Below are 115106 nucleotides of genomic sequence, written 5' to 3' on the forward strand. Positions count from 1 at the left end.
CCCGACTCGGCTGCCTTCTGGGTGGCGATGGAGCGCTCTTTCTCGATCAGGTCGGCCGGCACGTCGCTGCTGGACAGGGCGACCGGCTTCATGGCGGCGATGTGCATGGCGACATCCTTGCCGACCTGCTCGTCGGCGCCGTCGAACTCGACGATCACGCCGATGCGGGTGCCGTGCAGGTAGGAAACCAGCTTGCCGGTGGTTTCATAGTGCTTGAAGCGGCGGAAGCTCATGTTCTCGCCGATCTTGCCGACCAGCGCCGCGCGGACTTCGTCCAGCGTCTTTTCGCCGGCGGGCAGCGCGGACAACGCGGCCACGTCGGCCGGGTTCTTTTCCGCGGCCAGGCGGGCAGCGGTCCTGGCCAGCTCGAGGAATTCTTCGTTCTTGGTCACGAAGTCGGTTTCGCAGTTGACTTCGATAAGCGCGCCGACGCCGCCGGAAATGTAGGCTGCCACGACACCTTCGGCGGTGATGCGGGATGCGGCCTTGGAAGCCTTGCTGCCCAGCTTGACGCGCAGGATCTCTTCCGCACGGCCCATGTCGCCTTCGGCCTCGGTCAGGGCCTTCTTGCATTCCATCATCGGCGCGTCGGTCTTCGCGCGCAGTTCGCCTACCATCGCTGCTGTAATTGCCGCCATGTTCATTCTCCTGATTCAGTTTGCGTCTTGTGGACGCGGGAATTCAAATTACGTTCAGTGCGCGGCCGCATGGCCGCCGGATGCCGCGCCGGCTAAAAAAAAGGGGCGAACGACTGTTGCCCCTTTTTCATGCCCGGCTGTCGGGGCCGCAGGGGATCAGGCCTGCTCGTTGACCTCGACGAATTCGTCGGCGCCGCCCTTGACTGCCTCAAGGACTTCATTGGTTGCGTTCGCACGGCCTTCCAGGATCGCGTCCGCCACGCCGCGGGCGTAGAGGGTGATGGCCTTGGAAGAGTCGTCGTTGCCGGGGATGACGTAGGTGACGCCTTCCGGGGAGTGGTTGGTATCGACGATGCCGATGACCGGGATGCCCAGCTTGGCTGCCTCGGTGATGGCGCCCTTGTGGTAGCCAACGTCGATCACGAAGATCGCGTCAGGAATGCCGCCCATGTCCTTGATGCCGCCGATGGACTTCTGCAGCTTTTCCATTTCGCGCTGGAACATCAGGGCTTCCTTCTTGCTCATCTTCTCGACGGAACCGTCTTCGATGGCGGCTTCCATGTCCTTCAGGCGCTTGATCGAGGTCTTGATGGTCTTGAAGTTGGTGAGCATGCCGCCGAGCCAGCGCTGGTCGACGTAGGGCATGCCGGCGCGCTGGGCTTCGGCGGAGAGGATCTCGCGTGCCTGGCGCTTGGTGCCGACGAAGAGGATGGTGCCGCGGTTGGCGGCCAGTTGACGGATGTACTTCATCGCCTCCTGGTACATGCCCAGGGTCTTTTCCAGGTTGACGATGTGAATCTTGTTGCGGTGGCCGAAGATGTAGGGGGCCATCTTGGGGTTCCAGAAGCGGGTTTGGTGGCCGAAATGGACACCTGCTTCCAGCATTTCGCGCATGGTAACGGACATGTTTTCTCCAGGGTTAGGTCTTGAATCGCGCCAGTGACCTGCCAGGTCATGTCTGTTCGGCAGGCACCCTTGTCGGCGCGCATTCGCGGATCAAGGTAAAAATACTTCGGTTCGAAACGATTAGCCCGGCTGTGACCGGCATGTACCGGACAGCATTCAAGCTAACCCGCGATTCTACCCGATTTTTACTTTCCTGTTCAAGATGGAACGCCTGCCCACCGTACGCCTTTTCCCTTGGTCGACTATAATTTCACCTTGACCACGACCTCTTTCTACCAGCCAGGCTTCCCCGCCGGCCGGCACCATTATGAGCATTTCGATCAAGACTGAAGAAGACATCCAAGGCATGCGGATCGCCGGCCGACTCGCCGCCGAGGTTCTCGACTACATCGGGCCTTTCGTCAAGCCCGGCGTGACCACCGGCGAACTCGACCGGCTTTGCCACGAGTACATGACCAACGTGCAAGGCACCATACCCGCACCCCTTAACTATTGCCCGCCCGGCTACACGCCCTACCCCAAGGCTACCTGCACCTCGGTCAACGACGTGGTCTGCCATGGCATTCCCGGCGACAAGGTACTGAAGAACGGCGACGTCCTGAACATCGACATCACCGTCATCAAGGACGGCTACCACGGCGACACCAGCCGCATGTTCTTCGTCGGGGAACCCTCCATCCTCGCGAAGCGGCTGTCCGAGATCACCTATGAGTGCATGTGGATCGGCATCGCGAAGATCAAGCCCGGCGCCCACCTCGGCGACCTCGGCTTCGCCATCCAGCAGCATGCGGAAAAGGCGGGCTACAGCGTGGTGCGCGAATTCTGCGGCCACGGCATCGGCAAGATCTTCCATGAAGAACCCCAGGTGCTGCACTACGGCCGCCCCGGCACGCTCGACAAGCTGGTGCCCGGCATGATCTTTACGGTCGAGCCCATGATCAACGCGGGCCGCCGCGAGATCCGCGAAATGGGCGACGGCTGGACCATCAAGACCAAGGACCGCAGCCTGTCGGCGCAGTGGGAGCACACCGTGCTGGTGACGGAAACCGGCTACGAAGTGCTGACCGTATCGGCCGGCATGCCGCCGCCGCCCGCATTCATCGACCCGTCCAAGAACAGCACGGTCCCGGCCTGACGATGGCATCGCTTGCCCTGACGCTCAAGGAGCAGTTGAAGGCGGAGCGCCAGGCGGCGATCGCGGCATTCCAGGAACACGGCCGGCCGGAAGACCTCCTGACGCGCCTGCGGCAGGACGTCGACGCCGCGCTCATCCATGCGTGGCAGGAACTGCACATGCCGCCGGGCGCGGCGCTGGTCGCCGTGGGCGGCTATGGGCGGGGCGAACTGTTTCCGCACTCCGACGTGGACGTCCTGATCCTGCTGGACGGGCCGCCCGATGCCGCCCTGCAGGCCCGGCTCGAAGAACTCGTGCAGCTGTTCTGGGACATCGGCCTCGAGATCGGACACAGCATCCGCACCATCGATGAATGCCTGACCGAATCGGCCGCCGACATCACCGTCCAGACCAGCCTGCTCGAAGCGCGGCTCGTCACCGGCAACCGCAAGCTGTTCCATTTCCTGCAGGACCGCTTCCGGGCAGCAATGAATCCCCAGGCTTTCTTCCACGCCAAGACGCTGGAAATGCGCCAGCGCCACGCGAAATACGAAGACACTCCTTACAGCCTGGAACCGAACTGCAAGGAAAGCCCGGGCGGCCTGCGCGACCTGCAGGTCATCCTCTGGGTCGCAAAGGCGGCCGGGCTCGGCGAGTCCTGGCGCAAGCTGGCCCAGCGGGGCCTGATCACGCCGACCGAGGCGCGCCAGCTCACGCAGAAGGAACGCGCCTTCAAGGACATCCGCATCCGCCTGCACATCCACGCCGGGCGGCGCGAAGACCGCCTGGTATTCGACGTGCAGACCCCGATCGCGGAAACCTTCGGCTTCCAGACGTCGGAAACGCGGCGCGCCAGCGAATACCTGATGCAGCGCTACTACTGGGCGGCGAAGGCGGTCACCCAGCTCAACACCATCCTGCTGCAGAACATCGAGGCGCAGCTGTTTCCGAAGCAGGCCTCGCCCACGCCGGTCAACGAGCGGTTCAACGACATCAACGGCCTGCTCGACATCGTCGACGACGACACCTTCGACACGACCCCGTCGGCGATGCTCGAGGTTTTCCTGCTGATCGCGCAGCACGCGCACATCAAGGGCATGACGGCGCGCACCATGCGCGCCCTGTGGCACGCGCGCTTCAAGATCGACGCCAAGTTCAGGCGCGATCCGGTCAACCGCGATCTCTTCCTGCAGATCCTGAAGGCGCCGCAAGGCATCACGCACGCCCTGCGCGGCATGAACCAGACCAGCGTGCTGGGCCGCTACCTGCCGAACTTCCGCCGCATCATCGGCCAGATGCAGCACGACCTGTTCCACGTCTATACCGTCGACCAGCACATCCTGATGGTGGTGCGCAACGTGCGCCGCTTCACCATGACCGAGCATGCGCACGAATATCCGTTCTGCAGCCAGCTCATGGCGAATTTCGCCGACGCCTGGATCCTCTACATCGCCGCCCTCTTCCATGACATCGCCAAGGGACGCGGCGGCGACCACTCCGAGCTGGGCATGGATGACGCGCGCCGTTTCTGCCGCGACCATGGCCTGTCGAAGGAAGACACCGAACTCATCGTCTTCCTCGTGCAGCACCACCTGAGCATGTCGCAGGTGGCGCAGAAGCAGGACCTGTCGGATCCGGACGTCATCCGCGGCTTCGCCGGACTGGTGCGCGACGAACGCCACCTGACGGCCCTCTACCTGCTGACGGTGGCTGACATCCGCGGCACCAGCCCGAAGGTGTGGAACGCCTGGAAGGGCAAGCTGCTGGAGGATCTCTACCGCATGACGCTGCGGGTGCTGGGCGGCGAAGATCCCTCGACCGACCACGAGCTGCGCAACCGCCAGGAAGCCGCGCTGAAGACGCTGCGCCTCTACGGCCTGCCCGAGGACGCCCACCAGAGGCTGTGGCAGCAGCTCGACGTGGCCTATTTCCTGCGCCACGACGCCAGCGACATCGCCTGGCAAACCCGTTCCTTCTACAACAAGACCGACAGCGCCGCGCCGGTGGTCAAGGCCCGCCTCGCCCCGATCGGCGAAGGCGTGCAGGTGGCGGTCTACATCAAGGACCAGCCCGACCTGTTCGCGCGCATCTGCGGTTACTTCGACCGCAAGAACTTCAGCATCCTCGATGCGAAGATCCACACCACGAAGAACGGCTATGCCCTCGATACCTTTCTCGTCACCGAGCCGGCGTTCAGCAAGAATTACCGCGACATCATCAGTTTGATCGAGCACGAGCTGTCGCAGCTCCTCGCCTCCGGCTCGGAACTGCCTCCGCCGGTGAAGGGACGGCTTTCACGGCTGTCGCGTACCTTTCCCATCACGCCGACGGTCGACCTGCGCTCGGACGAACGCGGACAGTACTACCTGCTGTCGGTTTCCGCGAACGACCGCACCGGCCTGCTGTATTCCATCGCCAACGTCCTGGCGAAATACAAGGTCAACCTGCATACCGCCAAGATCATGACGCTCGGCGAACGCGTCGAAGACGTGTTCCTCGTGGACGGCCCCGCGCTCAACAATGCGCGCACCCAGATCCAGCTCGAAACCGACCTGCTGGACGCACTGCGCATATGACTTTTCCTGAAGACGAATGACAGAACCTCTCCGCCTATCAAAACGCATGTCGGAACTTGGCTTGTGCTCGCGCCGCGAAGCCGACGAATGGATCGCCCAGGGCTGGGTCCGGGTGGACGGCGTGGTCGTATCCGAACTCGGGAGCAAGGTCCTGCCGCACCAGAAGATCACCGTCGAGCGCCAGGCCAGCGCCCAGCAGGCGAAGCGGGTGACGGTGCTGATCAACAAGCCGATGGGTTTCGTGAGCGGCCAGGCGGAAGACGGCTACAAGCCGGCCGTCACCCTCATCACGCCCGAGGCCCGCTGGAAGGAAGACAAGGCGCCGATCCAGTTCCATCCGTCGCAGCTGCGCAGCCTGGTGCCTGCCGGCCGCCTCGACATCGATTCCGTCGGCCTGCTCGTGCTGACCCAGGACGGCCGCATCGCCAAGCAGCTGATCGGCGAGGACACCGCCATCGAAAAGGAATACCTCGTGCGGGTGAAGTACGGCAAGCCGGGACGCCTCCCGGACGCCGACCTGCGCCTGCTGAACCATGGCCTTTCCCTCGACGGCAAGAAGCTGCTGCCGGCTAAGGTGCAGTGGCAGAACGAAGACCAGCTGCGGTTCGTGCTGAAGGAAGGCAAGAAGCGCCAGATACGGCGCATGTGCGAAGCGGTCGGCCTCAAGGTGCTCGGGCTCAAGCGGGTACGCATCGGGAACGTGAAGCTGGGGGATCTGCCGACGGGACAGTGGCGCTACCTGCGGGCTGACGAAAGGTTCTAGCCTGCCGTGAAATGGGATCCCCGCCTGCGCGGGGATGACAAAGTTGGAATAGCGGAAGTCGGCCTTGTCTGCACTCGCCCCCCGCTGTCATTCCCGCGCAGGCGGGAATCCCATTTCAGCGCCAATACCGAATCAATTCTCCACCCGAGCCGCCTTCTCCTTCCGCTCCCCGTGCCAGCCGCCCTGGCTGCCGTCGGTCACCACTTCCGCATCCTTGGCGAACATCGCCTCCAGCTCCTCCCGCGCCTGCGCGGCCATGGAGATCATCTGCTGCTGGTCCTTGTAGAAGGGATACACATCCAGCAGCGACTTCAGGTTGTGGGCACGGAACTTCATCGCCGCCTGCCGCGCCCGGTACGCGCCGAAGCCGAGCTCCTGCAGCGTGCGCCGCCCGAGCTGCAGGGCGGACTCGAAGGTCTCCCGCTCGATGACGGTGACGCCCCTGTCCATCAGGTCGTAGTAGTGGCTGACGTTGCGGGCGCGGGCGAGGATGGGAAGGTCGGGAAACTCCTTGCGGACTGCTTCCACCAGGCGAATGCTTTCCTCCACGCCGTCGATCGCCACCACCAGCGCCCTCGCCTTCGCCGCTCCGGCCGCATGCAGCAGGTCGACGCGGGTGGCATCGCCATAGAACACCTTGAAGCCGAACTTGCGCAGCAGGTCGATCTGGTCCGGATCGTGGTCAAGCACGGTCAGGCCGATGCGGTTGGCATGCAGCAGGCGGCCGATGATCTGCCCGAAGCGCCCGAAGCCGGCGATGATCACCGGCTCGTTCTGGCCATGCAGGTCGTCGTCCGGGCGCTGGTCGGCGCGCCGCAGGCGGGGCGCGATGACGTTGTCGTGCACCAGGAGCATCAGCGGCGTGGCAACCATCGACAGGGCCACCACCACCATCAGGGCCGAGGCGATGTCGGGGGAAAAGATCTTGGCGGTCGCCGCGGCGCCGAAGATCACGAAGGCGAATTCGCCACCCTGCGACAGGAGGATGGCAAACAACAGCCGCTGCGGCTGCAGGATGTTGAAATGCCGGGCGAGAATCAGGAGCACGCCGGTCTTGACCACCAGGAACACCGCGAGCAGCGCCGCCACCAGCAGGGGTTGCCGCAGGAGCACGCCGAAGTCGATCGACATCCCCACCGCGATGAAGAACAGGCCGAGCAGCAAGCCCTTGAACGGCTCCAGGTCGGTCTCGAGCGCATGGCGGTATTCGGAATCGGCCAGCAGCACGCCCGCGAGGAAGGTGCCCAGCGCCATGGACATGCCGACCGATTGCATCAGGAGGCCGATGCCGATCACCAGCAGCAGGGCGAAGGCGGTGAACACTTCGCGGATGTCGGTCTTGGCGATCATGCGCAAGGCGGGCCGGATCAGGAAGCGCCCCGCCACCACCAGCGCGGCGATGACCAGGACCACCCTCCCCGCCTTCATCCAGCCCGGGTCGCCGCCCGCGTCGTCGGCGACCGCGACGCTGAGCATGGGAATGATGGCGATCATGGGGATGGCGGCGATGTCCTGGAAAAGGAGGATCGAAAAACCGGCCGAACCGGCGCCCGTGCCCATGAGGTTGCGCTCGCCGAGCGTCGCGAGCGCGATGGCCGTGGACGACAGCGACAAGCCGAGCGAGGCGATGAGCGCGGTCTTCCAGTCTGCGCCGAGCAGCATGCCGGCCAGGAACAGGGCCAGCGACACCAGGCCGACCTGGGCGGTGCCCCAGCCGAAGATCGAGCGCCGCAGCGACCAGAGGCGCTTCGGCTCGAGTTCGAGCCCGATCAGGAACAGCAGCAGCACCACGCCGAACTCCGAGAAATGCAGGATGTCCTCGACATTGCTGATGAGGCCCAGGCCCCAGGGCCCGATCGCGATGCCCGCCATCAGGTAGCCGAGCACCGCGCCGAGGCCGAGGCGCTTGGCGATCGGTACCGCGGCCACCGCGGCGGCAAGGTACACCAGCGCGTTCACCAAGGGTTCCTGGGTCATGGCTCCTCCGGATCGTGGATGTATTCGCCGGCCGCGATGTCGGCCGGCACGGGCTGCTCCGGTTCTTCCGTCCACCTCGGATAGCGCGAGAGCTTGTCGACGTAGACCTGCACGTGCCGCGAGATCGCCGCCTCGTCCGCAAGCCGCGCTCCATGGAAAACCACGGGCGGATGCCAGCGCATGCCGCACAGGAAGGCGGTCTGCTCGTAGGGCGGCAGGAAATCCGAGAACGGCCGGCGATGGTAACCCTGGGACGTGTAGGACGCCTGCGGCCCGCCGGTGGTCACGGCCAGCAGAAGATCCTTGCCGCGCAGCGCATGGCCTTCATGGCCGTAGGCCCAGCCGTGTTCCAGCACAACGTCGAGATATTCCTTCATCAGCGCCGGCATGCTGTACCACTGCAGCGGATGCTGCAGCACGACAAGATCGCTTTCCGCGAGCAGCGATTGCTCCAGCGCCACATCGACGTGGAAGTCGGGATAGCACTCGTAGAGGTCGCGGGTGGTGACGTTCGGCAGCCCGCGCAAGGCGTCGAACATGCGGCGGTTGACGTGGGAATGATGGTGCGCCGGATGGGCGTACAGCACGAGGATGCGGGGTGTCGGGTTCATGGAGGCGATCGGCGCTGGCATGGCGCCATCTTGCCACATCTATCATTCGGGGAATACGCGCCGCGCTCTCCAGCTCTCCCGCTTTCCTGATCTCCTGCCTTGTCGCTTTCCGCAGGGAGAGCGGGCGGCGGCATCAATCGTCGTCGAGCGCGTCGAGTTCGGGGAACATGACTTCGGTGAACCCGAACCGGGTGAAATCCTGGATGCGCATCGGATACAGCACGCCGGCGAGGTGGTCGCATTCATGCTGCACGACGCGCGCATGGAAGCCTTCGGCTTCGCGGCTGATGCGCTGCCCGCGCTGGTCCACGCCTTCGTAGCGCAGCCGGGTCCAGCGTGGAACCATGCCGCGCAGGCCGGGAACCGACAGGCAGCCTTCCCAGCCCTCTTCCTTGTCGTCCGACAGCGGGGTCAGCACCGGATTGATGAGCACGGTTTCGGGTACCGGTTCGGCATGGGGATAGCGCGGATTCTGTTTGAAACCGAAGATCACGACCTGCAGGTTCACGCCGATCTGGGGCGCGGCGAGACCGGCGCCGTTGGCGGCGCGCATGGTGTCGAACATGTCTTCGATAAGGGAATTCAACTCGGGCGTGTCGAAGCTGGTGACCGGTTCGGCCTGCCGGAGCAGCCGGGGGTCGCCCATCTTGAGGATGGCGCGGACGGTCACGACAGTTCCGCCAGGTAGCGATTGAAGGCCGCGCCGAGTTCGGGATGCTTGCGCGCCATGGCGATGGTCGCCTTGAGATAGCCGAGCTTGGAGCCGCAATCGAAGCGCCGGCCCTCGTAGCGGTAGGCCAGCACCGGCTTTTCCTGCATCAGCGCCGCGATGCCGTCGGTAAGCTGGATTTCTCCGCCGGCGCCGCGACCTATCTTGGCAAGATGATCGAAGATGCGCGCGTCGAGCACGTAGCGGCCGACGACGGCCAGGGTCGAGGGCGCGTCTTCGGGGGCGGGCTTCTCGACGATGCCGTTCACCTTCTCGAGGCGATCCTTGAACGGCGTCGCGCTGACCACGCCGTATTGCCGGGTCTCGGCGCGCGGCACGTCGTTCACCGCGAGGATGCTGGCCTGCTCCCTGGCGTAGATGTCGGTCATCTGGGCCAGCACCGGCTTGGTGCCTTCGTCGACATCCATCATGTCGTCGGCCAGCAGGACGGCGAAGGGATGGTCGCCCACGACCGGGCGGGCGCAGAGCACCGCATGCCCCAGCCCGAGCGGCGCGGGCTGGCGGATGAAGATGCAATGGATGCCCTTGGGCACGGTGCTGCGCAGCGTCTCCAGCAGCGCATGCTTGCCGGCGGATTCCAGTTCGGTTTCAAGTTCCTGCGCGGTGTCGAAGTGATCCTCGATCGCCCGCTTGTTGCGGCCGGTGATGAAGACCATCTCGGTGATGCCGGCGGCCACCGCTTCCTCGACCGCGTACTGGATCAGCGGCTTGTCGACGACGGGCAGCATTTCCTTGGGCTGCGCCTTGGTGGCGGGCAGGAACCGGGTACCGAGTCCGGCGACCGGGAAAACCGCTTTCGTGATGGTGGTCATGATTCCTCCAGCAATCGCAGCAGCCCGGCCTCGTCGAGGACGGGGATGCCGAGTTCCTGCGCCTTCGTCAGCTTGCTACCGGCTTCCTCGCCGGCAACGACATAACTGGTCTTCTTGGATACCGAGCCCGCCACCTTGCCGCCGGCGGCTTCGATGCGCTCGGCCGCCTCGTCGCGCGTCATGGCGGGCAAGGTGCCGGTGAGCACGAAGGTTTTTCCGGCGAAAGGCTTGGGCGCGGCCGCCGCCGGCTCGTGTTCCTGCCAATGGACGCCCGCGGCGCGCAATTGTTCAACCAGTTCGCGGTTCAGCGGATCGGCGAGGAATGCGGTGATGGATCGCGCCACCACCGGTCCGATGTCCGGCACTTCCAGCAAGGCTTCTTCGCTCGCATCGAGAAAGCGGTCGAGGCTGCCGAAATGCTTGGCGAGTTCCTTGGCGGTCGCCTCGCCGACGTGCCGGATGCCCAGGGCATAGATGAAGCGCGGCAGGCTGGTCGACTTGGATTTCTCGAGCGCCTTGAGCACGTTCTGCGCGGATTTCTCGGCCATGCGGTCGAGTTCCGACAAGGCGCTCAGCCCGAGCTTGTAGAGGTCGGCGGCGGTGGTGATGACCTGCCTGTCGACGAGCTGGTCGACGAGCTGTTCGCCGAGGCCCTCGATGTCCATCGCGCGGCGCGAGACGAAATGCAGCAGGCCGCCCTTGCGCTGGGCGGGACACTTGACCCAGCCGCCGGAACACCGCGCGACCGCTTCTTCCTCGGGCCGCACGATGGGCGAGCCGCAGACCGGGCATTGCGCCGGCATGACGAATTCCCGGACGTCGTCCTTGCGCAGTTCCGGCACATAGGACACGACTTCGGGGATGACGTCTCCCGCCCGCCGCACGATGACCGTGTCGCCGATGCGGATGTCCTTGCGGCGCACTTCGTCTTCGTTGTGCAGCGTGGCATTGGTGACCGTGACGCCGCTCACGAAGACCGGCGCGAGGCGCGCGACCGGGGTGATGGCGCCGGTGCGTCCGACCTGCACGCCGATGTCCTGCACCACCGTCATGGCCTCTTCCGCGGGAAACTTGTGGGCGATGGCGAAGCGCGGCGCGCGCGACACGAAGCCGAGTTTCTGCTGCTGGTCGAGGCGGTTGACCTTGTAGACCACGCCGTCGATGTCGTAGGGCAGCTTTGGCCGCTTGGCGGCGATGGACTGGAAGAATTCCAGCACGCCGGCTGCGCCCCGGACCACGGCGCGTTCCTTGCACACCGGCAGGCCCATCCCGGCATACCAGTCCAGCAGCGCGGCATGGGACTCCGGCATGGCGCCGCCTTCGAGAAGGCCGATGCCATAGGCGAAGAAACGCAGGCTGCGCTGCGCGGTGATGCGCGGGTCGAGCTGGCGCAGGCTGCCGGCGGCGGCGTTGCGCGGATTGGCGAATTCCTTCTGGCCCGCCTCGCGCTGGCGCTCGTTGAGCCTGGCGAAGTCGGACTTGTACATCAGAACTTCGCCGCGCACGTCGAGCACCGCGGGCGGGTTCGCGGCATGCAGGCGCAGGGGAATGGCGCGCACGGTGCGGATGTTCGCGGTCACGTTCTCGCCGGTCATGCCGTCGCCGCGCGTGGCCGCCTGCACCAGCATGCCGTTTTCGTAGCGCAGGCTGATGGCGAGGCCGTCGAACTTCAGCTCGGTGGAATACTCCGCCTCGCCATCGAGCTGCAGGCCTTCCCGAACCCGCCGGTCGAAGCCGGCGATGTCGTCGTCGCCGAAGGCATTGTTGAGCGAGAGCATCGGCACCGCGTGACGCACCTGCTCGAACTGCGGCAAGGGCTTGCCGCCGACGCGCTGGGTCGGCGAATCCGAAGTCACCAGGTCGGGATGGGCCTCTTCCAGCGAGACCAGTTCGCGGAACAGCTTGTCGTACTCGGCATCCGGGATGGTCGGATTGTCGAGCACGTAGTAGGCATGGCTATGCCGGTTCAGCTCGGCTTTGAGCCAGGCGGCCCGCTCGGACCAGTCGCCGCGGTCGGCGGCGGGAATGAGCGGCACGTCAGGTGCCGCGTCGGTTCGCGAATCAGTCGGCATGTCAGCTGAAAAGGCGCAGCGCGCGCACGGAACCGGCGGGAATGGTCGCGGCTTCCATCTGGGTGTAGAACTCGGCGACCTGCCCGGCGATTTCGGCCAGCGTGTCATCGGACAGGGGTTGGTTGCCGTCGTCCACCACCGTGCCGTCGAGGCGCGATGCAAGCATGCGCGCGCAGGCGGTCATCGCGCCGAAGCCGTCGCGCGCGGGCGTGACGCGCGGCACGTCGAGCAGCAAGGTCAGCCGGGAAGTGGTTTCCTCGGCCAGCGTCACGTTGGTGGACATGGAGAACAGCACGCCGCCCTCGCCGTCCGGCATCACCAGGCGGCCATCGGGACGCAGGTCGAAGCCCTGGCGCTCGAGCGCCGACAACAGGGTGTTGATGGCCCACGGCGCGCCGTTGGAACGGACGTTGACGCTGAGCTGCGCATCGTATTCGGCGACGAACTGGTGCAGGCTCCGGGCGCGCCGCATCACCTCGGTCATGTCCGGCACGTCGACCTCGGCCTCGATTTCATCGGCGATCTGCCGCAGGCGCATGATGAGTTCGGAGTACTCGATTTCGTTGAGCGCGCCGCCGCGGTTGGCAAGCTGCACGCCGGCCTGCAGGTCGAAATAGCCGACGCCCTGGGTAACGGGTTCCCAGAGGCCGTCATCGCGCTGTCCGATCACGTGTACCGGCTTGTTGCCGACGTGGCGCAGCCCCTGAAGCTTGGGCAGAAGCTTGTCGCCGCGCACCGGGCCTTCGAGGGAGAACGGGATGATGCAGTCGATGAGCTCGTCGACGGGAAGATCCTTCTGCACCGCGCGCGCCCGGACTTGCGGCTGCCCGGCGTCGTCGATGGCACCCTGCCCGGCCGCCTCGGAGGCGGCACCTTCGGCCTGGGCGGCGTGGGCGGAATCAGCCGTCGAACTCGCCTCGGCGGACGCTCCGTGGAAGGCCGTTGCCGCCGCGCCCTGTTGCGCGCCGTCGAACGTGGGTTCCTGCCTGCCGGCCGCCGCTTCCTTCTGCGCGGGAGCGGATTGCATCAGCACGTCTTCCGGCTCGCCGGAAAAGGCGCGCTGCACCGTTTTCCTCGCCTTGTATTCCTGCCACTTGTTGTAGGAGATGACGCCGACGACGATGGTGCCGCCGATCGCAATGAGACTAGCCTGGAGTTCGGTCATACGCGGCCATCCTCGCTGGTCGGGCGCGCGCCGCGGATGGCTTGTCCGGCACGTTGGCGCTTATGGGAAAAGTGGTATGTGATCATTGTTTCATCCAGGGCGTTGGCCCGGTCCGGTACGCCATTCCGCAGGCGCACCACGAGAGCGAACCAGAGTAGTGATCCCCTAAAGAGTTGTCAAGTTGAACAAACCATGCGCAAACGCAAGGTCCGCTCGGCTGGTGCTACCCGCTGGAAATCAATTTCCACACGGTTTGATCATGCCAAAACTGCCACAGGTTCCCAATTGATAGTAATCAATACTGGGGCAGGCACGAACTTCACAATAAGACTCATCCGGACCGACGAACCATCAATCGGGGTTCAGATCGCCGGGCCACCTCCCGTCTTCTGCACAAAAGCACGGAACAATCCGGCTACAGAAGGCGGTCCAGCCTGATATTGCTGACCATCAACCACGACATCACCATCGCATGGAGGGCCGCATGAAGTTTTATCACACGGCAAATGCAGCGCGTAAGCTTGGACATGGCGACACCGAACGCCTCGGCGCTTTCGACGGCGCCGCAGCACATCAGCTGAAGGGAGCGGTCGGCGCGCTGTCCGCGTCATCCCTGCGCGGCAGCAAGGCGGAGGCAAGTTCCCGCGAATTCCGACTACTCGAACTGGCCATGCTCTCGCTAAGCCCCATTCTGCGCCACATCCACAACTGGTGGTTGCAGCGCGCCGAGCGCCATTACCTCATCTGCGCGGACGTCGAACAGCAGCGTGCCCGCGAAGCGCAGATGAACGTCGCCTACTACCAGAAGCGCGCCGCCCTCGCCCGTTCCGCACGTCATTGAGGGGAAGCTCCCTCACCGGCGCGCGGCGCCTGGCGCAAGGCGCGCATCAGGCCGCCTGCGCCTCCGAGGCGAAGTTCGCCGCCGACTCCATGTCCACCGCCACGATGCGCGACACGCCCTGTTCCTGCATCGTGACGCCGATCAGCTGCTGAGCCATCTCCATCGCGATCTTGTTGTGCGAGATGAACAGGAATTGCGTCTGGTCCGACATGCGCTTGACCATGTTGCAGAAGCGCTCGGTATTGGCGTCATCGAGCGGCGCGTCCACCTCATCCAGCAGGCAGAACGGCGCGGGATTGAGCTGGAACATTGAAAACACCAGGGCCGTTGCCGTCAATGCCTTTTCTCCGCCCGACAGCAGGTGGATCGTCGCATTCTTCTTGCCCGGCGGCTGCGCCATCACCTGCACGCCGGAATCGAGGATTTCCTCGCCCGTCATGATCAGCTTGGCGTTGCCGCCGCCGAACAGCACCGGGAAGAGCTCGCCGAAATGCCGGTTCACCTTGTCGAAGGTGTCCTGCAACAGATCGCGCGTTTCGCGGTCGATCTTGCTGATCGCGTCTTCGAGCGTGGTGATCGCCTCGGTGAGGTCGGCATGCTGCGCGTCGAGGAAGTTCTTGCGTTCGGAGGCCTGCGCCAGTTCATCCAGGGCCGCGAGGTTGACCGCGCCGAGGGCCGCGATGGCGTTCGTCAGGCGGGTGACCTCGCCTTGCAGGTAGGACGGCCGCATGTCCGGATTCAGCTTGTCGGCAAGCGCCGCCTCGTCGGCCTGCGCCTCAAGCAGCTGCTGCGCATACTGTTCCTGGTTCAGGCGGGCGGCCTGCTCCTTCAGCTGCAGTTCCATGATGCGGTCGCGCTGCGGCTGCAGGCTGCGCTCGGCCTGCATGCGTGATTCTTCCGCCTGACGGAGTTTCTGCGTGAGCTGGTCGAGTTCATGCCTTGCATCGGCGAGGGCGCGTTCCTGTTCGGTGCGGCGTTCGAGCAGGGACTGCAGGCCGGCCTGGGCCGCCTGGTCATCCAGGCTCTCGAGCTCGAGGTGGCCTTGCTGCACGCTGGCAAACAGCTGGGCGGACTGCTCCTGCGCGGTGGCGATGCTGCGCTTGAGCTCCTCGATCTTGTTCCGGTGCGACTTCTCGGCGAAACCGGCTTCCTGCGCGGCGCGCTCCAGTTCGCGCAGGCGCTGGCGCGCGTCGTTGAGCTGCTGCTCCTTCGCCAGGAATGCCGTCTGCCCCTCTTCATGCTTTTCCTGCAGCTCGGCGAGTTCCATGTCGAGCTGCTCGAAACGGGATTCCGACTCGAGCCGGACCTGCTGCTGCTCTTCTTCCTGGGCGCCGATCTCGGCGAGATCGGTCTCGATCTGGCTGCTGCGCTGGTTGAACCGCTCCTGCACTTCCTGCAGCTTCATGACGTCGATCTGCAGGCCGTGCGCCGACTGGGTGAACTGGGCGACCCGCTGCCGCAGTTCCTGCAGGCGCTGGGTGGCCTGCGATAGTGCGGCGTCGGCGCGCACCACGCGCGACCTGGCTTCCTCGGCGAGCATCTGCTGGGCGCGCAGCTGCTTGGTCAGGTTCTCGATATCCTGCTGACGGGCGAGCATGCCGTCCTGCTCGGAATCCGAAGCATAGAAGCGCACGCTGGCGCGCTCGATGACATGGCCCTGCCGCGTCACGAAACAGCCGCCCGCGGGCAGGCGCTGGCGATCGACGAAGGCGGCGTTCATGTCGTCGGCCACGTAGACGTTGGCCAGCCAGTCCTGCAGCAAGGCGCGCAGTCCGGGGTCGTTCAATTGCAGCAGGCTGACGAAGGGACGCAGTCCGGCGGGCGTCTCCGGCTGGGGCGTGGCGGTCGCGTTGGAGGAATACAAGGCCAGCTTGGCCGGCGGCGCATCGCTGAAGAAGGCCTTGGCCCAATCGAGGTTGGACATCTCCAGGGCCGAAGTCCGCTCGCGCAGCACCGATTCGAGCGCGGTTTCCCAGCCCTGGTCGATGTGCAGCTTCTGCCAGAGGCGCGGCAACTCGCCAAGCTCGTGTTTCTTCAGCCAGGGCTGGACCTTACCCTGGGTCTGCACGTTTTCCTGCAGCTGCTTCAGGGCGGCGAGGCGGGCCTCTAGCTGCGCGTTGCTGGCGGTTTCGCGGTTGAACTGGTCCTGCGCGGTCTTGCGTTCTTCCTCGAGCCGCGGCTGCTGTTCCTGCGCCGATTCCAGCTGTCCGGTCGCCTCCTCCAGCGCCATCTGCTTTTCCTCGAGCTGCATCTTCAGGTTGGAAAGATGGGCCGAGTCGGGCATGGCAAGGCCGGACTTTTCCTGCATCAGGCGTTCACGCCTGGTGGCAAGGTTGCCGAGGATGTTGGAGGCATTGCGCTGGTGCGCGGATTCGAGCTCGATCTGCTGCTGGGCCTGCATGATGCGGCTGCGGGACTCGTTCGACCTTGTCTGCGCCTCGCGCCATGACTGCTCCAGCGCGGGCAGCAGGTCGTTCTGGTTTTGCGCCGCCTGCTGGGCCTGCTCCACCCGGGCGCCGAGCTCTTCGAGGGCGATGTCGGCCTCGGCCAATTCTTCCTGCTGCTGCTGGCCCTGGCGCTGCCACTGGTCGCGCTGCGCGGTCAGGGAATTGAGCTGAGATTGAAGGCGGCTGCGCGACTCGATCACGAACTTGATCTGCGCCTCGAGGCTGCCGATCTCGGAGTTGGTCTGATAGAGATGGCCCTGCGCCTGGTGGACGCGGTCGCCGGCGGCGTAGTGCGCCTGGCGCATGTGCTCGAGCTCGGTCTCGACGTGGCGCAGCTTGGCAGTCTGTTCCTCGAGGTCGATCTGCGCGCGTTCGATGTCGCGGAAGAATTTTTCCTGCTCGACCTTCGCTTCGTTCTTGCGCAGCAGCCAGAGCAGCTTCTGCTTTTCATCCTGGTCGGCCTGCAGCTCGCGGAATTTCTGCGCCACGGCGGCCTGGGCTTCCAGCTTCTCGAGGTTCGCGCCGAGCTCGCGCAGGATGTCTTCCACGCGGGTCAGGTTTTCCCGGGTGTCGTGCAGGCGGTTCTCGGTTTCGCGGCGGCGTTCCTTGTACTTCGAGACGCCGGCAGCTTCTTCGAGGAAGATGCGCAGGTCTTCCGGCCGCGCCTCGATGATGCGGGAAATCATGCCCTGGCCGATGATGGCGTAGGCGCGCGGGCCGAGGCCGGTGCCGAGGAAGATGTCCTGGATGTCGCGGCGGCGGACCGCCTGGTTGTTGATGTAGTACGTCGAAGTGCCGTCGCGCGTCAGGGTGCGCTTGACCGCGATCTCGGCATACTGGCTCCACTGACCGGCGGCGCGGCCGTCGGCGTTGTCGAACACCAGTTCCACCGAGGCGCGTCCGGCGGGCTTGCGGTTGGTCGAGCCGTTGAAGATGACATCCTGCATCGATTCGCCGCGCAGTTCCGACGCCTTGGACTCGCCAAGCACCCAGCGCACCGCATCCATGATGTTGGACTTGCCGCAGCCGTTGGGCCCGACCACGCCGACCAGCTGGCCGGGAACCTGGAAATTGGTCGGATCGACGAAGGATTTGAATCCCGATAGTTTGATGGAATTTAGACGCACGTTGTCGACACTTTACCAACTGATAACAAAAATTGTCGCCAGAGCAAACTTTCCGGCCCGAGAAAGGGCCCTATCATATCATCTCGGGTCTTGCCAAAGACAACGATCTCGGCCGCCAATGATGCTTTCAGGCAATACCAGCCAAGATGACGGATGCAGCAGGCCGGCGAAGTCAGGAAGCGAGCCAAAGGTATAATGCCGCCTTTAGCCGCAAGCCCACTTCCGTCCTTCCTTTCGTGCAGCCCAAGTGAACCCTCTTCTCGACAAGCTCCAGCCCTATCCCTTCGAAAAGCTGCGCCAGCTGTTTGCCGGCGTCACGCCGGATCCGGCCTTCAGTCCGATCAGCCTCGGCATCGGCGAACCGAAGCATCCCACGCCGCCGTTCATCCAGGAGGCGCTCGCCGCGAACCTGTCCGGACTGGCAAGTTATCCGTCGACGCTCGGCTCGGACGCCCTGCGCGGGGCGATCGCAGGCTGGCTGGAACGCCGCTACGGCCTGCCGCCGCTGGATCCGGCAACCCAGATCCTGCCGGTGAACGGCTCCCGCGAAGCCTTGTTCGCGCTGGCGCAGACAGTGATCGACCCGGTGCCCGGCGCCCTGGTGATGTGTCCCAATCCGTTCTATCAGATCTACGAAGGCGCGGCCTATCTTGCCGGCGCGACGCCGTATTTCGTGAATTCCGATCCCGCGCGCAACTTCGCGCCGGATTACCGCAGCGTTCCCGCCGAGGTCTGGCCGCGCGTCCAACTGCTCTACCTTTGCTCGCCGGGCAACCCGACCGGCGCGGTGCTGACGCTGGAAGACTGGAAGGAGCTATTCGCGCTTTCCGACCGCTATGGCTTCGTCATCGCCTCGGACGAGTGCTATTCCGAAATCTATTTCAAGGACACCGCCCCCCTCGGCGGACTGGAAGCCGCGCACAAGCTGGGACGGTCCGGGTATCCCAGGCTGATCGCATTCTCCAGCCTCTCCAAGCGTTCAAACGTGCCGGGCATGCGTTCCGGCTTCGTGGCCGGCGACGCCGAGATCCTGAAGAAATACCTGCTGTACCGCACCTACCACGGCAGCGCCATGAGCCCCTCCATTCAGGCCGCCTCGGCCGTCGCCTGGAATGACGAGCAGCATGTGATCGAGAACCGCCAGAAGTACGTCGCCAAGTTCAACCAGGTGACGCCGCTGCTGCGCGAAGTGCTCGACGTCGACCTGCCGGACGCGGGTTTTTACCTCTGGGCGAAGGTGGATGGCCGTGTTGCAATTTCCGACACCGAGTTCGCGAAGCGCCTGCATGCCGAATATAATGTGACGGTATTGCCGGGAAGCTACCTCGCGCGCGAGGCGCACGGAGCGAACCCTGGCGCCAACCGGGTCCGCATGGCCCTCGTCGCCGAAGTCGAGGAATGCCTGGAAGCCGCGCAACGCATCGTGGAATTCGCCCGCAAGCTTTGAATCCGGCCTTCCGGCCTCCAGTTCCGAATCACCATCCCATCAACATCAAGCGAACGCTCTCATGACTCAACAGCTCCAACAAATCATCGACCAGGCCTGGGAAAACCGCGCGGACTTTTCCCCCAAGTCCGCTCCGGCGGAAGTGCGCGACGCCGTGGCGCACGTGCTCGAACAGCTCAACCAGGGCAGCCTGCGCGTGGCGCAGAAGGAAAACGGCGAATGGCTGGTCAACCAGTGGATCAAGAAGGCGGTGCTGCTGTCCTTCCGCCTGGAAGACAACCTGCCGATGCCGGCCGGCGGCAGCATGCAGTTCTATGACAAGGTCCCCACCAAGTTCGCCGGCTACACCGCCGAGGACTTCGCCAAGGGCGGCTTCCGCGTCGTGCCGCCCGCCGTCGCGCGCCGCGGAAGCTTCATCGGCCGCAACGTTGTGCTGATGCCGTCCTACGTCAACATCGGCGCCTACGTCGACGAAGGCGCCATGGTCGACACCTGGGCCACCGTCGGCTCCTGCGCCCAGATCGGCAAGAACGTCCACCTGTCCGGCGGCGTCGGCATCGGCGGCGTGCTCGAACCGATGCAGGCCAACCCGACCATCATCGAAGACAACTGCTTCATCGGCGCCCGCTCCGAGATCGTGGAAGGCGTGATCGTCGAGGAAAACTCCGTGATTTCCATGGGCGTCTACATCGGCCAGTCGACCAAGATCTACGACCGCGCCACGGGCGAGGTGAGCTATGGCCGCATCCCCGCCGGATCGGTCGTCGTTTCCGGCAGCCTGCCCTCGGCGGACGGCAAGTACAGCCTCTACTGCGCGGTGATCGTCAAGCGCGTGGATGCCAAGACCCGCGCCAAGACCGGCATCAACGAACTGCTGCGCGACGCCTGATCGCCATCCAGCCCGCCCGGCCGGCGCTTGGCCGGCGGGCGCATCACCAGTCTAACCGCCTCACCGGAGACCGCCATGGCCATGGACCGCTTGTTCGCGCTGATGAAGGAAAAGAAGGCATCGGACCTTTTCATGTCGGTGGGTTCGCCCATCCACGTCAAGATCAACGGCCACATGCTGCCCGTCAACCAGCAGAAGATGGACAACGCGACCATCAAGACGCTGCTGGCGGAAGTGGTGGCGCCGGAACGCCTCGCTGAACTCGAAGCCAGCAACGAACTCAACCTCGGCATTCCGGTCGCAGGCACCGGCAGCTTCCGCCTCTCGGCCTTCCGGCAGCGCGGTACACTGTCGGCGGTCTTCCGCTTCATTCCGGCGGACATTCCGCGCCTCGCCGACCTGAACGTGCCGCCGGTGCTGGCCGACATCATCATGGAAAAGCGCGGGCTCATCCTGGTGGTCGGCTCCACAGGATCGGGCAAGTCGACCACCATCGCCTCTATGCTCGACCACCGCAACGCCAGCCGCTCCGGACACATCCTGACGCTGGAAGACCCGGTGGAATACCTGTTCACCAACAAGAAATCCATCGTCAACCAGCGCGAGATCGGCTCCGATGCGAACAGCATGGACATCGCCCTGAAGAACGCCTTGCGCCAGGCGCCGGACTGCATCCTCATCGGCGAGATCCGCGACAAGGAATCCATGGGCAACGCCCTCGCCTACGCCCAGTCCGGCCACCTCGTGGTCGCGACCCTGCATGCGAACAACAGCTACCAGGCGCTGACCCGCATCATCAACTTCTATCCGCTCGACACGCGGCCCTCGCTGCTGGGCGACCTCGCTGTCACCATCAAGGCCATCGTTTCCCAGCGCCTGATTCCCGCCATCGACGGCGGGCGGCGCGCCGCCGTCGAAGTCCTGCTCAATACCCGCCACGTCGCGGAACTCGTCGAGCAGGGCCAGATTTCGCAGATCAAGGAAGCGCTCGAGAAGAGCCTGTCGCCCGGCTCGCAAACCTTCGAGCAAGCCTTGCTGCAATTGATCAATGACGGCGTGATCACGCAGGAGGAAGCGCTGGCGAATGCGGATTCGCCGACCAACCTCTACTGGCTGCTCAACAACGATGGCAATGCAAGCGGCAGGGCCGGCGCTTCGCTTCCCGAACCGGAACCGGTCAGGGACGACGGCCCGACCTTCACCGAATTCACCCTCAACGTCTGACGCGGCAGCACGCCGCAACACCCGCACAGCATGACAACGATCACCCTCTACGGCATTCCCAACTGCGACACCGTCAAGAAGGCCCGTGCCTGGCTGGACAGCCAGGGCATCGCCTACGTTTTCCATGATTTCAAGAAGGCCGGCCTGCAGCGCGAACTGGTGGATGCCTGGCTGCGCGACGTGGCCTGGGACGTGCTGGTGAACCGCAAGGGCACCACCTGGCGCGGCCTCGACGATGCGCGCAAGGCAGCGGTTACCGACGCCGCCGCGGCCGCCGAACTCGTGCTTGCCAACCCTTCAGTGGTGAAGCGCCCGGTGCTCGCCGTGCCCGGCAACAAAACCCATGTCGGCTTCAGCCCCGACCTCTATCAACAGATTTTCGATCGATAACTCCATGAGCAAGACACTTGCGCTGACCGAAGAACTGATCGCCCTGTCCTCGGTGACGCCGGAAGACAAGGGCTGCCAGGAAAAGCTGGTCGAACTGCTGGCCCCACTCGGCTTCCATTGCGAAACCATCGCCCAGGGCGGCGTGACCAACCTCTGGGCGCGCCGCGGCACCGCGCAGCCACTGGTCGTCTTCGCCGGCCATACCGACGTCGTGCCCACCGGCCCGCGCGAACAATGGACCTCCGACCCCTTCGTTCCCAGCCATCGCGACGGCAAGCTATACGGCCGCGGCGCGGCCGACATGAAGACCTCGATCGCCGCCATGGTCGTCGCGACTGAAGAATTCGTGCAGGCCCATCCCGGCCACCAGGGATCCATCGGCTTTCTCATCACCAGCGATGAAGAAGGACCGGCGACTGACGGCACGGTCATCGTCTGCAATGCGCTCAAGGAACGCGGCGAACAGCTCGACTACTGCATCGTCGGCGAACCCACGTCCGGCGACGCGCTGGGCGACACCATCAAGAACGGCCGGCGCGGCAGCATGTCCGGCAAGCTCACGGTCAAGGGCGTGCAAGGCCACATCGCCTATCCGCAGATGGCCAGGAACCCGGTCCACATGGCGGCGCCCGCCCTGGCCGAGCTCGTCGCGGAAGTCTGGGACCATGGCAACGATTACTATTCGCCGACGTCCTGGCAGATCTCGAACATCCATGCCGGCACCGGCGCGTCCAACGTCATTCCCGGCGAGGCGGTGATCGACTTCAACTTCCGTTTCTCCACCGCGAGCACCGCGGAAGGGCTGCAGCAGCGCGTGCACGCCATCCTCGACAGGCACAAGCTCGACTACAGCCTGAAATGGACCATCAGCGGCTATCCCTTCCTCACGCCCAAGGGCGCGCTCTGCGACGCGATGCAGGCCGCGATCAAGGCGGAAACCGGGGTGGACGCCGAACTGTCGACCACCGGCGGGACCTCGGACGGACGCTTCATCGCCCGCATCTGCCCGCAGGTCGTCGAGTTCGGCCCGCCGAACGCCAGCATCCACAAGATCGACGAGCACATCGAACTGCGACACATCGATCCGCTGAAAAACATTTACCGGCGCGCGCTGGAAAACCTCTTGCTGTAACTCACCCGCTGTAAGGCAACATGACTCCTTCCGATTTTTCCACCGTGCGCGACCTGCTGCGCTACGCCACGACCTGCTTCAATACCGCGGGCCTGTTCTTCGGCCACGGCAACAGCAATGCCTTCGACGAAGCCGCCTATCTCATCCTGCACACGCTGAAGCTGCCGCTCGACAAGCTCGATCCTTTCCTCGATGCGCGGCTCCTGCCCGACGAGACCGCTGCGGTGCTCAAGGTGATCGAGCGCCGCACCGTCGAGCGCGTGCCGGCCGCCTATCTCACCAATGAGGCCTGGCTCGGCAACTACCGCTTCTATGTCGACGAGCGCGTGATCGTTCCCCGCTCTTTCATCGCCGAACTCGTTCCAGACCGCTTCTCGCCCTGGATCGAGGATCCCGACGCGGTAACGCGCATCCTCGAACTCTGCACCGGCTCCGGCTGCCTGCCCATCATGCTGGCCGACGCGTTCGCCAACGCCGAGGTCGATGCGGTGGATATCTCGCGCGACGCCCTTGCCGTCGCGCAGCGCAACGTCGACGACTACGACCTGCAGGACCGCATCACGCTGATCGAGTCCGATCTCTACTCGCGCGTGCCGCCGAAGAAATACGACCTGATCGTCACCAATCCGCCCTACGTGAATTCAGGCTCGATGAGCCGCCTGCCGAAGGAATACCTGCACGAACCGCAGATCGCCCTCGCCGGGGGAGACGACGGCATGGATCTCGTGCGGCGCATCATGGCCGGCGCGGCCGAGCGGCTCACCGACGACGGCATCCTGGTGGTCGAAGTCGGCAACGAGCGGCCGTTCACCGAGGCCGCCTTCCCCGACCTCGAACTTACCTGGATGTCCACCAGCGCCGGCGACGACATGGTGTTCCTCGTTACCGCCGACCAGTTGAAAGCTTGATGCCAGCATGATCCGTTTGCAGCACGTGACCCTCGCGCGCGGCGTCAAGCCGCTCCTGGAGGATGCCGATGTCACCCTCAATCCCGGCGAAAAGATCGGCCTCATCGGCGCCAACGGCGCGGGCAAATCCAGCCTGTTCGCGATGTTGCGCGGCGAATTGCATGCCGACCTCGGCGAGGTGGATTTCCCCGCCAAGTGGCGCGTGGCCCACGTGGCCCAGGAAACCCCTGCCCTCGACCGGCCGGCAATCGAGTATGCGATCGACGGCGACGCCGGCTTGCGCGTCCTCGAAGCCGAACTCGCCGACCTCGAGGCCCATCCCGACCATGCCGCCAATGGCAACCGCATCGGCGAGCTCCATGCGGCGCTGGCCGATGCCGACGCCTACACCGTCCGCTCCCGCGCCGAGCAGTTGCTGACCGGCCTCGGCTTTTCCATCGAACAGATGCAATGGCCGGTGGCGAGCTTTTCCGGCGGCTGGCGCATGCGACTCAACCTCGCGCAGGCACTGATGTGCCCCTCCGACCTGCTGCTGCTCGACGAACCGACCAACCACCTCGACCTCGACGCCATCATCTGGCTGGAAGACTGGCTCAAGCGCTACTCCGGCACGCTGGTCATCATTTCCCACGACCGCGATTTCCTCGACGGCGTGGTGAACGTGATCGTGCATATCGATGAACGCAAGCTCAAGCGCTACAGCGGCAATTACTCGGCCTTCGAGCGCCAGCGCGCGGCCCAGATGGCCCTGACGCAGGCCGCCTTCGAGAAGCAGGTGCGCCAGCGCGCCCACCTGCAATCCTTCATCGACCGCTTCAAGGCCAAGGCCACCAAGGCGCGCCAGGCGCAGAGCCGCATGAAGATGCTCGCCAAGATGGAAGAGCTCGCGCCGCTGCGCGCGGCGGCGGAATTTTCCTTTGAGTTCCGCGAACCGTTGAGCGCGCCCAATCCCTTGCTGGTGATGGAGGATGTGAAAGCCGGCTACCGCCTCGACGGCAATGACGACGACGGCGACGACACCGCCATCAAGATCATCGTATCCGGCATCAATTTTTCCTTGCAGACCGGCCAGCGCATCGGCCTGCTTGGCGTGAACGGCGCCGGCAAGTCCACCCTGGTCAAGACGATCGCCGGCGACCTCGCGCCGCTCGATGGCGTCGCGCGCCTCGGCAAGGGACTCGCAATCGGCTATTTTGCCCAGCACCAGGTCGAGATGCTTCGCCACGATGAGTCTCCGCTGTGGCACCTGACAAGGCTCGCGCCGACCACGCGCGAGCAGGAACTGCGCAATTTCCTCGGCGGCTTCAATTTTCCGGGCGACATGGTGACCAGCAAGATCGCGCCTTTCTCCGGCGGCGAGAAGGCCCGCCTCGCGCTGGCGCTGATCGTCTGGCAGCGCCCCAACCTGCTGCTTCTGGACGAGCCTACCAACCACCTCGACCTCGAAACCCGCGAAGCCCTCACCATGGCGCTGGCGCAGTTCGAAGGCACGCTGGTGCTCGTCTCGCACGACCGGCATCTGCTGCGCGCCACCACCGACCAGTTCATGATCGTCGCCGATGGCAAGCTGCAAGCTTTCGACGGCGACCTCGACGACTACAAGGACTCGCTGTTCAAGACCAAGCTCGGCAAGGCGGAAAGCAACGGTACGCAAGGCCGGGCGGCGGCGTCCGATGCCGCGTCATCATCGTCATCTTCCTCCCCGGGCGCTGCGACCGAGGCCGCGCCGAGCCGCGAGGATCGGCAAGAACGCAAGCGCGTCGAGGCCGAAGAAAGGCAGCGCCTGTCTGCGTTGAAGAAACCGATCGAATCACGCATCAAGCGGATCGAGGACCAGATGGCCAAGCTGAATGCGCAAAAGGATGGCATTGCGGCCAGCCTGTCCGATCCGACCATCTACGACGAGGCGAACAAGGAAAGCCTCAAGAAGCTCATCCTCGACCAGGCCTACGTTGCAAAGGAACTCGAGCAGCTCGAAAGCGAATGGCTGGACCAGCAGGAGGCGCTGGAACGGATCCTTGCCTGACCATCGTTCCCGAGGGAAATCATGTCCTGCCGATAGAGCAAGTCTGCACGGGCTGATGCTAAGATGACCATCATTTCCCTCATTCCCGCAGACATGAACGACACCGTCGACCGTCCTCTCGCCGGCATCCGCGTGCTGGACCTGACCCGCCTGCTCCCCGGGCCCGTGGCCACGCTGCATCTTGCCGACATGGGCGCGGAAATCATCAAGATCGAAGACCCCGGGCCGGGCGACTATGCCCGGACCATGGGTCCGGTGCGCCGGGAAGTGTCGCAGTTCTTCGTCGCGGTCAATCGCGGCAAGACCTTCCTGCGCATGGACCTGAAGGACCCGGCCGCGCGCGCGGAATTCCTTGCCATGGTCGAGAAGGCGGACGTCGTCGTCGAAAGCTTCCGCCCCGGAGTCATGGACAAGCTCGGCCTGGGCTGGGAGGTGCTCAAGCAGCGTAATCCGTCCCTCGTGATGTGCGCCATTTCCGGGTATGGGCAGGACGGGCCATTCGCCCGACTCGCCGGCCACGACATCAATTACGTCGGACTCGCCGGCATGCTCGAGCAGAACGTCGGGCCGGACGGCACGCCCGCCCTGTCCAACCTGCAGGTGGGCGACCTGCTCGGTGGCGCGCAAGCCGCCGTCCAGGGCATGCTCGCGGCGCTGGTCGCGGTCAAGATGGGACGCCCGGGGCGCTTCGTCGACGTCTCGATGACCGACGCGGTATTCGCCCACAACATCATGCCGCTGGTGGCGGTCAACAATGATGGCAGGCCGGCCGCGCCCGGCAAGGATCTGCTCACCGGCGGCGTCCCCTGCTACAACGTCTACCGCACCAGCGACGGCCGCTTCATGGCGGTGGGCGCGCTCGAACTCAAGTTCTGGGAGCAATGCTGCGCGGTGCTCGGCAGGCCGGACCTGCAGGCCCGCCACTGGAGCCTCGGACAGGAGGTCGGCGGAGCGGACGCCCGCGCCGTCAAGGCGGAACTCGACGCCATCTTCGCCACCGCCACCATGGCCGCCTGGACCGATCGTTTCGCGCAGGCCGACTGCTGCGTCACGCCGGTACTGCGCGCCGACGAAGCCGTTGCCCATCCGCTGTTCCGCGAGCGCGGCATGGTCAGGGACGCCTTGCATCCGACCGAGGGGCCCTACCATGCGACCGGGCCTGCCGTGCGGTTCGCCGCCTGAACCGGAACCGTGCCCGCCATGAACAAGCACTTCCCCATCTTGCGCAGTCCGCGGCTGCGCCTGCGCGCCCTGACTCCCGCCGACGGGCCGGCGCTGTTCGCGATTCACTCCGATGCCGAATGGATGCGCTGGTATGGCGTCGATCCCTTGGTGGATGAGGCGCAAGGGCAGCAGCTCGCCGAACTGTTCGCCGGCTGGTTCACCGCCGGCACGGGATACCGCTGGGCCCTTGAACGCAAGGAAGACAAGCGCCTGATCGGCACCTGCGGCCTGTTCCGCTGGAACAAGAGCTGGCACAACTGCGTCACCGGCTATGAGATCGCCAGGGATTGCCAGGGACAAGGCTACATGCGCGAAGCGCTGGAGGTAATCCTGGATTTCGGTTTCAACATGATGATGGTGCATCGCATACAGGCCGAAACCCACCCCGACAACCTGGCCTCGATCGCCCTGCTCGAAAGGCTGGGATTCCGTTTCGAAGGCATGCATCGCGAGCAGGCATTCTGGGGCGGCAGATTCTACGACTTGAACTGCTTTTCGTTGCTCGAACAGGAATGGCGCGCCGGCAAGCGCGAGCACAATCGCCCGGCAAAGGCAGCGTCCGGCGAGGCATCGGGGCAATCGGGATGACGACGCTGCCGACCCTGAACATTATTGGCGCCGGCAAGGTTGGCCGAACGCTTGCGCGGCTATGGCAGGAACGCCAGGTGTTCTGCGTGGGCGACGTATTGAACCGCTCCCTCGACAGCAGCCAGCAGGCGGTCTTGGCCATCGGAGGCGGCCGCGCCGCCGCCAGCCTCGGCGACATGGCGCCGGCGCAGTGCTGGCTGCTGGCCGTCGCCGACGATGCCATCGAAACCTGCTGCCAATCGCTTGCGCGCACCGGCCTTCTCGATGCGGGACCGCAAGGCAAGCCGATCGTCTTTCACTGCAGCGGTGCGCTTTCCTCCCATGCGCTGGCCAGTGCCAGGGACAGGGGCGCGCTGACGGCAAGCGTGCATCCGATCCGCAGCTTCGCGGACGCGCAGGAACTGGCATCGCTGGAAGGCGCGTGGTGCGGCATCGAAGGCGATACCGGCGCCTTGGAGACCCTGTCCTCGGGGTTCGAGGCGCTCGGTGCGCGCATGGTGGCCATCCAGGCGGAGCACAAACTGGTGTACCACTCGGCCGCCGTCTTTGCCTGCAACTATCTCGTTACCTTGCTGGACGTGGCGGTACAGGCCTATGGCCGATCGGGCGTGCCGCCGGACACGGCGCTGGCAATGATGGAATCGCTGGTACGCGGCACGGTGGACAACGTGTTCCGGCTCGGTCCGGCACAAGCGTTGACCGGGCCGATCGCGCGCGGCGACCTCGCCACGGTCAGGCGGCAGGAACATGAAGTCAGGCAATGGAACGGGGAAATCGGCGAGCTCTACCACCAGTTCGTGAAACTGACGATGGAGCTTGCCGTAAGGAAGCGATAATGGAAACTATTGCTGAAGGATCAGCGTTTCGGCGTGTAGATGTCGTGCCCGGCTTCGTCGATCTGCCGGCGCAACGCGCGCCGCTCTTCCGGCGACATGCTGCGGTTGGGCCGGCGGTTGCCTTCGCTTGCCGTGGTACTGTTGTCCTGGCCGTTGCCGCCACTCGATCCGCTCGATTCCGGGAACACGGAGTACTGGTCCTTGCGATGCTCTCCGGCGCGCGGCATCGGCTGTTCGCCGGCCTTGTCGCTGCGGTCGATGGCGATGCTGCGAAGCCGGAAGGTGTTCCAGCCCCAGCCTTCGAGACGCTGGCCGAGCGGCCCCGCGTGCGAGGCGCACGCGCCGCACAGCAGGATCAAGGACAGACAATAATGAATAGGCCGCATCTCAAATTACCGTATTGGAATCGCGCTTTCCGAAGTGCTGCGAAGTTGTGTTGTGACCGGGAGAAAAAAGGCGTTAAGCTGTCGCCCTGAGTGAGTTTTCTTACCCGGTACACCAGCCATGAATGCAGTGTATTCCGCGTGGTGCGACGCGGTAACCTGTACAAGGTAAAGTGTGTAACATTCTGTAATGCATTTCGTCATGCTCATGAAGCCTTTCGCTTCTGACGTTACCATAGCGCCATGATTACTCCACATTCCCCCGCTCCCGGCTCCACCAAAGCCGACGCCGGCCACTCGGCCAAGATCCTTGTCGTCGACGACGACGTCCGCCTGCGCGACCTGCTTCGCCGCTATCTCGCGGAGCAAGGTTTCAATGTCGTGACCGCGGAAAACGCCCAGGCCATGAACAAGCTCTGGATCCGCGAGCGCTACGACCTGCTGGTGCTCGACCTGATGCTGCCCGGCGAGGATGGCCTGTCCATCTGCCGCCGCCTGCGCGGCGCCGGAGACCAGACTCCCATCATCATGCTCACCGCCAAGGGCGAAGACGTCGATCGCATCGTTGGTCTTGAGATGGGGGCGGATGACTATCTTCCCAAGCCCTTCAATCCACGCGAACTGGTCGCACGCATCAATGCGGTGCTGCGCAGAAAGGGTCCCGACGAAATTCCCGGCGCGCCTTCCGAGACGCCGCAGACATTCTCGTTCGGGGACTTCGTGCTCGACCTCGGCACGCGTACCTTGCGCAAGAGCGGTGAAAGCATTTCCCTCACGACCGGCGAGTTTTCCGTGCTGAAAGTTTTTGCTCGGCATGCACGCCAGCCGCTTTCGCGCGAGAAACTCATGGAACTGGCGCGCGGCCGGGAATACGAGGTATTCGACCGCAGCCTCGACGTGCAGATTTCCCGCCTGCGCAAGCTGATCGAGCCGGACCCGTCCAACCCGATCTACATCCAGACGGTATGGGGCTTGGGTTATGTCTTCATCCCAGAAGGGCAACCCCGCTAATCCAGGGCAACGCTTTCCTCACGGCTGATGCGCAAGCTTAGAAAACGCCTCAACTGGCTCAAGAGCGGGCTGTTCTGGCGGACCTTCTTCCTGCTCGCCTTTACAATCACCGCCAGCCTCGGCGCCTGGACCGCCAGCCTGCGCATGGTGGAGCGCGAGCCGCGCGCCCACCAACTGGCGGCCCAGGTGATTTCCATCGTCACCGTCACGCGTGCCGCCCTCACCCACTCCGCGCCCGACCTGCGGCGCGAACTGCTGTTCGACCTTGCCAGCAACGAAGGCATCCGCATCTATCCGCGCGAGAACAGCGACGCTACGGAACCCCTGTCCGATACCAGCCTGCTGACGATCATGGAAGAGGACGTCAAGGCGCGTTTCGGCGGCGACACGAAGTTCGCGGGCAAGGTGAACGATGTCGCGGGCTTCTGGGTCAGCTTCAAGATCGACGAAGACCAATACTGGCTGCGCCTCGACCGCGAAAGGATCGAGCATGTGCCGACCATCCAGTGGCTGGGCTGGGGCACGATGACCCTGCTGCTGTCGCTGCTGGGCGCTGTGTTCATCTCCCGGCTGATCAACCAGCCGCTGTCCCGCCTGACGAGCGCCACGCGCGCCATTGCCAAGGGCCAGAAGCCGGCGCCATTGCCGGAACGCGGCCCGACCGAGATCCGCGAGGCGAACCGCAGCTTCAACCAGATGGTGGCCGACCTGAGCCGCGTGGAATCCGACCGCGCCGTCATTCTCGCCGGCATCTCCCACGACCTGCGCACGCCGCTTGCCCGGATGCAACTGGAACTCGAGCTCGCCCAGCTGAGCGACGACGCCCGTTCCGGCATGCAATCCGACCTGGCCCAGATGGATGCCATCATCGGGCAATTCCTGGAGTACGCGAAACCCACCGACAAGTCGAATTTCGTGGCCGTGGACCTGACCGGCCTGCTCGACGATTGCCGCCACGAGGCCGAGCGCCTGCCGGACGTCAAGATGGATGGCGAGGTCGCGCGCGGCATCAGCGTGCCCGGCAACGCCACCGACCTGAAGCGGGTCATCAACAACCTCATCGAAAATGCGCGGCGCTATGCCAAGACACCCGGCGAGGACATCACCCAGGTCACCCTCGAAGGCAGGATCGACCAGGGCAAGGCGGTCATTGATGTCGCCGACCGCGGACCCGGCGTCCCCGAACAAGAAATGGAACGCCTGCTTCGTCCCTTCACGCGCATGGACATCGCCCGCGGACAGGCCAACGGCTCCGGGCTGGGCCTGGCCATCGTCGACCGCATCGTCAAGCGCCATCATGGCCAGCTCAAGCTGAGCAACCGCGACGGCGGCGGCTTGCGCATCCGCATCATCCTGCCGCTGGAAGTCCCGCTGGCTTGAACTTCCGGCATGCCGTTCAATCTACCTCTGACGTGACCGCACGCGGGACGAGCACGCCTCCCCGCGGCGGCATTGGCAACGATCCGAAGGAGGAAGCATGAGCGGTACACAAGGACAAGACACGCGCCAGGACGCGCCAGGAGCGGGCCAGCCGCACCTGAAGCCGGGCGACGAAGCAATGGCCGGCACGCCCGGCACCGGCGAGGACCTCTGCCCGGATTGCAGCGGCACCGGCATCCGAGGCGGCCAGGAATGCCCGACCTGCGAAGGCAGCGGAAAGATCACGCAAGGCATTGGCGGGGGCTGATCCTGCCAGTTGTCATCCCCGCGAAGGCGGGGATCCCATTGCGCTTTTGAGACACTCCGCATGACCGAAATTGGATTCCCGCCGTCGCGGGAATGACATCTAGCGCTTCACCACCAGCGCGATCGCCTGCGCGGCAATCCCCTCTTCCCGTCCTTCCCATCCCAGTCTTTCATTCGTCTTCGCCTTGATGTTGACGCGATCCGCATCAATGCCCAGATCCGCCGCGACATGCTCCACCATGCGGGGAATGTGCGGCGCCATCTTCGGCGCCTGCGCGATGATGGTGGCGTCGATGTTGCCGATGGCGTAGCCGGCCTCGCCGACACGCCGGCAGGCCTCCCTCAGCAGCACGCGAGAATCTGCGCCGGCGAAGCGCGGGTCGGTGTCCGGAAAATGCCGGCCGATGTCGCCGAGTCCGGCGGCGCCGAGGATGGCGTCGGTGATTGCATGCAGCAAGGCATCGGCATCCGAATGGCCGAGCAAGCCGGCGGCGTGGGGAATGGCGACGCCGCCAAGCACCAGCTTGCGTCCGGGCACCAGCGCGTGGCAGTCGTAGCCTTGTCCGATGCGGAAGGGAATGGTCATGTCGTTTCTTTCAAGTGCAGTTCGGCCAGGGCGATATCGTGCGGCAAGGTGACCTTGAAGTTACGGGGACTGCCTTCGACGAGCCGGGGCTGCAAGCCGAGCGCCTCGATCGCGCTGGCCTCGTCGGTGACGGCCGCCGCCTCGGACAAGGCCTTGCGCAGCAGGCCATAGCGGAACATCTGGGGAGTTTGTGCCGACCACATCGCCTCGCGCGGCACGGTGGCGCCGACGCGGCCGTCCACGGTGGCGCGCTTGAGGGTATCGACCACCGGCAAGGCCAGCAAGCCACCCACCGGGTCATCGCGCAAGGCTGCGACGAGACGGGAAATCAGGCCGGTGTCCAGGCCCGGGCGCGCCGCATCATGCACCAGCACCCAGTCGGTCTCGGCAAGCTGGTCCTGCAGGGCGTTCAGGCCGTTGAGCACCGACTGGTGCCGCGTGTCCCCGCCTTGGCGCAGCACGCTGACGCGCCCGGCCAGCGCCGGCCAGTCAGCCATCATGCCGTCGATGAAACCGTCCTCCGCGCTCACGACCAGGTACACGTGGTCGATCTCGGCAGACGAGGCGAACGCGAGCAGGACATGCGCCAGCATGGGCTTGCCCGCGAGCGGCAGGTATTGTTTCGGGCAGGAGGCGCCCATGCGCGCGCCGACGCCGGCGGCGGGAATGAGGGCGACGTGGCGGTCAGTCTTCATCGGGGTTGGAATCATTGGCGGCAACGGGTGCCAAATCAGGTGATTTGATGCTCGGTTATAATTTCGGTCTATTTTCGCATAGCCGGGCGCCGGCGTTCCACGCAGCATGGCCGCCGGCGCTTCGTCTTCCCAGCCACACCATACCAGTTCCGGATTTCGTCACCCGATGGCGTTCGATTTCAAAAAATCTCTTCCCAAGCCCGGCAACCGTTTCGCGTTGCCCGCGGTGCATGGCTCGGCGGATTCGTACGCGCTCGCCCAGGCCGCCGTCGAACTGAAGCGCCAGCAGCGCATGCTGGCCGTGGTCGTGGCCAACGCCACCGATGCCCAGCGCCTGCGGGCCGAGATCCCGTGGTTCGGGGCGGCCGACAACACCGAACTCCGCTGCCACGTCCTGCCGGACTGGGAAACCCTGCCCTACGACGCGTTTTCTCCGCACCAGGACCTGGTGTCGGAACGCCTCGCCACGCTGCACGAGATCCGCAACGGCCAGTGCGACGTCATGATCGTGCCGGCCACCACCGCCTTGCTTCGCATGGCGCCGCCGTCCTTCCTCGCGGCCTATACCTTCTTCTTCGCCCAGGGCGAACGCCTCGACGAAGCGGCGCTCAAGGCCCAGCTCACGCTGGCCGGCTACAGCCACGTCACCCAGGTCATGTCGCCGGGCGAATACTCGGTGCGCGGCGGACTCATCGACCTGTTCCCGATGGGGTCGGCGCTTCCTTACCGCCTCGACCTGTTCGGCGACACCATCGAAACCATCCGCACCTTCGATGCCGACACCCAGCGCTCGCTCTACCCGGTGCGCGAGGTGCGGCTGCTGCCCGGCCGCGAGTTTCCCATGGACGAAGCCGCGCGCACCGCCTTCCGCAGCCGGTGGCGCGAGGAGTTCGAGGGCGACCCGTCGCGCTCGTCGATCTACAAGGACATCGGCAACGGCATCGCGTCGGCGGGCATCGAGTACTACCTGCCGCTGTTCTTCGAAGAGACCGCCACCCTGTTCCAGTACTTGCCCGACGACACCATGCTGGCGATGGCGGGCGACATCGAGGGCGCGATCAGGCGCTTCTGGGGCGACACCCAGTCTCGCTACAAATTCCTCAAGGCGGACCGCGAGCGTCCCCTGCTGCCGCCCGAGCGCATCTTCCTGACCGACCAGGATTTCTTCACGCTGGCCAAGCCCTACGCGCGCTGGACGCTGCACCCCGATGACGCGGCGTCGGAAGTGTCGGCGCCCATCCCGAACATCGCGGTCAACCGCCGCGTGGATGATCCGCTGACGAACCTGCGGTCCTACCTGCTGCAGGCCGGCCGCCGCGTGCTGCTGTGCGCCGAAAGCAATGGCCGCCGCGAAACCCTGCAGCAGTATTTCGGCGAATTCGACCTGCATCCGGCGCTGTGCGACAGCTTTGCCGACTTCCTGACGTCCGACGCGAAACTGATGCTGGGCGTCGCGCCGCTGCACGCCGGCTTCGAGCTCGACGCGCCCGACGGCGGCATCGCCTTCATCACCGAGACCGAACTGTATGCCGGCAGCGGCCGCCGCGCCGGCCGCCGCAAGCAGGAAGCGGCGACGCAGGTCGAGTCGATGGTGCGCGACCTGTCCGAGCTCAAGGTGGGCGATCCGGTGGTGCACGTGAACCATGGCATCGGCCGCTACATGGGCCTGATCAGCATGGACCTCGGCGAAGGCGAAACCGAGTTCCTGCACCTCGAATACGCCAAGGACACCAAGCTCTACGTGCCGGTCTCGCAGCTGCACGTGATCTCGCGCTATTCCGGCGCGTCGCCGGAAGACGCGCCCCTGCATACCCTGGGTTCGGGCCAGTGGGAAAAGGCCAAGAAGAAGGCGGCGCAACAGATCCGCGACACCGCCGCCGAACTGCTCAACCTCTATGCCCGCCGAGCCGCCCGCCAGGGCCACGCCTTCCAGTATTCCGCGCGCGACTACGAGGCCTTCGCGGAGAGCTTCGGCTTCGAGGAAACCGCCGACCAGAGCGCGGCGATCCATGCCGTCATCAAGGACATGACCAGCGGCAAGCCCATGGACCGACTGATCTGCGGCGACGTCGGCTTCGGCAAGACCGAGGTGGCGCTGCGCGCGGCCTTTGTCGCCGTCATGGGCGGCAAGCAGGTGGCGATCCTCGCGCCGACCACGCTGCTGGCCGAGCAGCATGCGCAAACCTTCACCGACCGCTTCGCCAACTGGCCGGTCAAGATCGCCGAGCTGTCCCGCTTCCGCACCGGCAAGGAAGTCACCGCCGCCATCAAGGGCATCGGCGACGGCACCATCGACATCGTGATCGGAACGCACAAGCTGCTGTCGAACGAAGTGAAGTTCCAGCGGCTGGGCCTGGTCATCATCGACGAGGAGCACCGCTTCGGCGTGCGCCAGAAGGAAGCGCTCAAGGCACTGCGCGCCGAGGTCGACGTGCTCACCCTGACCGCCACGCCGATCCCGCGCACGCTGGGGATGGCGCTCGAAGGCCTGCGCGATTTTTCCGTGATCGCCACCGCGCCGCAGAAGCGCCTCGCCATCAAGACCTTCGTTCGCCGCGAGGATGACTCGGTGATCCGCGAAGCCTGCCTGCGCGAACTGAAGCGCGGCGGCCAGGTGTATTTCCTGCACAATGAAGTCGAGACCATCGAGAACCGCAAGGCGAAGCTGGAAGAACTTCTGCCGGAAGCCCGCATCGCGGTGGCGCATGGCCAGATGCATGAACGCGACCTGGAAAAGGTCATGCGCGACTTCGTCTCGCAGCGCTTCAACGTCCTGCTCTGCACCACCATCATCGAGACCGGCATCGACGTGCCGACCGCCAACACCATCATCATGCACCGCGCCGACAAGTTCGGCCTCGCGCAGCTGCACCAGCTCCGCGGCCGCGTCGGGCGCTCGCACCACCAGGCCTATGCCTACCTGCTGGTCCATGACATCCAGAGCCTGACCAAGCAGGCCCAGCGCCGCCTCGAGGCAATCCAGCAGATGGAAGAGCTGGGCAGCGGCTTCTACCTCGCTATGCACGACCTGGAGATCCGCGGCGCGGGCGAAGTGCTGGGCGAGAACCAGTCGGGCGAGATGCTGGAAATCGGCTTCCAGCTTTACTCCGACATGCTCAACGAAGCGGTGCGCTCGCTCAAGAACGGCAAGGAGCCCGACCTCGCCGCGCCGCTCTCGACCACCACCGAGATCAACCTGCACGTGCCGGCGCTGCTGCCGCAAGACTATTGCGGCGACGTGCATGAACGCCTGTCACTGTACAAGCGGCTGGCCAACTGCAAGAGCCAGGGCGACATCGACGACCTGCAGGAAGAACTCATCGACCGCTTCGGCAAGATGCCCGACGCCGCCCGCGCCCTGATCGAGACCCATCGACTGCGGCTGGCCGCCGTGCCGGTCGGCATCGTGAAGATCGATGCCCACGCCGAATCGGCGGTGCTGCAGTTCCAGCCGAATCCGCCGATCGACGCGATGCGCATCATCGAGCTGGTCCAGAAGAACCGGCACATCAAGCTGAACGGCCAGGACAAGCTGCGCATCACCGCCAGCATGCCCGACCTTGCCGCGCGCGTGTCCCAGGTCAAGTCGACCATCCGCTCGCTGGTGGGCTGACGCCGGCGCAACCCTTTCCCTACTATCATCCGTCTCATGAACCTGATTCTCCAGGGCCTCGCGCCCGACACCGGCGCCATCGAGCGCATCGCCAGCCTCGCCGGCAGCCGGCAGATTACGCGCCTGAGCGACACTGCCTTCCGCTGCGCGGGCGCCGAGCGCACCGACGCCACCAGGGCCGCGGTCGAAGCCGAAGCCTACGCGGGGCGGCTCGACTATACCTTCGTGCGCGAAGACCTGCGCCTGCGCGATTTCGGCCTGGTGGCGATGGACATGGACTCCACCCTGATCACCATCGAATGCATCGATGAGATAGCGGACATGCAGGGACTCAAGCCGCAGGTGGCGGAAATCACCGAGGCGGCGATGCGCGGCGAACTGGAGTTCCGCGAAAGCCTGACCCGCCGCGTGGCGCTGCTCAAGGGCCTCGATGCCGGCGCGCTGCAACGGGTCTATGACGAACGCCTGGCGCTTTCTCCCGGCGCGGACGCCATGCTCAAGGCGGTGCAGGCCGCCGGGCTGAAGACGCTGCTGGTCTCCGGAGGCTTCACCTTCTTCACCGACCGCATGAAAACCCGCCTCGGCCTCGATTACACCCATTCCAACCAGCTGGAGATCGTCGACGGCAAGCTGACCGGCAAGGTAATCGGCGGCATCGTCGACGCCGACGAAAAGAAGGCGACGGTGGAAAGGGTCTGCGCCGGACTGGGCATCCCGCCGTCGCAGGCGATCGTCATGGGGGACGGCGCCAACGACCTGAAGATGATGGGCATCTCCGGCATGTCGGTCGCTTTCCGCGCCAAGCCGATTGTGCGGGCGCAAGCCGACGTCGCCTTGAATTTTGTAGGCTTGGATGGCATCTTGCCCCTGTTCGCTGGCTGAGCTTCGCCGCCGTCCGCGACATGTTTCGCCGGTGCATCAAGGAAGGGCATGGAATCCGGCACCATGCGCGCAGTTTCCCTTTTGACCTCGCCGACAAGGAGCGACCATGACGCAGGAACTCGTGCTGGACCAGGAAATCAATTCCGCCAAGAACCTCGCCTGGTGGCTTTACATCATCCATGGCGCGTCCCTGCTGCTTTCGCTCGGCGCGTTTTCCTTCATTCCCCTGATCATCAACTACCTCAAGAAGGATGAAACCCAGGGGACCTTCGTTTATACGCACCACCGTTGGCAGATACGGTCTTTCTGGTGGTACGTCTTCTGGATGCTGGTGGCCGGCGTGATGGCAGTGACCATCATCCTGATCCCCCTCGCCTGGCTGGTGGGCACGGGCGCCTGGGTCTGGAAGGCATACCGCTTGCTGAAGGGCTTGCTCGACCTGAACGACAACAAGGCCATGCCGGTCTGACCGCCGCTTCCGCTTTGAAATCCGCCGCTTCCCGGCCGGGAGGCGGCCCCTCCCCTCAAGCCGCCTTCCATGGCATGTTTCCGGCATGCCTACGCGAATAATTTTTCCCGCGCTTCCACGTATTAATACTTTTGCTAACTGTTAATGCCCTTGGTGTAACCTCGGCTCCATCAGTGAAGTGAACCAGCCTGACTGAAACAGGGACGGAGACCGTCGCGCCCGCGATCCATCGTTCCGCCCTGACTGCCGCTGGTCATGTTCGCAGCGCCTCACCGAAGGACACCGATGGCATCGAGCAAACTTACCACCATGGCAACCGGCGGCTGGTCTCGTCCCGGCCCCGCCATCCCGGCGATTCCCGCCACGCGCCGCGCCTGCACCGGGGAGCGCTGACGCCATGGCCGGCATGCATCCCCTGCTCCAGCACCAGCTCGAAAGACTCGGCTTCAGCGAAGCCGCGCCGCCCGCATCCGCGAAGCAGTGGAGTCGCCTGCTCGCCGCGATCAGCGAAGCCATGGCCGACTGGGAAGGGAAGCTTCCCGCCGGCATGGCATCGCAGCTCGATTTCCCTAACCGCGACCTGAAAGACCTTTCAGACCGCCTGGCCGAGGCGCAACGCATCGCCGGCCTCGGCTATTGGTCGTTCACGCCCGCCAGCCGCACATGGTACTGGTCGGATGAGTGCTTCCGCATCTGCGACCTGGAAGCCACGGCCGCGCCGCCCGATTACCGCGGCTTTCGCCGCATGGTGCAGCGGCGCGACCGGCCCGGCCTGCGCTGGTCGGTCGACCGCATGCTGCACGCCGGACTGGCCCTCGAACTCGAATTCCGCCTGCACCTGCCGAAACGGGGAATGCGCTGGATACGGGTGCTCGGCCGGACCGTCCGAGACGACACCGGCACGATCACCCGCCTGCACGGCACCATCATGGACGTTACCGCCCGCAAGCAGGTGGAAGTGCGCCAGGCGGTCGAACACGGCATCACGCGCATGCTCGCGGAATCCGAGGCGCCCTCGGTGCTGCTGCCGGCGATCGTGCAAACCATCTGCGAGCGCGTGGGATGGGCATGCGGCGCTTACTGGGCCCTGAATCGCGAGCGCAATGCTTATGAAAGGGTGAGTGCCTGGCCGCCCGGCAATCCGCTCATGGACGCCTTCTTCGCGGCCTGCCCAAGCCAGGTTCCACCCACGATGCGCCAGGGCCTGCTCGGACGGGTGCTCGAGACGGGCACTCCGGCCTGGGCCGGCAACGTCGCGCTGGACCCCGTGCTGGGTCCGGCCGTCGCGGCCAGCCATGCCGGGCTGCGGGTTGCCTTTGCCTTCCCCATCCAGGCCGGCGCGCAGATACGCGGCGTGATGGAATTCTTCAGCCGCCGGGTCCAGGAAATGGATCCCGACATGCTGCGCAGCGCGCATTTCATCGGCCGCCACATCGCGCAATACCTGGAACGGCGCGACGCGGAAAAAGGCCTGCGGCAGAGCGAGGCCCACTTCCGCGCCCTGGTCGAACAGGCGACCGACAGCTTCTACGTGCACGACAGCGATGGCATGCTGCTCGACGTCAACCAGCATGCCTGCCACAGCCTCGGCTACCTGCGCGAGGAACTGCTGCGCATGAGCATGATGGACATCGATGCAAAGTTGTCACCCGAAGACCTCAAGCAGCTCGGCCCAGGCCTGACCACCGGCGCCCCGACCGCGATCGAGAGCGTGCACCGCCGCAAGGACGGCACCGAGTTTCCGGTCGAGCTGCGCATCGGTCCCATCCTCATCGACGGCAAGGAATGCATGCTGTCGCTGGCGCGGGACATGACCGAGCGCGTGCGGATGCAGCAGCATATCGAACACCTCGCTTTCCACGACTCGCTGACCAACCTGCCCAACCGCGCCATGTTCAACCGGCACCTGCAGCATGCGATCGAGCAGGCGGACCGGCACAAGCGGCGGCTGGCGGTGCTGTTCGTCGACCTCGACCGCTTCAAGAATGTGAACGACACGCTGGGCCATGGCGCGGGCGACGTGCTCCTCCAGGAGATGTCCCGACGCATCAGCCACTGCCTGCGAACGAGCGACGTAGTCGCGCGCAACCGCACCAGCGAGGATATCGTGGCGCGCCTGGGGGGCGATGAATTCGTGGTGCTGATCGAAAGCTTCACCGACGGCAGCCAGGTCGCCGAGGTGGCGCAGCGCATCCTGAACGTCATGGTGAAGGAATACATTCTGGACGGCCAGCTGATCCACATGACGGCGAGCATCGGCATCAGCATCTTCCCTGAAGACGGCCGCCATGACTTTACCCTCATGAAGCATGCCGACATCGCGATGTACCGCGCCAAGGACCTCGGCAAGAACCGCTACGAGTTTTACTCGGCATGGATGAACGGCCATTCGGCGCGCAGCCTGGCGCTGGAATCCGGACTGCGGCGCGCGATCGAACGCAATGAACTCGCCCTGCATTACCAGGCCAAGGTCGATTCCCACAACGGCCGCATCGCCGGCATGGAAGCGCTGGTGCGCTGGCGGCATCCCGAACTCGGCCTGGTGCCGCCGGACCAGTTCATCCCGCTGGCCGAGGAAACCGGGCTGATCGTGCCGCTGTCGCGCTGGGTGCTCAACGAAGCCTGCCGCCAGCACGCGGAATGGGTCAATGCCGGATTCCCGCCGGTGCGGATCGCGGTCAACCTGTCGGCGCGGCAGTTCGTGGAGGACGGCCTGTGCGAAGAGGTCTTCGCCACCCTCGCCCTGCACGGGCTCGATGCCCGCCTGCTGGAACTCGAAATCACGGAAAGCATGGTCATGGCGAACACCGAGCGCACGTTCGAGGCGCTCGCGCGCCTGCGCAGCAGCGGCATCCGCATCGCCATCGATGACTTCGGCGTCGGCTATTCCTCGCTGTCGCAGCTCAAGCAGTTCCCGGTGGACGTCATCAAGATCGACCGCTCGTTCATCCGCGACATTCCCGGCGATCCGTCCGACGCCGCGATCACCGATGCCATCATCGCCATGAGCAAGCGGCTCAAGGTCATCACGGTGGCGGAAGGCGTGGAAACGCCGCATCAATGGCACTTCTTGCGCGAGCACGGATGCGACGAGATCCAGGGCTATTACTTTTGCAAACCTCTGGAGGCGCAGGCTTTCCTTGCCTACGCGCTCAAGAACATGGAGGAAACGGCGCCCGCCTGAGCGATGCTAGCCTTCGCCGTGAAACGACGAGGCATCGCCCTGCAGCACGCCCAGGGCCTGCCCGATGTCGGCGATCAGGTCGCGCGGATCCTCGAGGCCGATGTAGAACCGCACCAGCTGGCCGGCATGCGGCCAGTTGGCGCGCATGCCCTTCACCCGGTAAGGCACGCACAGGCTGTGCGCCCCGCCCCAGCTGTAGCCGATCTTGAACAGCTTCAGGCTGTCGACGAAACGGTCGGTCAGGGCCTCGGGATGGCGCTCGTCGAAGATGACGGAGAACAAGCCGCCCGCGCCGGTGAAATCACGTTTCCAGGTCGCGTGACCGGGACAGTCCTCGAAGGCAGGATGCAGCACCCGGCTGATCTCCGGGCGTGACTTGAGCCAGCGCGCGACGGCATGCGCGGCGGCATCGTGGGCATCGAAGCGCAGCTTCATGCTCGGCAGGCCGCGCGACACGAGGTAGCAATCGTCCATGCCCACGCCATACCCGAGGCGCATGTGGGCTTCCTCGATCTTCTGGTTCAAGGCATCGTCGCGCGTGATGACGGCGCCCATCAGCACGTCCGAGCCGCCGGACTGATATTTCGTCAGGGCTTGCATGACGATGTCCACTCCATGGTCGAAGGCCTTGAATGCCAGGCCCGCGGACCAGGTATTGTCGAGCGCAACCACAGGCCGACTGCCCTGGCCTACGGCCGCGTGGGCGGCCGCGCAGATGGCCGGAATGTCGGGCACTTCCATGGTCACCGATCCCGGCGCCTCGGTCCAGACGAGGCGCGTCTCCGGCCGGATCAGGTCCTTGATGCCGGCGCCGATCATCGGGTCGTAGAAGCGCGTGCTGATGCCGAAGTGGCGGGCCATCCATTGGCCGAGATCGCGGTTCGGGTTGTAGGCGTTGTCGGGAATAAGCATGTCGTCGCCGCTCTTGAGCAGCGCCATGTCGATCATGGAGATCGCCGCCAGGCCGCTGGGCGCGAGCATGCAATGCTTCCCGCCCTCGATTTCCGTGAGCCGCGCCTCGAGCGTGAACGAGGTGGGCGTGCCATGCAGGCCGTAGGTATAGCCGCTCTTCTGCTGCCAGGTGCGCGAGCGCATCGCCGCGACGTTCTCGAACACCACGGTCGAGGCGCGGTGCACCGCAAGCGGAAAGGCGTCGAAGCCTGCCGGGGCTTCGTAGCCGGAATGGATGATCGCCGTCGCCGTCCGCGGCGGCTGGCTGCTGGCGTGGTCCTGGTCGTCAGCCATGCGTTCCCCCGTTGCGATGCCGGTCAGGCTTCGGCCCAGAGATCGTGGGCATCGGCGGCGGTGATCTTCACGTCGACGAATTCGCCGACGCGCAGCTTGCGGTGCGGCTCGTACGGCGGCTTGACGTAGACCGCGCCATCGATCTCCGGCGCATCCGCCGCGGTGCGGCCGGTGCCGCCGGACGCGCTGACCTCGTCGATCAGCACGCGCATGGTCTGGCCGACCTTGGCTTGCATGCGTTCCTTCGAAATGCCTTCCTGCAATTCCATGACGCGGGCGCGGCGCTCTTCGCGTACCTCTTCCGGCACGGGATTGTCGAGCGAGTTGGCGGTCGCGCCTTCGACCGGCGAGTAGGCGAAGCAGCCTAGGCGGTCGATGCGCGCTTCCTTCAGGAAGTCGAGGAGATACTGGAATTCTTCTTCGGTCTCGCCAGGGAAGCCGGCGATGAAGGTGGAGCGGATGGTGAGGTCCGGGCAAAGCTTGCGCCACGCCTGGATGCGCTCGATGTTCTTTTCGCCGTTGGCCGGGCGTTTCATGCGCTTGAGCACATCGGGATGCGCATGCTGCAGCGGCACGTCGAGGTAAGGCAGCACCTTGCCCTCGGCCATCAGGGGAATGATGTCGTCGACATGCGGATACGGATAGACGTAGTGCAGGCGAACCCAAGCGCCGTACTGGGCGGCGAGCTCGCCGAGCGCGGTCACGAGCTGGGTCATGTGCGTGCGCAGCGGACGGCCGTTCCAGAAGCCGGTGCGGAACTTCACGTCCACGCCATAGGCGCTGGTGTCCTGGGAAATGACCAGCAGTTCCTTCACACCGGCCTTGAAGAGGTTTTCCGCTTCCAGCATGACATCGGCCACCGGACGCGACACGAGATCGCCGCGCATCGAGGGGATGATGCAGAAGCTGCAGCGATGGTTGCAGCCCTCGGAAATCTTGAGGTAGGCGAAATGCTTGGGCGTGAGCTTCACGCCTTGCGGCGGCAGCAGGTCGATGAAGGGATCGTGCGGCTTGGGCAGGTGCTTGTGCACCGCCGCCATCACCTCGCCCACGGCATGCGGCCCGGTCACTTCGAGGACCTTGGGATGCACGCTCTGGATGATGTCGTTGCCCGCGGCGTCCTTCTTGGCGCCGAGGCAACCGGTGACGATCACCTTGCCGTTTTCATTGAGGGCTTCGCCGATGGCATCCAGCGATTCCTGGACGGCGGCATCGATGAAGCCGCAGGTATTGACGATGACGAGGTCGGCGCCGTCGTAGGACTTGGCGGTGTCATAGCCTTCGGCGCGCAACTGGGTGAGGATCTGTTCGGAGTCGACGAGGGCTTTCGGGCAGCCGAGGGAGACGAAGCCGACTTTGGGGGAAGAATCGTTGGACATAACAAAACAGGGCACAAGGCAATCCGCCATTGTACCCTGTTGCGGGCCCTGCCTGACAGCGCCTGGACCGAATGGACCAGGCGGGATGCAGGCCGGGGCAGGTGTTATTTCTTCGTCTTGTCGTTCGTGCCAGCGCCCGGGAACGGGAAGCTGCCGAACATGTTCTTGGTCTGGCTCTGCATCTGCTCCTGCATCTGCATGAAGAGGTTCTTGCTCTGCTCGATGTAGTTGCTCATCATGCCTTGCATCATCGGCCCCTGGACGTTCATGAACTGGGTCCACATTTCCTGGCTGAAAGGCTTGCCTTCGTAGAAGCCTTTCGAGCTTTCGGCGAGCTTGTTCTGGATGTCGATGAAGGCCTGGATGTTCTTTTCCAGGTAGGAACCCATCATGCCTTGCATGGCGTGGCCGTAGTAGCGGATGATCTGCGACAGCGCCCCGCTGGAAAACATGGGCGTGCCATTGGCTTCTTCCTCGAGGATGATCTGCAGCAGGATGCTGCGGGTCAGGTCTTCCTCGGTCTTAGCGTCGACCACCGTGAATTCTTCATTCTCGAGGACGAGCTGCTTCACGTCCGCTAGCGTGATGTAGGAACTGGTCTGGGTATCGTACAACCGGCGATTGGGGTACTTCTTGATCAGTCGCTCGGATGCCTTTTTTGTGCTGTTCATTGATGGTTCCCGTCTTTTGCGGCGCAACGCTTTTGTGCCGGATTTCAATGAAGCGAACAGGCGTTCGCTTGTCTCCAACCTTATTATAGTGCGAGAAAACAAATATTTAGCGAGTTTTCGGCACGACCGTGTTGATTTATTGCAATGCAGCCACGCGAAGAAAAAGCCCGGAAATCCGAAGGCGGAATTCCGGGCTTTTCGATGAGAGCTTTTCGGGACAAGCCGTCGGCGGATGAGGCTCAGGCCTTGACCTTCACATAACGGCCGGGCGCCGGCTCGATGGGCTTGTACTTGGCGCTGCCCGGCTTTTTCGGCGCGGGCACCTTCTTGCCGCCGTTCTTTGCGAGGAAGGCGCTCCATTCCGGCCACCAGCTTCCCGGATTTTCCGTCGCGCCCGCAAACCACTCTTCCGCCGTCTTGGCCGGCGCGTCATTGGTCCAGTAGCTGCGCTTCTTGGCGGCCGGCGGATTGATCACGCCCGCGATGTGGCCCGAGGCGCCCAGCACGAAGCGGTTGCGCGCGGGCTTCTTGGGATTCAGGATACTCATCGACTCGTAGGCGGCGGTCCAGGGCACGATGTGGTCCTCGCGGGAGCCATAGATGAAGATCGGCGTATCGATCTTGCCGAGGTCGACCTTTTGCCCGCCCACCGTCAGCTTGCCCGGCTGGCGCAGGTTGTTCTCGAGGTACATGTTGCGCAGGTAGTAGCAGTACATCGGTCCCGGCAGGTTGGTGCTGTCGGAGTTCCAGTACAGCAAGTCGAAGGGCGGCGGCTCCTCGCCCTTCAGGTAATTCGATTTCACGTAGTTCCAGACCAGGTCGTTCGGCCGCAGGCTCGAGAATGTGGATGCGAAGTCGCGTCCCGGCATCAGTCCGCCCTTGCCGATGGTCTGCTCGCGCAGCAGGACCTGGGCATCGTCGACAAAGACGTCGATCACGCCGGTCTCGCGGAAGTCGAGCAAGGTCGTCAGCAGGGTCAGGCTGGAAAGGGGGTTTTCACCGCGCCCGTACAGGATGGAGAGCGCGGTCGAGAGCACCGTGCCGCCGACGCAGAAGCCGAGCGCGTTGATCTGTTCCTGGCCCGAGATTTCCTGGGCCACTTCCAGCGCCTTCAAAGCGCCTTTCTGGATGTAGTCGTCCCAGGTGGTCTTGCCCAGGTCCGCGCCGGGATTGCACCACGAGACGAGGAATACCGTATTCCCCTCTTCCACCGCGTACTTGACGAGCGAGTTGGCGGGCTGGAGATCGAGGATGTAGTACTTGTTGATGCAGGGCGGGACAAGCAGCAGTGGACGCTCGTTGACGGTCTTGGTCAGCGGCTGGTACTGGATGAGCTGGAACAGCTCGTTCTCGAACACCACCGTGCCTTCGGTGGTCGCGACGTTCACCCCGACTTCGAAGGCCGACTCGTCGGTCTGCGAGATGTGCCCCTTCTGCAGGTCCTGCAGCATGTTGGTGATGCCCTTGGCGAGGCTCTCGCCCTTGCTCTCGATGATCTTCTGCTGCGCCTCGGGATTGGTGACGAGGAAGTTCGCGGGCGACATCGCATCTACCAGCTGCTGCACCGCGAAGCGGATCTTCTGTTTCGCGCGGGGCTTGGCTTCGACGGCATCGGCCATGGCGAGCAGGAAGCGCGAGTTCAGCAGGTACACCGCCGCGTTGAAGGCATGCAGCGGGTTGGCCTGCCATACCGGCGCGGAGAAGCGCTTGTCGGCGATCGCGGGAGTCTTCTGCGCCAGCATGTCCTGCCATAGCACGGTGAGCTGCTGCATGTAGTCCTGCTGCAGCTTGCCCAGTTCGGCGGGATCGATGGTCGCGCCCAGGTCGGCCATGGTCTTGGCGATGGGCCCCATGTCCATCTGCGGGGTCTTCATCCAGGACTGCCAGGCGTTGGGATCGGAAAATTGCGCCATCCATGCTGGCGGGGTGGCTTGGGGAGTGAACATGTTCATGCTGGGATCTCTGATTTGGCGTATCGTTACAAGTCGACTTGAATGCTGCAAAAGCCACGTAAGCTTATGTATATCGTTGCCATCGCATGGATGTATGTGGTCCTCATGATGTCGATCACCGAGCACTCGGTGGTCGCCGGCATCGCGACCTTCCTGCTGTATGGCGTCCTCCCGCTTGTGATCATTTTATACTTGATGGGTACGCCGCAGCGCAAACGCAACCGCGTAAAAGCAGAAAAATTACTACGTGAGGAAAAGGCGGCCATGGCGCCATCCGCCCCGCCGGACCAAGACGCGGCGCATCATGGCGAGGAGGCAGGTCCGACCCAACCCGTGGCTGAAAACGGCAAGCCTGGCGTGCCGCCGGCATAAACCGTTACGAGCTCATTCTCACCACGGCCTCACTTCGCTTCCTGGCAGCAATGAATGTTCGCCGATGATGGCGAATTCCTACTTGAGCCAGATCAAGGAGGCCATGCGCCCCGTCACGCGGTCCCGGCGATAGGAATAGAAGCGGGATGCTTCGGTGACCGTGCACCAACCGCCTCCCGAGACGTTGGCGACACCGGCATGGCGCAGCCTCAGTCGTGCCAGCGCATAGATGTCCGCTAGAAATTTTCCTCCGGTTCCGGCGATGGGGCGGAAGGCAGCGTCCGCTTCCGCATGCGCCGCGCGGAATGCCGCCCTGACGTCTTCCCCCACCTCGAAGGCACCAGGCCCGATGGCCGGTCCAAGCCAGGCGACGATCTCGCCGGCGCCTGCATCGCGCATGCGCGCCAACGTATTTTCCAGCACCCCGCCGGATAGGCCGCGCCAGCCGGCATGCGCCGCACCGACCACCCTTCCCTGCACGTCGCTGAACAGGACCGGCAGGCAGTCGGCAGTCTGGATGATGCACACGGCGCCCGGACCGGCCGCGACGCTGGCATCCGCATCGACCGTCGCGCCGGGAGCGATGCCGGCAGCATCCGCCACCCGGCTGCCATGCACCTGGTTCAGCCAGGCGGGTTCGGCGGGGAGATCCTGCCGGAGCAAGGCACGGTTCGCGGCCACCGCCGCGGGATCGTCCTGGACGTGGGTGCCGAGGTTGAAGCCGCCGCTGCCATCCAGCGCCGCATACGGTCCGCGGCTGACGCCGCCGCTGCGCAGCGTGGAGATGGTACCCACCCCGGGCGGCAAGGCGGGCCAGTCGATGTCGAGGTAGCGGCCGCGATTCATGCCGATTCCGCCGGATCGATGCGGGCCGACTGCAGCAGCGCCAGCATGTCGTCGGGAAGCGGCGCCTCCCATTCCTTGTGCTTGCCGGAACGTGGATGATCGAGCCCGAGGCGGAAGGCATGCAGGGCTTGCCGGTGGAAGGCGCCCGCGAGATGGCTCTTGCCATAGAGCTGGTCACCCACCAGCGCGAAGCCGATGGAAGCCATGTGGACGCGGATCTGGTGGGTACGCCCGGTCTCGAGGCGGCAGCGCAGCAGGCTGACCGGCTTGCCGTCGATGCTCCCGGACGCGACGCGCTCGTAATGGGTGACCGCCGGCTTGGCGCCGTGGTGATCCGAGACCGCCATCTTGACGCGATCGCGCGGATGACGGCCGATGGCTGCCTCGATGCGGCCGCTGATCTGCGGCTGGCCCCAGACCAGCGCCAGGTATTCGCGCTTGACGGTGCGCGCCTGAAGCTGGCGGACCAGGTCGGTCTGGGCCTCGATGGTCTTGGCCACGACCATCAGGCCGCTGGTTTCCTTGTCCAGCCGGTGCACGATGCCGGCGCGCGGCACGGCGGCGATCGCCGGGACGTGATGCAGCAAGCCGTTGAGCAAGGTGCCGGACCAGTTGCCGGCGGCCGGATGCACGACCAGTCCGGCCGGCTTGTTGATGACGAGGATGGAGGCGTCCTCGTGGAGAATGTCCAGCGTCATCGCCTCTGCATTGAAGGCCTGGTCCTCTGGCACCGTCTGCGGCGCCACGGTCAGCACTTCGTCGCCCAGCGCGGTGGTCTTGGGCTTCACCGGCTGGCCGTCCACGGTCACGTGGCCGGATTCCATCCATTGCTGGAGCCGGCTGCGCGAATACTGGGGTGCCAGCATGGACAGGGCCTTGTCCATGCGCAGCCCGCAATGCTCGGGCCCGAGCGCCAGCACCAGCGTTTCGCCGCCGGGGGCGTCATCGTCGTCGTTCAGGGCAAGGTCGTTGTCGGGAAGGGTTTTCTGCAAATTCGGATTTTCGTCTGGCATCGATGCAAGTTCCATCAGCTATAATCGGTCTCTTGTTCAGATGTATTCTTGCAAAACGTCATGCAAAAAAGATCGTTGAAGTTCCTCGCCCCCGCCCTGGCAATGGCCATCGTGTTGTCCGGATGCGGCCTGCTGCCGGACAAGGCCGACGAGACGAGGGACTGGTCAGCCTCGAAATTATACTCGGAGGCCCGTGACGAACTGTCGACCGGAAGCTACGACAAGGCAATCCAGTACTTCGAGAAGCTGGAAGCGCGCTATCCCTTCGGCACCTATGCCCAGCAGGCGCAGATGGAAATCGCCTACGCCTACTACCGCCAGTCCGATTCGCCGCAGGCCCTGGCCGCGATCGAACGCTTCATCAAGCTGCATCCGAACCATCCGAACGTCGACTACATGTACTACCTGCGCGGTCTGGTGAATTTCAATGACAGGCTCGGCTTCTTCGACTTCATCGTCCGGCAGGACCCGAGCGAACGCGATCCGAAGGCGGCCCGCGAAGCCTTCGATTCCTTCCGCCTGCTTGCCGAGCGCTTTCCCGACAGCATCTACGCCAAGGACGCCATCGCGCGCATGAAGTACCTGGTGAACGCCCTGGCGCAGTATGAAGTGCATGTGGCGAGCTACTATTACCGGCGCGGCGCCTACCTGGCGGCGGCCAACCGGGCCCAGACCGCGCTGGTGGAGTATCGCGAGGCGCCGGCCGTCGAGGAAGCCCTGTCCGTCATGGTCCGTTCCTACGATGCGCTCGGCATGACCGACCTGCGCGAAGACGCCAAGCGCGTGCTGGACAAGAACTTTCCGAACAGCGTCTACCTGCGCGGCGGCCCCGACCGCAGCGGCCCCTGGTGGAAGATCTGGTAAGCCGCCACGCGGGTGTCCGCTACGACCATCCGCAGGCGCGCTAAGGCAAGCCCTTGGAATTCAATCCCCGGTCCGGCGCCGGAATACCCAGACGGCGTCGCTCGATGCCTCCGCGTCGAACGCATAACCGTCTTCGCTGAATTCCTTCAGCTTCGCCGGCTGGCTGATGTTGTTGACCGCCGCATGGCGCGCCATGAGTCCGCGCGCCCGCTTGGCGAAGAAAGAAATCACCTTGTACCTGCCGTTTTTCCAGTCCTCGAAGACCGGCGTGATGACGGGGGCATCCAGTAGGCGCGGCTTGACGACCTTGAAGTATTCTTCGGAAGCGAGGTTGACCAGCACCTTGCCGCGCTTGCCCTTCTGCGATGCCAGCGCCGCATTGATCGCCTGCGTGACCTGGTCGCCCCAGAAGGTGTACAGATCCTTGCCGCGCCCATTGGCGAGCCGGGTACCCATCTCCAAGCGGTAGGGTTGCATGAGGTCGAGCGGGCGCAACACGCCGTACAGGCCGGAGAGGATGCGCACCGAGGATTGAAGATAAGCAAGCTGCTTCGGACTCAGCGATGGCGCCTGCAAGCCGTCGTAGACGTCGCCGTCGAAGGCAAGGACCGCCTGCTTGGCATTATTGGATGTGAAGCGCCGCGACCAGGAAGCAAAACGCGCGACGTTCAGCGTCGCGATGCTGTCAGAGACGTCCATCAGGCTGGCGACGTCGGCGGCCGACAGCTTTCGCAGGACCTCGATCAGTTCCGCGGCCTGGGGGATGAATTCCGGCAGGGTTTTCTCATCGGTGACCGGCGGCGTGTCGTAGTCCAGGGTCTTGGCGGGGGAAAGTACGATCAGCATGCAGCAAAAGAAGAATTCGATTAACAGCCAGCAATGATACCGAAACGCATCGTCATCGACACGAACGTCTGCCTCGACCTCTTCGTCTTCCACGACCCGCGCTGGTCCGCCCTCCTCCTCGCCTTGCACGAACGCCGGGTCGAAGCCGTGACCCGGGACGACTGCCGCGACGAATGGCGCGCCGTCCTGCACTATTCCCACCTGCCTCTGGATGACCGGTCGCGCCCCGTGGCGGATGCCGAATTCGCCGCCCTGATCCAGGTCATCGGACGCCAGGATCTTGTCCCGCGCGTCGACGTGGTCCTGCCGAAGTGCAAGGACACCGACGACCAGAAATTCCTCGAAATTGCGCGCGATGCCGGCGCGGAAGTGCTCATCACCAAGGACAAGGCCCTGCTCAAGCTTGCCAAGCGGACGGCCAGGGCCGGCCTGTTCCAGATTCTGCCGCCGGAGAAATGGACTCCGCCGGTTTGACGCATGGCCGCACCACGCCTGCATCCACCATCGAATCGGCTCTACAATGTCGGTTTTGCCATCCAGGTTGAACCGCATGAACGCCCCTCTTCCCGCTCAGACTCCCACATTGGCATCCCGGCTTCCCAAGGTCGGCACGACCATCTTCACCGTCATGTCGGCGCTGGCCGCGGAAAAGGGCGCGGTCAACCTCGGCCAGGGCTTCCCGGATTTCGATTGCGACCCGGCACTGGTCGATGCCGTCACCGGCGCCATGCGGGCGGGCCTGAACCAGTATCCGCCCATGACCGGCATCCCGGCTTTGCGGGAAGCGATCTCGGCCAAGGTGTCCGCGCTTTACGGCCATCGCTATGATCCTGCGACCGACATCACCGTCACCGCCGGCGCCACACAGGGCATCCTGACCGCCATCCTGTGCTGCGTGCATCCCGGCGACGAAGTGATCGTCATCGAACCGGTCTACGACAGCTACGTGCCGGCCATCGACATGGCGGGCGGCGTGCCGATGTTTGTGCAGATGGAAGTCGGGCCGGACGGCTACAGCGTCCCATGGGATCGCGTCGCCGCGGCCGTGACGCCTCGCACACGGGCCATCATGATCAACTCTCCGCACAATCCCACCGGCTCCATCCTGCGGAGCGCCGACCTCGATGCGCTCGCCGGCATCCTCCGCGGCACCAACATCCTGCTTATTTCGGACGAGGTGTACGAACACATGGTCTATGACGGCCAGCAGCATGAATCCGTCTGCCGCCATCCCGAACTCGCGGCGCGCGCTTTCGTCATTTCCAGCTTCGGCAAGACCTACCATGTGACCGGCTGGAAGATCGGCTACGTCGCCGCGCCTCCGCCGCTGATGGCGGAATTCCGCAAGGTCCACCAGTTCAACGTCTTCACCGTCAATACCCCGGTGCAGCACGGCATCGCGCAATACATGCGCGACCCCGCGCCCTACCTCCAGCTCGCCGGCTTCTACCAGGCCAAGCGCGACCTGTTCCGGGAAGGGCTGGCAGGCAGCCGCTTCAAGCTGCTTCCTTCCGACGGCACGTACTTCCAGTGCGTCGATTACTCCGCCATCTCCAGCCTCCCCGAGGCCGAGTTCGCGACCTGGCTGACCAGCGAGGTCGGCGTCGCCGCGATCCCGGTATCAGCCTTCTACAGCAAGCCGCGGGAGTCGGGCATCGTTCGCTTCTGCTTCGCGAAAAAGGATGACACGCTGCGGCAAGCATTAGGACGCCTTGCAAGCTTGTAAATATTTCTTGGCGTTCACACTTTTTGGTTGCACAATAAAAAGGCAAGGAGAATCCGGCTCCCGAGCCAGCTTAAGCAACCTAAACGGTCGCATATCGCAATGATCCTGCCCGCCGCGCGCCATCCGCAAGGATGGCGCGCGGCGGGCCAGTTCTGACTTGGGCGCGGCAACCCGTTACGAGGGGGGACGATGTTCGATCAGAGACGCATCAGCTTGGCGGATATTGCCATCGGCGAACCATTGCCGTGGGATGTCTACGGAGAGGGAAATCGGCTGCTGCTCAAGCGTGGCCAGGTTATCGTGAGCATGCGGCAGGCGGAAAGCCTGCTGTCGCGCGGCCTGTTCATCCATGCCGACGAGCAGGAAAAAGGCGCCCAGCCAAAACAGGAACAGCGTGCCGGCGCCAAGGCCGAGCAGCCCTCCGCCCTGCGCTTCATCAACCTCGCCACGAAACGCCTGGAACGCGTTCTCTACAACTTCGCCAGCGAGGAAAACGTCCAGGCCAAGGTGCTGGAAGTCGTGAAGGCGCTCGGTTACGCAGGAACGGTGAATGCGGATGTCTGCCTCGCCGCCATGCTGCTCAACCAGGGCAGTTCGAGCTACGCCGTCCGGCATGGCGTGGATAGCGCGCTGCTTGCCCGGCAGGTGGCGCGCGCCATGAACAAGACCGAGCGGGAAGTCGAGGACATCATGGCGGCCTGCCTGACGATGAACATCGGCATGCTGCGCCAGCAGGACCAGTTCCAGGCGCGCACCGAGCCGCTCGGCCCGAAGGACGCCGAACTCGTCAGGAACCATCCTGCCGAAAGCGTCCGGATGCTCCGCCAGGCCGGGATTGACCGTCCCGATTGGCTGGAATTCGTCCTCCTGCATCACGAACTCGACAACATCCAGCCCAGCGTGGAAGGCGGGATCCGAGAAATTCCCCAAAATGCCAAGATCGTCTCGCTGGCCGACCGCTACACCGCCTCGGTCACGACGCGGAAATACAAGAAAACCTTGCTGCCGGCGATGGCGTTGCGGGATGTGTTCATGAAGAACGGAACGCCGAGCGACCCGACGCTGGCCGCCTACTTCGTGAAGGAACTCACCACCTATCCGCCGGGCTCGCTGGTGAAATTGCAGAGTGGTGAAGTGGGCGTCGTCACGCGCCGGGGCAAGTCGTCCACTACGCCGACGGTGCATGCCTTTCTCGGGCCGCGCGGCGCGCCCTTGTCCTATCCGATCGCCCGCGACACGAGCAAGGACCTTTACCTGATTCGCGGCGCGATCCCCGGTGATGCGGCCGCCCTGTGCTTCAGCCTGCAGCAACTATGGGGAAGCGACGCAGCGCTTTGAGGTCCTGAAGTAGTTTCCCTCACGATTGCAGGCTAGTCAGTAGACGGAGCGAACCTCGCGCAGCTTGTTCCAGAAACGCTCCGCGAAATCACGGTAGTCGTCATAGAACTGCCTGGAAAAGCCGAGGTAGTAGTAATTGTCGGAGAGCGGTACCGGCAGCACTTCCACGGTCCTGTGGTATTTGCCGGCGACGAGCACGGCCACATCATTTTCATAGCCCGCCATCAGGTCCACGCGCCGGCTCGCCAGCCTCGCCAGGTTCTGCTCGTCAGTGCGGCCGGCTTCGTCGGGTACCGCACGACCGCGCTTGACGGCCTCTATCATGGCATCCGTGCCGGATGCCACCGCGACAGGCAGGCTGACATTCACGAAATTGCGGCCGTTCCAGTCCGCCCGGCTATCGAAACGCCGCGCCAGCACGATGCGCGCCGAACCCAGCGCGCGGCTGCTGTCCGTCTTCGCGCCCTTCATCGGCAGCGCCATGGTGCCCTGGTTGCGCACCGAATCGCTTGCGCCGATCAGGGCATCCACCTCGCCCTGTTTCAGGTATTCCTTGCATTGCGACCATGGCGCGATCGTGGTTTCGACATGCGCTCCCAAGCCTTGCGCTGCTGCCGAAACGATACGCTGGAAGGTCCCGGGCAAGTCCGGATCCGGACTGGTGAACGGCATCCAGGGCCGCTCGTCGACGCACACCCGCACCGTCATTCCGATGCCATGCGCCGGCGCGTGCACGCCGGCCAGCAACCAGAACATCAACATCAGGCACAGGAAGAATTCCCTGTGCACTCCATCGCCCAATGCACGCGCCTGCCGCCCGGCTTGCATGATCGTTTCCATTTTCCTTCTCCCTGGCCGATGCAACGTCATGGCGAATTTTTTTGATGATCCATGACATTAATCAAGATAGGAGAAAAATTATTAATGGCAACAAATTTTTTCGCGATTTCGGAAATGAATTTCTATCAACAAGGTGAGGATTAATTAATTTTTCATTTGGGCATTGAACGGCGTGGCTAAGCTCGCAACGAAATCCTGGAACGGGCCTTCGCGCGGCGTGGTGAAGGCGGAAGAATTTCTCATTGAAGGGAATGGCGATGGCACCGACTAATCACATTGCATCTGGCTCCAGTGTTGATGCTGCTAGCATGGGACCAGCAGCTTCTCGACCTCAGAAACAGGTTCAATTACCCGACATCAAAGACGCTTATGAAAAACTGCATCCTCTTACAGGAGAGCCTTCGACGGATTGGCATTCGTTCGCGCCGGAAGATGTGAGCCTTCATGATATCGATACGCTCAGAAAAGAGCTAACCGACGCTTTCCCTCCTCCCGATTCGTGGGAAATGGCCGCTATCGAGAAGGGCCAGACGACCATCCTCATCTACAACACATCCTTTAAGTCCCAAGGTACAGATGATCTGAAGGCGGCGAAGATTGAGGGTGGAACTGTCTCGCATAATGGTTGGGAAACCGTTTCGGCAGGGAGCAGAATAGAAGCGGACATCAACAAAATGCTCCAACAAGGATGCAGCAAACGCGTCAACACAAGTGCGTCTGAAGAGTCATACGCACCCCCTTCTGATGATCCGTCCGATGACTCTGAAGCATTGGAGACTATTGCGCTTCATCATTCCCCTCAAATCGCTGCCCTTCAAGATTTAAACGAAATTTCTCCAGCGGTGGATTTTGAGGATAAGTCAGCCAGTGGCCCTGATCCTAAAGCACCGTCGCCGCTAGTCCTGACTATCAACGGGAGTAATGCCAAACAAAAATCAGATTCAGCAGTGAAGCAGGAAACTGAAGCACGGCCAGGTCAAAACGCCATCGTCTCGCAGGTCGGCGTCAAGGTTTATCTGTGCGCGCCTCCTGGGAATGCGGATTCGACTTCCGAAAAAATTAATCGCAATAAGTCTGAATTGAGTTCTTTCATTCGCAACTTTCCAGAATTCAAAACGGATCGGTCTGGCACCAACTCATCTCAGCCTGTATCAACGTCCGCTGTTTCGTCGTCTAGGGAAATTTCCACCTTGGAGACGAAAAACCGCGTCAAGATGCTTCAAGTGAAAAGGGATGCTTTCAACGCCGATGTCGAGGTGCAAATCAAATCCGAAAAAGCGGATCACGCCAGTCGGATGAACAAGCTTGACACTAAATTACTTAAAGGGATTGGGTTGACAGAAGACCTGAAGCAGGCCCTCTGCAATGAAGAAATTAAGAATCAGGCCTACGGCAAAGCCATCTTGGCTTATCAAAATTGGCAACTAGAAAAAAATGCTAAGACTAAGCAAGAATTCATTAACACCTTCATTACCTGCAAAGATGAAAATCTAATCAATGAAGGCAAGGTTCCAGCATTTCATCTTAAGTACTACAGAAACAACCCGGTATTTGACGCTCCGCCAAAACATAGCGACAGTAGCTATAAGGAAATTTTGTATCGCCGCTTTCTCGGAAAATTTGAGGAAGCCGCAAAAGAAGTCGTGGCCTCGGCGAAGGCAAGCCTGCAGAAGTAGCTGGAAACATCTCGACTTTGCAGGCCCAGCGTCCAACTTTCAGGTCGAACGCTGGGCATCTTCGCCTTGTCCCGTCATTTCCCCCTATTGGCCATCATCTCCTGATTCGCCTTGCGGTCCGCATTCACCTTCTGCGCAGCCGGCCGCTCGCTCACCATCTTCACATACTCCCGCACCGGCAAGCCGGCGAGCATGTCCTCCCCATACACCGCCTTGGTGGCCATGCTCACCAGCGGCAAATGCACCATCGCCACGCAATCGGCCATGGTGAACGCATCCCCCGCGATGTAAGGCCCGAACTTCGCCAGCTTGGTGAAGGCCGCGATGTTCCGCGTCAGCAGCTTGCGCGTGCGTTCGCGCACTTCATCGCTGGCCTTGCTGCCGAAGAAGGCTTCGCCATAGACTTCCCGCGCGACCAGTTCGAGATGCAGTTCCATGAAAGTGATGAGTTCGCGCACCTTGGCCGCGGCGAAGGAATCTGCCGGCAGCAAGGGCTTTTCCGGATAGGCCGATTCGATGTAGTCCATGATGACCTGCGATTCGATCAGGCGGCCCTGCTCGGTTTCGATGAACGGAACCTTGCCCAGCACCGAGCGCTCGAGCAGCGCCGGGGAACGGTCGGCCCAGACGAGTTCTTCCTCGAAGGGCACGCCCTTTTCGAGCAGGGCGAACTTGACCTTGTTGTAGTAGTTGCTGACGGCAAAGCCGCAAAGTTTGAGCATGGGATGTCTCCTGGTTGTGATATGCGACGCGGTCGCGGTCCTGAGTGGAAATTTCGGCAATAATACCGCTCTGAACCCAACTACACCACTTCCACCATGGCTGCCGAGCTCCAGGCGTCCCGGCAGGACGCCACCCTGATCCTCACCCTTTCCAACCCGGGCGCGAAGAACGCCTTGCATCCCGACATGTACGGCGCGGCCATCGAGGCGCTGACCACCGCCGAGCGCGACGACTCGGTGCGCGCCGTCGTGATCACCGGCGCCGACAAGTTCTTCTGTGCCGGCGGCAACCTGAACCGGCTGCTGGAAAACCGCAGCAAGGACCCGTCTGTGCAGGCCGATTCCATCGACCAGCTGCATGGCTGGATCGATGCCATCCGCGATTGTCCCAAGCCCGTCATCGCCGCCGTCGACGGCGCGGCGGCCGGGGCGGGATTCTCGCTCGCGCTTGCCAGCGACCTCATCGTTGCCGGAAGCTCGGCGAAGTTCGTGATGGCCTATGTGCGCGTGGGACTGACGCCTGACGGCGGCGCCTCCTGGTTCATTTCGCGCGCCCTGCCGAGGCAACTTGCAATGGAAATCCTGATCGAAGGCAAACCGGTGCTTGCGCCGCGGCTGTATGAACTTGGCGTGGTGAACCGCGTCGTGCCCGACGGCACCGCGCTCGACGTCGCCTTGCAGTGGGCCGAGGAATTGTCTGCCCTGTCACCGAATGCGGTCGAGCGCATCAAGGCCCTGAACCAGGAAGCGCAAAACAATTCGCTGACGCAGCACCTCGAAGCCGAGAAGCGCAGCTTCGTCGAAAGCCTGCATCACCGCGATGCCCAGGAAGGCATCGGCGCCTTCCTCGAAAAACGAAAGCCCCACTACAAATGACCGCACATCAACGACGCCGCATCTACCTCATGCGTCACGGCAACGTGACCTACTTCGACCAGCAAGGCAAGCCCTTCCTGCCCGAGCAGGTGCCGCTCAATGAACTCGGACGCGAGCAAGCCACCGCCGCTGGCCAGATTTTTGCCGCAGAAGGAATCCGCTTCGACAAGGTGATCGTTTCCGGCTTGCCGCGCACGGTCGAGACGGCAACGCGCGTCTTGATGGCGACCGGCCAGGACATTCCACTCGAGGTGCAGGAAGACCTGGTCGAACTGCGCGGCGGCAAGCTGTCGGCGATCCCCGACGAAGATCTCCGGGAAGCCTTCGTCGGCGCCTTCGATGGCGTCGTTCCCGAACAGAAGCAGTTTCTTGGTGGCGAAAGCATCGGCCAGCTCATGGACCGCGTTCATCCCGCGATCGACAGGCTGCGCGCCGACAAAAGCTGGGACACGGTGCTTCTCGTGCTGCACGGCGGCGTCAATCGCGCGATTCTCTCTTACGCCCTCACGAATCAACGCATCTACCTCGGCAATCTGGCGCAGACCGCGGGCTGCATCAATGCCATCGACGTCGGCGAGCAGCAGGCCGACTGGGTGGTGCGGGTCATGAATTTTTCCGCGATATCCACCCTGCAGGGCGAGTCGCGCCACACCACCATGGAAGTCCTGCTCGAGCAGTACATGAAATCGCGCGGGCTGCGGAAAGGGGAAAAAGAAAAATAAGGCCCGCATCGCGGCAAAATAGTACGGTCGTACACTTATGTTGTAGAATGGTCCGGATCCCCTGCCCTAACCAACCAAGGAGACGAGATGTACGAGGAATACATGGGCACGCGCCCGGTGTCGGAACGCCAGAAGTTCGACGTCGCCGCGCTAGAGAACTACATGCGCGAGCATGTGCCGGGCTTCGCCGGGAACCTGAGCATCGAGCAGTTCAAGGGCGGGCAATCCAACCCGACATTCAAGCTCACCGCCGGCGACCAGCGCTACGTGCTGCGCACCAAGCCCGGCCCGGCCGCCAAGCTGCTTCCGTCGGCGCACGCCATCGACCGCGAATTCCGCGTCATGAATGCGCTCAACAAGGCCGGCTTTCCCGCGGCGAAACAGTTCGCGCTCTGCCAGGACGAGTCCATCATCGGCCGCGCCTTCTACATCATGGATTTCGTCGATGGCCGCGTGCTCTGGGACCAGTCCCTGCCGGGCATGAGCCCCGAGCAGCGCGCCGAAATCTATGACGAGATGAACCGCGTCATCTCGCAGCTCCACACCATCGATTACAACGCCATCGGCCTCGGCGACTACGGCAAGCCGGGCAACTACTTCGCGCGCCAGATCGACCGCTGGACCAAGCAGTACCGCGCCTCCGAGACCGAAAAGATCGAGGCCATGGACAAGCTGATCGACTGGCTGCCGGCCAACATTCCGCCTGGCGACGACACAAGCATCGTGCACGGCGACTACCGCCTCGACAACATGATCTTCCATCCCACCGAGCCGCGCGTGCTCGCGGTGCTCGACTGGGAATTGTCGACGCTCGGCCATCCGCTCGCCGACTTCTCGTATCACTGCATGAGCTGGCACATTCCCCAGGGCCAGTTCCGCGGCATAGGCGGCCTCGACCTCGAATCGCTCGGCATTCCGAGCGAGGACGCATACATCGCGAAATACTGCGAGCGCACGGGCAAGACCATCCGCAAGGAAGATTTCAATTTCTACCTGGCGTACAACATGTTCCGCATGGCCGGCATCCTGCAGGGCATCATGAAGCGCTATGTGGATGGCACCGCGTCCAGCGAACAGGCGCTGAAGTCCGGACAGGCGGCGCGCCCGATGGCGGAAATGGGATGGCGCTACGCATCCGGCCAGGCCGGCTGATACCAGGCCTGGACAAGACCAAGGCAAAGCAACTCACACATAAGGAGACGACATGGAATTCGAATATTCTGACCGCTGCAAGGACCTGCAGCAGCGCCTGCTGCGCTTCATGGATGAGCACATCTACCCCAACGAAAAAGCCTTCGACGAAGAAGTCGACCGCAACGGCCGCGAGAAAGGCAACCGCTGGATTCCGACGCAGCTGATCGAAGACCTCAAGCCGAAGGCGCGCGCCGCCGGGCTGTGGAACCTGTTCCTGCCGAAATCGGCACGCGCGCCGGAAGGCTTGTCCAACCTCGACTATGCGCCGCTGTGCGAAATCATGGGACGCGTGCCCTGGGCGCCGGAAGTCTTCAATTGCGCCGCGCCCGACACCGGCAACATGGAAACCATCGAGCGCTACGGCACGGAAGAGCACAAGAAGCAGTGGCTCGAGCCCTTGCTGCGCGGCGAGATCCGTTCCGCCTTCGCCATGACCGAACCGGCCGTCGCTTCCTCTGACGCGACCAACATCGAAACCCGCATCGAGCGCCAGGGCGACGAATACGTCATCAATGGCCGCAAGTGGTGGATCTCCGGCGCGGGCGATCCGCGCTGCAAGATCTTCATCCTGATGGGCAAGACCGATCCGGAGGCGCCGCGCCATTCGCAGCAGTCGATGATCCTCGTGCCGACCGACACCAAGGGAGTGACCATCAAGCGTCCGCTGCCGGTCTTCGGCTACGATGACGCGCCGCACGGCCATTGCGAGATCCTGTTCGAAAACGTGCGCGTACCGGCGTCGAACATCCTGCTCGGCGAAGGACGCGGCTTCGAGATCGCCCAGGGCCGCCTCGGCCCAGGCCGCATCCACCACTGCATGCGCGCCATCGGCGTGGCGGAACGCGCGCTCGAACTCATGTGCAAGCGCCTGAACGACCGCGTGGCCTTCGGCAAGCGCGTTTCCGAGCAGAGCGTCTGGCACGAGCGCATCGCCGAGTCGCGCATCCGCATCGATACCGCGCGCCTGCTGACGCTGAAGGCCGCCTACATGATGGATACCGTGGGCAACAAGCACGCCAAGGCGGAGATCGCGATGATCAAGGTGCTCGCGCCCAACGTCACCCAGCAAGTGCTCGACTGGGCGATCCAGGCCTATGGCGCGGGCGGCGTCTGCGACGACTTCCCGCTCGCCGGCCAGTGGGCGGGCAACCGCACGCTACGCATCGCGGACGGTCCGGATGAAGTCCACCGCAATGCCATCGCCAAGCTGGAACTCGCCAAGCACATGGCGATTCCCAAGGCGGAGCAGGAATTGCCGATCACGCGCTCCTGATGCCGATCTGAACTTCCTTGCGCGCGCGATTCTCCCGCGCGCAAGGCAGGGACGACCGAACTTATGCATAATCGATCGTCGGCGTCCCTGCCCATAAGAAGAAGGAGAATCCATGATCGATGTGTATTCCAGCGCAACGCCCAACGGCCACAAGGTGCATATCCTGCTGGAGGAATGCGGATTGCCTTACCGGCTGCATTACGTGAACATCGGCGCCGGCGACCAGTTCAAGCCGGACTTCCTGGCAATATCCCCCAACAACAAGATTCCCGCGATCGTCGACCCGGACGGTCCGGACGGCAAGCCCATGGCGCTGTTCGAGTCCGGCGCCATCCTCGTCTACCTCGCAAGCAAGGTCGGCAGGTTTCTGGGCGCGTCTGATCGCGACAAGTTCAACACGCTGCAATGGCTGATGTTCCAGATGGGTGGCGTCGGCCCCATGCTGGGCCAGGCGCATCATTTCCGCATTTACGCGCCGGAAAAGATCGACTACGCCATCAACCGGTACACCAACGAAGCGAAGCGGCTGTACGGCGTCATCGACAAGCAGCTCGTCGATCACCCCTGGCTGGCGGGCGAGGAATACACCATCGCGGACATCGCCACCTTTCCCTGGCTGCGCTCATGGAAGAACCAGGGCGTGGAGATCGATGAATTTCCGCACCTGAAGGAATGGTTCGACCGCATCGCCGCGCGGCCTGCGGTCGTCAAGGGCGTGGCGGCATTCGCGGATGTGCACAAGCCGCTCACCGACGACAAGTCGCGTGAAGTCCTGTTCGGCAAGACCCAGTACGAGAAACGATGAGATGGTGGGATGCCTTGCCGCGGGCAAGGCTTGCGACGGCACCCTCGTTGCTGCCGAGGGATGCCGCCGCGGAGGACTTACTTCACCAGCTTGATCTTCGTTGCGCGGAACACGCCGCCGGAAACCACGCCTTCGATCACGACCGTCTTGCCGGAAAGCGCTGCCTGCTCGACATTCACGAAGAGCGTGCCGCTGGTCCACTGCACGGTGACGCTCTCCGTGCCGCTGCCAATGGTCAGGGTCTTGGCAACGAGATCGACCTTCACCACGAGTCCGCTGCGCGCCTGGATGGTCACGTTTTCCTGGGGCGTTTCGCATTTCACCTGCGTCGCTGCCAGCTTGCCGCCGGTCGCCAGCTTGCCTTCGACTTCGACCTGGACGTTGTTCGCCAGCGCGGTCGTTCCGCAGGTGACCTTCGCGTTGCTGGCATCGACCTGGACGTCCCGCACCGTGAAGTCCGCGTTCGACTTGAAGTTCAGGATCGTGCCGTGCAGCTCGACGTCGCCGATTCCTTCCGTCTCCAGCGTGCGCAGCGTAATGGTCTGTGCCTTCAGGCTGCCGTTCGCCTGGAAAGTCCCCTTGACGCGCACATAGGCCCCATCCTTCAGGTCGGCGAATGTCTTGCCGGCCTGGTCAAAGGTGGCCGACGATGCATCGATGCTGATGCCATCGATCACGAAGGTCTTGGCCGTGGGATCGAGTTTCGCGATTGCACCGCCAAGCTGGAAGTCCATGCTCTGGTTCTCGGACTTGCGGTCGCGGATCTTGATCTTCGTGGCGTTGGCGGTGGTAACCTGCGCCGGAGAGGCGGTCGCGGTGGTGGTGCCGGTGGTGGTGCCGGTCGTCGTCGTGGTGCCAGTGCTGCCCGTGGTCGTCGTCGTTGCCGGCGCCGTCGTCACCGCGTTCTGCGGGATCCAGATCGCCACTTCCTGTCCCTCGGCCAGCGTCATCGAGGCCGGAGTGACATTCGCATTGCCGTAGTTCACCACGAGGTCATTGATCTTGAAGGTCTTCGCGCTCGCCGACAGGGACGACACGATGCCGCGCAGTACGCTCGCTTCCGCCGAAACCTTCTTCTCGATGCGCGTGGCCTGGATGACCGTCTTGCCGGCGCTATCCGTTTTCGCCAGTCCATGGACTTCGACTTGGTCATTGAGGGCAACGTCGGCCAGCTTGGCATAGGGATCGCCGAAGACCGTCACGGGACCGAGGCTGGCATCGGTGTTGATCCTGATGTTCTGGCCCAGCACCGTCAGGGTACCCGCGCTGCCGTCGACGGCGCTGACGGCCCCTTCCACCTGCGATTCCACGCGGATGAGCCGCGCCGCGAGGCTGGCATCATTTTCCACCATGACGTGCTGTCCCAGCTTGAGTTCCTGGCTCGCGATGCTGCCGTCGGCATTTTCCTTGCCGGCGGTGACGTTGCGGTCGTCCACCCGCTTGCCATCGACGAAGATGCTGCCGAAACCGGTGACGGTGCCGGACATGAATGAATCCGCGAGCACGGTCGAGGCTGCGGGCGTGTTGCTTGCGGCGCTTGCCGAATCGCCGCCACCGCCGCCGCAGGCTGACATGATGAGGGCTGCGCAGGCCGCCGCGATGAGAGAGTACTGGATAGGATGCTTGTTCATGCTGCCCTCCTTGGCATAATCGATGAAGTGTTCTGTGATGACACGCTGGACTGGGCAAAGTGTAATCATGCAATTTCTGCGTGTTGCCATATGTCATCAGCTGTTACACACAATGCACTCCGTAACACATTCGCAAGGAATCCGACTTGTCCAAGCCCACACTCGAAACCGCGCTGCACCTACTGCATTCCTGCGAATCCGGCGCCCTTGCCACCCATTCGCAGCAGGTGCCAGGCTATCCATTCGCCACCGTCCTTCCCTACGCGCCGACAGCGCTCCATGAACCGCTTTTCCTGATGAGCGGCCTTGCTGAGCATGCACGCAACCTCAAGGCCGACCGGCGCGCCAGCCTGCTGGTCGCCGCCCCCGGCACGCAAGACGTGCTGGAATCCGCGCGCATGACCATGGTGGGCGAAATCGAATTCCTCGACAGGTCGGAAGCATTGGCCGCACGCTATCTGCGGTACCGGCCCGAAGCCGAATCCTACCTCGCGCTTGGCGACATGTTCTTTTGCGTGCTTCGGCCCCGTCGCATCCGTTTCATCGGTGGGTTTGCAAGGATGGGATGGCTGGACTTCGCGGAAACGCCGCCTGCATTGACGATCACGCCGGAACGCGAAGCCTCCGTGATCGCGAGTGCAAAGATTCCGCCGGCAGTCCTCCTGCTAGGCATCGATGCGTATGGCATCGACATGCACCGTGCCGGCCACCGGGAACGGATCAGCTTTTCCACGCCGGCAGGCGACGACCTCGAAGCTTGCGTAGCAACTGCCTTGGCTAGCATCCGCGGACGCGCCTGAAAATTGCCAATTTGATGCGGTTCCCATGCAAAAGTGCGATATAATAATGCGAATCATTCTTATTTATAAAAACCGTCCGGCGCGCCGCAACCACTTCCGGTTGCACGCTTCCCGACAGCAATTCGCCCATGGCATCCGGTCCGCAACCCACCGTCATCACCACGTCGATCAAACGTCTTGCGCCGCTGGCGATCATCCTGTTCCTGCATGGCGCCGTACTTTACGCCTTGCGGACCAGCCTTCCGGCTGAAACGGCCCGCCGCGTTCCGCGCGAAGTCATTGCCAGCTTCATCACCCAGGAATCGCCGCGGCCGTCTTCCCTGAGCGTCCCGGCTCCCGCCCCTGTCAAATCGCAGCCGGTCAATCCCGCAACCGTCAGGAATTCCGCGCCGGCCGCGCAACCCGCTCTGCTCAACAAGACGCCGTCGCCGAAAGCGATCGTGCAACCTGAAGCATTGTCCGCCCAGCCTGCGCCACCTGCGCCACCTGCACCAGCAACCCCTGCCGCGCCATCGGCGGCCTCCGGCACGGCGATCGATAACCGAGCGGCCAACGCCGCGGCGTCTCCCTCTGCATCCGCGTATTCCACCCCTTCGGCGCCTTCCGCGCCGGCGCAGCCCAAAACGGTCAGCAGCGGTATCGAATACATCCAGCCGCCCCGGCCGGAATATCCGAATGGAGCACGCCGGCTTGGCGAGGAAGGCAAGGTCATGTTGCGCGTGCTGGTCAACGAGCGCGGGGTGGCGGAACGCATCGAGATACAGAAAAGCTCGGGCTCGCCCCGCCTCGACGAAGCCGCCCGCCAGGCGGTTCTGCGCGCGGTTTTCAAGCCCTATGCCGAGGATGGCAAGCCCGTGCCCATGTACGCCCTCGTCCCCATCGCATTTCAACTGGATTAAGGAAGAAACATCATGCAATCAAGCCCCTACGGCCTGGAAAGCCTGTGGATGCAAGGCGATGCCGTCACGAAGATCGTCGCCATGCTGCTGCTCGCCATGTCTGTCGCGTCCTGGTATGTGATCGTCACCAAGGCGATCCAGATCTGGCGCTACTCGCGCTCCGCGCGCGCCGCCGGCCACGCATTCTGGGACACCACCAACCTGCAGGAAGGACTGGCCGCGCTCGGCAGCGGCAACCCTTTCGCCGATATCGCGCAGTCCGGCGTTGGCGCGCTGCGCCACCACAACGCCCACAAGGGGCACCTGCACGACCAGTTGTCGCTGAGCGACTGGACCACGCTCTGCCTGCGGCAGGCGATCGACGAAGCCGCCGGACGCCTGCAGGCAGGCATGGCGGTTCTGGCATCGGTCGGATCGAGCGCGCCCTTCGTTGGCCTCTTCGGCACCGTCTGGGGCATCTATCATGCCTTGGTGTCGATCGGCACCTCCGGCCAGGCGAGCATCGACAAGGTCGCCGGCCCCGTCGGGGAAGCGCTGATCATGACCGCACTCGGCCTCGCGGTGGCGATTCCCGCCAGCTTCGGCTACAACGCGCTCGTCCGCGGCAACAAGGGCATCATTTCCAAGCTCAACAAATTCGGTTTCGACTTGCATTCGCTGTTCGTCACCGGGTCACGCGCCGAGTCGGGCGACGAAGGCAAGGCCCGCCTAGTCGTCGTCGGGGGCGCATGATGGCAATGGGTTCGCTGTCCGACAACGAGGACGATTTCAATCCCGAGATCAATACCACGCCGCTGGTCGACGTCATGCTGGTGCTGCTGATCATTTTCATCATCACCATCCCGGTGATCAACCATAGCGTCAATCTCGACCTGCCGCGCGCGGTCAGCCAGCCGCTGGAGACCAAGCCCGACAGCATCCAGGTCGCCATCGATGCGCAAGGCAAGGTATTCTGGAACGGCGCGCCGGTGAACATGGCGGAACTCGACGCACGGATTGCCGCCGCCTCGCGTCGCGAACCGCAGCCGGAACTGCACCTGAGCGCGGCACGCACCACGCAGTACGAGAGCGTGGCTCAGGTGATGGCCGCCGCGCAGCGGGGCGGGCTTGGCAAGATGGGTTTCGTCACCGACCCGCAGCCCAGGTAAGTGCACGGGAACGCGGCCTGCGCGGCCGCTCACCGCCTGCCAACGCCGCCGAGGCGATGGCATCGGGCATCCCGTCATGTTTTCTCGGTATACTCCATCCGGTTGCAGCTTCCTCGAGCGATCATGACATTCAAATCGATCCTTCTCGCCACCACCTGCGCCGCCGTGCTGTGTGCCTGCGGCACAACCATGCCGAAGAAACAATCGGACTATCGCGCCGAAGACTTCGGCTCGGCCGACACCTATTCCCGCATTTTCCCCGGCACGGATGAGTCGACCTGCGAAGCCGCGCGCCGCGCCCTGCTGAGCCAGGGGTACATCATCACGCTCGTCAAGCCGTCCCAGATCAATGGCCGCAAGAATTTCCAGCCTGACCACGACACCCACGTGCAGATCGAATTCCACGTGGTATGCGCAATTAATGCCAAGGGCAGCAATACGACGACCGCCTTCGTCAACGCCGTGCGCGACCGCTACACCTTGAAGAAAAGTTCCAATTCCGCCAGCCTTGGCGTGGGCGTGCTCGGTTCGGTCTCGCTGCCCTTCGGCTCCACCGATGACTCCATGGTGAAGACCGGCAGCGAAACCATTCCCGTGCGCCGGTTCTATGACCGCTTCTTCGAATTGATGGAAGGTTACCTGGACGTCAAGCTGGATGAGCCCGACAAGGGGCCGGGGGACGGCAAGGAACTGGATTCACCGGCGGATGAGCCGGCGACGAAGGCAGTGTCCGGCCAGGACGGAAAGGAAAGCCAAGGCGCTGCGGGCGCGGTCGCAAACCGCCGCCCGGAAATCAATGGCGAATCATCTTCAAGGGAATGACGCGCGCCGGCGGTTGCGCGCCGTCCTTGGCATCGGTGCCAGCGGGACTGCCGCACCCGCCGCAACTGCCGCAGCCATCCCCACAGGAACCGCCCTCTTCCCGGACCGCGGATAGCCGGCGCGCGAGTCCGTGCATCGACAAGCCGGTGGCCAGCTTGACCATGCCCGAACGCAGCGCTTGCCGGATGGTGCGCGGCAGGTAGCGCCGGCAGACCGCGGCGAACGCGACCAGCACGATTGCTCCGACGATCCATTCCTGCAAGTTCATGATTCAGCCTCCCAGAAGAGCGCGGCTCACCTGGTACGTCAGGAACGACGCTAGGTAGGCCAGCGCGAACATGTAGGCCGCCATGGCCACCGGCGCCTTCCAGGTATTGGTTTCCCGGCGCACGATGGACAAGGTGGAAATGCACTGCGGCGCGAACACATACCAGGCCAGCAGGGAAAACGCGGTCGGCAGCGACCAGGTCGCGGCGATCATGGGCGTGAGCGCGGTTGCCACCTCTTCGCCCGTGGCCGACAGGGCGTACACCGTGCCCAGCGCCCCCACAGCCACCTCGCGCGCCGCGAGTCCCGGCACCAGCGCGATGGAAATCTGCCAGTTGAAACCGATCGGCGCGAACAGGACTTCCAGCCACCGGCCCACATGGCCGGCAAAGCTGTACTGGATCGCCGGGCCGGTCGCGCCGTCCGGCGCGCCGGGGAAGCTCGACAGGAACCAGAGGATGATCATCAGCGACAGGATGATGGTGCCTACCCGCGTCACGAAAATGCGAGCCCGTTCCCACAGGCCGATGGCGAGGTTGCGCGCGTGCGGCCAGTGGTAGTTCGGCAGCTCCAGCATCAGGGGCTGGTAGCGTCCCTTGCCGATGGTGCGCTTGATGACGTAGGCCACCGCCATCGCCGCCAGGATGCCGGCGAAATACAGCCCGAAAAGCACGAGTCCCTGCAGGTTGAGGATGCCCACCGGACGGTCGGGAATGAAGGCGCCGATGATCAGTGCATAGACCGGCAGGCGCGCGGAGCATGTCATCAGCGGAGCGATCATGATGGTGGCCAGCCGGTCGCGCGGATCCTGGATGGTGCGGGTCGCCATGATGCCGGGCACGGCGCAGGCGAAGCTCGACAGCAAGGGGATGAAGGCACGGCCGGACAAGCCGACGCTGCCCATCAGGCGGTCGAGCAGGAAGGCCGCGCGCGGCAGGTAGCCGGATTCTTCAAGCGACAGGATGAAGAGAAACAGGATCAGGATCTGCGGCAGGAACACAAGCACGCTGCCGACGCCGGAAATGATGCCGTCGACCAGCAGGCTGCGCAGGATGCCGTCGGGCATCGCGGTCTGCACCATCCTGCCAAGTCCGTCGATGCTTTCCTTGATGAAGTCCATCGGCAGCTTGGACCAGCTGAATACCGCTTGGAATACGAGGAAAAGCACGGCGGCGAGGATGACGTAGCCCAGCACCGGGTGAAGCACCACCGCATCGATCTTTTCGCCGATCGTGTTTTCTTCGCCATGCTCGGTGATGACGTTGTCGAGGATGCGCCGCACCTCGCGCTGGGTCGCTTCCAGCGTGTGGCTGTTGTCGGCGTTGAAACGCGAGGCGTCGTCCCGGGCCGGCGGCTCGAGCGCCCATGGCTGGCGCGCCAGTTCGTCGAACTGGGTGACGAGGGAACCGCTGCCGCCCGGCTTGACAGCCACCGTCTCGATGACCGGGATGCCGAGTTCCTGGCGCAGGCGCGCGATGTCGATCTGCAATCCGCGCTTGCGCGCGACGTCCATCATGTTGAGCGCGAGGACGGTCGGCCGCTGGAGCCGCAGCACTTCGAGCACCAGCCTGAGGTTCAGCCGCAGGTTGGTCGCATCGGCCACCAGCACGATGACATCCGGCGGCACGTCATCCGTGCGGGTGCCGAACAGCACGTCGCGGGTGATGGCTTCGTCGGGCGTCATCGCGTTCAGGCTGTAGGCGCCCGGCAGGTCCACGATCTGGTAGTTGTGGCCCGCGTCGGAAGTGAACTGGCCTTCCTTGCGCTCGACCGTCACGCCGGCATAGTTGGCGACTTTCTGGCGGGCGCCGGTGAGGCGGTTGAAGAGCGCGGTCTTGCCGCAATTGGGATTACCCACCAAGGCAAGGCGTAGGGGGCGGGCAGTATTCATGGAATTCTTGACGATCAGGCTTGGCGGCGGCTTTTCGCGGCGGACGCCAGGGAATCGCCGTCGACCGGCATGACATGGATGAGCGCGGCTTCATGGCGCCGCAGGGCAAATGTCGTGTTGCCGAGCTTGACGGCGATGGGGTCGCGGTGGGGAAAGGATTCCGCCACGATGCGAACGCGTTCGCCGGGAACGAAGCCGAGCTCGAGAAGGCGCGTCCTCAGGGCGGATTGCTCCGGGGACAAGGCGGCCGACAGGCTGGAAACCACGGCGCTCTCGCCTTTCCTCAGGTTACCGAGGTGGCTGGGCGCGACTTGGAAAGAGGGATCGCTCAAAACTGCGGACATTGTTCGCTTTCGAAAGAGAACCGGCTTGTTACTGAGTATAGCATGCGAATGATAATAATTCTTAATCAGCTCGCTGAAAAGACTGAAACCTTGAGAAAGGCGAACAACGTTGCCCGAAGAGACATCTCGCCGGGCAGCGATGTGTCAAGGTGTCGAAGGGGAATTTCCGGCGCCGCGCGTCCCCGCGCGGCGCGCCCGGTACCTATCCGAATCCGAGTCGGCCGCGTTGTGCTGCTGCGCCCGGCGGAGGATTACCGGAAGAATGATGAAGCGGTCAGTCGACCACCATCTGGCCGTTTTTCAACAGGCCGAGGACCTCGTACTCTTCCATCTTGCGATAGAGGCTGGAAAGGCCGATTCCCAGCTTCTGGGCGGCGGTGCGGCGGTCGCCGTTGTTGTCGGCGATCGCCTTCAGGATGACGCTGCATTCGAAGCGTCGTACCTGGTCGCGCAAGCCATTGCCGGAAGCCGGAGCCGCCGCGCCGGCTTCCGCCGGCGGAATGATGCGCGCGATCTGGGGCGGCAGGTCTGCGGTGGTAATGCGGCCTTCGTCGGCCAGGATCAATGCTCGGTCAATCACGTTTTCCATCTCCCTAACGTTACCGGGCCAGTCGTACGCCGAGAGGATCGCCTCGACTTCCGGCTCCATCGACAACTCAGTCCCGTGGTTCATGCGCTTTGCACCTCTGCTCAGCAAGAACCGGACCAGCTGGGGAACGTCCTGGCGCCGCTCGCGCAGCGGCGGCACGTGGACATGGAAAACACTCAAGCGGAAATACAGGTCTTCGCGGAACCGGCCCTCGGCCACCATCTGGCCGAGATCCCGGTTTGTCGCCGCGACGATGCGCACGTCAGCGCGCTTCGCCTGTTCGCTGCCGACCGGGCGCACGGTCTTCTCTTCGATCACGTGCAGCAGCTTCACCTGCAGCGACAAGGGCAGTTCGCCGATCTCGTCGAGGAAGATGGTGCCCTTGTCCGCCTCGAGAAACAGCCCTTTCCGGGCCTTGTCGGCGCCGGTGAAGGAGCCTTTCACGTGCCCGAACAATTCGCTTTCCATCAGGTTTTCCGGGATCGCTCCGCAGTTCACCGGGATGAAGGGGCCGTCGGAACGCTGGCTTTGCTGGTGGATCTGGCGCGCGATCACGCCCTTGCCCGTGCCGCTCTCGCCGGTGACGAGCACGGTGGAATCGGTCGGCGCCACCTTGGCGATCAGGCGATCGAGGTCGCGCATCGAGGATGAAACGAAGCCGAACATCTCGTCCCGGCTCCCGAGAACGAGATTTCTCAGGACCTTGTTCTCGGAACTGAGACGCCGCAGGTCCGCAACCTTCATCAGGCGATGCAGCACCTCGTCGTTGCGCACCGGCTTGATCATGTAGTCCGATGCACCGGCCTTGATGGCATCGATGGCGGTATCCACCGAGGCATGCGCGGTCATCATGATGAAGCTGGTCTCCACGCCCGCGGAGCGGGCCCGGCGGACCAGCTCGATGCCGCTGAAGTCCGGCATCTGGATGTCGCTGATGGCAACGTCGATTCCCCCTTTCGAGAGATAGGCCAGCGCCTCGCCTCCGCTGGCCGCCTCCTGCACGGCGAAGCCGGAACGGGTGAGATGGACCGCCAGCACCTTGCGGATGGCCGGTTCGTCGTCGACGATCAATACTTCGAGAGATTTCATGAAGATGGTGTTTGAATCTTGTTTGCCGGGATTCCGTCCCGGAAAATGGTTGAAGCGACAAGGTTAATAGTAATGCATCCTCTTTCGCCGTTGGCATCATGACGCGGCAGTCATGCGCGACCGCATGTCGACGAGGCCGTAATGGTACCTCCGGCGGCATGAAATTCCCAGCGACGATAATCCCGTTCCCGACATTGGGGAAAAGGCTCGCCGATTTTCCCAGCAATGGAAAGACCCGCCGTTCTCGTCCGAAGTTCTCATCCAACGTCCTCCCGCGCCCGTCCCGCCTCTCGCCACGGCAATGTTGTCAGGGGCTGTTAGCCAATTGGCATATTACTTGCAAAAGGGAAATAACCCTGGCCAGGAAGCCGGGTCTTTTCAAAACGGCTGCGCGGCGAACCCGCGTCGGGCGGCGTCAAGAAAGCGAACCGCATGCGCAAATTCATTCATTCAAATCTGCTAAGCCTGATGTTCCTGGTCGGCGCGGCGTCTGGCTTCCTGGTCTCCAATGTCGGCTGGTGGAGCCTGGCGAACGGACTCGAGGATCTGGAAACGCTGTACGTCCACGCCAGCGAACGACTGGTACGGCAGGAGGACGCCGAGGGCCTCACGATGCTCAGGGAGGATCGCGACAACGCCGCCATCGCCAACGACACGGCGCGCGCCACGCTGATCGGCATGTCGCTCGCGGCCTCGGTCTTCTTCTGCCTGATCGCCGCGCTGACCTACCGCGAATCCAGCGAGCGCAAGCGCGCAGAACAATCGATGCGGCTGGCAAACCAGGTTTTCCAGAATTCGCTGGAGGGCATGGTGATCACGAATGAGAACGGGCAGATCCTCGGCATCAACCAGGCATTCACCGACATCACGGGCTACCACATGATGGAAGTGCTTGGCCGCAATCCGAGCATGCTGAGTTCGGGGCGGCAGTCGCAGGACTTCTACGATGCGATGTGGCAATCCATCGCCGCGACCGGCAAGTGGCAAGGCGAAATCTGGAACAAGCGCAAGGACGGCGTCATTTATCCGCAATGGCTGAACATCAGCCAGGTCTCGGACGAACAGGGCAACGTCTGCAATTTCATCGGCGTGTTCAGCGACATCTCCGAGCGCAAGAGCGCCGAAGAGCGGATCATGCACCAGCTGTACTACGACCAACTGACCGGGCTGCCCAACCGCATGCTCTTCAATGACCGCATCAGCCAGCTGATGGCCCAGGCAAAGCGCAATCCAGACATCCGCTTCGCGATCATGTTCCTCGACCTCGACCGCTTCAAGGTGGTCAACGACAGCATGGGCCACGGCGCCGGCGACCAGCTGCTGCAGCAGGCGGCGCACCGCCTGCGCGGTTGCGTGAGGGAAATGGATACGGTCGCGCGCATGGGCGGCGACGAATTCACGATCGTGCTCGGCGACATCCAGACGAAACAGCATGCCTGCGAAACCGCCCAGCGCATCCTCGACACCTTCAAGCATCCCTTCACCATCGACAAGCTGGAAGTCTTCGTCCACGTAAGCATCGGCATCAGCACCTATCCGGACGATGGCATATCGACCGACCTGCTGCTCAAGCATGCCGACATCGCGATGTATCGCGCCAAGCATGCGGGCGGCTCGTGGTACGAGCTCTACGATGCCGGCTTCGGCCAGCAGGAAACCGAGCGCCTGGCGCTGGAAACCGCGATGCACCGCGCCATCGACCGCGACGAATTCCTGCTGAACTACCAGCCCCAGGTCGACATCCGCACGGGGGAAATCATCGGCTGCGAGGCATTGATACGCTGGCGGCATCCCGAACTCGGCATGGTCTCGCCGGCCCAGTTCATTCCCCTTGCCGAAGAGAACGGCATGATCATCCGCATCGGCGAGTGGACCCTGCGCACCGCCTGCCGGCAGGCCAAGGAATGGCAGCGCGCCGGCATGCCGGTCCGCATCGCCGTCAACCTCTCCGCGCGGCAATTCCACCAGGGCGATGTCGGCGATACCATCGAGAACCTGCTGCGTGAGTTCGAACTGCCGGCCGAGCTGCTCGAACTCGAACTGACGGAAAGCATCCTCATGGAGGACAGCGCCCGTTCGTTGGCAATGATGGGCAAGCTGCATCGCATGGGCGTGCAGCTTTCCATCGACGACTTCGGCACCGGGTACTCCTCGCTGTCCTACCTGAAGCGCCTGCCCATCCACATCCTGAAGATCGACCAGTCCTTCGTGCGCGACATCGACATCGATGCCGATGACCGCGCCATCGTGACCGCGGTCATCGCGCTTGCGCACAGCATGAAGCTCAGGGTCGTGGCGGAGGGCGTGGAGTCCGAGCAGCAACTCGACTTCCTGCGCCGGCACGGCTGCGACATCATGCAGGGTTATCTCTTCAGCAAGCCGGTGCTGCCGGAGATTATTCCCACCCTGTTCACGACAGAAACCGAGCGCGCCATTGCCTGAGGGCAGCAATGCCGCACCGTCATGACGGCGCCTTGCCAGATGGCATGTCGTTATCCTGACGCAGAGCATCGTGCCGCGCGCGGCGGGTACGCTATCAGCTTTTGTCTTTTAACAAATTCTCCTTGTGCAGCCATTAAATAATATGCAAGCCGGCTCATCGTTCCTGCCGGCGCAGACAACAGGAGAATGAGTTGAAGAACACCGTCAACGCGGAAGCCGGATCCCTGGCGCAAGGTAGTTTGATCGAGCGCATTCGCACGTCGCAGCGGCGCAGGCTTTTCGACGCATTTTCCGCGTTCCGGGGCGCCCAGCCCTACGACACGGTCCTGAACGTATGCATCTCTCCCTCGCCGCTGTTCGACAGCACCAACTGCCTGTGGGAATGGAGTTCGTCGCAGGAGAGATCACGCATCATCACCTACGAGATCGCCGCACCCAAGCATGCGGCGCCGCGCCCCTACCGACATCCCGACGCCATCGACCTGTCGCGCGAACCGAACGAACTGCACCTGCCTTTCGCCGACGCTTCCTTCGACTGGGTGTTCTGCAACGAAGTCATCGAGCGCATGGGCACGCTCGAACGGCAATACGCCTTGCTCAAGGAGCTGAGCCGTATTTCGCGCAAGGGAGTGTTCCTGGGCACCAGCAATCGCTGGCATCCATTCGAGTTCAATACCGCCCTGCCCTTCCTGCACTGGTTGCCGGACGCCTGGTGGCGGCGCGTCCTGCGCTGGACGGGAAAGAACGCATGGGCGGCGGAACACAGCTTCCAGCTGGTCGACTCCACCACGCTCTATCGCCTGGCCAGCCTGCTGCCCGGCAAGCCGAAGAACGACGTCGGCCACAAGCGCATCCTCGGCGTCAAGGCGCACTTCTTCCTGATGGTCGAAAAGTGCGCCGCCAGCGCGAGCGAACGCAAGAGCGCCTGAGCCTCATCCTGTCGTGCCGGCGCGGCTTCCGCGCGGCACGAACGCAGATCAAGCGGAGCACATCGTGAATCCATCCCAGCAGCAATCCGACGAGGCCGCTCGCGTGGCCGCGCTGGATCCGGATACCCTGGAATTCCTGCAGCAAGTCATCGACGCGGCGCGCGCCGGCGACGCCGAACGCATCGCGCCTCTGCTCGAGCGCGGCCTGCCGCCCAACCTGCGCAGCCAGAAAGGCGACAGCCTGCTGATGCTGGCCTGCTACCACGGCCACCATGCGCTCGCGAAGCAACTCCTCGAACATGGAGCAGATACGGAACTGAGCAACGATCGGGGACAGACGCCGCTGGCCGGCGCGGCGTTCAAGGGCGACATCGCCATGATCGAGTTGCTGCTCGAGCATGGCGCGGATGTGGAGGGTGCCGGACCGGATGGCAAGACCGCGCTGATGATGGCGGCGATGTTCAACCGCACGGATGCGATCGACCTGCTCGCATCCCGCGGCGCAAATCCCGCGGCATGCGACGCCTCGGGCATGTCGGCCATCGACGCGGCGCACGCCATGGGCGCAGAGGACTCGGTCGCGCGGCTGACGGACTTGCTGGCAGGTTCGGGCCGGCAAGCGTGAGCCGGCCCTTCGTCGGCATCAGCCGCCGAGCAGCTTGTTCTTGAGATCGGCGTCGGCCGGCTTGTCGCCCAGCCAGATGCGGAGGAAGGCGTTGTAGAACGCCGGATCGGGCATCACGTCGCCAACCTTCTTGTCGTTCACCAGGATCTGCATGCCGGTGCCGGGAATCCAGTCGGACGTCACGGTATCGCCCTGCTTCAGCGACGGAATCGCCGCGAAGATCTCGCCCATCTTGACCGTCTGGTTCACGAACTTCGCCTTTTCGCCCTTGTCGGAATTCGCGTTAAGTCCGTCCATGAAGGCTTGCCCGAATTCTTCGCTGTTCACTTCACGCAGCATCACCAAGCGCATGCGGCGCGCGCCCTGCGCGGCAAGGATGTCGGCCGGCGTCTTTTTCTTTTCCGGCAGGTAGAGGCCGGCGACATAGACCTTGAAGATGGCCTTGGTGCGGATGCCCGCGCCATTCAGCTTGAGGTCCTGGTTGGCGACCTTGACGGCATCGTCCAGCTTGACGCCGTTGACGTCCATCGCCATCGCCGCCTGGCCGAGGCAAGCCAGCATGGCTGCCATTGCAAATTTTGTCCTGATCCCGTTGATGTTCATGGTTCTCTCCCGAAGCGCGGGTTTCCTTTCCAGGAAACCTCGTGATTAAAATTCTTCCCAGTCGTCGCCGGCCGTGGCGGCGTGCGCCGCTTTCCTCGCCGCCGGCACGCCGCTTCTCTTCGCTGGCAATGCCACGCGGGCAGCGGGCGCACGCAAGGGCGCCTCATGGGCGATGAGAGCGGACGCGGCGGCAGGATCGCCCGCCGCCGGCGCGCGCGCGCCTTCGCCCAGCTTGAACACGCTTACCAGGCGCGACAGGTTGGATGCCTGGTTCTGCATGGTTTCCGCGGCGGATGCGGCTTCCTCGACCAAGGCCGCGTTCTGCTGCGTCATGCTGTCCATCTCCCCGATCGACGTGCTGACGTGCTCGATGCCCGTGCTTTGCTCCTGGCTGGCGGCGGTGATCTCGTTCATGATGTCGGTGACGCGCTTGACGCTGGCAACGACTTCGTCCATGGTGGCGCCGGCTTCGTTTACGAGCGTCGATCCTTCCGACACTTTCCGCACCGAGTCCCCGATCAGCGTCTTGATTTCCTTGGCGGCGGCGGCGCTGCGTTGCGCGAGGTTGCGCACCTCGGCCGCCACCACAGCGAAGCCGCGGCCCTGTTCGCCGGCGCGGGCGGCTTCCACCGCTGCGTTCAGCGCGAGGATGTTGGTCTGGAAGGCAATGCCGTCGATGACGCCGATGATGTCGACGATCTTCTTGGATGCATCGTCGATGCCGGCCATGGTTTCGACGACGCGCGACACCACCTCGCCGCTTCGTACCGCGACGCTGGAGGCGGATTCCGCGAGCTGGTTCGCCTGGCGCGCATTCTCGGCATTCTTCTTCACGGTCTCGGTCAGCACTGACATCGAGGCGGCGGTATCCTGCAGCGCCCCGGCCTGGGTCTGGGTATGCGCCGAAAAGTCCTGGTTGCCGCTGGCGATTTCACGCGAGGCGGAGGCGATGGTTTCGGTACCGCCGCGCACTTCGCCGACGATCCGGGACAGGCTTTCGTTCATGTAACGCAAGGCTTCCATCAGTTCGCCGGTTTCGTCCTTGGTCTTGACCTCGATGCGGCTGGTAAGGTCGCCATCAGAAACGCATTTGGCGATGCGCACCGCTTCGTTCAGCGGACGTGTGATGCGCCGCGTGGTGAGGAAGCCCACCAGCACGCTCAGGCCGACGGCGGCGGCGGCCAGCGAAAGGATGAACCACTCGGTGCGCTGGGCCGCGGCTTCGGCATCGGCGCCCGCCTCGGCCATCTGCTGGTCTTCGTACTTGATGAAGGCATCGAGGCGTTCGAAGTACTTGGCTTGCATCGGCCGCACCTGGAACATCAGCTTCACCATGGCCTCGTCCTTCTTGTCTTCGTTGACGAGGGAGACGAACTTGGTCTGCGCCGGCAGGAACTTGTCCTTGTATTCGATGATGGCCTTGACCTGGGCAACGCCGGTCGGTTCGGTGATCTGCCGGCTGAGGCGGCCGATGGCGCCGTCGATGGCCTTGGTGCGCTCGTCGATGTTGGCGATCTCCTTCTTGATCTGGCCCGCGTCGCCCATGACCAGGACGTTCAGCATGCTGCGGGTGATTTCGTTGAGGTCGGCCTTGATGTTGTTGGCGACGATGGTGGTGGGATAGCGTTCCTTCACGACGTGTCCGATGACGCCGCTCAGGCTGGTGATGCGGGAATAGGATAGACCGACCAGCATGATGAGCAGCGCGGTCACGATGCCAAAACCCAGAGTCAGCCGGTGCCCGATCCGCATGCGAGTGAAGTTCATTGCGCTCCCTTTTTGGCCCGGGGTCCAGGCCGAATTCTTATGGTTGAAAAACCTTGTCTCCTCGTCCCGGCCCGCCGCCGGTCGTTGCCGGGCATGCCAGTGTTTTTTCATCTTATTGCACTGAATCAACATTGATCAACCGCTTTCCCGATTCATTAGGGGAAATCGATGAAAAGCTCTAAAGCGGCTAATGAATGTTGCTTTTTTTGCGAACATGAGTCGGGTGCCTGGCCTTTGCGACACCTTGCCGCACCCCTTTCGCTCGGTTCATCCAAGCTTTTAATCGGGGTTGGATGTTTCCGCATTGCAGCACATTTCTCCGAAAACATTGCTTGATTTGACCCAAAACGTTATTTAACTTCCAGATGGCATTTATCTAATTCCACTCTGCAGAACGTCGTTTTGCATATTTTGCCTTTATTCCTCCTTGGTGCCTATAATGACCTCGAGTCCGGACGGCCGCTTCCACAAGGCAAACGCCCGGTCTTTTCAAAGGAGCGGAACGCAGGGTTTGCACCCGATGCGTTCCGTCAAAAGAGACAACGTAGGAGACAAGATGAAGCAATTGAAGAACAGGCCGGGCGGCTTCGCCCTGGCCGGGATGACGCTGGTCCTCGCGGCCTGCGGCGGGGGCAGCGACAACCGCGCCGCCGCACCGGAGATCCGGGTGCTGTCGACGCGCGCGGACTTCGTGACCGGCGGCGACGCGCTGGTCGAGATCGCCCTGCCCGCCAACGTGCCGACGAACGACGTGAAGGTATCGGTCGGCAACCGCGACGTCAGCAGCAATTTCGCCGTGCGCGCGGACGGCCGCTTTACCGGCCTGGTCACCGACCTGGCGAACGGCGCGAACACGATCACCGCTTCCTCGCCCTCCATTCACACGTCTTCCCTGACGGTAACCAACTCGCCCGCCGGCGGACCGGTATTCTCTGGGCCCCAGATCCAGCCCTGGGTTTGCGCGACCCCGGCGCCGCAGGCGGAATCGGGGACGACGCCGTCCACCAACGGCAGCGGCCTGAGCACCGCCGCCAAGGATGCGCAGTGCAACATCACCGCCGAGGTGAAGTACTTCTACAAGACGACCACCGCGGGCTGCGCTGCCGTGCTGCCCGACCCGACCACCGGATCCGCACCGGCCAACTCTTGCTTCAAGCCCTATGACCCGTCCGCGGCCGCGCCTGCCGACCTGGCGACGACCACCACCGATACCGGCGTGAAGGTGCCCTACATCGTGCGCCGCGAGCGCGGCACGCTCAACCGGGGCATCTACGATATCGCCGTGCTGGCCGATCCGGCCAAGCCCTGGACCGCGACCGCGCCGCAAAACACCTGGAACGGCAAGGTGCTCTACCAGTTCGGTTCCTCCACCGGACAGCCGCGCAAGCAGTTCCGTCCGCAAGGCAACTGGGCGACCGACCTGGCCCTCGCGCGCGGCGTCATGGTGGCGCAGAACAGCCTGAGCGATTCGCAGTACAACTCGAACCGCGTCCTCATGGCCGAAACCGTGATGATGATGAAGGAGAAGATCCAGAAGAGCTACGGCCTGATCAAGTTCACCACGGGCATCGGCTGCTCGGGCGGCTCGATCAACCAGCTGACTGCCTCCTCCATCATGCCCGGCCTGCTCGATGGCGTGATTCCTTCCTGCACCTTCCCCGACTCGGAAACGACGACGATGGAAGTCCAGGATTGCGTGCTGCTCGTCGAGCTCTACCAGAAGCCGGAATGGCAGACCCTGATGCAGAATGCGGGTTACACGCAGGCGCAGATCAATGCCAAGAAAGCTGCCATCAACGGCCATGTCGACCAGACCGCCTGCCACGCCTGGAACAACCTGTTCGGAAACAACTCCAAGCCCGGCAACTTCTTCGCCCGCACCGTGACCGACAACGTCACCGGCGCGATCACGCAGGCGACGACCCCGAGCAACAACTGCGGCCTGCCCGCAAGCGTGGTCTACGATCCGGCGACGAATCCGAGCGGTCCGCGCTGCGGCGCCCTCGATTCCGCCGTTGCCGTTTGGGGCAAGACAGCGGACGGCAAGTTTGCCCGCGACACGCGTGACAACGTCGGCGTGCAGTACGGCCTGAAGGCATTCACCACGGGCGCGATCACCGCGGAAGAGTTCGTCACCCTGAACGAACGCATCGGCGGCTTCACCCGTGACTCCGTGCTGACCGGCGGCGCCCGCACTGCCGCGGATGCCGAAGCGCTCGACATTGCCTACAAGGCAGGCATCGTCACCAACGGCAAGCAGCTCGCCAAGACGGCCATCATCGACCTGCGCGGCTGGGATGATTCGCTGATCGTTCCGCTGCCCACCGGCGCTGCCGGTAGCGCCGCGGGCCTGACCGGCATCCACCACGTGTGGCGCAGCTTCTCGCTGCGGGATCGCCTCGACAAGGCTGTCGGCAATCACGACAACCATGCCTTGTGGCGCTTCGGCCGCTTCGGCTTCGTGCCGACCGCGGCGGTCACGGCGGACGCCTTCGTCACCATGGACAAGTGGCTGACGAACATCAAGGCGGACACGCGGACCACCGCAACGATCCAGCAGAAGGTCGCCAGCGGAAAGCCGGCCGAGGCCACAGACTTCTGCTACCTCAGCAGCGATGCCGCGCAAGCGACGAAGGTGACCGACAAGGCAGCCTGCGACGCCGATCCCTTCCTGAAGCCGTCCGCATCGCCCCGCCAGGTGGCAGGCGGCCCGCTCAGCGAGGATGTCCTGAAGTGCCAGCTGAAGCCGCTGAACGCCGCGGACTATGCGCCGCAGACGCTGACCGCAGCACAGCTCAGCCGCCTGCAGGCCGTGTTCCCGAGCGGCGTCTGCGACTTCGCTAAGCCCGGCGTCGGCCAGCAGGACGCGGTATCGCCGCTGAACTTCGCCAGCGGTCCTGGCGGCCAGCCCTTCGCGGCCGCCCCCGTCTCGGTCGCCCAGTAAGCGCCAGGCGGTAGCAATGACAACCATGACCGGGCGACCGGTCATGGTTTTTTTCATTCTTGCCTCGCCCTTGTTTTCGCCTTCCGTGGCGGCGGCAATCAGCCTGCAACAGGCATGCCGGTTTTTAGTAAATTTCCTTGAAGCGATTCCTCCCATCATCTAAACTTTGGGCTTTAGCAACGGGCTCGCGCCCGTTCCCTAGCACAACGTTCTTTGTGCCGGCTTCGCCTCTCGCGCCCGACTTCCCAATCGATGGAAATGGTCCCATCCCTCGCAAACAGCAACATCAAGCCGGAGCTATTCCAGCAGCTGATCGGCGCCATTTCCGAATTCGCGATCTACGTCCTTTCCCCGCAAGGCAACGTGCAATCCTGGAACGCCGGCGCAGAGCGCTTCAAGCAGTACCGCGCGCATGAAATCCTCGGCTTGCATTTTTCCCGCTTCTATACCGCCGACGACCTCGCTGCCGACAAGCCCGGACAGGCCCTGCGCATCGCACGCCAGACCGGCACCTTCGAGGACGAAGGCTGGCGGGTGCGCAAGGACGGAACGCGCTTCTGGGCAAGCGTGGTCATCAATGCCATCACCGACGGCGCGGGCGACCTCTCAGGCTTCGCCAAGATCACCCGTGACATGACGGACCGCAAGCGCGCGCAGGAAGCCCTGCGCGCCAGCGAAGAGCAGTTCCGGCTGCTGGTGCAGAACCTGGCGGAATATGCCGTCTATACCCTGTCGGCAGAGGGCGTGATCACGAGCTGGAATACCGGCGCGGCGCGCATCAAGGGCTATGCCAGCGACGAGGTCGTTGGCCGCCACTTTTCCTGCTTCTACACCGAGGAAGACCGCGCGAGCGGCCTGCCCATGGCCGCGCTGGCGACGGCGTGCCAGGCCGGCCGCTTCGCCGCCGAAGGCTGGCGGCTGCGCAAGGACCAGACCCGCTTCATGGCCAGCGTCATCATCGAGCCGCGCTGCAATGCGCTCGGCGAAGTGATCGGCTTCACCAAGGTCACGCGCGACGTCACCGACCGCCTGCGGGCAGCGGAAGTCGAAGCGCGCGCCTCCACGGTGGACGCCCTCACCGGCCTGTCCAACCGTCAGCTCTTCGAAACCCTGCTGCGCCAGCGCCTCATCGACCGCCAGCACCAGGTGCAGGCCGTGCTGCTGCTCGACATCGATCACTTCCGCGAATTCAACAACACGCTCGGGCATCACGCCGGGGATGCGATCCTGCAGCAGGTCGGAGCCCGGATCACGCAGGCCTTGCGGCCCGGAGATATCGTGGCGCGCCTCGGCAGCGATGAGTTCGCCATCGTCGCCGAATGCAAGTACGGCGAGACCTCGGCGGCCCGCGTCGCCGAAAAGCTTGTGCATGCCATCGGCGCACCCATGCCGCAGATCGGCCAGGGCGTGCGGGTGAACATGTCGGCAGGCATCAGCATCACCGCGTCAGACGGCGCCGACCACCGCGAGCTGCTGCAGAGCGCCTATGTCGCCCTGTATCGCGCGAAGGCGGAGGGCGGCAGGACCCACCGTTTCTTCACCGAGGAACTCGGCGCTGCTTCCAGGCGCCGCCTCGCCCTGCAGTTCGCCTTGCAGCACGCGATCGACCGGCGGGAGCTCGCGGTGCATTACCAGCCGCGCATCGCCCTCGGCAGCAGGCATATCGTCGGACTGGAAGCCTTGCTGCGCTGGACGCATCCCGACTTGGGCCCCATCCCGCCGGTGGACTTCATTCCGCTGGCGGAAGAGTCAGGCCTGATCGAACAGCTCGGCTTGTGGGTCCTGCAGGAAGCCGTGCGCCAGACCGCGGCCTGGATCGCACGGCTCGAACGTCCGCTGGCGGTGTCGGTCAATGTCTCGGCCAAGCAGCTGGCGAACCCGCGCTTCATCCAAGATGTGCTCGACACCCTGCGCCAGCATGCGCTGCCGCCGGATTGCCTCGAACTCGAGGTGACGGAAAGCAGCCTCATGCACGATATGAAATTATCCAGGCGCGTGCTGGGCGAACTGCGGGCGCATGGTATCAAGCTGTCAGTGGATGACTTCGGCACGGGCTACTCGTCGCTGTCCTACCTGCGCGAATTCCCGCTCGACTGCCTGAAACTCGATCGTTCCTTCCTCGGCAAGAACCTCGACACCGACAAGAAGCAGCACCGCCTCGCCGCGGCCATCATCGAACTGGCGCATACCCTCGACCTGCGGGTGGTCGCGGAAGGCGTCGAAACCACGGAACATCTCGCTTTCCTCGAAAAGACCGACTGCGAGGAAATCCAGGGCTTCCTTTTCTGCCGCCCGCTGCCGCCCGACCTGCTTGCATCCATCCTCGAGGACGGCACCTGCAGCGCAGGCAGCTGACAAACGAACCCTGTTACGCCGGCGCGGCAGCCAGCACCGGCCGCGCTTCGCGGATCGGCAGGTTCGCGAGGGCGGCCAGCGCCGCCAGCACGATGTCCGCGTACCACATCCAGTCATAGTTGCCGGTGCGTGACAGCGCGATGCCGCCGAGCCAGGCCCCGAAGAAGCCGCCGATCTGGTGGCTGAGCAGGGTGAGCCCGAACAGGGTCGCGAGGTAGCGCGGACCGAAGAGCTTCCCGACCAGCCCCGCCGTCGGCGGCACGGTGGCCAGCCAGGTCAGTCCGAGCACCGCCGCGAACACGTAGAACGTGAGCATGGTCTTGGGCGCGGCGAGGTAAAGCGCGATGGCCACCGCGCGCGACGCGTACATCCAGGTCAGGATGAGTTTCATGCGGTAAGTCTTGCCCAGCCATCCGGCGCCGATGCTGCCCACGATGTTCGCCAGGCCGATGATCGCGATCGAGGTTGCGCCGACGGCGGCAGGCAATCCGCACAGGGCAACCTCTCCGGGCAGGTGCGTCACGAGGAACGCGATGTGGAAGCCGCAGGTGAAGAAGCCGGCATGCAGCAGCAGGTAGCTGCGGTCCCGGAAGGCGATCCGCGTCTGCTCGCCCAGCGTCATGCCGCCCGCCTGCCCGGCGGCGCGCGCCTCGGCGACGCCGGGACGCTCGCGCAGCGGCATCGCCAGCAACACCGGGGCCAGCGTCGTGACCGCCAGCGTCAGCATCGCGCTGACCCAGCCGAAGGCATTGATGAGCGCCTGCGTTACCGGCGCGAACAGGAATTGTCCGAACGATCCGCCGGCATTGATGAAGCCCGATGCCGACGAACGCTGCTCGGGAGCAAGCCGCTGCGCCGCCGCGCCGATTAGGATGGAAAAACTGCCGGCGCCGGCGCCGGCCGCGGTCAGCACGCCCAACGCCAGGGTCAGGCCGAAGCCGGTGCCCATGAAGGGCGTCATTGCCATTCCGGCGGCCATCAGCAGCGCGCCGAGCACGATCACGCGGAATGATCCGACACGGTCGGCAAGCATGCCGAACAAGGGTTGCGCCGCGCCCCAGGCGAATTGCCCGACCGCCAGCGCGAAGCTGACGGTCACGATGCCAAGGCCGGTCGAGGTGTTCAGCGGCGAGACGAAGAGGCCCGTGGATTGCCGTATGCCCATGGTGACCGCAAGGATCGCCGCCGAGGAAATCACCAGGCTCCAGAATTGCCGCTGTGTGCTCATGTCAGGCCTCATGTCGGAAGAACGTCGCGTGTGAAGAAGAGATTACTCCATTCTCCGCGGCGCCGTCGGCCGGGCCCGGACGGACAATCTGCCACCGTTTCAGGGATAGAACCTGTACTCGGATCCGTCGACGTTCACCCGGAAGTCGATCTCAAGTCGCTATGCCGCCAAGCGCGGGACGTTGTCGTCGAAGAGGTTCGAGAGCGGCAAGCTGGATGGATTCGCGCCGTACATACACGCAAATTTGGGCGAGACCATGAAGCCGTACGCGAGATCGAGCATGCCGGCATCGTTTTCGCCCGCACATCTGCCACACGCGACGGTGTCGCTTTGGCTTAGACAGAAATGCTGCGATTCGCGCGCAGGAAGGTGATGACAACGGAAAGAACCGACGATTTGGTCCTGATGCGGTGATAGAGAGAACGTCCCATGATGGCCTCCTTGACGATGGTTCGTATTTTCCGGGCTTTCGATCCGGTCGCTGTGATGGTGCGCACAAGTGTGGAAATGCAACAGGGCCGCTATCCCACACCGGTTTGCTTGCAAGACGCGCGAAAACCAACAGTTGATCAAAATCAATGGCAGCCGTTTTAGCTCAACGTCTTGGACAAGGTTTATTGACTTCGGGAAATATTAGCGATAAAGTAGGACTATTGCAAGTTTGTCTTGGACAATTCGATTTTGTACTGCGCCGCAACCTGGGCGCGGCAGAGCCGGATGTCCATGCCGAAGGGCCGGACGACCCCAAGCTTGCGCGCGTCGTGTCGTCCTGCCTGCGGAAGCCCGTAGTCCGCTTCGTTGCTCCTACCATCTAGAAGGGTTGCCATGCCTGAGAGCCTAATGCTTGCCTTTGACGACGCGGCGATCGCCGGCAGTCTTGACCAGCTTGACGACGAGGCGCTCGACGTCCTCGAGTTCGGCGTGATCGGCTTCGACAAGACGAACGTCGTCCGTCGCTACAACGCCTTCGAGTCGCGCTGCGCCGGCATTTCGCGCGAGCGGGTGCTGGGCCAGGCGCTGTTCACGAACGTGGCGCCATGCATGAACAACTTCATGGTTGCCCACCGCTTCGAGGAAGCCGCCGCGAACGGAACCGCGCTGGACGAAACCATTCCCTACGTGCTCACCTTGCGCATGCGCCCCACCAAGGTCCGGCTGCGCCTCCTGGCATCCCCTACCCTGACGCTGCAATACGTGCTCGTGAATCGTCTTCCCTGAGGATCGCCATGACCCGACTGGAAGATGAATACGAAGCGCTGATCCAGTTCCTCTATCTTGCGCCGGTCGGCCTCGTCCAGCTGGAGCATGATGGCGGCATCATGATGCTGAATCCGGTGTCTGCGCAGCTCCTCATGCCCATGACGCAGAACGGCGAGCTCACCAACCTGTTCGATGCGTTGTCCGGCGTCGCGCCCGACCTTCGCCAGCGCTGCGCGGCATTCACCGCGCCCCACGGCCGCATCTGCGATGCCCTGCGCCTGCAGTTCAGCGCGGGCACGCCTGGCAAGAAGGACACCCAGTTCCTGTCCCTCAGCCTCCTGAAGCTCGATGACAGCCGCCTGATGGCCGTGCTGGAAGACATTACCGGCCAGGTGCGGCGCGAGGAAATCCTGTCGCGCAACAAGGCCTGGCTCAATGCCATCCTTGCCGGCATCAGCGATTATGCGGTGATGAGCATCAACAGCGAAGGCCTGGTGGAAGACTGGAACGACAGCATCGGCCGGCTGACCGGCTGGGGCGAAGGCGAGATCCTGGGCCAGCCCTATGACCGCTTCTTCATGCCCGGCGCCAGCACGCCGGACGCCCTGACCGACCGCCTGCGCGAAGCGGAAGACTGCGGCTGGAGCCTGCGCGAGGTGCAATGCCGCCGCCATGACGGCACGCCGTTCTTTGCCAGCACGCTGATCGTTCCGGTGCACAGCGCCGGACCGACCTCGGACAGGCGCTACTGCCTGGTGATACGCAACATCGCCGACAAGAAGGAGGCGCTGGAGAGCCAGTTCAAGGCGGCGTACTGCGATTACCTGACCGGGCTGCCGAACCGGCGCGCCTTCTTCGAGGAAGCGCAGCGCGAGTTCGATCGCATGCAGATCGTTCCGAGGCACATTTCCCTGATCCTGTTCGACGCCGATAATTTCAAGCGCATCAATGACCGCTATGGGCATCCGGCTGGCGACGCCGTGCTGTGCGACCTCGCCGACCGCATGCGCCAGAGCTTCCGCATGGTGGACAGCCTGTGCCGCATGGGTGGCGAGGAATTCGCGGTGCTGCTCCCCTCCACGGATCTCGACGCCGCCCTCGCCGGCGCGGAACGCTTCCGCCAGCTCGTGGAAAGCCAGCCGGTCACGTTCGACGGGGAAGTCATCGCCTATTCGGTCAGCGGCGGCGTGGCCACCAACGAGGCTGGCTGCATCGACATCGACGAACTCATCAAGCGCGCGGACCGCGCTCTTTACGAAGCCAAGCAGAAGGGCCGCAACCGCATCTGCGCCTGGGACCAGCGCACTGAACTCAAGGTGGTGGCATGATCGCGGCGGAAGTCACCAGCCAGGACTACGAGGCGCTCGTCTCGTTCATGTATCGCGTGCCGATCGGCCTGGTCGAGTTCGACCGGGACGGCGCGATCGAGATGCTCAATCCGCTCGCCTCGCAACTGCTGATGCCGCTCGCCGAAAGCGGCATGCTCGACAACGTGTTCGCGGTGCTGGAGCCCACCATCAGCGACCTGCGCGCGCGGGTGCAGGGCTTCGCGCCGTCGAGCGGCGTGGTGTTCGAGGCGCTGCGGGCGACGGTCATGTCCGGCCCCGCATTTCCCGACCTTGCCCGGACGCTGTCGATCAGCCTGCTCAAGCTGGATGACGGCCATTTCATGCTGGCCTTGCTCGACGTGACCGTGGACGCGGACCGGGAACGCCAGCGCATCGCCGAGGTGCTGCACGAAGCGACCCATGTGGATGCCCTGACCCAGATGCCGAACCGGCTCGCGGTGCGCGAACGATTGTTGTCGCTGCTGGATGGCGGGCAGTTGTCGGCGGAGCGGACCGCCGCGGTGCTGTTCGTCAACATCGACCGCTTCAAGACGATCAACGACACCTTCAGCAATGCCGTGGGAGACGGCTTGCTGCAATCGATGGGCAAGAGGCTGCGCGGCCTGCTGCGCGGCTCCGACCTGGTCAACCCGCCTGCTGCCGGAGAGCAGATGGCCGCCCGTTTCAGCGGCGATGAATTCGTCGTCGTGCTGGATCACCTCAGGCGGCCGCAGGACGTGCGGAACATCGCCGAACGCATGCTTGCATCATTGACCGGGGTGCATGAAGTGGCGGGCAAGAGCATTTCCTGCAGCGTCAGCATCGGCATCTCGCTGCTCGAGCAGGGCGAGGTGAGCGCGGACGACGTGATCCAGAATGCAAGCATCGCGATGGCCGAAGCAAAGCGTGCGGGAGGCGCCGGGTATCGCCTCTACGATCCCGCGATGCGGGAGCGGGCGAAGCGCCGCGGGGAACTCGAAAGCGAGTTGCGTACCGCGCTCGAAACAGGACAGCTGCTCACCCACTACCAGCCGGTCATTACCGCCGAGGGCTTCAAGTCGCGCCACCTCGCCGGCGTCGAGGCGCTGGTGCGCTGGCGCCATCCGATCCGGGGCATGATTCCGCCGCTCGAATTCATCGGCGTGGCGGAAGACACGGGCCTGATCGTGCCGCTCGGCCATGCGGTGCTGCGCATGGCATGCATCGATTTCGTCGCCTGGAAACGCGAGCACGGCGATGCCGCGCCGCGCCGGCTGGCGGTGAACGTGTCCCGCGCCCAGCTGACCCTGCCCTCCTTCGCCGGCCAGGTCAAGGACGTGCTGGAAACGACGGGCATGCTGGCATCCGACCTGCAGCTCGAACTGACGGAGTCGCTCGCGGTGCAGGACAGCGCGGTGCAGACCTGCCTGCTCGAACTCAAGGCGCTCGGCGTATCGCTCGCCCTGGATGACTTCGGCACCGGCTATTCTTCCTTGTCCTGTCTTCACCTGCTGCCGGTAGACACCGTCAAGATCGACCGTTCCTTCGTGGACAGCGCCGGCAGCAGCCTGCACCATCGCGTGCTGATCGAGGCCACCATCCGCGTCGCGCACAGCCTCGGCATGACGACCGTGGCCGAAGGCGTCGAGACCGGCGAACAGGCCAACATCCTCGCCGCCCTGCACTGCGACAAGCTGCAAGGCTATTACTTCAGCCGTCCCTTGCCGGCGGAAGAACTCGTCGCCTGGATGACCCGCTCGCGGGAAGCCGAAGCGGATCTCGCCTGAACGGCCCCCTTGGCAAGCCAGCGAATCACGCCAGCTTGAGCTTGCCTGCGATCCGACGCGCGATGCCCAGCGGGTTGTCGTTGCGCAGGGCCGCGGGCTGCAATCCCTCCGGCAGGCCCTGGTAGCAGGGATGCCCTCGGTGAGCATGGTGGCGCCGGTGCTGTCGTCGAGCGCGAGGATATTGGCGGCGATGCGTTCCAGGAAGGCGGCGCGCCGGTCGAGGCTGCTTTCGCAGTAGGCGTCGAAGGCGGACCATGCCAGGGCACAGGCGCGGTCGATGTCGCTGTCGGCGGCAAGGCCGGATGCCGGTTCCTAGGTTTCGCCAGTGGCGGGGTTCGCCCTGTCATCCGCGATAGCCCCTGTCATCCCCGCGAAGGCGGGGATCCCATCTCGCACGGCCGAAGCGCGGCTTCCAACCTCAGCGCACCATGCAAGGACGCTTGTTATCGAACTTCCATCCGGGAATGAGGTATTGCATGGCAATCGCGTCATCGCGTGCACCGAGGCCCTTTTCCTTGTACAGGCGATGGGCCGCTTCGAGCTGCGCCATGTCGACCTCCACGCCCAGGCCCGGCTTCTTTGGCACCTGGACCAGACCACCCTTGATCTGGAATGGTTCTTTCGCCAGGCGCTGGCCATCCTGCCAGATCCAGTGCGTGTCGATGGCCGTGATCTTGCCCGGCGCCGCGGCGGCGACGTGGGTGAACATCGCCAGCGAGATGTCGAAGTGGTTGTTGGAATGCGATCCCCAGGTCAGGCCCCATTCATGGCACATCTGCGCGACGCGGACCGAGCCTTGCATCGTCCAGAAATGCGGATCGGCCAGCGGAATGTCGACCGATTGCAGCTGGATCGCGTGACCCATTTCGCGCCAGTCGGTAGCGATCATGTTGGTGGCGGTCGGCAGGCCGGTGGCGCGGCGGAATTCGGCCATCACTTCACGGCCGGAGTAGCCGCTTTCCGCGCCGCACGGGTCTTCGGCATAGGCGAGCACCTCGTGCTGGCCCCGGCAGAGCCGGATCGCGTCCTTCAGCAGCCAGCCGCCGTTCGGATCCAGCGTGATGCGGGCTTGCGGGAAACGCTCGTGCAAGGCGGTGACCGCGGCGATTTCATCTTCGCCGCGCAGGACGCCGCCCTTGAGCTTGAAGTCGTTGAAGCCGTAGCGCTGGTATGCGGCTTCGGCGAGGCGCACGATGGCTTCGGGGGTCATCGCCTTCTCGTGGCGCAGCCGGCACCAGTCGTCGTCGGCGTCCGGCTCGCTCGGGTAGTCGAGATCGGTGGCATTGCGGTCGCCGACGTAGAACAGGTAGCCGAGCATTTCCACCGCGTCGCGCTGCTGGCCGTCGCCGAGCAAGGCGCAGACCGGGACGTCGAGGTGTTTGCCGAGCAGGTCGAGCAAGGCGGCTTCCAGCGCGGTGACGGCATGGATTGCAATGCGCAGGTCGAAGGTCTGCTGCCCGCGGCCGCCGGCGTCGCGGTCGGCGAAGGCGGCGCGCGCTGCATTGAGGATGGCGCGGTAGTTGCCGGTCTGCTGGCCGAGGACCAGCTCCCGGGCGTCTTCCAGCGTTTGCCGGATGCGTTCGCCGCCGGGGACTTCGCCCACGCCGACGTTGCCCGCGCTGTCGGTGAGGACCACGACGTTGCGCGTGAAGTACGGACCGTGCGCGCCGCTCAGGTTGAGCAGCATGGCGTCGCGTCCGGCGACGGGAATCACCTGCATGGCGGTGACGACGGGCGCGCCCTGGCGCGCGGCGTTAGCGGAAGCGTCTGCGTGTTGGAGAGTCATGGCAATGTCATCCTTGTAATGGTGGGCTTACTGCGGGCCGAGACGCTTGATCAGCGCGGCGAGCCGCTCGACTTCGGCGGGCTTAAGGTCGGACAGCGGCGGGCGCACCGGGCCGGCGCCATGGTCGACGATGGTGGCGCCGGCCTTGATGATGGACACCGCATAGCCCTGGCCCTTGTTGCGAAGTTCGAGGAAAGGCAGGAAGAACTCGTCGATCAGGCGGTTGGTTGTCTCGGTATCGTTGGCGGCGTGGGCGTTGTAGAACGCCATCGCGGTGCGCGGAATGAAGTTGAAGACGGCGGAGGAATACACCGGAACGCCCATGGCCTTGTAGGCGCCGGCGAACACTTCCGCGGTCGGCAGGCCGCCGAGGTAGGCAAAGCGGTCGCCCAGCTTCTGGCGGATTGCCACCATGGCTTCGATGTCGCCGATGCCATCCTTGAAGCCGACGAGGTTCGGGCAAGTCTCGGCGAGCTGCATCAGGGATCCGGGCGTGAGGCGGGTCGCGCCGCGGTTGTACACGATGACCCCGAATTTCACGCTCTTGCAGACGGCCTGCACGTGCGCGACCAGGCCTTCCTGGCTGGCCTCGGTCAGGTAGTGCGGCAAGAGCAGGATGCCCTGTGCGCCCTGCCGTTCCGCCTCCTGCGCGTACTTGATGGCGAGCGTGGTGCCGCCGCCGGCACCGGCGATGATGGGCATGCGGCCGCGGCAGGTCTGGATCGCGGTCTTGATCACCTCGGCGTACTCGCCGGGCTCCAGGGAAAAGAACTCGCCCGTGCCGCCCGCCGCGAACAAAGCGGACGCGCCGTAGGGCATCAGCCACTCGAGGCGCTCGACGTAGTTGCGTGGATGGAAGTTCAGATCGGCGTCGAAATCGGTCAAGGGAAAAGACAGAAGGCCGCTTTGCAGCACGTGCTTGAGTTCCTGGGGTGTCATGGGTTCGCCTGTGATGGAAATGAGGTGAAAGCGGCGGAAAGACACGCTGCATCCTTGCTTGCATGGTACCGCTACCAAATGCATGGTAGCGGTACCAAAGGTCCATGTCAACGGGTTTTGCTTTCTTCGCTTGCGGCAACGAAGGAACACGAAAACCAGTTTTACGGGTGGAAAACCATTAGATGCCCGGAAGCAGCCGCAGGGTTTGAAGATGGGAAGCGCAAGCCGCGACGCGCCGCCAGGCGCAGCGGGTGAGGGTCAGGTGCTGGCGCGCTCGATGATGGAAAAGCCGATGTCGCAGACGCGCTCGCCGATGGGCCGCTCCTCGACGCGGTCGATGATGAACTTCGCCGCGCGCCGGCCGATCGCCGTGCCATCGATGCGCACGGTGGTCAGCGCGGGGTGGAGGTCGCGCGAGAACTCCATGTCGCCCAGGCCGATCACCGCCAGATCTTCGGGGATCCTGATGCCGCGCGCCTGCGCCTCGATGATTACTCCGAGCGCCAGAAGGTCCGAGCTGCAGAACACCGCGTCGATGCCGGGATGTTCTTCGAGCAGTTGTGCCAGCCCTGCTCGCCCGCCGCCCAGCGTGGTCGGTGCGGGAACCATCACGGTAGGCACCGCCTTGTCTCCCGGGAGCGCCATGCCGAGCGCGACCGCCGCATCGGAAAACGCCTGGTTGCGACGCACCGCGCGTTCGTCGCTGCCGCTGATGGTGGACGCCCGCCGGCGGCCTCGCTGGTGAAGGAAACCAGCCACCGCCGCGCCGATTTTTTCATGCGAGAAGCCGACGAGCATGTCGAGCGGAGTGGGCGTCAGATCCCAGGTTTCGACGATGGGGATGCCGCTCGCAAGCAGCCGCCTGCGCCCTTCCTCGGAACGCATGATGCCGGTCAGGACCACGCCGTCCGGACGGCGGCCGATGATGGCCTCGAGCAGCGCATCCTCGCGCGAGTCCGCATAGCCGCCCTGGCCCAGCATGAGCTGGTATCCCTCCTCGGCAAGCGCTTCGGTCAGCGCCTGCACCATCTCGAGGAAGACCGGGCCGCTGATGGTCGGCACGACCGCCGCCACCAGACGGCTCTTGCGCGAAGCCAGGCCGCCCGCAAGCATGTTCGGCACGTAGCCCGTGCGCGCCACCGCTTCCCGCACGCGTTCCAGCACCGCGGGCGATACCGCGTCCGGCGTGTTCAGGGCGCGCGAGGCGGTGATCGGCGCGACGCCGGCGAGTTTGGCGACGTCACGCAAGGTGATGCCGCTTCCCTTGCGGCGCTGTCGGCGCTCGGGCGATGTCTGGGCGTTGGGAAGAAGGTCGTCGGGCTTGGTCGTCATCCGCTTATCCTATCACCGGCATGGTAGCGGTGTCATGCGGAAAGCCTGGGTGATGGAAGGACGAAACGCGCATTGGCTAGGCAAGTCGCGCCGCTTGCCGGGCCGACCTCCGGGTGGGAGAGGCGCAGCGAGCTGATTTACGGAGGATCGATGGATCGAGAATGCGAGGAAGCCTGGTGATGACAGGCCCTGCGTTGAAGAATTTTCTTGATGCTTTTCCTGGCGGAGACTGTGAGATTCGAACTCACGGACGGGTCACCCCGTCGGCAGTTTTCAAGACTGCTGGTTTAAACCGCTCACCCAAGTCTCCGAGGACGCCCATTATAGCGGCTCATTCACCCAGCGTCATCGAGAAAGAGTTGTTGCAGGTCATTGAGGAAGCGCTTGCCAAGCTCGGTCGGACGGATGAGGCGATGGTCTCGGTAGAGCAAGCCCTTGGCCTCGGCTTCGTTGAGCGGCTTCTCGATGGCGTTGAGCGCGAGGCCGGTGCGCTCGGCGAACAGGTTGACCTCGAAGCCGTCCTCGAGGCGCAGCGCATTGAGCATGAATTCGAAACCCAGGTCGTCGCGGCCGACCTCGAATTCCTCCTGCACCGGACGTCCCTCGCGGACCGCGTCGAGATAAGCCTTGGGCTGCTTGTAGCGCATCTGCCGGATGACCCGGTGCGGGAAGGAAATCTTGGAATGCGCGCCGGCGCCGATGCCGAGGTAGTCGCCGAACTGCCAGTAATTCAGGTTGTGCCTCGCCTGCCGGCCGGGACGCGCATAGGCGGACACTTCGTAATGGCCGTAGCCCGCATGCGTGGTGGCGTCGGCGATCATGTCCTGCATTTCCGCGCTCGCATCGTCGTCCGGCACGGCTGGGGGAAACTTGGCGAAGTAGGTGTTCGGTTCCAGCGTCAGGTGATACAGCGAGAGATGCGGCGGGGCGAACGCGATGGCGGTCGACACGTCGCGGCGGGCCTCGTCCAGCGTCTGCGATGGCAAGGCGTACATCAGGTCGAGGTTGAAGTTGTCGAAGTGGGCGTGCGCGATTTCGACGGCCCTGCGCGCTTCCCCGTCGTCATGGATGCGGCCGAGCGCCTGCAGGTGGCGCGCGTCGAAGCTCTGGATGCCGATCGACAGCCGGTTGATGCCGCTGGCGCGGTAGGAGCGGAACTTCTCGGTTTCGAAGGTGCCGGGGTTGGCTTCCATCGTGATCTCGGCGGCGCCGTCGAGCGGCAGCAGGCTGCGGATGTCCGACATGAGCCGGTCGAGGCCGGCCGCCGACATCAGGCTGGGCGTGCCGCCGCCGATGAAGATGGTGTAGATCTTGCGGCCCCAGATGAGCGGCAGGGCCTGCTCCAGGTCGCTGCGCAAGGCGGCCAGGTACTCCTCTTCCGGAAAGCCGTTCTTGGCTTCGTGGGAATTGAAATCGCAGTAGGGGCACTTGCGCACGCACCACGGAAAATGCACGTAGAGGGACAGGGGCGGCAAGGCGGTAAGGTGGAGCGCGCCCGGACGCAGGAAGGCGGTTGCGGCCTGCGAATGGGTCGCGGGTGTTGCGGGCGTGGCCGGCGGCAGGCTCGCGACGGGCTTGATGGGAATCATCGCAGCCTTTCCACCAGCAGCCGCAGGGCCTGGGCGCGATGCGACACGCGGTTCTTCTCGTCGGCCGGCATTTCGGCGGCGGTCATTCCGCTCTCCGGCAGCAGGAAATATGGGTCGTAGCCGAAACCGCCCTGCCCACGCGCCTCGCTGATGACTTCGCCGTTCCAGCGGCCTTCCGCGATGATGGGCTGCGGATCGTCGGCATGCCGCAGGAACACCAGCACGCAGTAGTAGTAGGCCGACTTGTCGCCGCGGATGGCCAGTTCGGCGATCAGCTTTTCATTGTTGCGCTGGTCGGACTTGGGCTCGCCGGCATAGCGGGCGGAATACACGCCCGGCGCGCCGCCGAGGGCGGCGGCGCAGATGCCGGAATCGTCGGCCAGCGCCGGCAGGCCGGTCAGGCGGGCGGCCTGCCGGGCTTTTGCCAGGGCATTCTCGACGAAGGTCGGGTGCGGCTCCTCGGCCTCGGGCACGCTGAACTCGCCTTGCGGTTTGACGTTGAAGCCGAGCGGCGCAAGCATGGCATGGAATTCCCGCAGCTTGCCGGCATTGTTGGAGGCGAGGACGATGGTTTGTGACATGGGATTCGGTGGAAGAATGGCTCGCGGGGCGATCTTACTCCGATTTGCCAGATCACCCTTCGTTCTGCGCAGGTTCGCCGATTTTCCTGTCGTTCCCGCGAAGGCGGGAATGACAGAATGAAGCGGGAATAGCCTTCGAGGCAATTCCGACAACCAGTCTGCATCAACCCTTCAGGCTTGCCTTCTGCAAGGCGACGAGCTGGCCGATGCCGTGCTGCGCCAGGTCGAGCAGGCGGTCCATGGTGGCGCGGTCGAAGGCGGCGCCTTCCGCGGTCCCCTGCACCTCGACGAAGCCGCCGCTGTCGGTCATCACCACGTTCATGTCGGTATCGCAGGCGGAATCTTCAAGGTAGTCGAGGTCGAGCACCGGCGTGCCCTGGTAAACGCCCACCGATACCGCAGCGACGAAGTGCTTGACCGGGATCGCCGTGATGGCGTTCGTTTCCATCAGCTTGCTGAAGGCATCGTAGGCGGCGACCATCGCGCCGGTGATGGACGCGGTGCGCGTTCCGCCGTCGGCCTGGATGACGTCGCAATCGAGGTGCAGGGTGCGTTCGCCGAAGGCTTCGAGGTCGAAGGCGGCACGCAGCGAGCGGCCGATCAGGCGCTGGATTTCCTGGGTGCGGCCTGACTGCTTTCCGCGCGCGGCCTCGCGGTCCATGCGGGAATGGGTGGAACGCGGCAGCATGCCGTACTCCGCCGTCATCCAGCCCTGCCCCTTGCCTTTCAGGAAAGGCGGCACCTTTTCCTCGATGCTGGCGGTGCAGATGACCTTGGTGTCGCCGAATTCGACGAGCACCGAGCCTTCGGCATGCTTGGTGTACTGGCGGGTGAGGCGAACCGCGCGCAAGGCATCGGCCGCCCGCCCGCTGGGGCGTTGTCCTGTCGTCATGGGAGCTTATTCCTTGGAAGTGACCCGGGAGGTTTTTTCGATCGCGCCGCGGATCTCGGCGATCGCTTTTTCGATTTCGTCTTCGTTGAACATGTCGCCCGGCTCCAGGTCGGCGCGCGGCGCCTGGATGGTGGTGGTGACGCTACCCACCGGCAAGGTATGCGTGGTGATGGTGTCGGCCGACTCGATTTCCGCGTTGCCGCCTTCCCACATCATGGCCAGCGCGGTCACGTTGTCGCTGGTCTTGCCGGCGATGGCGGTGGCGTTGGCGATGAGTTCCGGCACGGCGCGCACCACGGTGTGGTTGTGCAGGCTTTCGGCGAGCACATGGTCGGGCAGCACCGACCACAGGCCGTCCGAGCAGAGCAGCATGACGTCGCCGGGTTGCAGGCTGGCACGGCGGGACAGTTCCACGATGGGAATGTTGGGCGCGCCTAGGCAGTTGAACAGCTTGTTGCGCTCCGGGTGGGTATCACGCTCGGAAGGGTCGACCTTGCCCTGGGCAATCAGGGTTTCGATGCGGGAATGGTCACGCGTGCGCGCCAGAATCTGGCCTCGGCGCATCCAGTAGAGGCGCGAATCGCCGCAGTGGGCCCAATAGGCGTTGTTGTGCTGGATCAGGCAGGCGACGATGGTGGTGCGCGGCGTCTCAGGCAGGTTGTTGATGGCGCGGTAACGATGGATTTCGCGGTGCGCGGCGAAGAAGCTTTCCTCGAGAAACTTTTCCGGCTTCTTGATGTACGGGTTGGCGTTCTGCTGGAACAGCGAGCCCACGGTCTGCAGAGCGATGGTCGCGGCCATCTCGCCCTGGATGTGGCCGCCCATGCCGTCGGCCAGCAACAGCAGCAAGGCGTCGCGGGTGAAGCTGTAGCCCATGCGGTCCTGGTTGTTCTTGCGGCCGCCGAGCTGGCTTTCCTGGTAGACGGAGAATCGCATCGGAATCTATCGCGTGTTGTTCTGAACGGTGGTGTTGGCGGATGCGCCATCCTTGCCGGCTCCGCCGAAGAGGCTGCGCAGCTTCTTCGACACCTTTTCCATGAAATCGTCTTCCTTCGGCTCGGGAACGGGCTCGCGCAGGGCCTTCTGCAGCGCGAACACGCTTTGCGGGCGCTCCAGCGGGTCGATGCGCAGCGACCAGCGGATCACCTGGATCAGTTCGCGCGAATACATGCCTTCGAGCTTGCGGAAATGGTCTTCCATCTTGTCGCCGGCCTTGCGCTGGTCGGCCGGCTGCGGCGGCGCGCCGACCATGCAGGCGAACATCGAGGCGCCGATGCTGTAGATGTCGGTCCAGGGACCGAGGTTGCCGTTCTTGACATACAGCTCCGGCGGCGCGAAGCCGGGCGTGTACATGGGATAGAGCTTGTGCATGTCCGCCTTGAGCGTCTGCCGGGCGGCGCCGAAGTCGAGCAGGATGGGCGTGCCGTCCATGCGCAGGTAGATGTTGGCGGGCTTCAGGTCGAGGTGCAGCAGCTTGTTCGCATGGACTTCGCGCAGCCCGTTCATGACCTGGTTGAACATCTTTCGGATGAAGCGCTCCGAGACCAGCGGGCGCTCGCCCTTGTCGCGGCGGCGCAGGATGTGTTCCTGCAGCGAACGGCCCGACTCGTAGGCCATCACCATGTAGACGGTATCGTTGGCGCGGAAGAAATTCAGCACGGTGACGACGTTGGGATGCGAGATCCGCGCCAGCGCCCGGCCTTCCTCGAAGAAGCACTTGAGTCCGATGCGGAACACCGGCAGGTTTTCGGCGGAAATCGCCGGCACGAGTTCGCCGGGCTGGCGCAGCGCAAGCGAGCTGGGCAGGTATTCCTTGATCGCGACGGCATTGCCGTCCTCGTCATATGCCAGATAGACAATACTGAACCCGCCGGACGCAATCTTCTTTACAATGCGGTATCCAGCGATTTCCAGCCCGTCGGGCAACGGTGCGTTGTTTTGCGCGGCCATGTTGTCACAAGTAAAGATACCTTGTGATTGTGTTGAACAATCCCTGTTTTGTAAAGAAGAACAATCTTGACCATCTATAGCATGACTGGCTACGCGGTCACCACCCGTGACACCGCCGCGGGGACCCTGACGCTCGAACTCAAGAGCGTCAATTCCCGTTTTCTCGACGTGCAGTTCCGCATCAACGACGACCTGCGCGCCCTCGAACCACTGTTGCGCGAAGCCATCAATTCCCGCCTGAACCGGGGCAAGGTGGAATGCCGGATGAGTTTCGGCCGCAAGTCCGGCGGCGCCTCCCAGGGGCTCAACGCCGACCTCCTCGTCGCCCTCGCCAAGATGCAGGCCGACGTGCGGAGCCGGTTTCCCGATGCGCCCGTGCTGTCCGTCAACGAAGTGCTGCGCTGGCCCGGCGTGATCGAGGAAGCCGAGGTCGGTCAGGAAACCCTGCAGGCCGAGGTGCAGGCGGCCATCGCGGAAACCCTCGATGCCTTCGTCGAGACCCGCGCGCGCGAGGGCGGCGCGCTGCAAGCCATGCTGCTGTCCCGCATCGAGGACATGGAAGCCATCGTGCAGCGCATCGGACCGCTCGTGCCGCAAGCCATCGCGCAGTTCCAGCAGAAGGCGACCGAACGCATGAAGGAAGCGCTCGGCATCGCGACCCAGGGCGCCACGCCGTCGGTCTCGCATGACGAGGCGCTGGAACGCATCCGCCAGGAAGTCACGCTCTATGGCGTGCGCGTCGACGTCGCCGAAGAACTCTCCCGCCTCTCCGCGCATTTGACCGAAACCCGCCACGTCCTGAAAAAAGGCGGCCAGGTCGGCAAGCGCCTCGATTTCATGATGCAGGAACTGAACCGCGAGGCGAACACCCTCGGTTCCAAGGCCGCGCTCAAGGAACTGGCCGATGCCTCCATGTCGCTCAAGCTGCTGATTGAGCAGATGCGCGAACAGGTGCAAAATCTCGAATGACCCGGCATTGCCCGCTTGAAAGGCGGGCAATGTCTTTTCGTTTCCCCTCAACGTGATATCCATGACCGACGCAAAGCACGCCGCTGGCAGCCTGTTCATGGTGGTGGCGCCCTCCGGCGCCGGCAAGTCCACCCTCGTGAATGCCCTGCTGGCGCAGGAACCCGCCATCAAGTTGTCGATTTCCTACACCACCCGCCCGCCCCGCCCCGCCGAGCAGCACGGCAGGGAGTATTACTTCACCACCGTCGACGATTTCCTGCACCGCCGCGAGGCCGGGGAATTCCTCGAGTCGGCGGAAGTCCATGGAAATTACTACGGTACGTCGCGCCTGCTGATCGAGGCCGAGATGCGCGCCGGCACCGATGTCCTGCTGGAAATCGACTGGCAAGGGGCGCAGCAGGTCAAGAAGCAGTTTCCGAACGCGGCCGGCATCTTCATACTGCCGCCGTCGATCACCGCGCTGGAAGAACGCCTGAAGAAACGCGGGCAGGACGAACCGCATATCATTACGCGGCGCCTGCTGGCGGCGGGAGGCGAGATCGCCCACGCCCCGGAGTTCGAATATGTTATTATCAATCAAGAGTTTGCGACGGCCTTGTCGGAGCTGACCGCCATCGTCAAGGCCACCCGCTGCCGCTTCGCGCAGCAGGCAGCGCGCAACGCACCCCTGTTCGCCCAGCTGGGCATCCACGCAAATCCGGTCTGATCCCGTTTTCCTTAGGAGCAAGCATGGCCCGCATCACCATTGAAGATTGCCTGAAGCAAATCCCGAACCGTTTCCAGCTCACTTTGTCCGCGACCTACCGCGCCCGCCAGTTACTGCAGGGACACACCCCCAAGATCGACGCCAAGGACAAGCCCACCGTGGTCGCCCTGCGCGAAATCGCCTCCGGCAAGGTCGGCATTGAAATGCTGAAAAAAGTACCGAGCTGAAGCACACCAACTGCCAAGCGGCTGATATCCTAGAGTGATGAATTTGACTCCAGCCGATTCAACCTTGTCAGTCGCACCCAATAGCCGGACGGGCAATGACCGTCCGGCGCACCGCCCTCCCGAGCCTCCCAAGCCGGATGCCGCAAGCCCCCCTGCGGGCGTCGCCTCCGTCACCCATCTCAACAACAAGCTGGCCGAGTACCTGACGCCTTCCGAACTGAAGAAGGTCAAGGAAGCCTACCGCTTCTCGGACGAGATGCATCTCGGGCAGATCCGCAAGTCGGGCGAGCCCTACATTTCCCATCCGATCGCGGTTGCCGAGATCTGCGCCGACTGGAAGCTCGATGCCCAGGCCATCATGGCCGCCCTGCTGCATGACGTCATGGAAGACCAGGACGTCAAGAAAGAGGAACTCATCGAGCGCTTCGGCGCCCAGGTGGCCACGCTGGTGGATGGCCTGTCCAAGCTGGACAAGATCGAATTCCAGAGCCAGGTCGAGGCGCAGGCCGAAAACTTCCGCAAGATGCTGCTGGCGATGGCGCGCGACGTGCGCGTCATCCTCGTCAAGCTGGCGGACCGCCTGCACAACATGCGCACGCTGGGCTTCATGTCGCCCGAGAAGAAGCGGCGCATTGCCCGCGAGACGATGGAAGTGTACGTGCCCATCGCGCATCGCCTGGGCCTGAACAACATCTACCGCGAACTGCAGGACCTCGCCTTCTCGCACCTCTATCCGGTGCGCTACCGGACCCTGTCGAAGGCGGTCAAGGCGGCGCGTGGCAACCGGCGCGAGGTGGTCAGCAAGATCCTCGAGGCGGTCAACAACACCCTCTCCGCGACCGGCATCCCGGCCCAGGTCTACGGCCGCGAAAAGACCCTGTTCGGCATCTACCGCAAGATGCGCAACAAGCACCTGTCGTTTTCCCAGGTGCTCGACGTCTACGGCTTCCGCATCGTCGTCGATACCTTCGCCAACTGCTACGTCGCGCTCGGCACCCTGCACGCGCTCTACAAGCCCATGCCGGGCAAGTTCAAGGACTACATCGCCATTCCGAAGATGAATGGCTACCAGTCGCTGCACACCACGCTCATCGGTCCTTACGGCACGCCCGTCGAGTTCCAGATCCGCACCCAGGAGATGCACCGCGTGGCCGAAGCCGGCGTGGCGGCGCACTGGCTCTACAAGGATGACGAGGCCGGCCTCACCGACCTGCAGCAGCGCACCCATGCCTGGCTGCAATCCCTGCTCGACATCCAGAAGCAGACCGGCGATTCGGCCGAATTCCTCGAGCACGTGAAGGTCGACCTCTTCCCCGACTCGGTCTACGTCTTCACGCCGAAGTCGAAGATCATCGCCCTGCCCCGCGGCGCCACGGTGCTCGACTTCGCCTACACCATCCATACCGACATCGGCGACCATGCAGTGTCGGCCAAGATCAACCATGAACCCGTGCCGCTGCGCGCCGAACTGCGCAACGGCGACATCGTCGAGATCGAGACCGCATCGGCCTCGCGCCCCTCGCCGAACTGGCTGAGCTTCGTCCGCACCGGCAAGGCGCGCTCGGCGATCCGCCATCACCTGCGCACGGTCAACCTGGTCGAATCCACCGAGCTCGGCAAGCGGCTGCTGTCGCAGGCCCTGGCCTCGCTTCACGTGGACATGGCCCTGTCCGAAGGCGCGACCGAGCGGCTGCTCAACGAATCCAGCGCCAAGTCCATGAACGAGCTGTACGCCGACATCGGCGTGGGCAAGCGCATGCCGACCCTGGTGGCCCGCCACATCCGCACGCTGATCGAATCCGAATCCGGCTCCACGTTCCCGGTGCCGGAGAGCGAAGCCGCCGCCAGCACCGATGCTGTGACCATCCATGGCAACGAAGGCGCGGCGGTGCAGCTCGCGCAATGTTGCCATCCGATTCCCGGCGATCAGATCATGGGCCAGCTCAAGCGCGACCAGGGCATCAGCGTGCATGCCACCGACTGCTACATCGCCAAGCGGCAGCGCGCCAAGGAGCCCGACCGCTGGATCGAACTTGCCTGGGGAAATGAACTGAACCGCCGCTTCGATTGCCGCATCCGCATCCTGGTGCGCAACGAGAAAGGCGTTCTGGCGCGCATCGCCGCCGAGATCGGCGAGTCGGATGCCAACATCACCTATGTCGGCATGGACGACGACCGCGAACACCTGATGAAGCAGCTGCGCTTCACCATCCAGGTGGAAGACCGCGTGCACCTCGCACGGGTGATGCGCAACGTGCGCCGGGTTCCGGGCGTCGACAGGATCCTGCGCGAGCGCGGCTGACCGCCCGCCTCCGCCGGGAGACGGGCGCGGGCATCATCCCGCGTGCAGGTGCTTGTGCATGCGGCGCAGCCCGAGCCACACGCCCAGCGCCACCAGGGGCACCAGCACGCCGGTCAGCAGGTCCGGATTGACCGGCAGTCCCGCCGCCTTCGCCGCCTTGCCGGCATAGCCGAACAAACCCACCATGTAGTACGAGATCGCCGCCACAGACAAGCCTTCGACGGCCTGCTGCAGGCGCAACTGCTGCGCCGCGCGCGCATTCATGGATTGCAGGATGCGGCGGTTCTGCCTTTCCTGCACGATACCGACGCGGGTGCGCAGGAGATCGTTGGTGTGGGCGATGCGTTCGGCCAGCAATTCCTGGCGGCGCGAGGCTGCGCTGCAGGTGTTCATTGCCGGCGTGAGCCGCCTGTCCATGAACTCGCCGACCGTGGCATGGCCGTCGTAGCGGGTTTCGTGGAGTTCGTCGATGCGCGAGTTCACCAGCCGGAAGTAGGCTTCCGACGCGGAGAAGCGATAGCTGTTGTCGAGCGAAAGCTTTTCGAGCCGGGCGGCGAGCGCGGTGATGTCGCCGAGCAGGGCCTGCTCGCGGTCGGCATGGCTGCCGGGAACGTCGTCCGACAAGGCGATCACGTCGTCGGTATCGACCATGTTGGCCGTCAGCGATGCCAGCTCGCCCTCGATGCCGTTGAGCACCGGCGTCGCCATCTGGGCATGCGGCAGTCCGAGCAGGGCCATCATGCGGTATGTCTCGATTTCGAGCACCCGCTGCACCAATCTGCCGCACTGCTGTTCCAGGAAGCCTGCGTCGCGCACAACGAAGCGGCTGAAGCCATCCGACTGGATCAGGAAGTCGGTCCAGATCTCGCCATTCTGCAGCACTTTGCTGCCTACCAGGTTGCTGCCCTCGAGCACGCGCCGCACGTTCTCGGCGAACTCGCGCGGCGTGCCGGCGCTGCGATCGAGCACCACGTGCGCCGCGACCATGACCTTGCCCTGCAGTCCGAGCAGCCAGTCCTGCGGCACATGGTGGATGGGCGCGCGCTGGAAAGCCTCGGCCAGCGGCAGTTCGTGTTCGTGCTTCTGCGCGAAGGTAAAGCTCGCGAACTCGGTGTGGCACTCCCACTTCAGGCGGAACCGGCCGAAGTCATGGAAGAAATAGCGCGCATCCTCGCCCGGCGCCGCCACGCCGAAATGCGCACACAGGCTGGCAAGGATCGCCTGTTGGGTAGTCGCGTTGCCCTGCCTCGCGTCCTCGCCGGAGGCATGGATTGCCAGATGGGAGATGGTTTCCGGCGCTTCGAGCCTCAAGAATGGCCTTGAATGGACTTCCGCGGCCAGCGGTACGCGTTGCGGGTGATTCAGTCGGGAAAAGACGATTGCCATGTGCTCGGTCCTGGAGTTTTTTCTCGTTATGCAATTCATGTGCCTTGGCAACATTCTCCCTTCACGGTGCGGCGTGCCAGGCGACGGCATCAGGCAGGCGCAGGATAGCTTACCTCGAGTATCGTCAGTTCATCCACGCCCGCGGGCGTGCGCAGGGTGACGGTGTCGCCTTCCCTTGCCTTGGTCAGGGCGCGCGCCACCGGCGCAATCCAGCTGATCTTGCCGTTGAGGGGATCGAGTTCGTCGATGCCGACGATGGTGACGATATGTTCTTCGCCCGCGAGGTTTTCATAGGTGACGGTCGCGCCGAAGTAGACCTGGTCGCTGCCATGATGCACGCTGGGATCGACGACTTCCGCCTTGTCGAGGCGCTTGGTCAGGAAGCGGATGCGGCGGTCGATCTCGCGCAGCCTGCGCTTGCCATAGATGTAGTCGCCATTTTCGGAGCGGTCGCCGTTGGAAGCCGCCCAGGAAACCACCTTGACCACTTCCGGCCGCTCGACGTCGATCAGTTGCAGCAACTCTTCCTTCATGCGCCGGTGTCCTTCCGGCGTCATGTAGTTCTTCGCGCCGGCCGGGATGGGCGGCGCACCCGCGTCGAGGTCGTCGTCGTCCTCTTGATCGCTTTCTTTGACGAATGCCTTGTTCATGCCAGCATTGTAAGGCTTCGCCGCGCTCGCGAGGCGCTTTCACGCAAATGACGCCATGCGGCTGGCGCCATGACGGTCAGCCGTGGGCGATGCGGTCGCTCCATTCGTAGGCCTGGACCTGCAAGGCATAGAGATCCTCGGAGGCCAGCCCGAGCGAGTCGAGCAAGGCCTGAAGACGGTCGCAATGGTGACGGTTGCCGCCATGGCCGCCGTCGTTGCCGCTGGCCTTACCGTTGTCATTGCCGCCGCCATCCACGCCGTCGTTGCCGCTTTCGTCGAGTGACTCGACCAGCCGCAGCATGGTGCCGAACTCGCCTTGACGCGCCGTCAGGGCGTCCCGCAGCGCCTGGTTGGCGGGCAGCCTGGGCAGGATCCTTTGCACGGGCATGTCGAACAGGATGTGCATCAGCGACAAGGCGCCGGCCGTGAAGGCGGTATCGCCGGCGGCGCGGTCGCCGGGATGCAGGCGCGCCGCCAGCAATTCCATCAGCCTCCCCCGGGCCGCCGCCTTGGCCACCAGCGGCGACGCGGCCCGTCCCGGCTGGCCCGTCTGGGCATAGAGCATGATCTGCAGCCAGCGGTGCAGGCGACGCCGCCCCATCAGCCGCAGGGCTTCCCCGATCGACCGCACCTGGGCCGCGCCGGCCGGTTCGGCGCGCCGCGCCAGGTCGAGCAGCGATTCGCGCAGCGCCGGATCGCGCTCGATGACCTGGGCAAGCGTATCGGCATCGGCATGGCTCAGGATCTGCGTCATCAGCTGCAGCACGGTTGCCGCGGAGGGCGCGACCTTGGTGCCGGTCATGACCACCGGCCTGGCAAGGAAGTTTCCCTGGAAAAAATCGAAGCCGAGGGCGAGGCATTGCTCGAACTTTTCCGGCGTCTCCACCTTTTCCGCGAGCAGGCTCTTGCCTGCCGCCATGAAACGCCGGCTGAGGCGGTCCAGTTCCTGGCTGGAGACGGCGCAGACGTCGCACTTGATGATGTCCGCCAGCGGCAGCAGCCTGCGCACCGGCTCGGATTCGGCAACGACGTCGTCCAGGGCAAATGTGTAACCCGCTTCGATGAGATGGCGCACCCGTTCCACGATGGCGTCGGTCACGTCGACGGTTTCCAGGATTTCCAGCACGAACTTCGACGGCGGCAGCACGCGGATGAAGTCGCTCATCAAGGCCGAGGCATCGACGTTGATGAATCCGAGCTTCCCGCCGATGACGTTGACCAGGCCCAGCTCGGACGCATGGGAGATGACGCTGGCCGTCGCCATGATGTCATCGGTGACGTCCGCCGGTCCGGCTTCGGCGCGGCGGAACAGCAGTTCGAACGCCACCAGTTCGCGGCCGCGGTCGACGATGGGCTGGCGGGCAAGGAAGAACTGCTCGCGTTCCTGCGAAACAACATGAAGCGCATCCGGGATGCGTGCGGCTGACTGTTTCATCGACTGGACCACTCCTTCGCGTTGAGAAAAATCTATCCCGCCATGCGGCCACGGCGGGTAAATTTTTCAAGTGGCGCACGCTTCCGCAGCGTGGAATGCCGCACCGAGCCGAGGAACGGCACGATGCGCGGCACTCAGGAGTGTCCTATGCAAATTGCGTTCCGCTGCGCGCGGACGACGCATCACGAGTCCAGCAAGAAAGCGGCGGCGTGGATAAACGAAGGCGAGCTTGCTCAGTCGTCATCCCGGGCCGGCCTTGCCTGGCGGGCCGGCGCGCCGTTGCCGGACTGCAGGGTGAAACCCGCTTCCTTGTCGGTGGCAAGCGCGGACACCAGCCAGGGCATGACCTCGCGCAACTGCGCTTCGAGGGTCCATGGCGGATTGAGGATGAACATGCCGCTGCTGTGCAGGCCGAACCCGTCAGGCGTGGGACCGCTGACGGATAGCGTGACGTTGAGCCACTGGTTGCAAGGCAGATGCTTGAGCTTGGCCGGCAGCTCGCGCGATTCCATGCGCTGCAGCACCGGATACCAGACGGCATACATCCCCGTCGGAAAGCGGGTGAGCGCATCGGCCAGCGTTGTCTTCACGCGCCGGTAGTCTTCCTTAACCTCGTAAGGAGGATCGATGAGCACCAGCCCGCGGCGCGATGGCGGCGGCAGCAGCGACTTGAGGCCGTTGAAGCCGTCCTCGTGCTGGGCCATCACGCGCTTGCCACGGCCGCCGGACCGGCCGCCCGCCTCCTGCAGCTTGCGGAAATTCTCGTCGAGCAGGCGGTAATCGCTGGGGTGAAGCTCGAACAGGCGGATGCGGTCCTGCTCGCGCAGCACCTTGTCGGCGCAATACGGAGAGCCGGGGTAGTAGCGCAGCTTGCCGTCTGGATTCATGCCCCGCACCACCTCGATGTAATCGGCCACCATCTCCGGCAGGTCCTTGCGGTCCCAGAGCCGCACGATGCCGCTGCGCGCCTCGCCGCTCTTCACCGCGTAGCCGGTGTCGAGCTGATAGGCTCCCGCGCCGGCATGGGTATCGATCACCATGTAGGCGGTGTCCTTCTGGTTCAGGTACCGCAGCAGGCTGATGAATACCATGTGCTTGAGCACGTCGGCGTGGTTGCCTGCATGGAAGGCGTGGCGATAACTGAGCATAGATGATCGTGAGGATGCGGTGAAGGAAGCCCGGTCCGGGGTTGCGTCCCTGGCAAGGCGAATCCGCCATTTTAGCAAGTCCGCTCCCGCGGCACGTCTTCAAGCAAAAACAAAAGCCGCATCCTCGCGGATGCGGCTTGAGGGTGAGGCTTCAAAGCGCCAGGCTCTTTGCCCCGATCAGCCAGGTCCCGCCGGAGCGGGAACCCGACCCGATCAGTGGAACTGCTCTTCTTCGGTCGAACCGGTCAGGGCCTTGACGGAAGAGGAACCGCCCTGGATGACCGTGGTGACTTCGTCGAAGTAGCCTGCGCCGACTTCCTGTTGGTGCGACACGAAGGTGTAGCCCTTCTCGCGTGCTGCGAATTCCGGCTCCTGCACCATGTTGACGTAGTGCTTCATGCCTTCGCCGCGTGCATAGGCGTGGGCGAACTGGAAGGTGTTGTACCAGTTGATGTGGATGCCTGCCAGCGTGATGAACTGATACTTGTAGCCGAGGGCCGACAGTTCGTCCTGGAACTTGGCGATCGTGCGGTCGTCCAGGTTCTTCTTCCAGTTGAAGGAAGGCGAGCAGTTGTAGGACAGCAGCTTGCCGGGGCAGGCAGCGTGCACGGCCTGGGCGAATTCGCGGGCGAAGCCGAGGTCAGGCGTGCCGGTCTCGCACCATACCAGGTCGGCGAACGGCGCGTAGGCGACGCCGCGGCTGATGGCTTGCTCGAGGCCGTTCTTGACGCGGTAGAAGCCTTCGGCGGTACGCTCGCCGGTCAGGAAGGGCTTGTCGTTGGCGTCATGGTCGGAGGTGATCAGGTTGGCTGCCTCGGCGTCGGTACGGGCCAGGACGATGCTGGGCACGCCCATCACGTCGGCGGCGAAACGCGCTGCGGTCAGCTTCTCGATGGCTTCCTGGGTCGGAACCAGCACCTTGCCGCCCATGTGGCCGCACTTCTTCACGGCGGCCAGCTGGTCTTCGAAGTGCACGCCGGCGGCGCCAGCGGCGATCATGTTCTTCATCAGTTCGAAGGCGTTCAGCACGCCGCCGAAACCGGCTTCCGCGTCGGCGACGATCGGCAGGAAGTAGTCGACGTAGCCTTCGTCGCCCGGGTTGATGCCGCGCGACCACTGGATCTCATCGGCGCGCTTGAAGGTGTTGTTGATGCGGCGAACCATGGTGGGGACGGAGTCGTAGGCGTACAGCGACTGGTCGGGGTACATGGTTTCGGAGGTATTGCCGTCGGCGGCGACCTGCCAGCCGGACAGGTACACGGCCTCGAGGCCAGCCTTGGCCTGCTGCATTGCCTGGCCGGCGGTGATCGCGCCGAAGGCGTTCACGTAGCCCTTCTTCGCGCCGCCGTTGACCTTGGCCCACAGCTTTTCGGCGCCTTCCTTGGCGAGGGTGTATTCGATTTGCTTGGAACCGCGCAGGCGCACGACGTCTTCCGCCGTGTAGTTGCGCTTGACACCCTTCCAACGGGGATTTTCGGCCCAATCCTTGGTCAGCGCCTGGATCTGCTGTTCACGAGTTGCCATGGTCTTTCTCCTTGCTAGAGCGGTGAAAAGAAAAAATAAAACGCGATGGGAGAATCATATGCGCTTTTTTGCGGGGCAACAAGGTCTTATATAAGACATATAACTAAATTTAAATCAAAAAGAATCAAACACTTAGTATTTTTGTTTTGCGATATGAAACGAAAATCCGCAAAATGAAACATCGTCATGACGCTTTGCGGGCGCGCTTTTCACATTCCGAAACGCTTGTTTCGGATCATGAAATCGCGGCTATCGGTCATACTCCCGGTCACGCACTCATTCGCTTCCCCACGCCCATGGACCGACACATCATCATTGCCCTGGTGGCCGCCATCCTGTTCGGCGCCAGCACGCCGCTCGCCAAGATGCTGGGCAGCGCTGCGTCTCCCGTCATGCTTGCGGCCCTGCTCTACCTCGGCAGCGGCATCGGACTGTTCGCGTGGAAGTTGTTGCGCCGGCTGGGAACGCCTTCGGCGGCCGGCTCCGCGGGGCTGTCGAGGCAGGATTTGCCATGGCTTGCCGGCGTGATCGCGTTTGGCGGCATCGCCGGCCCGGTGCTGCTCATGAGCGGCCTGCAGCAGACCATGGCCTCGTCGGCCGCCTTGCTGCTGAACATGGAAATGGTATTGACCGCCTTGCTGGCATGGATTGCCTTCCGCGAGCCGTTCGACCGGCGCATCTTCGCCGGGATGATGTGCATCGTTCTGGCCGGCCTGATCCTGTCGTGGGAACCGGGCGCGGCGTTCACCCTGTCGGGCGGCGCATGGCTGATCATGGGGGCTTGCCTGTGCTGGGCCATCGACAACAACCTCACGCGCAAGATCTCGGCGAACGACGCTGTCCTGATCGCCGGTACGAAAGGCCTGGTCGCCGGCTCCGTCAACCTCGTCATCGCACTGGCATGGCGCGGGGATGCCCTGCCCGGCACGGGCGCAATGGCCTGGGCGGCACTGGTCGGGTTCCTGGGCTATGGCGTCAGCTTGGCGCTGTTCGTCGTCGCCCTGCGGGGCCTGGGCACGGCACGCACCGGCGCCTATGCCTCGGTCGCTCCGTTCGCCGGCGCGGCGATTTCATTGCTGCTGCTTCATGAGCAGCCGGATTCGCGCTTCTGGATGGCGGCGGGACTCATGGGCGTGGGAATCTGGCTGCACGTGACCGAGCGCCATGAACACGAGCATCACCACGACCGCCAGCGTCACGCCCATGCGCATACCCACGACGCGCATCACCGGCATGAACATGACTTCGATTGGGACGGCACCGAACCGCACGCGCACGAGCATGAGCATCAACCCATGACGCATGCGCATGCCCATTTCCCGGACATCCACCACCGCCACCGGCATTGATCTACCCAGGGCTGGCCTGCGCCGGTTTCAGACGAGTTGTTCGCGCGAGACCAGCACGCCGTCTTCGTCGGCATAGATCCAGTCGCCCGGACGCACCGTCACGCCGGCGATGCCGACCGCGAGGTCGCTGTCGCCCACGCCTTTGCGGATGCTGCGCTGGGGATGGATCGCCAGGGCGCGAATGCCGACGTTGCAGGCATCGAGCTCGGCGGAATCGCGCACGCAGCCGTGCACGATGATGCCCGACCAGCGATTCTTTTCCGCGAGCTTGCCGAGGTTGCCGCCGACCAGCGCGCAACGCAGGCTGCCGCCGCCGTCGACCACGAGCACGTCGCCGTTGCCCGGCGTCTCGAGCGCCGCGCGCACCAGCACGTTGTCCTCGAATACCTTGAGCGTCCTTGCCCGGCCGGAGAACTTTACCTGTTTACCGAAATGCTTGAACACCGGCGGCAGCACGGCGAGCGTGTCATTGCCCAGCTTGTCTTCGTTGCCGTCGCACAGATCGCAGGTCGCAAAGCCCATGGTTTCCTCCGCAAAAAAAGAAGCATTGTAAGCGTGAAAACAAAAAAGCCACGGCATCGGGCCGTGGCTTCCCGGGAGAATCCGGTTGATGTGGATCAGGCGGCTTGCGGCTTGGCGTCGCGCCTTGCCGTATTGCTGCCCACGCCCATCGCGGTCAGGATCGCCATGGTCTGGAAGATGCCGATGCCGATGAAGACCCAGCCCGGATGCCGCGCATCCATCATCGCCCCGAACAGCAGCGGCGCCAGCGAGAGGCCGATGTCCAGGCCGGAATACACCACGCCATAGACGCGGCCCGTCGCGTTCTTCGGCGCGGCGGCGCGGATCAGCAGGTCGCGCGACGGGCCGGCGATACCGGAACCGAATCCGACCAGGCCCATCAGCAGCACCGCGCACCAGGGCGGTACGACGCCCGATGCGATCACCAGCGACACGATGCCCGCGCCGGTGAAGCCGATGGCGATGGTGCGTTCATGACGCGACGTCCTCGCGGCGAGGAAACCGCCGACCACCATGCCGCCGGCCGACGACAGCATGTATGCCGTATAGCCCGCCGTTGCCGCGGCAAGCGACATGCCATACAGCGCATTCAGGCTCGAGGACGAGAAGCTCTGGATGCCGCCCAGGGCCATGGCGGTGATGAAGAAGAAGGCAAAGCACATCCACACCGCCGGCACGCGCATGAATTCCAGCGCGCCGCCCTTCCCTCGCGCGGCGGCGGAGGACACGACGCTCGCCTTGACCTCGTCGGTGCGCAGCAGGTCGCGAAAGGTGAACAGCACGGCAAGGACCGCCAGGGGAAGCGCGGCCGCCGCGACCAGGGCGACCCGCCAGTTGAACATTCCCGCCAGCGTTGCGAGGAAGAGCGGCGCGGCTGCCCAGCCGAGGTTGCCGGTGAGGCCATGCACCGAGAAGGCATGGCCCAGCCTGGGCGCGGAAACGCGCTTGTTCAGCAGGGTGAAGTCGGCCGGATGAAAGACGCTGTTGCCCATGCCGGCCAGCATCGATCCCGCCAGCAGCATCGGGTAGTTTTTCGCCTGCGACAGCAGCAGCGCCGCCAGCGCCAGCAGGCTGATGCCGGCAAAGAGAACATTGCGGGCGCCGACGCGGTCCACGACGAAGCCGGCCAGCGCCTGGCCGACGCCCGACACCACGAAGAACACCGTCATCAGCAGGCCGAGCTCGGCATACGACAACCCGAAGTCCTCCTTGATCCACGGGAACAGCGGTGCCAGGATCAGGTGAAAGAAATGCGAGACGGCGTGGGCGACGCCGACGAGGCCGATGACCTGGGCATCCTGCCGAAAACTGATGACGCTGGAATTCATGGAAGGGTCGATTCCTGGAAATGTGGAAGTTGATGGTGGACAGTCTACGCAAATCCGCGGCGTCTGATTTAAGATAGCCGGACAAGTCTTGTCTGGAAAACGACATGTTATCTGGCAGGGAGCAGACAATGTCCATCACGCCCATCCAGCACACCCGGATCAACCTACCGGGCTATGCCCCGACCCCCGACCGGCCGGTCCGCCTCGTCGCGCGCGACCTGAATGCCTCCGAGACCCTGGCGGCCCACTCCCACGAATGGGGCCAGGTCACTTATGCGCTGGACGGCGTGGTGCGCGTCACCGTGGGCAATTCGACATGGATCGTGCCGCCGCATCGGGCCATCTGGATTCCGCCGCAAGCCATCCATGAGGTGGCGACGCTCGAGCGCGCGCGGCTGCGTGCCTTGTACGTGCATGGCGGCATGACGCCCTTTCCGGACGGGGAATGCCATGTGCTCGATGTGTCGGACCTGCTGCGCGAGCTCGTCGTCGCCCTGATCAAGGCCGACACCGGGTCACCCCGGGAAGCGATGCTCTCTTCCCTCCTCCTCGACGAGGTGTCGCGTTCCGCCACCCTGCCCATCCGCGTCGCGCTGCCCGAGGACAAGCGGCTGAAGCAGCTTTGCGAGGCACTCATCGCCGATCCCGCGCTGCAGCTCACGCTCGAGCAGTGGGCGGGGCGCGTCGGCGCTTCGGGCCGCACCCTGGCCCGCCTGTTCGAGAAGGAACTGGGGATGGGCTACACCGAATGGCGCCAGCAGGTCCGTCTCGCGCACGCGGCGCCCCTGATCGCGCGGGGCATGCCGATGGCGCGCGTCGCGGCGGAACTCGGCTACACCAGCCAGTCGGCGTTTTCCGCGATGTTCAAGAAGACCTTCGGCCAGTCGCCGACGGATTTCTTCAGCCGTTCCGCCAGGACGCCGGAACGGGATTAGGAATGTATTAGCCGTCTTCCTTCCGCCAGCGCCGAACGATTTGCTCCAGCCGTCAACAAACACGTTTTCGCGATCGCCGGAATGGCCTGGTTCATGCCGTTTGCCGCGCGCCCGCGCCACCCCGCCAGAAGGAAAATCCATGCGCCCGATCATCACGGAAGCCGCACGCCAGGACCTCGTTCCGCTCTTCGATGCGATCGGAGACGGCAGGTACGGACGCCGCAACGGCACGATGCGGCATCATGCGGGCATCGGCAACATCGGGCTCGGCTACCGCGGCGGAAGATTGACCGGCGCGGGACGCCTGCCTCCGATCACCCAGCTCCTGAACGCGGACATGCTGGCCCGGGTCCGGGAAAAGGGACCATTCTCGATCGAGGGCGTCAAGGTCGGCGCGGCGCTCGACACCCTCCGCCAGGACCTGTCGCCCGAATATGGCGTGTTCTTCTCGCTGCTGGATACGTTCAAGCGCATGCCTTCCCGGGAGACCGCCGGGACCATCATCGACACCTGCATCCGGCAGGATTCCAGGACCAGGATCCCACGGGATCCGGCGAAGGAGCCCATCAACATCGGCGGCGCGATGCGGCGCGAGATCATCGAACAGTTCGAATCCTCGGTTGCCGCCGGCAAGCCCTTGAGCCGGCATCTCTTCGACGGCGCCGAACGGACCTTGCTTGGCATGCTTGAGTCGGATTATCGCGGCGCGCGATGGCAGCGGCTGGAACCCCGGTATGCGGCGAACTTGCAGGTGCGGGCGAGCCGGGCATTGCGGATCCGGGCGGAGGTGGATCCCGGGGTGGGGTATATGCTGACGCGGACGCGTCATGTGAGGAGTATGACGTTTTGATGTGATTGGGTCGGGCAGCGGCGGGTGGAGAAGGATGCCGGAGTGCGCTTGCCATCGCCGCCACCTTCCGACATGGACGCATACCCTTGCCATTCCCGCTCAGGGGGAATGGCGGAATATGAACCACGCCTCCCAGGCGGATTCCGCCCCCGGCCTCCCCAAATAAAAAGAGCCGGAGGCACACCCGTGCCTCCGGCCCTTCCATCATCCCGGCGAATCAGCCGCCAACCTTCTCGAACACAAGCTTCTCGCCCTGCGCATCCACCCGGATCGTATCCCTCGCGCCGAAGCGTCCCTCGAGGATCAACTTCGACAACGGATTCTCGATCTCCTGCTGGATCGCGCGTTTCAGCGGCCGTGCGCCATACACCGGATCGAAACCAGCCTCGGCAACCTTCTGCAAGGCCGCGTCTGTGACTTCCATGCCGATGTCCAGCTTCCCGAGCCGCTTCTCCAGCACGTTCAGCTGGATGCGGGCAATCGAACCGATGTTCTTCGCGTCGAGCGCATGGAACACCACGATCTCGTCGATGCGGTTGACGAACTCCGGACGGAAATGGCCCTTGACCTCAGCCATGACGGCCAGCTTCACCAGTTGCGGGTCGCTGTCTTCCATCGACTGGATCTTGTGCGAACCAAGGTTCGACGTCATCACGATGACTGTGTTCTTGAAGTCGACGGTGCGGCCCTGGCCATCGGTCATGCGGCCGTCGTCGAGCACCTGCAGCAGGACGTTGAACACGTCCGCATGCGCCTTCTCGATCTCGTCGAGCAGGATCACGCTGTAGGGCTTGCGGCGCACGGCCTCGGTCAGGTAACCGCCTTCCTCGTAGCCGACGTAGCCGGGTGGCGCACCGATGAGACGGGCCACCGAATGCTTCTCCATGAATTCGCTCATGTCGATGCGGATCAGCGCTTCCTCGGTATCGAACAGGAAGCCGGCAAGGGCCTTGCACAGCTCGGTCTTGCCGACGCCGGTCGGGCCGAGGAACATGAAGGAGCCGTACGGACGGTTCGGGTCGGAGAGGCCGGCGCGCGAACGGCGGATCGCATCCGACACCGCGACGATGGCTTCATGCTGGCCCACCACCCGCTTGTGCAGTTCCTCTTCCATGTGCAGCAGCTTGTCGCGCTCGCCCTGCATCATCTTGGACACCGGGATGCCGGTGGCGCGCGACACCACCTCGGCGATTTCTTCCGCGCCGACCTGGGTGCGCAGCAGCTTGCGTTCGCCCGCCTTTTGTTCGCCGCTGTCGGCCTGGTTCAGCTGGGCTTCGAGCTCGGGCAGGCGGCCATACTGCAGCTCGGACATCTTTTGCCAGTCGCCGCGGCGCTTGGCTTCGTCCATCTGCAGCCGGACCTTCTCGATTTCTTCCTTGATGTGCTGGCTGCCCTGCACCGCGGCTTTTTCGGCCTTCCAGATCTCCTCGAGGTCGGCATACTCGCGCTCCAGCTTGTGGATCTCTTCCTCGATGAGGCCGAGGCGGCGCTGGGACGCTTCGTCGGTTTCCTTCTTGACGGCCTCGCGCTCGATCTTCAGCTGGATAAGGCGGCGGTCGAGCCGGTCCATTGCTTCCGGCTTGGAATCGATCTCGATCTTGATTTTTGACGCGGCCTCATCGATCAGGTCGATCGCCTTGTCGGGCAGGAAACGATCGGTGATGTAGCGCTGCGACAGTTCCGCGGCGGCAACGATAGCCGGGTCGGTGATTTCCACGCCGTGGTGCACCTCGTACTTTTCCTGCAGGCCGCGCAGGATGGCGATGGTCGCTTCCACGCTCGGCTCGTCCACGAGGATCTTCTGGAAGCGGCGCTCCAGCGCGGCATCCTTTTCGATGTACTTGCGATATTCATCCAGCGTGGTGGCGCCGACGCAATGCAACTCGCCGCGCGCCAGGGCGGGCTTGAGCATGTTGCCGGCATCGATCGCGCCTTCGGCTTTGCCGGCGCCGACCATGGTATGCAGTTCGTCGATGAAGACGATGGTCTGCCCTTCGTCCTGGGCGATTTCCTTGAGCACCGACTTCAGGCGTTCCTCGAACTCGCCGCGGAACTTCGCGCCGGCCAGCAGGGCCGCCATGTCGAGCGACAGCACGCGCTTGTTCTTGAGGCTTTCCGGCACTTCGCCGTTGACGATGCGCTGGGCCAGTCCTTCGACGATGGCAGTCTTGCCGACGCCGGGTTCGCCGATGAGCACGGGATTGTTCTTGGAACGGCGCTGCAGCACCTGGATGGCGCGGCGGATTTCATCGTCGCGGCCGATCACCGGGTCGAGCTTGCCGAGGCGGGCGCGCTCGGTCAGGTCGAGGGTGTATTTCTTGAGGGCTTCGCGCTGGCCTTCCGCATCCTGGGAATTGACATGGCCGCCGCCGCGCACCGCGTCGATCGCGGCTTCCAGCGCCTTGCGGGTCAGGCCGAATTCCCGGGCAAGCTTGCCGGCTTCGGATTTGTCGTCGGTGAGCGCGAGCAGCACCATCTCGCTGGCGATGAACTGGTCGTTGCGCTTCTGCGCTTCCTTGTCGGCGAGGTTCAGCAGCGAGACCGATTCGCGGCCGATCTGCACTTCGCCGCCGGTGCCGGTGACCTTGGGCAAGCGGTCCAGCGCGGACTTGAGGCTGTTTTGCAGGCCGCCGATGTTGACGCCGGCGCGCTGCAGCAGGGATTTCGCCCCGGCGTCATCCTGGCGCAACAGCGCGCTCAGGATGTGCACCGGGTCGATGTATTGGT

The 115106-nt window shown here is 64.0% G+C and carries 98 protein-coding genes and 1 tRNA gene (2 of these 99 cut by a window edge); 53 read left to right on the plus strand and 46 right to left on the minus strand.

Annotated features, from left to right (window positions below):
• Together tsf and rpsB are read right to left on the minus strand one after the other, a co-directional pair.
• Nucleotides 1-638: the 5' portion of a translation elongation factor Ts gene (tsf, locus tag G3574_RS01645; protein ID WP_163960230.1), read on the minus strand. The gene continues 244 nt to the left of window position 1, outside the view; 638 of the gene's 882 nt are visible here — the first part of the coding sequence; its start codon is at nt 636-638; the stop codon falls past the left edge of the window.
• 156 nt (nt 639-794) lie between these two features.
• Nucleotides 795-1544 carry a 30S ribosomal protein S2 gene (rpsB, locus tag G3574_RS01650; protein WP_163960231.1) on the minus strand — a complete coding sequence of 250 codons (750 nt, stop codon included), beginning with the start codon at nt 1542-1544 and terminating at the stop codon, nt 795-797.
• A gap of 304 nt (nt 1545-1848) precedes the next feature.
• On the opposite strand from rpsB, the gene map reads away from it, so the two are divergent.
• Genes map through G3574_RS01665 form a run of 3 tightly spaced genes read left to right on the plus strand, consistent with a single transcriptional unit; the run spans nt 1849 to nt 5997 of the window.
• Nucleotides 1849-2679: a type I methionyl aminopeptidase gene (map, locus tag G3574_RS01655; protein ID WP_163960423.1), complete on the plus strand. Its 831-nt coding sequence runs from the start codon at nt 1849-1851 to the stop codon at nt 2677-2679.
• Between the two features lie 2 nt (nt 2680-2681).
• Complete coding sequence (locus G3574_RS01660; RefSeq protein ID WP_163960232.1) at nt 2682-5234, plus strand: [protein-PII] uridylyltransferase; 2553 nt, start codon at nt 2682-2684, stop codon at nt 5232-5234.
• A 16-nt stretch (nt 5235-5250) separates the two neighbouring features.
• The gene (locus G3574_RS01665) at nt 5251-5997 is read left to right on the plus strand and encodes a pseudouridine synthase (protein ID WP_163960233.1); all 747 of its coding nucleotides are present in this window, start codon (nt 5251-5253) and stop codon (nt 5995-5997) included.
• A gap of 132 nt (nt 5998-6129) precedes the next feature.
• Here the strand turns inward: G3574_RS01665 and kefC are convergent, their stop codons facing one another.
• From kefC to G3574_RS01695, 6 genes are all read right to left on the minus strand, one after another.
• A complete protein-coding gene (gene kefC, locus G3574_RS01670; RefSeq protein ID WP_163960234.1) occupies nt 6130-7974 on the minus strand; it encodes a glutathione-regulated potassium-efflux system protein KefC in 1845 nt (614 codons plus the stop codon).
• Nucleotides 7971-8585, minus strand: a complete 615-nt coding sequence (gene kefF / locus G3574_RS01675; RefSeq protein WP_163960236.1) for a glutathione-regulated potassium-efflux system oxidoreductase KefF — start codon at nt 8583-8585, stop codon at nt 7971-7973. The genes kefC and kefF overlap by 4 nt, the downstream gene beginning before the upstream one ends.
• A 133-nt stretch (nt 8586-8718) precedes the next feature.
• Entirely contained in the window at nt 8719-9255 is a 537-nt protein-coding gene (def, locus tag G3574_RS01680; RefSeq protein WP_163960238.1) for a peptide deformylase, read from the minus strand.
• A complete protein-coding gene (gene galU / locus G3574_RS01685; RefSeq protein WP_163960240.1) occupies nt 9252-10127 on the minus strand; it encodes a UTP--glucose-1-phosphate uridylyltransferase GalU in 876 nt (291 codons plus the stop codon). The genes def and galU overlap by 4 nt, the downstream gene beginning before the upstream one ends.
• Nucleotides 10124-12199: an NAD-dependent DNA ligase LigA gene (gene ligA / locus G3574_RS01690; protein WP_163960242.1), complete on the minus strand. Its 2076-nt coding sequence runs from the start codon at nt 12197-12199 to the stop codon at nt 10124-10126. Before ligA ends, galU begins: the two co-directional genes overlap by 4 nt.
• A gap of 1 nt (nt 12200) precedes the next feature.
• Nucleotides 12201-13364, minus strand: coding sequence for a cell division protein ZipA C-terminal FtsZ-binding domain-containing protein (locus tag G3574_RS01695; protein WP_163960244.1), 1164 nt, complete (start codon nt 13362-13364; stop codon nt 12201-12203).
• A 484-nt stretch (nt 13365-13848) separates the two neighbouring features.
• Between G3574_RS01695 and G3574_RS01700 the strand changes: the two genes are divergently transcribed.
• Nucleotides 13849-14205, plus strand: a complete 357-nt coding sequence (locus G3574_RS01700; protein ID WP_163960245.1) for a hypothetical protein — start codon at nt 13849-13851, stop codon at nt 14203-14205.
• 46 nt (nt 14206-14251) lie between these two features.
• Here G3574_RS01700 and smc read toward each other — a convergent pair whose 3' ends face one another.
• On the minus strand, nt 14252-17779 hold the full coding sequence (gene smc, locus G3574_RS01705) for a chromosome segregation protein SMC (RefSeq protein WP_163960247.1): 3528 nt from the start codon (nt 17777-17779) through the stop codon (nt 14252-14254).
• Between the two features lie 247 nt (nt 17780-18026).
• Between smc and dapC the strand changes: the two genes are divergently transcribed.
• The 10 genes from dapC to G3574_RS01755 all read left to right on the plus strand — a co-directional run bounded on the left by dapC (nt 18027) and on the right by G3574_RS01755 (nt 28443).
• The gene (gene dapC / locus G3574_RS01710) at nt 18027-19226 is read left to right on the plus strand and encodes a succinyldiaminopimelate transaminase (RefSeq protein WP_163960249.1); all 1200 of its coding nucleotides are present in this window, start codon (nt 18027-18029) and stop codon (nt 19224-19226) included.
• Nucleotides 19227-19287: 61 nt separating this feature from the next.
• On the plus strand, nt 19288-20115 hold the full coding sequence (gene dapD, locus G3574_RS01715; RefSeq protein ID WP_163960251.1) for a 2,3,4,5-tetrahydropyridine-2,6-dicarboxylate N-succinyltransferase: 828 nt from the start codon (nt 19288-19290) through the stop codon (nt 20113-20115).
• Nucleotides 20116-20190: 75 nt separating this feature from the next.
• Complete coding sequence (locus G3574_RS01720) at nt 20191-21339, plus strand: PilT/PilU family type 4a pilus ATPase (protein ID WP_163960254.1); 1149 nt, start codon at nt 20191-20193, stop codon at nt 21337-21339.
• A gap of 30 nt (nt 21340-21369) precedes the next feature.
• Nucleotides 21370-21729 (plus strand): ArsC family reductase, encoded by a 360-nt coding sequence (locus G3574_RS01725; protein ID WP_163960256.1) that lies wholly within the window; start codon nt 21370-21372, stop codon nt 21727-21729.
• Between the two features lie 4 nt (nt 21730-21733).
• Nucleotides 21734-22861 carry a succinyl-diaminopimelate desuccinylase gene (dapE, locus tag G3574_RS01730; RefSeq protein WP_163960258.1) on the plus strand — a complete coding sequence of 376 codons (1128 nt, stop codon included), beginning with the start codon at nt 21734-21736 and terminating at the stop codon, nt 22859-22861.
• A gap of 20 nt (nt 22862-22881) precedes the next feature.
• A complete protein-coding gene (gene prmB, locus G3574_RS01735) occupies nt 22882-23769 on the plus strand; it encodes a 50S ribosomal protein L3 N(5)-glutamine methyltransferase (RefSeq protein ID WP_163960260.1) in 888 nt (295 codons plus the stop codon).
• Between the two features lie 7 nt (nt 23770-23776).
• Entirely contained in the window at nt 23777-25795 is a 2019-nt protein-coding gene (locus tag G3574_RS01740) for an ATP-binding cassette domain-containing protein (protein ID WP_163960262.1), read from the plus strand.
• 63 nt (nt 25796-25858) lie between these two features.
• Nucleotides 25859-26977, plus strand: a complete 1119-nt coding sequence (locus tag G3574_RS01745; protein WP_235952888.1) for a CaiB/BaiF CoA transferase family protein — start codon at nt 25859-25861, stop codon at nt 26975-26977.
• A gap of 18 nt (nt 26978-26995) precedes the next feature.
• Nucleotides 26996-27607 (plus strand): GNAT family N-acetyltransferase, encoded by a 612-nt coding sequence (locus G3574_RS01750; protein ID WP_163960264.1) that lies wholly within the window; start codon nt 26996-26998, stop codon nt 27605-27607.
• Nucleotides 27604-28443: a Rossmann-like and DUF2520 domain-containing protein gene (locus G3574_RS01755; protein WP_163960266.1), complete on the plus strand. Its 840-nt coding sequence runs from the start codon at nt 27604-27606 to the stop codon at nt 28441-28443. The genes G3574_RS01750 and G3574_RS01755 overlap by 4 nt, the downstream gene beginning before the upstream one ends.
• Before the next feature lie 20 nt (nt 28444-28463).
• Here G3574_RS01755 and G3574_RS01760 read toward each other — a convergent pair whose 3' ends face one another.
• A complete protein-coding gene (locus G3574_RS01760; protein ID WP_163960049.1) occupies nt 28464-28802 on the minus strand; it encodes a hypothetical protein in 339 nt (112 codons plus the stop codon).
• A 267-nt stretch (nt 28803-29069) separates the two neighbouring features.
• Between G3574_RS01760 and ompR the strand changes: the two genes are divergently transcribed.
• The 3 genes from ompR to G3574_RS01775 all read left to right on the plus strand — a co-directional run bounded on the left by ompR (nt 29070) and on the right by G3574_RS01775 (nt 31524).
• Complete coding sequence (gene ompR / locus G3574_RS01765) at nt 29070-29837, plus strand: osmolarity response regulator transcription factor OmpR (protein ID WP_163960268.1); 768 nt, start codon at nt 29070-29072, stop codon at nt 29835-29837.
• A gap of 27 nt (nt 29838-29864) precedes the next feature.
• Nucleotides 29865-31217, plus strand: a complete 1353-nt coding sequence (locus G3574_RS01770; RefSeq protein WP_163960270.1) for a sensor histidine kinase — start codon at nt 29865-29867, stop codon at nt 31215-31217.
• A gap of 97 nt (nt 31218-31314) precedes the next feature.
• Nucleotides 31315-31524, plus strand: a complete 210-nt coding sequence (locus G3574_RS01775) for a hypothetical protein (RefSeq protein WP_163960050.1) — start codon at nt 31315-31317, stop codon at nt 31522-31524.
• A 99-nt stretch (nt 31525-31623) separates the two neighbouring features.
• On the opposite strand, the gene ispF is transcribed toward G3574_RS01775, so the two are convergent.
• Both ispF and ispD read right to left on the minus strand, forming a co-directional pair.
• A complete protein-coding gene (ispF, locus tag G3574_RS01780; RefSeq protein ID WP_163960272.1) occupies nt 31624-32109 on the minus strand; it encodes a 2-C-methyl-D-erythritol 2,4-cyclodiphosphate synthase in 486 nt (161 codons plus the stop codon).
• Nucleotides 32106-32804 carry a 2-C-methyl-D-erythritol 4-phosphate cytidylyltransferase gene (gene ispD, locus G3574_RS01785; protein WP_163960273.1) on the minus strand — a complete coding sequence of 233 codons (699 nt, stop codon included), beginning with the start codon at nt 32802-32804 and terminating at the stop codon, nt 32106-32108. The genes ispF and ispD overlap by 4 nt, the downstream gene beginning before the upstream one ends.
• Nucleotides 32805-32970: 166 nt before the next feature.
• On the opposite strand from ispD, the gene mfd reads away from it, so the two are divergent.
• The 4 genes from mfd (at nt 32971) to G3574_RS01805 (ending at nt 40952) form a co-directional block, all read left to right on the plus strand.
• Complete coding sequence (gene mfd, locus G3574_RS01790; protein ID WP_163960276.1) at nt 32971-36417, plus strand: transcription-repair coupling factor; 3447 nt, start codon at nt 32971-32973, stop codon at nt 36415-36417.
• 36 nt (nt 36418-36453) lie between these two features.
• Nucleotides 36454-37299: a phosphoserine phosphatase SerB gene (gene serB / locus G3574_RS01795; RefSeq protein WP_163960278.1), complete on the plus strand. Its 846-nt coding sequence runs from the start codon at nt 36454-36456 to the stop codon at nt 37297-37299.
• Between the two features lie 106 nt (nt 37300-37405).
• A complete protein-coding gene (locus tag G3574_RS01800) occupies nt 37406-37768 on the plus strand; it encodes a DUF4870 family protein (protein WP_163960280.1) in 363 nt (120 codons plus the stop codon).
• 397 nt (nt 37769-38165) lie between these two features.
• Entirely contained in the window at nt 38166-40952 is a 2787-nt protein-coding gene (locus tag G3574_RS01805) for a bifunctional diguanylate cyclase/phosphodiesterase (protein WP_163960281.1), read from the plus strand.
• A 6-nt stretch (nt 40953-40958) separates the two neighbouring features.
• Here the strand turns inward: G3574_RS01805 and G3574_RS01810 are convergent, their stop codons facing one another.
• The 4 genes from G3574_RS01810 to phaC form a co-directional block, all read right to left on the minus strand.
• Complete coding sequence (locus G3574_RS01810) at nt 40959-42197, minus strand: cystathionine beta-lyase (protein ID WP_163960283.1); 1239 nt, start codon at nt 42195-42197, stop codon at nt 40959-40961.
• Nucleotides 42198-42220: 23 nt separating this feature from the next.
• Nucleotides 42221-43576, minus strand: coding sequence for a 30S ribosomal protein S12 methylthiotransferase RimO (gene rimO / locus G3574_RS01815; RefSeq protein ID WP_163960285.1), 1356 nt, complete (start codon nt 43574-43576; stop codon nt 42221-42223).
• 104 nt (nt 43577-43680) lie between these two features.
• The gene (gene phaR / locus G3574_RS01820; RefSeq protein ID WP_163960287.1) at nt 43681-44247 is read right to left on the minus strand and encodes a polyhydroxyalkanoate synthesis repressor PhaR; all 567 of its coding nucleotides are present in this window, start codon (nt 44245-44247) and stop codon (nt 43681-43683) included.
• Nucleotides 44248-44486: 239 nt separating this feature from the next.
• The gene (phaC, locus tag G3574_RS01825; protein ID WP_235952890.1) at nt 44487-46199 is read right to left on the minus strand and encodes a class I poly(R)-hydroxyalkanoic acid synthase; all 1713 of its coding nucleotides are present in this window, start codon (nt 46197-46199) and stop codon (nt 44487-44489) included.
• 66 nt (nt 46200-46265) lie between these two features.
• Here phaC and G3574_RS01830 point away from each other — a divergent pair, with 66 nt between their 5' ends.
• Entirely contained in the window at nt 46266-46571 is a 306-nt protein-coding gene (locus G3574_RS01830) for a hypothetical protein (protein WP_163960051.1), read from the plus strand.
• Between the two features lie 78 nt (nt 46572-46649).
• Here the strand turns inward: G3574_RS01830 and pgeF are convergent, their stop codons facing one another.
• Both pgeF and G3574_RS01840 read right to left on the minus strand, forming a co-directional pair.
• Nucleotides 46650-47417 (minus strand): peptidoglycan editing factor PgeF, encoded by a 768-nt coding sequence (pgeF, locus tag G3574_RS01835; protein WP_163960289.1) that lies wholly within the window; start codon nt 47415-47417, stop codon nt 46650-46652.
• Nucleotides 47414-48430 carry an RluA family pseudouridine synthase gene (locus G3574_RS01840; protein WP_235952892.1) on the minus strand — a complete coding sequence of 339 codons (1017 nt, stop codon included), beginning with the start codon at nt 48428-48430 and terminating at the stop codon, nt 47414-47416. Before G3574_RS01840 ends, pgeF begins: the two co-directional genes overlap by 4 nt.
• A 60-nt stretch (nt 48431-48490) precedes the next feature.
• Between G3574_RS01840 and G3574_RS01845 the strand changes: the two genes are divergently transcribed.
• Nucleotides 48491-49294: an outer membrane protein assembly factor BamD gene (locus tag G3574_RS01845; protein ID WP_163960292.1), complete on the plus strand. Its 804-nt coding sequence runs from the start codon at nt 48491-48493 to the stop codon at nt 49292-49294.
• Between the two features lie 60 nt (nt 49295-49354).
• On the opposite strand, the gene yaaA is transcribed toward G3574_RS01845, so the two are convergent.
• Nucleotides 49355-50140 (minus strand): peroxide stress protein YaaA, encoded by a 786-nt coding sequence (gene yaaA / locus G3574_RS01850; RefSeq protein ID WP_163960294.1) that lies wholly within the window; start codon nt 50138-50140, stop codon nt 49355-49357.
• A 33-nt stretch (nt 50141-50173) separates the two neighbouring features.
• On the opposite strand from yaaA, the gene G3574_RS01855 reads away from it, so the two are divergent.
• The 3 genes from G3574_RS01855 (at nt 50174) to G3574_RS01865 (ending at nt 53204) form a co-directional block, all read left to right on the plus strand.
• On the plus strand, nt 50174-50614 hold the full coding sequence (locus G3574_RS01855; RefSeq protein WP_163960296.1) for a putative toxin-antitoxin system toxin component, PIN family: 441 nt from the start codon (nt 50174-50176) through the stop codon (nt 50612-50614).
• Nucleotides 50615-50690: 76 nt separating this feature from the next.
• Nucleotides 50691-51866 (plus strand): pyridoxal phosphate-dependent aminotransferase, encoded by a 1176-nt coding sequence (locus G3574_RS01860; protein ID WP_163960298.1) that lies wholly within the window; start codon nt 50691-50693, stop codon nt 51864-51866.
• A gap of 189 nt (nt 51867-52055) precedes the next feature.
• Complete coding sequence (locus tag G3574_RS01865; RefSeq protein ID WP_163960300.1) at nt 52056-53204, plus strand: HD-GYP domain-containing protein; 1149 nt, start codon at nt 52056-52058, stop codon at nt 53202-53204.
• A 36-nt stretch (nt 53205-53240) separates the two neighbouring features.
• Here the strand turns inward: G3574_RS01865 and G3574_RS01870 are convergent, their stop codons facing one another.
• Nucleotides 53241-54044 (minus strand): substrate-binding periplasmic protein, encoded by an 804-nt coding sequence (locus tag G3574_RS01870; RefSeq protein WP_163960302.1) that lies wholly within the window; start codon nt 54042-54044, stop codon nt 53241-53243.
• Nucleotides 54045-54301: 257 nt separating this feature from the next.
• Here G3574_RS01870 and G3574_RS01875 point away from each other — a divergent pair, with 257 nt between their 5' ends.
• Complete coding sequence (locus G3574_RS01875; protein WP_163960304.1) at nt 54302-55720, plus strand: hypothetical protein; 1419 nt, start codon at nt 54302-54304, stop codon at nt 55718-55720.
• Nucleotides 55721-55794: 74 nt separating this feature from the next.
• Here the strand turns inward: G3574_RS01875 and G3574_RS01880 are convergent, their stop codons facing one another.
• Nucleotides 55795-56442: a glutathione S-transferase family protein gene (locus G3574_RS01880; RefSeq protein WP_163960305.1), complete on the minus strand. Its 648-nt coding sequence runs from the start codon at nt 56440-56442 to the stop codon at nt 55795-55797.
• A gap of 96 nt (nt 56443-56538) precedes the next feature.
• Between G3574_RS01880 and G3574_RS01885 the strand changes: the two genes are divergently transcribed.
• The 5 genes from G3574_RS01885 to G3574_RS01905 all read left to right on the plus strand — a co-directional run bounded on the left by G3574_RS01885 (nt 56539) and on the right by G3574_RS01905 (nt 61312).
• Complete coding sequence (locus tag G3574_RS01885) at nt 56539-57318, plus strand: oxepin-CoA hydrolase, alternative type (protein ID WP_163960307.1); 780 nt, start codon at nt 56539-56541, stop codon at nt 57316-57318.
• Nucleotides 57315-58040, plus strand: a complete 726-nt coding sequence (locus tag G3574_RS01890) for a histidine phosphatase family protein (protein WP_163960309.1) — start codon at nt 57315-57317, stop codon at nt 58038-58040. Before G3574_RS01885 ends, G3574_RS01890 begins: the two co-directional genes overlap by 4 nt.
• An 87-nt stretch (nt 58041-58127) precedes the next feature.
• A complete protein-coding gene (locus G3574_RS01895; RefSeq protein WP_163960310.1) occupies nt 58128-59192 on the plus strand; it encodes a phosphotransferase family protein in 1065 nt (354 codons plus the stop codon).
• Between the two features lie 52 nt (nt 59193-59244).
• The gene (locus G3574_RS01900; RefSeq protein WP_163960311.1) at nt 59245-60507 is read left to right on the plus strand and encodes an acyl-CoA dehydrogenase family protein; all 1263 of its coding nucleotides are present in this window, start codon (nt 59245-59247) and stop codon (nt 60505-60507) included.
• Nucleotides 60508-60619: 112 nt separating this feature from the next.
• The gene (locus tag G3574_RS01905; RefSeq protein WP_163960312.1) at nt 60620-61312 is read left to right on the plus strand and encodes a glutathione binding-like protein; all 693 of its coding nucleotides are present in this window, start codon (nt 60620-60622) and stop codon (nt 61310-61312) included.
• A 77-nt stretch (nt 61313-61389) separates the two neighbouring features.
• Here the strand turns inward: G3574_RS01905 and G3574_RS01910 are convergent, their stop codons facing one another.
• Nucleotides 61390-62943: a DUF5666 domain-containing protein gene (locus G3574_RS01910; RefSeq protein ID WP_163960313.1), complete on the minus strand. Its 1554-nt coding sequence runs from the start codon at nt 62941-62943 to the stop codon at nt 61390-61392.
• 146 nt (nt 62944-63089) lie between these two features.
• On the opposite strand from G3574_RS01910, the gene G3574_RS01915 reads away from it, so the two are divergent.
• The 5 genes from G3574_RS01915 to G3574_RS01935 all read left to right on the plus strand — a co-directional run bounded on the left by G3574_RS01915 (nt 63090) and on the right by G3574_RS01935 (nt 66612).
• Entirely contained in the window at nt 63090-63743 is a 654-nt protein-coding gene (locus G3574_RS01915) for a HugZ family pyridoxamine 5'-phosphate oxidase (protein WP_235952901.1), read from the plus strand.
• A 128-nt stretch (nt 63744-63871) separates the two neighbouring features.
• Nucleotides 63872-64642 carry an energy transducer TonB gene (locus tag G3574_RS01920; protein ID WP_163960314.1) on the plus strand — a complete coding sequence of 257 codons (771 nt, stop codon included), beginning with the start codon at nt 63872-63874 and terminating at the stop codon, nt 64640-64642.
• Between the two features lie 12 nt (nt 64643-64654).
• Entirely contained in the window at nt 64655-65374 is a 720-nt protein-coding gene (locus G3574_RS01925) for a MotA/TolQ/ExbB proton channel family protein (RefSeq protein ID WP_163960315.1), read from the plus strand.
• Nucleotides 65374-65790 carry an ExbD/TolR family protein gene (locus tag G3574_RS01930; RefSeq protein ID WP_163960427.1) on the plus strand — a complete coding sequence of 139 codons (417 nt, stop codon included), beginning with the start codon at nt 65374-65376 and terminating at the stop codon, nt 65788-65790. The genes G3574_RS01925 and G3574_RS01930 overlap by 1 nt, the downstream gene beginning before the upstream one ends.
• Nucleotides 65791-65913: 123 nt before the next feature.
• A complete protein-coding gene (locus G3574_RS01935) occupies nt 65914-66612 on the plus strand; it encodes a DUF2242 domain-containing protein (RefSeq protein ID WP_163960316.1) in 699 nt (232 codons plus the stop codon).
• Here the strand turns inward: G3574_RS01935 and G3574_RS01940 are convergent.
• From G3574_RS01940 to G3574_RS01955, 4 genes are all read right to left on the minus strand, one after another.
• Nucleotides 66584-66880, minus strand: coding sequence for a DUF6587 family protein (locus G3574_RS01940; protein ID WP_163960317.1), 297 nt, complete (start codon nt 66878-66880; stop codon nt 66584-66586). The two genes, G3574_RS01935 and G3574_RS01940, sit on opposite strands and share 29 nt — an antisense overlap.
• 3 nt (nt 66881-66883) lie before the next feature.
• Entirely contained in the window at nt 66884-68770 is a 1887-nt protein-coding gene (gene feoB / locus G3574_RS01945; RefSeq protein WP_163960318.1) for a ferrous iron transport protein B, read from the minus strand.
• A 14-nt stretch (nt 68771-68784) separates the two neighbouring features.
• Entirely contained in the window at nt 68785-69114 is a 330-nt protein-coding gene (locus G3574_RS01950) for a FeoA family protein (protein WP_163960319.1), read from the minus strand.
• 274 nt (nt 69115-69388) lie between these two features.
• The gene (locus G3574_RS01955; protein WP_163960320.1) at nt 69389-70792 is read right to left on the minus strand and encodes a sigma-54-dependent transcriptional regulator; all 1404 of its coding nucleotides are present in this window, start codon (nt 70790-70792) and stop codon (nt 69389-69391) included.
• Between the two features lie 432 nt (nt 70793-71224).
• Here G3574_RS01955 and G3574_RS01960 point away from each other — a divergent pair, with 432 nt between their 5' ends.
• The 3 genes from G3574_RS01960 (at nt 71225) to G3574_RS01970 (ending at nt 74788) form a co-directional block, all read left to right on the plus strand.
• A complete protein-coding gene (locus G3574_RS01960; protein ID WP_163960321.1) occupies nt 71225-73234 on the plus strand; it encodes a putative bifunctional diguanylate cyclase/phosphodiesterase in 2010 nt (669 codons plus the stop codon).
• A 191-nt stretch (nt 73235-73425) separates the two neighbouring features.
• Nucleotides 73426-74163: a methyltransferase domain-containing protein gene (locus tag G3574_RS01965; RefSeq protein ID WP_163960322.1), complete on the plus strand. Its 738-nt coding sequence runs from the start codon at nt 73426-73428 to the stop codon at nt 74161-74163.
• Nucleotides 74164-74224: 61 nt separating this feature from the next.
• The gene (locus tag G3574_RS01970; RefSeq protein WP_407941590.1) at nt 74225-74788 is read left to right on the plus strand and encodes an ankyrin repeat domain-containing protein; all 564 of its coding nucleotides are present in this window, start codon (nt 74225-74227) and stop codon (nt 74786-74788) included.
• Nucleotides 74789-74806: 18 nt separating this feature from the next.
• Here the strand turns inward: G3574_RS01970 and G3574_RS01975 are convergent, their stop codons facing one another.
• Together G3574_RS01975 and G3574_RS28755 are read right to left on the minus strand one after the other, a co-directional pair.
• Nucleotides 74807-75391: a chalcone isomerase family protein gene (locus G3574_RS01975; protein ID WP_163960323.1), complete on the minus strand. Its 585-nt coding sequence runs from the start codon at nt 75389-75391 to the stop codon at nt 74807-74809.
• A 45-nt stretch (nt 75392-75436) separates the two neighbouring features.
• Complete coding sequence (locus tag G3574_RS28755) at nt 75437-77158, minus strand: methyl-accepting chemotaxis protein (protein ID WP_328804700.1); 1722 nt, start codon at nt 77156-77158, stop codon at nt 75437-75439.
• Nucleotides 77159-77714: 556 nt separating this feature from the next.
• On the opposite strand from G3574_RS28755, the gene G3574_RS01985 reads away from it, so the two are divergent.
• The 3 genes from G3574_RS01985 to G3574_RS01995 all read left to right on the plus strand — a co-directional run bounded on the left by G3574_RS01985 (nt 77715) and on the right by G3574_RS01995 (nt 82457).
• The gene (locus tag G3574_RS01985) at nt 77715-80102 is read left to right on the plus strand and encodes a DUF6351 family protein (RefSeq protein ID WP_163960324.1); all 2388 of its coding nucleotides are present in this window, start codon (nt 77715-77717) and stop codon (nt 80100-80102) included.
• A 16-nt stretch (nt 80103-80118) separates the two neighbouring features.
• Nucleotides 80119-80265: a hypothetical protein gene (locus tag G3574_RS01990; RefSeq protein ID WP_163960325.1), complete on the plus strand. Its 147-nt coding sequence runs from the start codon at nt 80119-80121 to the stop codon at nt 80263-80265.
• A gap of 95 nt (nt 80266-80360) precedes the next feature.
• The gene (locus tag G3574_RS01995) at nt 80361-82457 is read left to right on the plus strand and encodes a putative bifunctional diguanylate cyclase/phosphodiesterase (protein ID WP_163960326.1); all 2097 of its coding nucleotides are present in this window, start codon (nt 80361-80363) and stop codon (nt 82455-82457) included.
• A 13-nt stretch (nt 82458-82470) separates the two neighbouring features.
• Here the strand turns inward: G3574_RS01995 and G3574_RS02000 are convergent, their stop codons facing one another.
• Nucleotides 82471-83685, minus strand: a complete 1215-nt coding sequence (locus G3574_RS02000; RefSeq protein WP_163960327.1) for an MFS transporter — start codon at nt 83683-83685, stop codon at nt 82471-82473.
• Between the two features lie 825 nt (nt 83686-84510).
• Here G3574_RS02000 and G3574_RS02005 point away from each other — a divergent pair.
• From G3574_RS02005 to G3574_RS02015, 3 genes are read left to right on the plus strand one after another with little or no spacing between them, the layout of a single operon-like run.
• Entirely contained in the window at nt 84511-84903 is a 393-nt protein-coding gene (locus G3574_RS02005; protein WP_163960328.1) for a phosphonate transporter, read from the plus strand.
• An 8-nt stretch (nt 84904-84911) separates the two neighbouring features.
• Entirely contained in the window at nt 84912-86213 is a 1302-nt protein-coding gene (locus tag G3574_RS02010; protein WP_163960329.1) for a sensor domain-containing diguanylate cyclase, read from the plus strand.
• On the plus strand, nt 86210-87979 hold the full coding sequence (locus tag G3574_RS02015) for a putative bifunctional diguanylate cyclase/phosphodiesterase (RefSeq protein ID WP_163960330.1): 1770 nt from the start codon (nt 86210-86212) through the stop codon (nt 87977-87979). Before G3574_RS02010 ends, G3574_RS02015 begins: the two co-directional genes overlap by 4 nt.
• 418 nt (nt 87980-88397) lie before the next feature.
• Here G3574_RS02015 and gudD read toward each other — a convergent pair whose 3' ends face one another.
• The 9 genes from gudD to G3574_RS02060 form a co-directional block, all read right to left on the minus strand.
• Nucleotides 88398-89765: a glucarate dehydratase gene (gudD, locus tag G3574_RS02020; protein WP_163960331.1), complete on the minus strand. Its 1368-nt coding sequence runs from the start codon at nt 89763-89765 to the stop codon at nt 88398-88400.
• Nucleotides 89766-89792: 27 nt separating this feature from the next.
• Nucleotides 89793-90704 carry a 5-dehydro-4-deoxyglucarate dehydratase gene (gene kdgD, locus G3574_RS02025; RefSeq protein ID WP_163960332.1) on the minus strand — a complete coding sequence of 304 codons (912 nt, stop codon included), beginning with the start codon at nt 90702-90704 and terminating at the stop codon, nt 89793-89795.
• A gap of 258 nt (nt 90705-90962) precedes the next feature.
• On the minus strand, nt 90963-92036 hold the full coding sequence (locus tag G3574_RS02030) for a LacI family DNA-binding transcriptional regulator (RefSeq protein WP_163960333.1): 1074 nt from the start codon (nt 92034-92036) through the stop codon (nt 90963-90965).
• Between the two features lie 220 nt (nt 92037-92256).
• A tRNA-Ser gene (locus tag G3574_RS02035) sits at nt 92257-92346 on the minus strand.
• A gap of 25 nt (nt 92347-92371) precedes the next feature.
• A complete protein-coding gene (hemW, locus tag G3574_RS02040; RefSeq protein WP_163960334.1) occupies nt 92372-93625 on the minus strand; it encodes a radical SAM family heme chaperone HemW in 1254 nt (417 codons plus the stop codon).
• On the minus strand, nt 93622-94206 hold the full coding sequence (gene rdgB / locus G3574_RS02045) for an RdgB/HAM1 family non-canonical purine NTP pyrophosphatase (protein WP_163960335.1): 585 nt from the start codon (nt 94204-94206) through the stop codon (nt 93622-93624). The genes hemW and rdgB overlap by 4 nt, the downstream gene beginning before the upstream one ends.
• Before the next feature lie 163 nt (nt 94207-94369).
• A complete protein-coding gene (gene rph, locus G3574_RS02050) occupies nt 94370-95098 on the minus strand; it encodes a ribonuclease PH (protein ID WP_163960336.1) in 729 nt (242 codons plus the stop codon).
• Between the two features lie 6 nt (nt 95099-95104).
• Entirely contained in the window at nt 95105-96034 is a 930-nt protein-coding gene (locus tag G3574_RS02055) for a PP2C family protein-serine/threonine phosphatase (RefSeq protein WP_163960337.1), read from the minus strand.
• 6 nt (nt 96035-96040) lie between these two features.
• Complete coding sequence (locus tag G3574_RS02060; protein WP_163960338.1) at nt 96041-97048, minus strand: serine/threonine protein kinase; 1008 nt, start codon at nt 97046-97048, stop codon at nt 96041-96043.
• 81 nt (nt 97049-97129) lie between these two features.
• Between G3574_RS02060 and G3574_RS02065 the strand changes: the two genes are divergently transcribed.
• From G3574_RS02065 to G3574_RS02080, 4 genes are all read left to right on the plus strand, one after another.
• Complete coding sequence (locus G3574_RS02065) at nt 97130-98017, plus strand: YicC/YloC family endoribonuclease (RefSeq protein WP_163960430.1); 888 nt, start codon at nt 97130-97132, stop codon at nt 98015-98017.
• 61 nt (nt 98018-98078) lie between these two features.
• Complete coding sequence (gmk, locus tag G3574_RS02070; protein WP_163960339.1) at nt 98079-98723, plus strand: guanylate kinase; 645 nt, start codon at nt 98079-98081, stop codon at nt 98721-98723.
• 23 nt (nt 98724-98746) lie between these two features.
• Nucleotides 98747-98950, plus strand: a complete 204-nt coding sequence (rpoZ, locus tag G3574_RS02075) for a DNA-directed RNA polymerase subunit omega (protein WP_163960340.1) — start codon at nt 98747-98749, stop codon at nt 98948-98950.
• A 37-nt stretch (nt 98951-98987) separates the two neighbouring features.
• The gene (locus tag G3574_RS02080) at nt 98988-101252 is read left to right on the plus strand and encodes a RelA/SpoT family protein (protein ID WP_163960341.1); all 2265 of its coding nucleotides are present in this window, start codon (nt 98988-98990) and stop codon (nt 101250-101252) included.
• A gap of 33 nt (nt 101253-101285) precedes the next feature.
• On the opposite strand, the gene G3574_RS02085 is transcribed toward G3574_RS02080, so the two are convergent.
• From G3574_RS02085 to aceA, 5 genes are all read right to left on the minus strand, one after another.
• Nucleotides 101286-102638: a DUF3422 family protein gene (locus tag G3574_RS02085; RefSeq protein ID WP_163960342.1), complete on the minus strand. Its 1353-nt coding sequence runs from the start codon at nt 102636-102638 to the stop codon at nt 101286-101288.
• An 89-nt stretch (nt 102639-102727) separates the two neighbouring features.
• The gene (greB, locus tag G3574_RS02090) at nt 102728-103288 is read right to left on the minus strand and encodes a transcription elongation factor GreB (protein ID WP_163960343.1); all 561 of its coding nucleotides are present in this window, start codon (nt 103286-103288) and stop codon (nt 102728-102730) included.
• 76 nt (nt 103289-103364) lie between these two features.
• Nucleotides 103365-104723 (minus strand): EAL and HDOD domain-containing protein, encoded by a 1359-nt coding sequence (locus tag G3574_RS02095; protein ID WP_163960344.1) that lies wholly within the window; start codon nt 104721-104723, stop codon nt 103365-103367.
• Nucleotides 104724-104956: 233 nt separating this feature from the next.
• Nucleotides 104957-105871, minus strand: coding sequence for a 23S rRNA (adenine(2030)-N(6))-methyltransferase RlmJ (locus G3574_RS02100; RefSeq protein ID WP_163960345.1), 915 nt, complete (start codon nt 105869-105871; stop codon nt 104957-104959).
• Between the two features lie 213 nt (nt 105872-106084).
• Nucleotides 106085-107395: an isocitrate lyase gene (aceA, locus tag G3574_RS02105; RefSeq protein WP_163960346.1), complete on the minus strand. Its 1311-nt coding sequence runs from the start codon at nt 107393-107395 to the stop codon at nt 106085-106087.
• Nucleotides 107396-107691: 296 nt separating this feature from the next.
• Here aceA and G3574_RS02110 point away from each other — a divergent pair, with 296 nt between their 5' ends.
• Complete coding sequence (locus G3574_RS02110) at nt 107692-108744, plus strand: DMT family transporter (RefSeq protein WP_163960347.1); 1053 nt, start codon at nt 107692-107694, stop codon at nt 108742-108744.
• A gap of 27 nt (nt 108745-108771) precedes the next feature.
• On the opposite strand, the gene rraA is transcribed toward G3574_RS02110, so the two are convergent.
• Nucleotides 108772-109266, minus strand: coding sequence for a ribonuclease E activity regulator RraA (gene rraA, locus G3574_RS02115; RefSeq protein WP_163960348.1), 495 nt, complete (start codon nt 109264-109266; stop codon nt 108772-108774).
• Between the two features lie 95 nt (nt 109267-109361).
• Nucleotides 109362-110594, minus strand: a complete 1233-nt coding sequence (locus G3574_RS02120; protein WP_163960349.1) for an MFS transporter — start codon at nt 110592-110594, stop codon at nt 109362-109364.
• Nucleotides 110595-110722: 128 nt separating this feature from the next.
• Here G3574_RS02120 and G3574_RS02125 point away from each other — a divergent pair, with 128 nt between their 5' ends.
• Together G3574_RS02125 and G3574_RS02130 are read left to right on the plus strand one after the other, a co-directional pair.
• Nucleotides 110723-111529 (plus strand): AraC family transcriptional regulator, encoded by an 807-nt coding sequence (locus tag G3574_RS02125; RefSeq protein ID WP_163960350.1) that lies wholly within the window; start codon nt 110723-110725, stop codon nt 111527-111529.
• 139 nt (nt 111530-111668) lie between these two features.
• Nucleotides 111669-112379, plus strand: a complete 711-nt coding sequence (locus G3574_RS02130) for a hypothetical protein (protein WP_163960351.1) — start codon at nt 111669-111671, stop codon at nt 112377-112379.
• Nucleotides 112380-112596: 217 nt separating this feature from the next.
• Here the strand turns inward: G3574_RS02130 and clpB are convergent, their stop codons facing one another.
• Nucleotides 112597-115106: the 3' portion of an ATP-dependent chaperone ClpB gene (gene clpB, locus G3574_RS02135; protein ID WP_163960352.1), read on the minus strand. It continues 76 nt past the right edge of the window; the window shows 2510 of its 2586 coding nt (coding positions 77-2586); the start codon falls outside the window, past its right edge — the gene reads right to left on this strand; its stop codon occupies nt 112597-112599.

Source organism: Noviherbaspirillum galbum, from assembly GCF_010974945.1.
Taxonomy (GTDB): Bacteria; Pseudomonadota; Gammaproteobacteria; order Burkholderiales; family Burkholderiaceae_D; genus Noviherbaspirillum; species Noviherbaspirillum galbum.

Excerpts from the sequence above, each read along its gene's own strand:
- rpsB (WP_163960231.1), bottom strand. The coding sequence starts at position 1,544 with ATGTCCGTTACCATGCGCGAAATGCTGGAAGCAGGTGTCCATTTCGGC.
- ligA (WP_163960242.1), bottom strand. The coding sequence starts at position 12,199 with ATGCCGACTGATTCGCGAACCGACGCGGCACCTGACGTGCCGCTCATT.
- G3574_RS02000 (WP_163960327.1), bottom strand. The coding sequence starts at position 83,685 with ATGAGCACACAGCGGCAATTCTGGAGCCTGGTGATTTCCTCGGCGGCG.
- ispF (WP_163960272.1), bottom strand. The coding sequence starts at position 32,109 with ATGACCATTCCCTTCCGCATCGGACAAGGCTACGACTGCCACGCGCTG.
- kefC (WP_163960234.1), bottom strand. The coding sequence starts at position 7,974 with ATGACCCAGGAACCCTTGGTGAACGCGCTGGTGTACCTTGCCGCCGCG.
- serB (WP_163960278.1), top strand. The coding sequence starts at position 36,454 with ATGAACCTGATTCTCCAGGGCCTCGCGCCCGACACCGGCGCCATCGAG.
- G3574_RS02010 (WP_163960329.1), top strand. The coding sequence starts at position 84,912 with ATGACCCGACTGGAAGATGAATACGAAGCGCTGATCCAGTTCCTCTAT.
- G3574_RS01995 (WP_163960326.1), top strand. The coding sequence starts at position 80,361 with ATGGTCCCATCCCTCGCAAACAGCAACATCAAGCCGGAGCTATTCCAG.
- G3574_RS01885 (WP_163960307.1), top strand. The coding sequence starts at position 56,539 with ATGGCTGCCGAGCTCCAGGCGTCCCGGCAGGACGCCACCCTGATCCTC.
- G3574_RS01695 (WP_163960244.1), bottom strand. The coding sequence starts at position 13,364 with ATGACCGAACTCCAGGCTAGTCTCATTGCGATCGGCGGCACCATCGTC.
- G3574_RS02015 (WP_163960330.1), top strand. The coding sequence starts at position 86,210 with ATGATCGCGGCGGAAGTCACCAGCCAGGACTACGAGGCGCTCGTCTCG.
- dapD (WP_163960251.1), top strand. The coding sequence starts at position 19,288 with ATGACTCAACAGCTCCAACAAATCATCGACCAGGCCTGGGAAAACCGC.
- G3574_RS02120 (WP_163960349.1), bottom strand. The coding sequence starts at position 110,594 with ATGAATTCCAGCGTCATCAGTTTTCGGCAGGATGCCCAGGTCATCGGC.
- G3574_RS01840 (WP_235952892.1), bottom strand. The coding sequence starts at position 48,430 with ATGCCAGACGAAAATCCGAATTTGCAGAAAACCCTTCCCGACAACGAC.
- ispD (WP_163960273.1), bottom strand. The coding sequence starts at position 32,804 with ATGAAGACTGACCGCCACGTCGCCCTCATTCCCGCCGCCGGCGTCGGC.
- G3574_RS02080 (WP_163960341.1), top strand. The coding sequence starts at position 98,988 with ATGAATTTGACTCCAGCCGATTCAACCTTGTCAGTCGCACCCAATAGC.
- pgeF (WP_163960289.1), bottom strand. The coding sequence starts at position 47,417 with ATGAATCGCGGCCGCTACCTCGACATCGACTGGCCCGCCTTGCCGCCC.
- G3574_RS02095 (WP_163960344.1), bottom strand. The coding sequence starts at position 104,723 with ATGAAACAGTCAGCCGCACGCATCCCGGATGCGCTTCATGTTGTTTCG.
- G3574_RS01745 (WP_235952888.1), top strand. The coding sequence starts at position 25,859 with ATGACCATCATTTCCCTCATTCCCGCAGACATGAACGACACCGTCGAC.
- G3574_RS01845 (WP_163960292.1), top strand. The coding sequence starts at position 48,491 with ATGCAAAAAAGATCGTTGAAGTTCCTCGCCCCCGCCCTGGCAATGGCC.
- G3574_RS01870 (WP_163960302.1), bottom strand. The coding sequence starts at position 54,044 with ATGGAAACGATCATGCAAGCCGGGCGGCAGGCGCGTGCATTGGGCGAT.
- G3574_RS01985 (WP_163960324.1), top strand. The coding sequence starts at position 77,715 with ATGAAGCAATTGAAGAACAGGCCGGGCGGCTTCGCCCTGGCCGGGATG.
- G3574_RS01890 (WP_163960309.1), top strand. The coding sequence starts at position 57,315 with ATGACCGCACATCAACGACGCCGCATCTACCTCATGCGTCACGGCAAC.
- G3574_RS01930 (WP_163960427.1), top strand. The coding sequence starts at position 65,374 with ATGGCAATGGGTTCGCTGTCCGACAACGAGGACGATTTCAATCCCGAG.
- G3574_RS28755 (WP_328804700.1), bottom strand. The coding sequence starts at position 77,158 with ATGAACTTCACTCGCATGCGGATCGGGCACCGGCTGACTCTGGGTTTT.
- G3574_RS02130 (WP_163960351.1), top strand. The coding sequence starts at position 111,669 with ATGCGCCCGATCATCACGGAAGCCGCACGCCAGGACCTCGTTCCGCTC.
- G3574_RS01700 (WP_163960245.1), top strand. The coding sequence starts at position 13,849 with ATGAAGTTTTATCACACGGCAAATGCAGCGCGTAAGCTTGGACATGGC.
- G3574_RS01935 (WP_163960316.1), top strand. The coding sequence starts at position 65,914 with ATGACATTCAAATCGATCCTTCTCGCCACCACCTGCGCCGCCGTGCTG.
- rph (WP_163960336.1), bottom strand. The coding sequence starts at position 95,098 with ATGACGACAGGACAACGCCCCAGCGGGCGGGCGGCCGATGCCTTGCGC.
- G3574_RS01910 (WP_163960313.1), bottom strand. The coding sequence starts at position 62,943 with ATGAACAAGCATCCTATCCAGTACTCTCTCATCGCGGCGGCCTGCGCA.
- feoB (WP_163960318.1), bottom strand. The coding sequence starts at position 68,770 with ATGAATACTGCCCGCCCCCTACGCCTTGCCTTGGTGGGTAATCCCAAT.
- G3574_RS01940 (WP_163960317.1), bottom strand. The coding sequence starts at position 66,880 with ATGAACTTGCAGGAATGGATCGTCGGAGCAATCGTGCTGGTCGCGTTC.
- rimO (WP_163960285.1), bottom strand. The coding sequence starts at position 43,576 with ATGTCCAACGATTCTTCCCCCAAAGTCGGCTTCGTCTCCCTCGGCTGC.
- G3574_RS01725 (WP_163960256.1), top strand. The coding sequence starts at position 21,370 with ATGACAACGATCACCCTCTACGGCATTCCCAACTGCGACACCGTCAAG.
- G3574_RS01895 (WP_163960310.1), top strand. The coding sequence starts at position 58,128 with ATGTACGAGGAATACATGGGCACGCGCCCGGTGTCGGAACGCCAGAAG.
- phaC (WP_235952890.1), bottom strand. The coding sequence starts at position 46,199 with ATGAACATGTTCACTCCCCAAGCCACCCCGCCAGCATGGATGGCGCAA.
- G3574_RS02125 (WP_163960350.1), top strand. The coding sequence starts at position 110,723 with ATGTCCATCACGCCCATCCAGCACACCCGGATCAACCTACCGGGCTAT.
- G3574_RS01955 (WP_163960320.1), bottom strand. The coding sequence starts at position 70,792 with ATGAAATCTCTCGAAGTATTGATCGTCGACGACGAACCGGCCATCCGC.
- G3574_RS01800 (WP_163960280.1), top strand. The coding sequence starts at position 37,406 with ATGACGCAGGAACTCGTGCTGGACCAGGAAATCAATTCCGCCAAGAAC.
- prmB (WP_163960260.1), top strand. The coding sequence starts at position 22,882 with ATGACTCCTTCCGATTTTTCCACCGTGCGCGACCTGCTGCGCTACGCC.
- greB (WP_163960343.1), bottom strand. The coding sequence starts at position 103,288 with ATGAACAAGGCATTCGTCAAAGAAAGCGATCAAGAGGACGACGACGAC.
- G3574_RS02065 (WP_163960430.1), top strand. The coding sequence starts at position 97,130 with ATGACTGGCTACGCGGTCACCACCCGTGACACCGCCGCGGGGACCCTG.
- G3574_RS01875 (WP_163960304.1), top strand. The coding sequence starts at position 54,302 with ATGGCACCGACTAATCACATTGCATCTGGCTCCAGTGTTGATGCTGCT.
- G3574_RS01750 (WP_163960264.1), top strand. The coding sequence starts at position 26,996 with ATGAACAAGCACTTCCCCATCTTGCGCAGTCCGCGGCTGCGCCTGCGC.
- G3574_RS01880 (WP_163960305.1), bottom strand. The coding sequence starts at position 56,442 with ATGCTCAAACTTTGCGGCTTTGCCGTCAGCAACTACTACAACAAGGTC.
- G3574_RS01925 (WP_163960315.1), top strand. The coding sequence starts at position 64,655 with ATGCAATCAAGCCCCTACGGCCTGGAAAGCCTGTGGATGCAAGGCGAT.
- gmk (WP_163960339.1), top strand. The coding sequence starts at position 98,079 with ATGACCGACGCAAAGCACGCCGCTGGCAGCCTGTTCATGGTGGTGGCG.
- G3574_RS01950 (WP_163960319.1), bottom strand. The coding sequence starts at position 69,114 with ATGTCCGCAGTTTTGAGCGATCCCTCTTTCCAAGTCGCGCCCAGCCAC.
- G3574_RS01740 (WP_163960262.1), top strand. The coding sequence starts at position 23,777 with ATGATCCGTTTGCAGCACGTGACCCTCGCGCGCGGCGTCAAGCCGCTC.
- kdgD (WP_163960332.1), bottom strand. The coding sequence starts at position 90,704 with ATGACACCCCAGGAACTCAAGCACGTGCTGCAAAGCGGCCTTCTGTCT.
- G3574_RS02100 (WP_163960345.1), bottom strand. The coding sequence starts at position 105,871 with ATGCTCAGTTATCGCCACGCCTTCCATGCAGGCAACCACGCCGACGTG.
- G3574_RS01775 (WP_163960050.1), top strand. The coding sequence starts at position 31,315 with ATGAGCGGTACACAAGGACAAGACACGCGCCAGGACGCGCCAGGAGCG.
- galU (WP_163960240.1), bottom strand. The coding sequence starts at position 10,127 with ATGACCACCATCACGAAAGCGGTTTTCCCGGTCGCCGGACTCGGTACC.
- G3574_RS01855 (WP_163960296.1), top strand. The coding sequence starts at position 50,174 with ATGATACCGAAACGCATCGTCATCGACACGAACGTCTGCCTCGACCTC.
- rraA (WP_163960348.1), bottom strand. The coding sequence starts at position 109,266 with ATGGGCTTTGCGACCTGCGATCTGTGCGACGGCAACGAAGACAAGCTG.
- ompR (WP_163960268.1), top strand. The coding sequence starts at position 29,070 with ATGATTACTCCACATTCCCCCGCTCCCGGCTCCACCAAAGCCGACGCC.
- G3574_RS02030 (WP_163960333.1), bottom strand. The coding sequence starts at position 92,036 with ATGACGACCAAGCCCGACGACCTTCTTCCCAACGCCCAGACATCGCCC.
- G3574_RS01770 (WP_163960270.1), top strand. The coding sequence starts at position 29,865 with ATGCGCAAGCTTAGAAAACGCCTCAACTGGCTCAAGAGCGGGCTGTTC.
- rdgB (WP_163960335.1), bottom strand. The coding sequence starts at position 94,206 with ATGTCACAAACCATCGTCCTCGCCTCCAACAATGCCGGCAAGCTGCGG.
- G3574_RS01975 (WP_163960323.1), bottom strand. The coding sequence starts at position 75,391 with ATGAACATCAACGGGATCAGGACAAAATTTGCAATGGCAGCCATGCTG.
- G3574_RS01665 (WP_163960233.1), top strand. The coding sequence starts at position 5,251 with ATGACAGAACCTCTCCGCCTATCAAAACGCATGTCGGAACTTGGCTTG.
- G3574_RS01900 (WP_163960311.1), top strand. The coding sequence starts at position 59,245 with ATGGAATTCGAATATTCTGACCGCTGCAAGGACCTGCAGCAGCGCCTG.
- G3574_RS01805 (WP_163960281.1), top strand. The coding sequence starts at position 38,166 with ATGGCCGGCATGCATCCCCTGCTCCAGCACCAGCTCGAAAGACTCGGC.
- G3574_RS02085 (WP_163960342.1), bottom strand. The coding sequence starts at position 102,638 with ATGGCAATCGTCTTTTCCCGACTGAATCACCCGCAACGCGTACCGCTG.
- G3574_RS02055 (WP_163960337.1), bottom strand. The coding sequence starts at position 96,034 with ATGCGATTCTCCGTCTACCAGGAAAGCCAGCTCGGCGGCCGCAAGAAC.
- G3574_RS01810 (WP_163960283.1), bottom strand. The coding sequence starts at position 42,197 with ATGGCTGACGACCAGGACCACGCCAGCAGCCAGCCGCCGCGGACGGCG.
- G3574_RS01860 (WP_163960298.1), top strand. The coding sequence starts at position 50,691 with ATGAACGCCCCTCTTCCCGCTCAGACTCCCACATTGGCATCCCGGCTT.
- gudD (WP_163960331.1), bottom strand. The coding sequence starts at position 89,765 with ATGACTCTCCAACACGCAGACGCTTCCGCTAACGCCGCGCGCCAGGGC.
- G3574_RS02005 (WP_163960328.1), top strand. The coding sequence starts at position 84,511 with ATGCCTGAGAGCCTAATGCTTGCCTTTGACGACGCGGCGATCGCCGGC.
- G3574_RS02110 (WP_163960347.1), top strand. The coding sequence starts at position 107,692 with ATGGACCGACACATCATCATTGCCCTGGTGGCCGCCATCCTGTTCGGC.
- G3574_RS01905 (WP_163960312.1), top strand. The coding sequence starts at position 60,620 with ATGATCGATGTGTATTCCAGCGCAACGCCCAACGGCCACAAGGTGCAT.
- G3574_RS01830 (WP_163960051.1), top strand. The coding sequence starts at position 46,266 with ATGTATATCGTTGCCATCGCATGGATGTATGTGGTCCTCATGATGTCG.
- mfd (WP_163960276.1), top strand. The coding sequence starts at position 32,971 with ATGGCGTTCGATTTCAAAAAATCTCTTCCCAAGCCCGGCAACCGTTTC.
- G3574_RS01960 (WP_163960321.1), top strand. The coding sequence starts at position 71,225 with ATGCGCAAATTCATTCATTCAAATCTGCTAAGCCTGATGTTCCTGGTC.
- phaR (WP_163960287.1), bottom strand. The coding sequence starts at position 44,247 with ATGAACAGCACAAAAAAGGCATCCGAGCGACTGATCAAGAAGTACCCC.
- rpoZ (WP_163960340.1), top strand. The coding sequence starts at position 98,747 with ATGGCCCGCATCACCATTGAAGATTGCCTGAAGCAAATCCCGAACCGT.
- G3574_RS01920 (WP_163960314.1), top strand. The coding sequence starts at position 63,872 with ATGGCATCCGGTCCGCAACCCACCGTCATCACCACGTCGATCAAACGT.
- G3574_RS01865 (WP_163960300.1), top strand. The coding sequence starts at position 52,056 with ATGTTCGATCAGAGACGCATCAGCTTGGCGGATATTGCCATCGGCGAA.
- G3574_RS01660 (WP_163960232.1), top strand. The coding sequence starts at position 2,682 with ATGGCATCGCTTGCCCTGACGCTCAAGGAGCAGTTGAAGGCGGAGCGC.
- G3574_RS01720 (WP_163960254.1), top strand. The coding sequence starts at position 20,191 with ATGGCCATGGACCGCTTGTTCGCGCTGATGAAGGAAAAGAAGGCATCG.
- kefF (WP_163960236.1), bottom strand. The coding sequence starts at position 8,585 with ATGAACCCGACACCCCGCATCCTCGTGCTGTACGCCCATCCGGCGCAC.
- yaaA (WP_163960294.1), bottom strand. The coding sequence starts at position 50,140 with ATGCTGATCGTACTTTCCCCCGCCAAGACCCTGGACTACGACACGCCG.
- G3574_RS01755 (WP_163960266.1), top strand. The coding sequence starts at position 27,604 with ATGACGACGCTGCCGACCCTGAACATTATTGGCGCCGGCAAGGTTGGC.
- dapE (WP_163960258.1), top strand. The coding sequence starts at position 21,734 with ATGAGCAAGACACTTGCGCTGACCGAAGAACTGATCGCCCTGTCCTCG.
- G3574_RS01990 (WP_163960325.1), top strand. The coding sequence starts at position 80,119 with ATGACAACCATGACCGGGCGACCGGTCATGGTTTTTTTCATTCTTGCC.
- G3574_RS02060 (WP_163960338.1), bottom strand. The coding sequence starts at position 97,048 with ATGGCCGCGCAAAACAACGCACCGTTGCCCGACGGGCTGGAAATCGCT.
- hemW (WP_163960334.1), bottom strand. The coding sequence starts at position 93,625 with ATGATTCCCATCAAGCCCGTCGCGAGCCTGCCGCCGGCCACGCCCGCA.
- aceA (WP_163960346.1), bottom strand. The coding sequence starts at position 107,395 with ATGGCAACTCGTGAACAGCAGATCCAGGCGCTGACCAAGGATTGGGCC.